Below are 111,587 nucleotides of genomic sequence, written 5' to 3' on the forward strand. Positions count from 1 at the left end.
CGCGCCAACGGCGCCACCGCGGAAATCCAGCCGCGGCTGGACTACCCCCCGTACCGCAGCAGCATCCTCCGGCACCCCACGAAGAGCCTGCACCAGGAAGCGGTTGGCGCATACGCAGGTCTGGCCGCTGTTGCGGTACTTCGATGCCATCGCACCTTCAATGGCGGCATCGAGATCCGCATCGTCGAACACGATGAACGGCGCGTTGCCGCCCAGCTCGAGCGACAGCCGCTTGATCGTCGGCGATGACTGGCTCATCAGCACCCGGCCAACCTCGGTCGAGCCGGTGAAGGACAGTTTGCGCACAACCGGGCTGGCCGTCAGGACCGCACCGATCTCGCGCGACGGGCCGCACACGACCTGGAGCACGCCGGCAGGAATGCCGGCACGCTCGGCCAGCACTGCCAGCGCAAGCGCGGTCAGCGGCGTCAGGTCGGCCGGCCGCACGATGATCGAGCAGCCCGCGGCAAGGGCTGGCGCCACCTTGCGGGTGATCATCGCTGCCGGAAAATTCCACGGCGTGATGGCCGCGCAAACGCCGACCGGCTGGCGAATGACGAGGATCCGCTTATCGGTCTGCGGATGCGCTGCGACGTCACCGTAGATGCGCTTGGCCTCTTCCGCGAACCATTCCACAAACGACGCCGCGTAGAGGATCTCGCCGCGCGCTTCGGCCAGCGGCTTGCCCTGCTCCGAGGTCATGATCAGCGCCAGGTCGTCAGCGTTGGCAATCATCAGATCGAACCAGGCACGCAGCAGCTTGGCCCGCTCGTGGCTGCTGCGGCGCTGCCACACGGCCTGCGCTTGCGCGGAGGCCGTGATGGCCGACTCAACTTCGGAACCGCTCAGGCTGGCCACACGGGCCAGGATCTCGCCCGTGGCAGGATTGGTCACCGCAAACGAGCGTCCACCGGATGCCTCTTGCCACCCCGAAGCCAACCAGGCGCGCGTTTCAAACAATGAAGGGTCGCGCAGACGGTCTTCGAGCGCTGCAGTAGCTTGGGTGTCGTGGTTCATTACGTTGAACTGCATTGATATAGATGACTCTTCACAGAAGGCGGACGGGCAAGCTATGCGGCGGGATGGTTGTCTTGGCCGCGCATCCTCGGCCCGCCCATGACGACGTCCCTACCTCACGACGACGCCTGGCAAAGGCAACGATGGCAATCAGTTGCAGCGCCACCATGCAAGCCGCCAGCCTCGACACATCGTCATGTTTGCGTACAGCCGGCCTAAAAATAACGTTGATTCGGCCAAATACTAACGGCAAGTCGGCCTAAATTCAACGCAACAAGAGCTAGGGAAAACACCAACGGAAGCACGCCCGCTGATGTGGTGTCGAGTTGTGTGGGCGTGTTACTGGACAAGTCGTCGGACGGCTCAAGCGCAGGTATTTGCACGCGTGTGTGCTTGACCATCGAAGCGGGCACTTCGTTGCCGCGTACGCGGGCTTGAGCGGCTGAAGGAGAGGCGAGACTGGCCGACGCCTACCAAGGGGACAATGGTTTGGTGTTCGCTAGTCCAGTACGGTAACGGTCGTACGCCACTCTTGCGCAATCGCGGCGTTCCAGAGGGTTGCTCATTGGTGACGCGAGGTCAGCCGCACGGTCGTCATACAACGAGCAGTCGCCAGCTATCGCCCCACATCCCGGTCGCCTTGCGCAACCCGGCAGATGCAAACGGTCGCATTAACTGTGTCTGCCCGTTTCGCTTAATGTGTCGTCAGTCGCAGAAACTATGTCATTCGACACAACACGGCCCTTGAAATCCAGGAAGAGCTGTATATATTTACAGTAACTGTACATTTATACAGCCCACACCATGGACGACCTGATCCGCATCGAAAACGAGTACGACCGCCAGACGGTGCTCTGGCTGCGCGAGCGCCTGGGTGAACAGGCGTTGAACGAAGTGGTGATACGCATGGAGGGCCACGGCCGGCCCTATGCATCTGATGTCTGCCGCACGCTGGGCCTGACGCCACCGCCGCGCAAGCGGGCAAGCCGTGCACGGCCGCTCAACCGTGCCGTGGGCGAGGCGTATCTGGCCACCATTCGCGACATTCTGCGAGCGGGGCGGCATGCTGCGGCTTAAGCCGTCTCCCGCTTAAACCGCCAGCGTTGCGGCGGTTTCCTCGCGCAGCCAAGCCAGCCACGCGCCGGCCGGGGTGTCTGGCTTGATCGGCGCGTTCGCCAACAGGTAATACGCCGAGCCATCGCGCCGAAAGCCTTCCGGCGCCACTAGCCGCCCATCCGTCAGGTCGTCCCCCACCATCAGCTTGGACGCAATGGCGGTACCCTGCCCCGCCATCGCCGCCTGCAGGCTTAAATAGAAATGCTCAAAGCGCGCCTCGGGCGCGCGCGCGCGCGCGCGCTGTGTATCGCTAACGCGCCGCCACGTCTGCCAGGCATCGGGGCGTGTTGCCGTATGCAACAGGCGACGGCGTGCGGCGGCATCGGCCTGCGGCGCGTGCACGGGGCCGATCCACTCCTCGCAGATGGCCTCTGCGCACACGTACTCCGGCCAGGCAAAGTCATTGCGGCGCAGTGCCACGTCTACGCCGGTACGCGCAAAATCAATCGGGCCGCCCGCCGTAAACAAGTGCACCTGAATGGCCGGATGCCGCGCCTGAAAGCGTGACAGCCGTGGAATCAGCCAGCGCATCGCCAATGTCGGCTCGCACGACACCACCAGCGCGGACGACGTTGCCCGTCGCGCAATCCGGTCAATGCTATCCGTGAGAATGGAGAACGCATCCGCCGCCGCAGCCCGTAGCTGCTCACCTGCTGGCGTCAGGAAGACCGCGCGGTTGCGGCGCTCAAACAATGCCACCCCAAGCGACGCCTCCAACTGCCGGATCTGGCGGCTGACAGCGCCATGGGTGACATGCAGCTCCTGCGCGGCACGCACGAAGCTCGCATGCCGCGCGGCGGCTTCGAAGACACGCAAGGTGTTGAGCGGGGGCAGTGCCATCTGTCAGTTTTTCTCATGTAAAAGCGGCATCATAAATCGATTTTCCACGGTGGCCCGCTCGGCCAGAATCGGCGCATTCCCACTTTGCAATGACGTGTCGATATGGCCGAACTGCTTGCTGTTGCTCTCATCACCCTGTTGGCTGTCATCAGCCCCGGCGCGGACTTTGCCATGGTCACGCGCAACAGCCTGTTGTACGGCCGGCGCGCGGGCGTGCTGTGCGCAGCGGGAATTGCGCTTGGCGTGCAGGTGCACGTGCTCTACACGATGTTCGGTGTCCGGCTACTGATTGCACATGCGCCAGCACTGCTGCATGCCCTCAAACTGGTGGGCGCGGCGTACCTCGTGTGGATCGGCTGGAAGACGTGGTCGGCCAAGGCCGCCCTGCCCGGCGATGCCGCCTCGGGCCATGACAGGCCCCACGGACTATCGACCGGCGCCGCCCTGCGCATGGGCTTTTTCACCAACGCCCTGAACCCCAAGACCACCCTGTTCGTCGTCAGCACGTACACGCAAGTCGTGCATGCGGACACGCCGCTGGCCGCGCAATTCGGCTACGGGCTGTTCATGTCAATGGCGCACGCGGCGTGGTTTGTGCTGGTGGCCATGGTGTTCGCCTCGGGTGCGTTGCGGCGCGCGCTGCTGGCACGGCAGCAGATGGTCGATCGCGTGATCGGCGTGGTCCTGATCGGGCTTGGGCTGGCATTGGGCGTGGCGCGACTGGCGTAACGTCGCCCAAAAAGAATGCGCCGAATGCGACCGCGCGTGCACACGCGCTGCTCCACGGCGATTGAGCCTAGCCACGCCTTGCACTACCTTGAAACGACGAGCGATCGCCCGCCGCGCCCCGGCGCGCGGTCGCTTTTTGTTTTCGACCAAGGAGTGTGGTTCATGCTGCATACGCTTTCCAAGCTGTGGTGGGTGCTCGCATTGCGCGGGTTGTGTGCGCTGGCGGTCGGCATCGGCGCATTCGTAGAGCCAGCGGCAACGCTGGCCGTGCTGGTGCTCACGTTTGGCGCGTATGCGCTGGTTGAAGGCTGCTTGCTGCTGATGACCGCATTCGGCCGCCAAGCCATGCCGCGCGACCGCTGGCCCGTATTGCTGCAAGGGCTGCTTGGGGTCGCGGTCGGCGTGCTCACGCTGCTCAACCCAGCGGTGACGGCGTTGGGCCTGCTGCTGTACATCGCCGCGTGGCTGCTTGCGCACGGCGTGTTGCAGATCATCGTGGCGGTACGCCTGCGCGAAGAGCTTGCCGGCGAGTGGTGGTTAATCCTCGGCGGCATCGCCAGCGTGGTCTTGGCGGGGTGGCTGCTGTGGCGGCCGGAAGCCGGGGTGCTGGCCGTGCTGTGGTGGATTGGCGCATGGGCCATCGTGTGGGGCGCCACACTGGTCTTCGCTGCGCTGCGCGTGCGCAAATGGGGCCGCAGCGGCTCGGCGCGGGCGTTTGCCTGATGCGCGCGCGATCATGCCAACACCCTTTCGCGATCGCGCGGATGCCGGCCGGCAACTGGCCGATGCATTAGCCACGCTCGACCTGCCAGCACCGCGCATCGTGCTGGCTTTACCGCGCGGTGGCGTGCCGGTCGGACACGCGATTGCGCAAGCGCTCGGGGCAACGCTTGGCGTGCTGCTGGTGCGCAAGCTCGGCGCACCGCTGCAACCGGAGTTGGCGCTCGGTGCGCTGGCCGATTGCGGCGCTGGCATGCCGCCGCATGTCGAATGGAACATCGAGCTGATGCAGACCCTGCAGCCATCGCAGGCGTATCTCGATGCGGTGACGGCGCGCGAGTTGGCCGAACTGGAACGCCGCCGTGCGCGTTATGGTGTTACGTCGTTGCCGCTTGCCGGTGCCACGGTCATCGTCACGGATGACGGCATCGCCACCGGAGCAACGGTACGCGCAGCATTGGCAGCGGTGCGGCGTGCCGGCCCAGGGCGGCTGGTGCTCGCCGTGCCGGTCGCGCCGGAGACCACCTGGCGCACGTTGTGCACCGAAGTGGACGAGGCCGTGTGTCTCATCACCGCGCCAGACTTCAGCTTCCAGGCCGTCGGCCAGTACTACGAAGACTTCGAGCAGACCGAAGACAGCGAAGTGATCGCGCTGCTGGCAGATGCCAGACAACGCGGCCCTTAACGTGCGATTCAGGCTGTGTGCAGGCGCCCCTTGCGCTCGATGTCCGGCAGGAACACCGTCAGCAGCCCGATGAGCGGCAGGAACGAGCACAGGTGATACACGTTGTAGATGTCGGTCGCATCGGCCAGCTTGCCGAGCACCGCGGCACCGATCCCACCTAGCCCGAACGCAAACCCGAAGAACAGACCCGACACCATTCCCACCTTGCCGGGAATCAACTCCTGCGCATACACGAGGATGGCCGAGAACGCCGAGGCCAGCACCAGCCCGATAACGACCGTCAGCACCGCTGTCCAGAACAGGTTGGCGTACGGCAGCAGCAGCGTGAACGGCGCCACACCCAGGATCGATACCCAGATCACCACCTTGCGGCCGACGCGGTCACCAATCGGACCGCCCACGATCGTGCCCACCGCCACCGAGAACAGGAAGAGGAACAGGAACAGCTGCGACGTCTGCGCCGACAGGTGGAACTTGGTGATCAGGTAGAACGTGTAATAACTGTTCAGGCTCGCCAGGTAGAAGTACTTGGAGAACAGCAGCACGACCAGCAGCATCATGGCAAACGCTACCTGCTGGCCTGACAGCTGGACCGCCGCATGCGCACGCCCCCCCGCCTTGCGACCATGGCCCGCAGCCCGCTCGCGCTTGTACCAGCCGCCCACGTGATAGAGCACGAAGATGGCGATGAGCGCCGCAATCGAAAACCACGCAAGGCTGTGCTGCCCATACGGCATGATGATGAGCGCCGCCAGCAGCGGCCCCATGGCGCTACCCGCATTGCCGCCCACCTGGAACAGTGACTGCGCCAGCCCGTGCCGCCCGCCCGATGCCATGCGTGCCACGCGCGACGATTCCGGATGGAAGATTGACGAGCCCGTACCTACCAGCGCCGCTGCCAGCAGCAACGTGCCGAAGTTCGGCGCCACCGACATCAGCACCAGCCCCACCAGCGTGAAGCCCATACCTACCGACAACGAATACGGCTTCGGATGCTTGTCGGTATAGAGCCCGACCATCGGCTGCAGTAGCGAGGCGGTGATCTGATACACGAGCGTGATCAGCCCGATCTGCGAGAAATCGAGGTGGAAGTTGCCCTTGAGCAGCGGATAGATCGCCAGGATCAACGACTGCATCATGTCGTTGAGAAAGTGCGCGAAGCTGATGGCGCCGATCACGCCAAAGCCGGTCGTACCGGCAGCGCTGACCTGCGGAACGGGGGTTGCCACAGTATTGGGCAAATCAGCGGCGGAGCCGTTTGCGGTGGTTTCCATGGGGAATGTTTGCGGTCAAAAAATTGCAGCGAGGAGCCGTCAATCATGCGCCTAAATAGTGCAGGCGCGTTACCGCAAGTTCGACAATGATTAGCGCAAATCGGACAATTTACTGTCCAGGCAGAAGCGTCAGGCCATGCCGCGCCACTCACGTTCCGTGGTGCACCGATTTCCCACAAACCCGCGCCGCGCTTGCCTTGGCAGGTAGCTAACCTGTTAGCCATTTTCGCGCGCGCGGCTACTCCGTTCGGAGCATGGCCGCTCAGGAGACGCTTTCTATACTCGCCAGCATAGGCCGCTGCACGGCGCCCTGGCGCCAGTGCTAACGGCCAAGACGGAGCCAATGCAGTAACACAAGCGCTCCGCAATCCGAACCGGTGGCGCATCCAGCCGATGCTGCACATTGGTCGGCCAAGGGAGGGGAGCGATGAACATCCTGCTAACGGGAACGCTATGCCGCGCGATGGGAGACCTCTTCTATCTGGCCTTGCTCGACGACCGCGTCGTCTGCTGCTTCGTCACGTCCGAAGCGGTGGAATTGACCGGCACCGCCACGCGCCCACCGCCCGCTTCGTCCCCGCGTACCGACCCTCGGCTCGCTGACGTCTCTCGGTCAGCGAGTTATTGCGCGCCCCTCGTCCCGTAGGGCGCGCTCTTTTCTGCCGATGCCGTCAGCGCGGGGGCGCTGGCGCATCACCCTTGCACTGGCGCGTCAGCCGATCAGCCCGGCGTCCGTCAGTTCGCGTTTCATGTAGGCGTACAGCACCGGCGCGGCAATCACGCCGCCCACGCCAAAGAGCGCCTCCATCACGATCAGCGCGAGAATCAACTCCCACGCGCGCGCATCGATACGGCTGCCGATGATGCGCGCGTTCACGAAGTACTCCAGCTTGTGCACCACCACCAGGAAGATGAGCGAGGCCACCGCCAACTCCAGCGATGCCGTCACGCTCATCACCACGATGGCCGTGTTGGAGATCAGGTTGCCCGCCACCGGAATCAGCCCCGCCACGAAGGTCAGCAGGATCAGCGATTTGGAATACGGCACGTGCTGCCCGAACAGCGGCAACGCGCCGATCAGATAGATCGCCGCCAGCGCAGTGTTGAGCGCGGAGATCTTCACCTGCGCAAACACCACCGCCTCAAATGCTGCGGTCAGCCGGCCCAGGCGGTTCAGCAGCGCCGCGGCAAGGGGCTTGTGGCGCGCGGGGTCTGGCCTGTCCGACCACGCCACCATAGCACCCAGGATCAGCCCGATCAGCGCCAACACGCTGTGGCGCAGTCCGTCGATGCCGACCGTCGACACCTGATGACCATGCTCCTTGAGCATCTCGACCAGGCGCACGCGCAGGTCCGATACGGAGTTGGGGATGTAATCCGCCACCGATGCCGGCAGCGAAGCACGCAGGTTGTCCAGCACATCGGCCACCCGCGTGAGCATGCCCTCCAGCCCATGCCCATGCTCCACCAGTCGGCCAATGCCCAGCCCGATGCCCGCGAGGATGAGCGTGGCGATCACGAACACCCCGACCACCGCCAACGCCTTGGCATGCCGGGAAAACACGCGCCGCTGGCGCAGCCTCGCCTCCAGCTTGCGCGCCAGCGCATAGACCAGAAAACCCGCAATGGCGGCCGGCAGCAGACGCAGCCAGAGCACCGTCACGATCATGGCGGCCACCAGTACATAGCTGACCGTCTTGATGGCACGGGCGTGGTTATTGGGGGGAAGCTTCGTCATGAAAACAGGCTGGCAGCAATGTTGATGGAGAGCGCAAGAATGCTCGTATTGAAAAAGAACGACAGCAGCGATTGCCCCAGCACCGCCCGCCGCATGGCGCGCGAACGGATGCTGATATCTGCCGTCTGGCTGGCGACCGCGATCGTAAAGGAGAAGTAGAGGAAATCCCAGTAATCGGGCTCGAGTTCACGGTCGGGAAACTGCAGCGGGGGCGCGTTCGGCGTGCGGTAGTACAGGTGCGCGTAGTGCACGGTAAACATCATCGGCACCATCAACCACGCGCCCACCACCGTCACGCCGGTCAGGGCGTAGTGCCAAGCCTGCGCATGGCCCGCGGACTTGGCCGTCACAAGCTCAAACGCAATCGCCACCATACTGGCGATCACACCCAGGCACACCACCGCCAGCACCGCCGAGGCGCTCGCGTCTTCACGCCGGGCCACGGCACGGATGCGGCGCGGATCGGCCCGCAGCATCATCACGGAGATCAGGATCAGGTAAGTCCACACTGCGGCATCCCAGCCGAGCAGCGTGCGTGTGAGCCAGCCCTGCCCCGCGGGCGCCACCACGCCGACGATCGCGCCCAGCGCAAACGCCACCAGCAGGCGTGGCCGGGCAGCGGCAAATCGTGAAATCGGAAAGGACTCGTCTTGCGCAGTCACATGGGCCTCTTGTGCGTTCGAAGCATCAAATTGAGGCCACATGGTAGCCGCTTCAAGACGGTGTCAGCATGGACGCGAAGGAACGCTTGCAACGCTCCTGCACCCGTTCGTGCGTTTGCAGTTGGTCGGCGGTGACGATGGCCTCCGGGTACACGCGGCACATACCAATGATGGCAATCTCCAGCGAGTCATAGGACCCCGCTTGAAACTGGAATTGCTCCAGCACCGTATCGTCGGTATCGCGCACGGTGATCTGGAACGGGCCAGGTGTGACCGTAGCGCAACCGGCCAATGCGGTGGCCGCTATCAGCGCAGAGAGGCCGCCCAAGGTGCGGGCTTTGCGGCAAAGACAAGAAAGAGAGTGTGGGGCTTGCATCATGCAGGGTCTTGCGCATCCATGGTCGTCAGACGCCGTCGGCAGCGCGGGGTTCATCGATACCGTACGGGCTCGCATTTATACCTGCTGTTGATGGCAGCATGTGCCGCGCCCAAAGAAAAACGCCCGCTACATGCGGGCGTCTTGCTGAGCCGATGAGCCGTTGGCGGCTCCAGGCACTGCCTTAGGCAACAGCACCGTCGGTGTACGGGTTGAACTTGTCGCCGACCTTGGCGCCTTCGGTGTAGGTATCGAACTTGCCGGCACGGGCCAGTGCACCTTCGGTGTACGGGTCGAACTTGCTGCCGGCCTTGGCGCCTTCGGTGTAGGTATCGAACTTGCCAGCGCGGGCCAGCGCGCCTTGGGTGTACGGATCAAACTTGTCACCCACCTTGGCGCCTTCGCTATACGGGTCGAACTTGCTGCCAGCCTTGGCACCTTGCGTATAGACGTCGAAACGTTGGCCGGCGGCGGCGCCTTGCGTGTACACGTCGAACTTCGTGGCGGCCAGGGCGGGCACGGCGGCCAGGGCGATCAGGGCTGCAATCAGGGTGCGTTGGGCTTTCATGATGTCTTCTCCGGGATGGGCGCAGCGCGTCGGGCAGTGGCTCGTTTCGAGACCGGTTTTCGCTGCGGCGCCGCATTCGATAAAGCCATCGTAGGCGAGCCTGTTCAGACAATAAATGTCGCGACAGACAATTTATTGTTGTGATATCTGGAATTACGGGAAAACCCGCGCCAACAGTGGTTTCGTGGCTTACAGCAAGGCTTGTCGGCTTTATTTGCGCAAACCAATCATGTGACTTTTCTAGCAAAAGCCAGCGTTGTGCGCTCAACGAACCACCACGATTGTTGCGTCTTCCCGCATCGCACAATCGCTGCGGCCTGCGTGGGGATTGTCATCTCCGGATACAAACGCGCACAAGTGAGCGTGTGACTCTGTGCCACACTGCGCAACATTCATTTCGAACGCACGCACGATGAAACGTCTTTTGCTGGCGGCCGCCCTGCTGAGCGCCGCACTCCTCTCCGGTTGTGGCGTGGTTGCCGCGCCCTGCCGCGTGGCATCGGCCGGCTTGAAGATGGTGCCGCTGGTTGGACACGTGGCCGCCGCGCCCACGGACGCCTGCGCAGACATCATCGATTGAGGGCGGCCAGCGCAATGCTGGCGCCCGTGCAAGCCGCTACACCGAACATCTATCGAGGCTGCGACGCTTCTATCTGCCCCGCTACCCACGCCTGCAAGTCCTTCAGTTGCTGGGCGTTGGCGTGAAAGGCTTCAGCCTCGCGCTCGTGCTGGGCTTCAACGTCAGAGAGGACAACGCCACTGGCGGCTTCATCAAGGAGCCCGGCGGCGGTGGGAAGCTCGGCGCGGTTGGCGGAGTTCCACATGCCGACAAAGCGGCCAGGGATGCGGCAAGCAGCATCGTCGTGCACAACGACTTCATGGGGTACCTCGCGATCTCGGTAGAGGATGCGGTCTCGGAACACGGTCTGGATGCGCGTCTGGGCTTGCGCAGCCTGATCGCCCACCTGGGCGGTGACGTTGGCCTGGCGGGTTTCGGTTTGTGCGGCGACCACCTTGGCTTGCAACGCGCGCGATCGCTCGACATGCAGGCGATGCAGAGTGCCCGCGCCGTAGCCGAGGCCGAACGCCAGCACCAACGCGAGGATGGCGCCGCCCCAGAAGCGCGGATCAAGCAGGCTCATGACGCAGCCCCTCCTGCAAGTACGGCGCGGGCCCGCGCCCACAGCGCACGTCGATCGTCGAGACCATTTGTGCCGCCATTGATCCGGCGCGTCAGTTGCACGAAGGCGGCGTCGGTGTCCTGATCGGCAAACCGATTGAGCCCGTTGCGCAGCCAGAACCACGCGGCCGATGCGGTGGCGTGTTCGGGCAGTTCCAGCAGCTCGGGCTGCGCTTCCAAATCCAAACCCAGTGCGATGCCGCAGGCGCGGTAGTTGGCGCGGCCCGTGATCTGGATGAGACCGCGGCCGAGGAAGCGCTTGCCGTCGCCGGGCTGCGTGTTGCCGAGGTCTGCGCGCCCCTCATAGCCGCGTTGCGCCGGCGTTGGCCCCCACAGTTCACGCACGTAGCGCAGTTGCCCCGATTCGTGCCCGACCTGCGCAAGAAACGCGGCGATGCGCGCGGGCGTGTTGATCTGCCGGAACAGCAGCACATCGGCCAGGACGGAGGCGAACACATCGGCGCGCCCGCCGGCATTGGGCATAACGGCGCGCAGTTGCGCCGCAGTCAGAAGCGGTTCAGCCATGGCTTACCTTGTGCATGGATTCGCGCACGTCGTCGACGACCTCGGCGAGGTCGGCATCGCGCCGCTTGTTGATGAAGTTGAAGACCCAGCGCACGATCGCCCAGCCCGGCAGGCCGCAGACGAAATAGATGCCGCCGAGTGCCATGGCGCCGTTGGCCGAGCCGATCCAATGCGCCACCCCGAAGTACTGGATGACGGTGGCCCCGCCGCCCACGCTGGCGATGACGGTGGAGATGAGCGCCACGGCCCACTCGCCGCGTGCGCGTGGCAACGTCATCACCATGACGACGATGGTGGCGAGCGCGCTTGCGGCAACCGCCACGGCCGCAGACCCGCCAAGCGCCTTGAAGGCCGCCGCGCCCGCAGCCCCCGCTGCGGCGCTGCTGCTGATGGGTTCAGACATGGTTCCCCCGGAAAAGAAAAAAGCCCGCGCGAAGGCGGGCTGTGTTGCTGAGATAAGTGCTTACCAGTGGATGGCTTGCACCTCTTCGATGCTGGTGGCGGCGTTGATCTGGGCGATCAGGTCGGCGTACTTCTGCTGCGCGGCGACGCGGTGGGCCAGCCAGTCAGCGTTGACTTGCTGGAGCTGCGCGGCGGTGTGCGAAGTGAAGGACCAGTGATCGCCATCCGTGCACCAGAGGGGGATGGTCCAGCCCGGCGAGGCCGTAGCGGCTGCGCTGACTGCGCTTTGCAGGTTGCGTTGGTCGTTGTCTTGGGATGGGTAGGTGAGTGCGACGCCTAGTGCGGAGGATGTGAAGCCGGTGGTCAATGCCTCGGCGCACGCGGTGCTGACCATGGCTGTCTGCGTCGCTTGCGCTTGCGTCAGCAGTTCCTCGTTGGTCGGCTGCAATGGTGCGACCAACGCTCCCTTCACCACCGTATAGCCGGGCCTATTGATGCACGCAAGCCACTCGTCTTGCGTGATCTCGATGACATTAGTCACGCCTTCGGGGACCGGGCTATCGATGCTGTCGTAGTAGGCCGTGATGTGGCCATTCGGGTCATATGCTGCAAATTTTGTGGTCATGATTTAGCGCCCAATTGCGATCCAGGAAACGAAGTCTGCGGCCCAAGAACCTTGACCGTTGGAGTTACCGATCTGGAACTGTGAAAGCGAAAGAACATTGACTCGCCCTGTATAGAGCGTAGTGACATTGTTTGTGGTCACAGTCATTGAATAGACGTTGTTCGGAAATGCGATCGGAAATGAATACGTTTGATAGGAGGCCGTGGTTCCCTGGTTCATCCCCCACTGCAAAATCAAACCGCTAGGAAGCTTTTGATAGCCGTTACCTGACAGGATGGAACCGAATGCGCCTGAAGACAGCGCTAAATTTGCGGACCCATCAACGGATAGCCAGACTGTATTTGTTGAACTTCTTACTAACGTCAGCGTATCGCCGGGACCAATAACGAGAGATGTTGCCGACGCATTGATCGTGTCTGAACCAGAGCGGGCCAGCGTAATACTGTATGGAGTGATATTCAGAAATCGAAGAACCGTACCGACCGAACAGCCGGCCACTAGTGGAAGCGTTACAGCAAAGTTCGAAATCGCATTTTGAAAAACGACGAGCTTGTTTGCATATATCGCATCCATAGTTGCCGCGCTGCTAATTGCAACCACGTCCGACAACGATGCACCGTTCTGTTTGACAAACGCCGTCGTAGCCAACTTAGTACTGTTATCAAACTGCGGTGGCGTCACCCCAGTGGTCAACGTCTGCCCAGCACTCACCCACCCATTCACCCCATTGGACACAAACTGCACCGCCTCACCCGGACTCAGCGTGAGGCTATTCGCGCTGCTGCCTTGCCCAAACGCGAGCGTATCGGTGCCGTTGCGTGTGACGGTGGTCGAGCCGCTGGCCTGCATGTACGTCACGCAGATGCTCGTGCCGTTCGGGCAGTTGGCTGCTGGCGGTAGCGTGATGGTTTGGCCAGTGGCGATGACGTTGACCAGTGCGCCGAGCGCCGCCGTGGCGAGCGTGCTCGATGTGGCGACGTTCTGGATGCTGGAGTAACGCTCGCCAATCGCCGCCAGGAAACCGCCCGTCGGCGCAGTGGGCGCGTTCGGATAAGCGGTGATGTTGGCCGCCGTGATCGTGCTCTGCCCATTGGCCACCGTGATGATGGCGAGGCCGACATAGCCCGCCGTCACAGCAGGCGTCGTCTGCGTGCCGGTGGCTGCGGCCGTGCCCGCGACGAGCTGCAACGACACCTGTCCCGCACGCGTGGTCGGCTGCGCATTGCCGCTGCCGCCCGGCCCGTTGAACGCCTGCGATGGGTTCGCGCTGTTGTAGTACGGCAGCACGACGTTGTTGATGTCGTTCTCCAGGTACGCGGCTTGGATCAGGTAGTTCTGGCTGTAGCCGGCCGTGGCGGGTGCCGAGAGAATGAACGACTGCGCATCCATGAGGATGCCCTGCTTGAGCAGACTGTGTGCCGTGTCCGCCGGCAGCGCGCTGTACGCCGTGCCATCCACATTGGCGAGCTGGTAGATCTGCCCGGGGTTGATGGTCACGCTCATCGATGCGGGTGTGGTGGGCACGCAGCCCAGGCCAGAGACGACGGTGGACGTGCCGAACAAATCCGCGCACAGCTTTGCCAGCGCGATCATGGTCTGCCGGTTGGTGTTGAGCAGGTCCGTGGTTTGCGGCACCTGGCCGCTGTAGACAATCTGACGATCCAAGACTGTTCTCCAAAAGAAAAAAGCCCGGCGGGTTGCCGGGCTGTCGGTGGTGAGGAAAGCGCGTGGGTGCGCGCCTACGAACTGATGCGCGTCCAGATAATCGAGGCGGCGGGCCGCACCGATTCGATGGCGGCGTAGATGTCGGCATCCGACACGGTGTTGCTGCTCATCGACGGGTCGACGTATTCACCTTGCGACGGCACGCTGTAGCCAGTGGTGACGATGTTGTAGCCCGCCACGTTCGGGATGCCGCTGCCCAGCGGGCGATACGCCTGCACGAACGCCTGGTACGTCAGCGAAACCTGCCCGTACGCGCCGGCCATGCCGTAGCCGCTGTTGGGCGCATCGTAGGCGCCGCAGTCTGCCGGGCGGCTGGGTTCGATGATGGTCGGCGCACGCCCGGTCAGGTCCGTCAATACGCGGATGATGGCGTTGCGTGTGCCGCGTTCACGGAAAAGGTTGGCGACGATGTTGGCGCGGAACGATGCGTCGGACTGCCCCGTCTTGCGCCGTATCGACAGGCCGAAGAAATCCGCCGCAATCATGTCGAGCCAGCCGTCGGTGGCGGTCAGGATGCGCGTCTGCTGCTTCGCATAGGCATACAGGCCATAGACGTAGGCACCGCTATACGCCAGGCCCTGCAGCAAGCCGTTGAGGATGGGCGACTGCGCCACGTCGCCAAACCAGCGCGGCAGATACCCGCGTATGCGCGCGAAGATGTCTTGTTGGTCACCGGTTGCCATTACGTCACCGTGATGGAGTTGGCTGTGGTCTTGATCACTTGCAGGCTGGTGGCCGGCAAGTCGGCGGTGCTGCCGTTGAGCAGCGCACTCGTGACGTTAGTCACCGCGGGCGAAGCGTCATACGCCACCTGCGCCAGCCGTGAATACGTCAGCGCCGTGCCCAGCGGCAAGCTATTGATGTAGCTCAGCAACGCTGCCTGCACCTGCGCCGCAATGGCCTGATGCGTATAGCCCGGTGCGGTGGCGATGCTCATGGAGACCGTCGCGTTGACGACGACCGGCCCGTACACATAGAACGTGCTGGTCACCGGTCGCACGGCATCCACCGCATTGCTCACGCTGGCAAGCAGCGTTGACGTGGGCGCACCGGTACCGTCATCCACGATCACGATGAACGTGCCGTTCTGCGGCAAGCCTGCGTAAGTCTGGTTCTCCAGGATCACGTATGTCAGCCCTTGCTTGACGCCTGCGATGGCGGAGCCGATGGCCGTCTTCGTGGCTTTCGACAGGCTCGCAACGTAGGCGATGAAGCGCGAGCGGAACGCCGTGTCAGGCTCGGCATCTGCGCCGTTCACGAACGTCGCTGCGTTGGTGACGGTATCCACACCGGAGATTGCACCGACGATGGTGGATACCGCACCCGCCACCGCGTTGCCCGCTCCACCGGGTGTCACGGCTTGCACCGGCACGGTCACGCTGGCTGTGCCGGCGGCAATGACATAGCCGCCGAGCGTGGCGCTGTAGGCAGGGTTGGTCGTGTCGACCACCACGTTGAACTGCTGCGTGCCGTCGCTCGTCTGCACCACCGCCGTGAGCGGCACCAGTACCTGCTGCGTGACCGTGAAGCGCGAGAACGTCACGCTACCTGTAGCCGGCACCGCAGCGAGTCGACTGAGGCCAAAGTCGGCCATCCACGTATCGAGATCGGCTCCGCTTGAAGTGGAGGCGCGCGTAATCGCCAGCAGCTGCAGGATCAACCCTTGTAGCCACACCGTGACCGCCGCGTTGGCTTCAACAACCGCGCGCAGCACCGACCCGACCGTCAGATCGACCAGCACCTTGGCATAGCCCTGGATGGCTGCCACCTGGTTGCGCACGAGCGTCACCCAGTCTTGTGTCTGAATGGACATATGGATCATTTGCTCACATTGAATTGAAGGGACACCGGCTCGCGCGTGATCGCGCTGCTGTACAAGATGCGTACGCTCACGCCGCCGGTGATGGCCGCCACGTCCACCTGCGGCTCGGGGCTTTGCGCAACGCCCGCCTCCTGCAGGATTTGCGAGCGAATCAGCCCACGCAGCGCCGGCACGTCGAGCGTCTCGCCAATCTTCTGCGGCAGGCCTGCGCCGTAGTCGGTGTGGAAGATGTAGTCGCCGGGGTTGGAGACGAGGCGCCGCACGATGCGCTGTTGCGTGCGCAGGTCCGCGCTGGCGAGACCCAGGTCGCCGGTGGGCGACACCGTGATGTCGCCGCCCACCCAGTGGTTCACGTCGTTCAGAAGTTGCTGCGTCATGCCACGCTCCCTGTGTTGCTGGACCCAGACTGCACGCCGGTATGGCGGTGCGTGTCGTCGATGCGGTGGCCATTGGCCGACACCTGTCCGCTGAACTGCGTGTTGCCGCTGATGCTCATCGAGTTGCCCGTGCCGTTGTTGCCCGACACCGCCATCCCCGCTTGACCGGTGATGGTTTGCGTGACCACCAGCGTGCCGTCAATCTGCACCGGCCCCGTGTGATTCCACTGCGTGGCCTGGCTGGTGAGCGTGCCCGCGCTGATGAGTGTGACCGTGCCGTCGTTGTGGAACTGCAGCTTGGAGCCCGAGGCATGCGTCAGGAAGAACTCGCCCGACTGCGCGCCAGTGGGCCGCGCCTGATCACTGAACAGGCGCGCGCAGATGACGCCGTTCTCGATGTCGCCGCCGAGGAATTGCACCTCTACCTGATCGCCCGGGCTGACCGGTGCATCGATGCCCCAGCCATTGCCGACCCAGGCAGTGGCAACAGGCATCCAGCCGGTCAGCGAGCGCTCCGGGTCGGCGGTGTTTTCAGGTTGCAGGCGTACACGCGCAGAGGCCGTGCCAGGGTCGTAGCTGGTGACGATGCCCATGCGGTTCTCCGCCCGACTGGACTGCGCCATCATCGCGGCGAGCACCATCTGGTTGCGAAGCTGTTGAATCATTGGCTCGTGTCCTTGTTGATGTTCTTGGCCGACACCTCCATCACGTAGCCCTCGCTCAGGCTCATGCTGCGTGTGATGCTGTCGATCAGGTAGCCCTGGTCGAAGTTCGTGCCGGTGCCGGTCAGGCTGACGATGTCGGTGGGCGTGAGGAGGTGGTCGGCAGGCAAGCGCGCACGCAGCTTCATTTCGTGCTGCGCGACCTCGTCGAACTTCTGCTTGGCCAAGTGCTTGACGCCGGCTTGGTCGAGTCCGTTACGCTCGACGGTGTGTGTCGGCTTTTGGCCTTTGCCACCCTCAGGCGCATTGCTGTAGCGGGCCGTGAACTTCTTGCCTTGCTTCGCATTCCACGAGCGCGCTTCCACCGTCACGCCCTTGGCAACCGTCAGGTCGCGCGACAGCTGCAGGCTCGACACGTTGGCTGCCGGGTTGCCGTTCTCGTCGCGCGCCCACCGCAACTCGTAGGGCAACGCGGGTCCTTGCAAGCGAGGCGCGAAGTAGAGCGCCTTGCCACTCACGTAGCAGAGGAAGTCCTCTTCGCGCGCCAACGCGGCAAGCAGGTCCCACTCGGTGCGTTGCGCCGTCAGGCTGACGTTGTCGTGCGCGTAGGACTTGCCGATCAGCCGCTTCGTCTCCGGGCCGATGGCTTGCAAGCCGTGTGCCGCGGCCAGCTTTTTCGCAACCTTCGACGCCGTCATGTTCTGAAACTGCAGCGTGACCTGCGCGTCGATGAACAACGCCGTCAGATCCCGGCCGCTCAGCGTCAGTTGTGCGGACACCGGGTCCAACTCGACACTATCCACGCGACCATAGATCAGGCTTTGCAGCGCGGTCTCGTCGTATTGCAGCGGATTCGGCGGAAAGCCGGCAAAGATCTCGACCTCTAGCGCAAGCTGGCTGGAAAACCAGTTCGCGTCGCGATCTGGCGGCAAAGCGCTCGCCGCCAGCGTGATCTGGAACGTATCCGCCTGCTCATACGAGTTGCTCAGGACCGACCAGCTCACACACGCGGGCACACGTTCGCCGCCCACCTTCACGATCGTGCGTGGCTGCCGCACATCGGGTATCACGGGTAGCTTGTTCAGGCTCATAAGAAAAAAGCCCCGCATGGCGGGGCTATCCGGTTGATGAGAACGGTGCGCTATGGATTCGGCAACCCACCGGCAGTGTCCTTGTGGGGCGGCACGATGAGTGTTTTGACGCCTTGCACCAGCGGGTCCCACAACAGCTCGGGGTTGGCCTTGGCGAGGCTCGTCCACGCCATCGCGTCGTCGTACTCCTTGGCGGCAAGCTTCATCAGGTCACCACCGGCTGTCACCACATGCTTGGCGCTCTTGTAGACCGACGCGATATTCGTCTGCATGCGGCCCGCCACACGATCGAGCTGAACCAGCACGGGCAAGCTCAGCGCCGAGTTGATCTGGCCGTTGAGCTTCGCCACCTGCTGCGCCACCGGATTGTTCGGCAGGATGCCGCCTAGCGTTGCCACCTTCATCAACTCGCTGTTGGCGGATGCAACCAATGTCTGCGCACGGTCCCGCACGGCCGTCACCTTCTGCAGCACGTTGCTGAGCGTGGACTGCGCGGCGTTGGCGAAGCTCGCCACCGTGTCGATCGCCGAGTTGGCCGAGTCGATCAGGCTGGATAGCGTGCCGTCTCCAATGCTGCTGGCCATGTCGGTCATGGCTGCGGCGTCGCTCTTGACCAGGCCGTCGATGCCGGTGCCTTCGTCCGGCATCGTGTATTTGGACATGTCGCTCGACACCTCGCACGAGATCTTGTACGGGATCTTGTAAGTGCGCTGGAAGTCTGCACGAAATTCGCGGATGACGACGATGTAGCAGATCTCGGACCACTGCAGCACCAGTTCCTTGCCACTCACGCGCAGATCATCCAGCTCGCGGGCGCGAGCGAGTGCTTCTGTACCGAGCAGCCAGCCAGACCACTCGACGGGCGCACAGAATGCCCCCATCGAGTCGATCACCCGCGTGCCGCCCACCAAGTCATGCATGGCCAGCTTTTGCGTGCCGCCAAACGAGATTGTTTCGGGAATTTCCAAGTCCTTGAATTGGAAATTCTGTCCGAGTTTGAGAGTGAAGTCGGGCATGGTTGATCAGAGTCCGGATGGCATGAGGTTCATGCCGGTGTTGAAGCTGCTGGCGCCGGTTTGCGGGCGCGCCAGATTGCCTTCGATCTGTTTCCAGACCACCTGGCCGACGGAGCGACCGTCCATCGTCACATCGCCCTTGAGGTAGACGAACTTTGGCTCAGCGACCTTCACAGCGGAGCCGGCCGGGGTGGAACTTTGGCTAGATGCCGGCGTGGTCGCCGTCAGCTTCTTGCCGGTGTCCCCGTGGAGCACGTCGTACAGAAACGTACCGAGCGTCGCGCCCTTGACGCCGCTGGCGCGCTCGATCAACGGGCTGATGACGTTGTCGTTAACGAAGCTACCCAGTCGATAACTGAGGTAACCTGTTCCCAGCACCGCACCGGCCGGCCCGAGCATGCCCGCTGCCCGTGCGGCGAGAGGAGACCGCACCAACGTTCCCGCAGCGCTCAGCAGACCGCGGCCCAATCCACTACCCGCGCGGAGCACTGACATCGCTGTCCGCCCAACACCAGCCCCCAAACGCAGCGCACCCTGCCCCACGGACTTGGCGATATTGCTCAAGCCGCGTCCAAAGCCGCCACCGCCCTTGCCTCCGCCGCCCGGCAAAGGCAACGAAAGCGTCGTGCTTACCTTAGACAAAAAGGTCAGCCCCGTAGCCAGGGCCATGAGTGTCTTCGTTGTGCCCGGATTCTCCTGCGCCCACTTCGTGATGCCATCGAGCATGCTGTTGAACTTCTCCAACCCCGAAATCGCCAACGGCAGGATGTGCTCCCCGAGCGCGATATTGAGGTTCGTCTTCTTGGCTTCGTAGTCCCTCAGCTTGCCTTCGAGCCCTTCGTTGTCCTTCTCGTAGAGCTTGACGGTGCCGGGCCCATTCTTGGCGTTCTGCAGGTACAGCCCAGCTCGTTCCTTCTCATGCTCAAGCTGTTGCAGGATGTTCTTCTCACCCTTCATGCCGAGCAGGCTGCCCAGCTGGGTGTTGAGGCTATCTCCGCTATAGCCGCGCTTCTTCAGCGCCGGCACGATCTCGTCCAACAGGTACTGAAGCGGATTGTTGGCGAAGTTCGCCGCGTTCGTCATACCCGTCGCATCCACACTGGTGATGCGCCCAGCCTTGTCGCGATGCACGGCCTTCGGGTCAAGCAGCTTGACCCGTTCCAACTCGTGCGCAACCGTTGCAGACATGTTGCCTGCCGCCCAGCCTTGGAGCGCCGACATAGCGTCAACGCCAGCCTTCGAGCCGCCGTTGGCCTGCATGAACTGCTTCAGCCCAAACGCTGCTGCTTCAGACGGCTTCAGCGCGCCAGACAGCTTGCCGCCCTGCATGGCCTCCAGATAGTCCTTCGGCAACACACCGCCGTTGCTCGCCAATGCCGTGTTGACCAGCATGTCGAAGGTCTCTTCCACCTTCTTCACGTCGATCTTGCCGTCTTTGCCGATCACGCCGTCGCGCATCTGCGCGACTTTGAGCGTAGCCAGCGCCATGCTGTCGAGTTGCGCACCGTCCTTGACGCCGGTTGCCGCCCCGAAGGCCGTTCTCGCCTGGGCCAGCAGTTTCGTGACGTCCTGCGCTTGGGACGAACTCTGCAGAATGTTCTGCGCCCCACCAAACAGCTGCCCGACATCCGTGACCGACATGCCCTTGATGTCCAGGCCTTTGAGGAATTTTTCGTTGGCTGCTGCAGCGCCAGGATCAAAGCGGCTGATGCGCTCAAGCACCGCGTGGTACTTCGATGCGGCATCCACCTGCTTATCCCACATGTGGACGGCTTCATTGCCCGCCTTGACCAAGCCGGTGTCGAAGTCCATCAGCTTCTTGACCTTCTCCAGCCGGGTCTCCAGCTTCTCTGCGCTCTTGTTGACGGATTCGAATTGCGCGGCGATCGCCACCAACCCGCGCGAAACGTTATCCACCAACGCAATCTGTATTCCAATCTTGTAAGCATCGAGGCTCATAGGAATCCTTTATCTGTTGAGGCCACCGATCTCACGTGTGCGCGCTTACGGTGGAGTTGATCGGGCGGCCCTCCAGCACCGCCGTCACCGCATCGCCCACGCTCTTTTGCACCACGTCGGCCTGCTCATTCGCCACCGCACCCAGAAACGGATGCGGTGGCGTCTGCGCACTGCCAAGCTCCTGAACGACAGCCTGGTTGGCGTTGGAGCCGATGGCCGCCTCCAACCCCTTGACCGTGTGGCCGATGGAATCGCGCAGCGCGTTCACGCGAGCCGCCTCGGTGATGCCGGCGGCCGCTGCGCTCTCCACCGCCTTGGCGCGGGCCGCCTGCTCCATCGCCGCAGCGGCTGCGGCCAGCCCCTGCGACAGCGCCTCCGGCACCCGTGCCTCCAGCTCGGTCAGGCGACGTGCCATCTCTGCTAACGAGAGGTTCATTCTCGCTCCTTGAAAGACATCGTCTTCAGGTCGAACTCCGCGCCGTGGAATTCGCTGCATTTGATGGCCATCGCCTGCCGCATGGTGTCGTCCAGTGAAAACGCCACGTCGAACGGAACACCGTTATGCACGAGCCACATCGCCTCGTGAAACGGGCCGTTCGTCAGGAGTTTTTTAGCTCGGACTCCGACGTGGCAACGTTGATGAAGCTCGCGGCCACACCACGCTGCGCCGCTTCGTTGCCCTCTTCGCCCAGGCGTTGATACAGCGCACGCAACTGGGCTTCGAAGGCAGGCGTCGGCACCGGTTCGCCATCAATGGCGGACACGAACTTCAGGTGCGCGACCTCGGCCAGGTAGAGCATGTTCAGCTCGCTGCCGCCCGCGGCCTTGGCAAAGTCGAGGTTGGCCAGCGGGCTCGGTTTGCGCAGCGTGATCTTGCGGCCCAGTGCATCGTCGACCACCACGTCTTTCGCGGCGGCCTTGATGATCTGTTGAGAGGGCGTGATGGTCACGTTGGTCATCAGGACACCTTGATGCGGCGCGAGGCCACGAAGTTGACGGATTGCTTGATGGTGGCGTCGCCCGCGCGGTTGCCGGCATCGGCCAGCGTCATGAGCACGCCGTCGTAGCGGAACTGCGAGACCGAGCCATTGGCTTCCTGGATCGTTTCGTAGATCTGCGCGGGCGCTTCGTTCACGCCGGCGTAGTAGCCCGCTTCGAGCTGGGCGAAATAGTTGTCGAGCGTGGCGTCCTGGCGCTCCACGTCAAACGAGCCCGACCAGCCGTCGAAGAAACGGATGTGGTCGGTGATGCCGTCCAGGCGCTTGACGCGCACGTCGGTCACATCCTGCTTGCTCTTGAATGCGGTGATTTTGTTCGGTTGCAGCGTGCCGTTTGCAGTCTGGATGACCAGCGTGTAGTCGCGACCGACGGAGTAGCCTTGAATCGGCATAACGTTCTCCAAAAGAAAAGACCCCGCGCCATGCGGGGCCAGAAGGTTGATTGGCGGGTGTGAGTTGGATTACTGGTTTGCGGTCGAGGTGCGAATCACCGTCGCCTGCGAGCCTTCCACGTTCACCAGGAACTTCTCGATGACCGACAGGTAGACCACCTTCACGTCAGCCTGCATGTAGCCCAGCGCCACTCGGTTCATCGGGTTGTTGTTGGCATCGATCTGCACCGAGAATGCCGGGCCGCCGTTGACCGCGCCGATCATCCCCTGCTGCTCCATCGAGCTGAGGAAGTTCGACAGCGTGGCCGCCGCCTGCGCGCGCACCGTGGCCGACTGCAGCTGACCAACGTACTTACCCATGCCCGCGTTGATCGTGCTGGCGATGTAGTTGGTCATGCGCGTGTAGTTATCGCCCTGCGTGAGCGCGTTCGAGCTGGTGTTGTGGCCCGCGCGGCAGCCGAAGTACGCACCACCCGGGACCGGGTTGGTCACCACGTCGATGCCTGCTTGAATGAGCGCCTGCAACTCGGCCGAGCTGTAGCTCTGGTTGGCGAACGTCTTCTGCGTGCCCACCACGCCATAGATCGGCTTGTTCAGGCTGCTGTTCTGCGGGGACAGGTTGGCCAGCAGGCCCGCCACAAAGCCTTGCGGCGACACCAGGCGCGTCACACCGTTCACGGTATCGAGCCAGTACACCCAATCGCCAAACAGCAGCTTGAAGGCGTACGAGTCGATGCCGGCGGTGCTCTTAGCCGTGACGGCGTTGGCGATGGTGTCACCGCTCGGGCCCGTGCCGATCATGTAGATGCCCTCCGACAGGCCGAACGCCACCTGGGTCGGCCAGGTGGTCGCGTCGGCGCAATCGGCCAACATGGCGATCGACACGCCCTGGTTGCGCAGCGCATACATGCCCTTGCGGGGCACGGTGTCCTGGCCGAGCAGCACAGCACCGCTGATGGTGGCTGCGCCGTCAGTGCCGCCTGCCAGTTGCAGCGTGGCCGCCGTCGGTGCGGTGGTGCTGGCGCCTGCGGTGGCAGTGATGATCTGCGAGGCGCCGCGCATCACGCTCACGCCGTTGTTGATGGCGTTGGCGATCGCCACCCACAGCGCATTGCCGGTCTGGCCCGCACCGATGTTGTCGAACACTTCCGGTGCCAGCGTGGGCGCAGCCACGGTCACCTTCCACGTATTGGCGGCCGAGCCGGCCGACAGCGCCACCGTGACGGTGTTGCCCAGCGAGCCCGTGTACTTGGCGCTGAACGTCACGCCGTTGGTCTGCGCGACCACCGTGGCGGCGGTGTCGGTGCCGTCGGTCACACGCACGCAGCGGAAGTTGTTGGCGCCCTGCTGCACAGCCACAGCCACGGCGGTGCCCATGTCGTAGGTGCGGTTCTGGATCGCACCAAACGTCTGCGCGTACATGGCCATGTTGCCGATCAGCGTCGGCGAGTTGACGGGGCCCCAGGTAGCCGTGCCGACCACGCCGAGCACGTTGGTGGGAACGCCATTGAGCAGGGTGACCTGCGGCGGAACAATCTGGACGTACAGGTCCGGAACGATGAGTGCAGTGGTATTGATGCTGCCCTGCTGGACGATCGGCATGCGTGCCTCCGAGTGAGAAAAACAAAAGGCCGCACAGAGGCGGCCGGACATAAAAAAAGCCCCCCCAATGAAGCAGGGCGGCGCGGTTGGTTAACTTCGACTGCAAGACGGCCAAGCGATTCAGGCCATGGACCATCGGGCCGACACGACGGCGTTACTGCACGATGGTCCGAACAGGAAACAGCGCGCCCATCGACGCGCCGGCCGTTATGTTCTCCACGCCCGTCGCAATCTGGTAGGCCGTGTCGGTCACGATGGTCGCGTACTCGACGGCATAGCGCAGGTCACGCCGGTAGATGCCATTGGTCAGGTCGTCATGCTGATGGCCGCGCTTGTAGCGCAACGCTGCACCCTGGTCGGGCAACGTCAACCGTACGATGCCCGAGAGCACTGCATCGACCTTGCCCGCGATGAGGTCACGCGGCGCAGCGCCATTCGCCCATGTGGAGATGAGGAACGTACGCTCCTGCCGGCGCGTCTCGCGCTGCACCGTGCCGACACCACCCACGCGCGGCGAGATGTACGTCGCGTTGGGAATGGTGATCGCCGCACCGGCAGCCGTTGCAGGTTGGTCCACCGCCACCAGCGCAGCCAGCGCCGTCGCAATGCTGGCCGGTGTATCGCTGGCCTGCACCGCATACACATACGCACGCCCATCAACCAGCAGCACCACGTTCTGCGGTGTGCTGACGGTGCCGTTCACCATGACCGTCTGCGCAGTCACGCTCAGCGCCAGCGTGTTTGCGGGTGGCATGGCCACACTCCAATCGGAGAACGCTGTGCTCTTGTGCCGTTGATGGCTGGTGCTGGGAAAGACTGACACATGCGCCTTGCCGGCCTGCAAGTCGGTCTTCAGTTGTGTCATGTTGGGCCAGCCGCTGTAGACCAGCACCGGGTTGCCCGTGATCGACGGCTGGCCGGTTCCGTTCGGATAGACCACGCCCGTGACGAGCGTGACGAGTGCGTTGGAAACATCGGAGAGATCTGCCATAAGAGAAGCGCCTTCATCGATGCACGCAGCAAGGCGCGATCGATCGAGTGAGTTGCATCAAGGAGTGAGATCACCTCGATCGAGTCGTCACCGTGCGGTGACATCGAGGCAGGTGTTGCGTGTGTACGAGCGAAGCGCGAATACAAAAAAGCCCGCTGGGTGGCGGGCTTTTCTTCACTGCATCTGCGCTTCGTCTGGGTAGGTCAATGCACCCCAGTGGGGTGCATGTCTCGGTCTGAACCGGTTACGCCGCGAGGGCAATCGAACATCTGGGAAACAGAATACGAAGGGGATATGTTCTGTGCAAGCGGTGCTCGAAAAAAAAACGAAAAATATTTCAGGCGTGCATCGGCACCATTGCGGCCGCGCGCACGGCCTTCGTCATCTGCACACGCGCGACTTCCGAATCGATGACGTGCGACATGATCGACTGCGCCTTCGCCAGGCGCACCTTCCAGTGCTTGAGCGTGTGCGGCGACGCGCCGTACTTGCGCACGAGGATGCGGCACACCATCTCTGCTGGCATGCGATGCACGTAGTGATACTGCAGCAAACGCTTCGCCACCGGGTCGGCAATCTTCTGCCAGGCGCGCTCCACCAGCCAGCCGTCATTCACATCGACGGTGATGATGGCTTGTGGCGCGCCGGTCCCGGCATCGCGCATGGCGACGGCCAAGCGCGCCCACGATGCGCAGTATTGAGGTTGCCAGCTCGGATCGCGCACCACGCGGCTCCAGTTTTCCAAACGGTCTTCGATTCCCATGTCCTGCTTCCTTTTTTTGTTCAGTGCTTATTGATGGCAGCTTATTGATGACAGAGTTCGGCACGCGTCACTCGCGCCGTGCGCTGTTGCTGCATGCGTCGTGTTCATCGCAGCCAGCGCAAGATCGGGACACTCACATCTACTGCATGAGGCGCTCCGGCACGGGCACCGCACGCACGGATTGCACCCAGCGGCCCGTGGCGCTGCACTTGCGCTCCTCCGCCAGTTCGAGCCGCTTGGCGGCAATCAGCTCACTGCGGCGTGCAGAGACGCTCGACTTTTCAATGCGCAGCGCCTGCGCAATTTCAGCAATCGTGGCGGTGCCGGAGCGAGCCACGTAATCGGCAATGCGATCGCACTGCAGCTTGGCGGTTGACGTGGTGCGGCCACGTCGGAAGGCATCCATCGAAGTTTGGGCAACGGTCATGTGAAGAGACTCCAGTCGGCGCGGCCAGATGCGCGCGGATTGAACGAGATTCGGATTGATCGGCCCGGCAGCCCCAGGGAAGTCGCGGGATGGGCGGAATGGGCGAGAAGGAGGCCGATGGGTTGTAATTTAGATTATTCTAAACTACAGTGTCAAGATGTTTCTAAACCACACGTTAGAAGTTTCTTGCTCTAATGCGCCCCATGGACATCTACGACAACCGCCGCCAGTGGCTGACCTACTGGATCCAAACCCTCGTCAACGGCGACCGCTCGGAGTTCGAGCGTCAGTACGGATACTCGCGCTCGCAGGTGGCGCAGTTCCTGTCGCGCACCTATCAGGATGGCCGCAGCATTGGCGACATCGCGGCGCGCCGGCTGGAGAAGAAGCTCGGGTTTGCCGATCGGATCATGGACACGCCGTTCTCCGATGCCGCCGCGCAAGCGGCGGGTGGCAGCGCGGGCGATGTGGTTCGCACGGCTGCCAGCGCGCCGGCGCACAGCAAGGGTTTTCCGGCGCGCCCCATCACCACGTACGACAGCCTGGACGAATTGCCGACTGAGACGACCATCCTCATCACCCATGTGGACGTGGCGCTTTCCGCCGGCAACGGCCGCGAGACATGGCACGTGGAAGAGAAAGAACCGCTGCCCTTCCAGGCCGATTACGTCCGCCGACTGGACGCCAGCCCGAAGCACCTGGTGGCCGTGAAAGTGCGCGGCGACAGCATGGAACCGCGCCTGTTTGACGATGACACGGTAGTCGTCGACAAGGCCGATCGACGCATCCCCACCGGTGGCGGCGTGTTCGCGCTGGTGTATTGCGGCGAGATGCTCGTGAAGCGATTGTTCCGCCTGCCCGACGGCTCAATCCGCGTGGTCAGCGACAACAAGGAGAAGCACGACCCGTTCATCGTCCCGCCTGAGCAACTCGAGCACATCGATATCGTGGGCCGCGTGAAATATCGGTCAGGGATGGGCGACTTCTAAGAACCTGCTCACGCTCCTACTGCGCGTCCCGATCTTGGCCCTGCGATGCTCACCGTACCCATGTACGGTTGCGCTTCTCAGGCCAACCTCGGGCCGCTCGCTACGGATCGTGAACAGGTTCTAAGCGCTGCCTGCGCCCTCAACATGGAGACCCGCTGCGGCGGGTTTTTCTTTCCGCTCGCAACGTTCTAAACATGAAAAGTTAGATATTTCTTGACGAAAACATTAGAAAAATCTAACATGTGAGTCTGTCTGGCGCGCATCGGGCACACCAGCAACCCAACGTAAACGGAATGATTGAGCCTGAAACACTGAACCGCATGCTTGAAGCCACGCGCAAGGCGTGGGAGCTGCCGCCTCTTCGGTGCAGCACTCTGCCCCAACTCACAAGGCCCGCTGCATCAACAAACAATCCAGCCAGCGGTCAAATTTGTACCCGACCTTTTCCAGCACGCCCACCTCGCGAAACCCGCAGCGCGCGTGCAACTTGGCCGAGCCCGGGTTCTCATACCCACCGCCCACCACTGCCACCATCTGCTTGAAACCACGCGCCTGACATTCGCGGATGAGGGTTTGCAGCAGCATCGTGCCGACGCCACGTCCTTGCGCAGCGGTATCCAGATAGATTGAGTCTTCCACCGTGTTGCGATAAGCGGGCCGCGCACGGTGCGGGCCGGCGTAGGCATAGCCGAGCAGCTTGCCGTCGGCTTCGGCCACCACGTAGGGCATGCCGGCGTCTTGCAGGGTTTGAAAGCGACGCGTCATCTCGGCCAGGTCCGGCGGCTCCGTTTCGAAGCTGGCGGTGCCAGTGCGCACATGGTGCGTGTAGATGGCGACAATGGCCGGCAGGTCAGCCGGTGTGGCGGGGCGGATGCCGATGGCACCCACGTCGTGCTTGGAAACGGAAACGTCGGTAGGCATTGCGGAAGACATGGCGAAGGCGCGGATAAGAAAGGAAAGCGCGGGATAAGACAATGCCTATTGTCACGCCAATCCCACATGATGCGCACGTCACCCCATGCAACACGCTGGCATGGGTATCGGGCGACGCCGGAATGCGGTAACTTGGCAGACGCATTTGCGCGCCGCCCCTTGCCCTTTCCCATGCACGATCTGTTTCCCCTGCTCGCCGAATACGGTGCGTTTGCCGTGTTCCTCAATGTGCTGCTGACGCAAGCGGGCGCACCGCTGCCCGCCGTGCCGACACTGCTGGTGGGGGGTGCGCTCACGTTGAGCGGCCCGCTGTACTTCATGGAATTGCTGCCCGCGGCCATCACTGGTGCGCTGATCGGCGATGGCCTGTGGTATCTGGCCGGCAAGCGTTATGGCCGGCACGTGATGGCGCTGCTGTGCCGGGTGTCGCTGTCGCCCGATTCGTGCGTGCGGCGCACACGCACCCAGTTCGAGCGCTGGGGTGCTCCGCTGTTGCTGATTTCCAAATTCGTGCCGGGGTTGTCGACGGTGTCTTCAGCGTTGCTGGGCACCATGCGTACGCCGTTCAGCACATTCGTGTTGTACAACCTGGGCGGCTCAGCGCTGTGGGCGGCGATCTGGCTGATGCTCGGGCGCATGGCGCATGACGGTATCGATCAGGCGCTGCGCCAGCTTGACGAACTGGGCACGCGCGCCGTTGTGCTGATCGTGCTGCTGGCAGCGGTATATGTGGCCGCGCGCTGGCTGCAGCGCTGGCGCTTTCGGAAGATGCTGGAGATGGTCCGCATCTCGCCCGATGAATTGCATGCGCTGATCGAATCGGGCGCGGCGCCGGTCATCATCGACGTGCGCGCGGACAGCTCGCGCCAAGTGCAACCGCAACGCATTCCCGGCGCGGTGCTGTACGACATGTCGAGCAAGGGCAAGGACAGCGCGCTCGACATCGACGGCCCCGACCGCGAAATCATCATCTACTGCGCCTGCCCCAACGAGGCATCGGCCGTGATGGTGGCACGCACGCTGGTGAGCCGCGGCTTCAAGCGCGTGCGTCCGCTGCATGGCGGCATCGATGCGTGGGTGGCACGCGGCTATGGCGTGGAGCATGTGGTGCCGGTATCGCCAGCCACGCTGCAAGCCGCCGAGGCACGCGCCTGAATTTGCATCGCTCCAAAAACAAAAAGCGCACTTCTCAGTGCGCTTTCCCGTAAGTACGGCAAACATGCGGTGCGCCAGCCCCCCGGCTCGGACACGCCGCATCGGTCCGTTGGCATCCACCCGAAGGCGGATGTGGCGAAGTGATCCCCGTTTGATCCCGTCTTCGCCAGTCGGACTTGACCCCCTTGTTATTCATCACAACGTCGCCGCGTGCTGCATGCGGTTACGTTTGCGTTACTTCCCGTCCTTCTCTCTGCTTTCGTCGCCTTGCGGCTGGCCGTTATGACGGCACTCCCAACAATTAACGACTGGCCTTAGCCAAACTTTAGGCGCCCCGCCCTTCAGGGCGGCGCATCACGCAAACGTGTCGATGGCGCCATCGTGGCTGGAGGCGCGTTGCGGCGTCACCGCCACGGTGCCGGCATCCGCGCGGCCTTGTGCGCTGCCGCCAAAGCGGCCACCACCGTTGGCACCACTGCCACCGCCATTGCCTTGCGCAGACGAACCTTGCGATGCGTTCTGCTGCTGGCTGAAATCGCCGGTGCTGACCGATGTTTGTGCAAGCTGCATGCCGCCTTGCTGCATGGCATCGCGCAAACGCGGCATGGCGTCTTGCACGAGCTCTGCCACCGCCTGGTGCTGGCAGACAAAGCTGGCGTTGACAGCACCGTTGTCGACATCCAGCTTGACGTGCAGCCCGCCCAGCTCGGCCGGGTTCAACTGCAGTTCGGCCGACGATTGACGATGCACCTGCATGAAGGCGAGCTGGCTGGCCATGCTGTGCGGCCAGGCAGCATCGCCCAGGGTGGGCAGCGTGTGAATCTGAGCCGGCGTGATGGCGCTGCCGGCTGCCGCGCTCGTCGCTCCGGCATTGCCGACAGCAAACGTCGGCGCCGCCATGCTGGCATCACCATTGGCACGCGCCAGCGCGCCCTGGAACTGCGTGCCCGCGTTTTGGGCTTCAGCGTGCGTGCCGGCACTGCCGCCATTGCCAGCTTGGCTGGTGGCATCGGCCACGGCCGCGGTGGCGGTTTGCGTGACGGGGCTGTGCGTATTCGTTTCAGCCCGCTTGGGCAGACCGTGCTCGCCATTGGCACCCTGCGCTTGCGACGTGCTGCCGAGCTGCCGCACCGTGGGCGGCGTGTTGTCGGCCACAGCACGCGAGCGCGCGAAGGTCTGCGCCAGCGAAGCGTTGTCGGGCAGCGCTGTGGCTGACGGCGTTGGCGTGTTGGCGGCGCCCGCCGCACCGGCGATTGCCTTGGCGTCCTTCCCATCCTTGGCGGCTTGCAGTGCGGCTTGGCCGGCTTGCGCCACGGTTGCGGCGGCGTCAGTTGTGCCTTGCGTGCCGGCAGTAGCGGCGTTCAATGCGGCCAGCGTGGCGGCATCCGTTGCAGTCGATTTGCCGGCCGCTTGCGCTGCTGCTGCGGCGGCAGTGTCGCTGATCGATGGGGCGACGGGCTGCTGCGGCAGCACGGTCGCAGCAGCCTGCTGCGCAGCCTGGCGCGCGGCTTCGATCTGCGCTGCCAGTTGTGCGGCCGGGTCTACGGCAGCCTGGGCCGCTGCAGCATCAAGATCCTTGGCGTCTGCCGGCTGGGCCGGTTTGGCGTTGGCCACGTCTGGCGTGCTGGCGATGGGCGTTGCAGGTTGAGTCGACGCGTTGGCATCGGCGGGTTTGGTGTCCCGGTCGTTGCGGGCGGCGTGGGCGCGGGTAGCGTCCTTGCGGGCGATATCCGCACGGCGGCTGGCGGCATCGTTGGCCATGGATTGCGCATCCGCGCGGCGGCTCGCGGCCTCTTGCGCGGCGCGGTCCTGTTGCAGGCGATCCGACAGCAGGTTGCCGAACGTATCGGTACCGGACGATGTTGCTTGCGTCTTGTCAGTCGCAGCGGTGTTGCTGGCCGACAGCATGCTGCTCAGATCTTTCGCAGCGGCGCTTTGGGCAGCATTGGGAGTGGCACTCAAACCCACGGTAACTCCGTCTTGGCGTTCTGTGTTCGTATTCAGTTCAGTTGCTGCCCTGGGCCGCACGCATGCGGATCACCTTGGCGGCGTGCTCGTCGTTTTCGCGCTGGGCGCGGCGGTCCTGGTCTAGGCGCTGCTCTTCAATGTGGCGCTGGCGCAGGATGTCGAACGACTGTTCGCGGCGTTGTTTCTCCAGCCAGTTGGCACGACTGGCGGCAAGCTGGCTTTCCAGGGCGTTGATGGTGCCCTTCTGCTGATGCACGGCGTTACCCAGACGGTCGATGAAGGCCGCGTAGTTGCGCAAACGCGTGACATCGATGCCGTCACCGGCGGTTGCCAGCATCTGCTGGTGGTAGTTGTTGCGGTAGTCGGACAGCAGCGCCAGCTTTTGCGTGGCGGCCTCACGCGTGTTCATCAGGCGGCCGACTTCCTGCGTGGCTTTCTCGGTGTCCTTCTGGGCCAGCTCCAGCACGGTTTCGAGGCGGAACGGCTTGTTCATGGTCGTCATGCGGGGCCCTCCAGATGTCCCGTTACTTCACAACCAATCGGTCACAAACTCCGGGGCTTTAGCCTCCGGCTTGCCGATTTGAGATGCGGCTTGCGTCTTCACACTGTCAAGCCAGCACCGCATTCATCTTCTCCAGCGTGTGCTCACGGCTTTCGTTTTCAAACATGCCCTGCTGCAAAAACGCTTCCATGTCGGGGTAGCGCGCGATGGCCTGGTCAGTCATCGGGTCGCTGCCGCGTGCATAGGCACCCACGGCAATCAGGTCACGGTTGCGCTGATAGCGGGCATAGAGCTGCTTGAAGCGGCGCGCGGTATCGAGCTGCTCACGCGGCACGATGGCCGACATCACGCGGCTGATCGACTGTTCAATGTCGATGGCCGGGTAATGGCCCTGCTCGGCCAGCTTGCGCGAGAGCACAAAGTGGCCGTCCAGAATGGCGCGCGCTGCATCGGCAATCGGGTCCTGCTGGTCATCGCCTTCGGCCAGCACGGTGTAGAACGCGGTGATGGAACCGCCGCGGCCGCTCGCATCCACCATGCCGTTGCCGGCTCGTTCGACCAGCGCCGGCAGCTTGGCAAATGCCGAGGGCGGATACCCCTTGGTCGCCGGCGGCTCGCCGATGGCCAGGGCGATCTCGCGCTGCGCCATCGCATAGCGCGTGAGCGAATCGACAATCAGCAGCACATTGCAGCCACGATCGCGGAAGTACTCGGCGATGGTGTGGGCGTAAGCGGCACCCTGCAGGCGCATGAGCGGCGAGTTGTCGGCCGGCGCGGCCACCACGGCCGAACGCGCAAGCCCTTCCTCGCCGAGGATCTCGTCGATGAATTCCTTCACTTCGCGGCCGCGCTCGCCAATCAGGCCAACGACCACCACGTCGGCCTGCGTGTAGCGGGCCATCATGCCCAGCAGCACGCTCTTACCCACGCCGGAGCCGGCAAACAGGCCAAGGCGCTGGCCTTGGCCCACCGTTAGCAAACCGTTGATGGCGCGCACGCCCACGTCGAGCACGTGCTCGATCGGCTTGCGCTTGAGCGGGTTCAGCGGCGCCGGGGCAAGCGAGCCCCAAGCGAGTTCGTCATGCGTGCCAAGCGGCCCCTTGCCGTCAAGCGGCTCGCCGTTGGCATCCACCACGCGGCCCAGCAGGCGCGGGCCGACTGGCAGGAACTTGCTGTGTGAAATCGTCGGGTCTGCCGCATCCGCGGGCAGGCGTTGCGGCTCCAGCGGGAACACGCGCGCGCCGGGCACCACACCCACCAGGTCCGTCTGCGGCATCAGGAAGGCACGCTCTTCGGCAAAGCCCACCACTTCGGCCAGCACGTGGCGGCCATGCGGCAGTTCAACGCGGCAAGCGCTGCCCACCGGCAGCTTCAGGCCCACGGCTTCCATGACCAGGCCAGCCACGCGGGTGAGCTTGCCGCACGTCACCACCGGCCGCGCCAAGCGCGCGCGCTTGGCGGTCTGCTGCAAGTGGGCTTGCCACAGACGCACGTTGGGGTTGTTGGCGGCCCCCTGCCCGGACGGCTGTACGGTCTCAAGCGACATGGAGCGCTCCTCCTGCCACGCGCTCGGCTTCCGAGCGTTCGCTGGCAATCCATGCGGTATCGCGGCCCAGCGCGCGGGTCAGTTCGGCCCAGCGCGTCGGCAGCGTGGCATCGGTTTCGCCAAAGCGGGTTTGTACGCGGCAACCACCGCGTTCGATAGCGGCGTCGACGACGAGGGTCCAGCCGGCGGCAGCCAACTCGGTACCCAGCATCTGGCGGATCAACTCCGCATCGTCCGCATGCACGCGCAGCATGGCCGGTGCCGGTGCAGTAGGCGCGTCGCCCAGCACCTCGCGCACAAGCGGCAGAATGCGTTCGGGCTGCGCATGCAGTGCGCCGTGCAGAAACTGCTGGGCCAGTTGCAGTGCCAAGTCGACCAGTTCTTCGGCAACGCTGCCGTTCAATTGGTCCACCGCCTCACGCACGGATTGCATGAGCGCGGCAATTTGCCTGGATTCTTCTTCGCCCTGGCGGCGGCCTTGTTCAAAGCCATCCTGAAAGCCTTGGGCAAACCCATCGCGGCGGCCTTCGTCACGGGCGTTGGCCAGTTCGGCGTCCAGCGCAGCCTGCCATTCCTCTTCGGAAATCGGCGGCTCTTCGGGTTCCACTTCGGGCGGCGGCGGGGGTGGCGCTGCGGCGGCCGCGGCCAGCGCGGCTTCACGCACGAAGTCGGTCGGCTCCCACGGGTGGTATTCGACCAGCGTGTCGCGGGGGATGATCGGCGGGCGCGGCATCTCAGTGCTCCACTACCGCAGATCGAACGCAACGGCCAGCACGGTCAGACATACGCGTCCTCCGCCTTGCGACCGATGGTGATTTCGCCTTCGTCGGCCAGACGCCGTGCCACCACCAGAATTTCCTTCTGCTGCGCTTCGACTTCCGACACCTTGACGGGGCCCAGCACTTCCAACTCTTCCTTGAGCATCGTGCCGGCACGCTGCGACATGTTGGCGAACACCTTGTCGCGGAACTCTTGCTTGGCGCCCTTGAGCGCCACCACCAGCACTTCCTGGCTGACCTCGCGCAGCAGCGTTTGCAGTGCGCGGCCATCCAGGTCGATCAGGTTGTCGAACACGAACATCTTCTCGACGATGGCGTCGGCCAGCTCCGGATCGCGCGAGCGCACACCCTCGATGACGGAGGACTCCACGGCGCTCGGCACCAGGTTGAGGATTTCCGCTGCCGTGAGCACACCGCCCATCGCGCTCTTCTTGCGGTGGTCGTTACCTTGCAGCAGCTTGGTCAGCACATCGTTCAGCTCGCGCAGGGCACTCGGCTGAATACCGTCGAGCGTAGCGATACGCAGGATGGTGTCGTTGCGCAGGCGCTCGGTGAAATAGGTCAGGATTTCCGAAGCCTGGTCGCGGTCCAGATGCACCAGGATCGTGGCGATGATCTGCGGGTGCTCGTTGCGGATCAGTTCCGCCACCGACGATGCATCCATCCACTTGAGGCCTTCAATACCGCTGGTGTCACCGCCCGAGAGGATCCTGTCGATGATGTTGGCGGCACGGTCGTCGCCCAGTGCCTTGCGGAACACGGTGCGGATGTACTCGTTGGAATCCACGTCCAGCGGCAGGTCTTCGGCTTCGACAAAGAAGGCATCAAAGGCGTCGAGCACGCGCTCGCGCGACACGTTCTTGAGCGCGGCCATGGTGGCGCCCAGCTTCTGCACTTCGCGCGGGCCCAGGTGCTTGAGCACTTCGGCGGCTTCGCTTTCGCCCAGCGACATCATCAGGATGGCGCTGCGTTGGAGTCCTTCGGCGCTCATTCGTTATTCACCCATTGCTTGATGACGGCCGCGACGGCGCGCGGGTTGCTCTGCGCCACACGGCGCATGGTTTCGAGCTTCTTCTCGAAGTCGTTGTTCTTGAGTTGCGGCAAGGCGTCCGGCAGTGCTTCGTCGGCGCCGCCCACAGCGGGGCCAGCCCCGGCCATCGGGCCTTCCAGTTCCGGCCCGGCCGACGCTGCGGCGCCGGTGATGATGGGCGCGTTCGGGTCGTCGCCTTCGCGGCCCACAAAGGTGGCCCCAGTGGTCGATTGCAGCTCCCCCTTCTTGCCCATCGAACGGATCAGCGGGCGCAGCACCCCAAACACCAGGATCAGGAAGCCCACCGCCAGCGCCAGGTACTTGGCCGCCTGGATGGCGTACTGAATCATCTCCGGCTGCTTCCACAGCGGCAGGTCGTCCTTGGACACCGGCAGCGTGCCTGAGAACTGGCTGTTGACCACGTTCACGGAGTCGCCACGCTTGGCGTCAAAGCCCACGGCATCCTTCACCAGCGCGTTGAGCTTGGTCATGTCGGCGTCGGACAGCGGCTTCCAGGCCTTGCCGTCAGCGCGGTAGTTGACCACCACGGCCACCGACAGGCGGCGCACGGTACCCACTGCAGCACGCGTACGGCGCACGGTCTTGTCGACTTCGTAGTTGGTGGTGGTGTCGCGGGTGCTCGACGTCGCGCTGTTCGGCGTCGCGCTGCTCGTGTTGGCGGCGGCGGCCGGCTGCTGCGGTTGGCCATTCGGGCCCGTTGCAGCCGGTTGCGAAGCCGGTGCCGGTGCGGTCGGCAGCATGCGCGGCGCGGTCGGCGGCTGGTTGGACAGCGCGCCCGGCACGCCGCCTTGGGCGTCGGCCTTGTTCTGCATGGCTTCTGCGGTGTGCGTGCTGCGCACGGCTGCATTGGCCGGGTCTTGGTTCGGACGGTACGTCTCGGCCATCTGCTCGGTGTTATCGAGGTCAACGTCGGCCGTCACCTGGGCCCGCACGTTGTCTTCCCCCACCACGGGGCCGAGGATGGCTTCGATGCGCTTGATATAGCCCTGCTCGACTTCGCGCACGTAGTTCAGTTGCGTCGGGTCGAGGCCCGAGGCGTTGTCCTGGAACGACGACGACAGCAGACGGCCGGCTTGGTCCACCACCGTCACGTTGGCCAGCGGCAGGTTCGGCACGCTGCTCGACACCAGATGGCCAATGGCCTGCACCTGCGAACGATCGAGCATGCGGCCCGGATACAGCGTCAGCAGCACCGAAGCACTCGGTTTGGCCTGCTCACGCACAAACACCGACGGTTTGGACAGCGCCAGATGCACACGGGCGGACTGCACCTCCTGCATGGCCTGGATGGTGCGGGCCAGTTCGCCTTCCAGGGCGCGCTGGTAATTGACCTGTTCGGCAAACTGGCTGGTGCCGAATTTCTGGTTTTCCATCAGCTCGAAGCCGGCCAGGCCGCCCTTGGGCAGCCCTTGCGACGCCAGCTTCAGGCGCGTTTCGTGCACGTTGGCTTCCGGCACCATGATGGCCGTACCGCCATCAGCAAAGCGATACGGCACGTTCATCTGCTGCAGGGCAGCGATGATGGCGCCGCCATCAGCGTCGCTCACATTACTGAACAGGACACGGTAATCCGGCCCCCGGCTCCACAGTGTGGCCGCAGCAATCACGGCCACCAGGGCGGCGGCGCCGATCATCATGAGCAGACGCGGCGACAGACGGCCGAACGGGCCCAGCGCGCTGAGCGCTCCCGTGTTCTGGCGCACCATCGCGCCCTGGCCTACCGCCGGCATATCCACCGTACCGAGCGTGTCGGCGACAGCAACCGAATCGGCTGTCGTTGGCATCCCAAATCTCCTGACTGACTGCGTTGCTTGAGCCCCGAACCCGGAAAGCGGGCATGGCTCCGTGGTTGCCATTATCGGCAGCGGGTGGGCAAGCAAATTGGCAAGAAGAGGGCCTTTTCCCGCTCATTTGGGCGCTTGGAACCTGGGGCCCGGCTGCTACCTTTGCATCACCGTGGCGCCATGCCGGCCTGAAAAACCGCCGGCGCCACAAACAGCAACAAGCCCGGAACAAAGGGGAGTTTTAATCACATGGATATTACGAACGCCAACTCGGTGGTATCGCTGATGAACAGCGTGCTGGCGCCATCCAGCCAGATCGGTGGCATTGGTGGCAGCGGGGCGGGCGGCGATGACGCCAAGGTCAGCGTCGATTTCGGCTCGGTGCTCAAGTCGTCGCTGGACAAGGTTGACGCCTCGCAACAGAAGGCCGAAACCCTTTCGCGCAGCTTTGAAATGGGCAACAACGATGTCGACCTGCACGATGTGATGCTGTCGCTGCAGAAGGCCAACATCGACTTTCAGACCGCCGTGCAGGTGCGCAACAAGCTGGTTTCGGCGTACCAAACCATCATGAGCATGTCGATCTGACGCCACACGCGATCAGATTCATCGCTGCTCTGTATCCGCTGCTGGCTGGCGCCAGTGGGAGCCTGCATGTCCAAACACCCCAAACACCGCGCCCGGCCTGAACTCGCGCTGGTTGTCATCGCCCGCGACGAGGCGGCCTGCATCGAGCGCTGTCTGCTGAGCGCCAAGCCGCATGTCGACAAGATGATCGTGCTGGATACCGGCTCGACCGACGACACGGCAGCCATTGCCAAGGCGTGTGGTGCACAGGTGTACCCGTTCACGTGGGTGGACGACTTCTCCGCCGCCCGCAACGCAGCGCTGGCCGCCGCCAATGCGGACTGGAACCTGATTCTGGACGCCGATGAGTGGCTGGAAGCTGGCACCGAAGAGCTGCGCGACGCCTGTACGTTCGGCCCCTTGCTGGGCGTGGTGTGCGTGCGCAGCGAGTACGACGTTGCCGGCCACGTGGAACACACCAATAGCTGGATCCCACGACTGCTGCCACGTGGTGCGCGTTACCAAGGGCGCATTCACGAACAGCCGACCGGCAATCTGAAGCTGGTGCGCCTGCCACTGGTGGTCGGCCACGATGGCTACATGAACGCCAAGCTCGACAAGAAGCGCGGGCGCAATCACGCCCTGCTGCAGCTTGAACTGGCCGCACGTCCGGATGATCCGTACGTGCACTACCAGCTCGGCAAGGATTTCGAGATTCACCAGAAAAACCCCGCGCAAGCGGCGCTGCACTATCGTCGCGCCCTTCCGTTGGTGCCCAAGAGCGCGCCCTACCGGCACGACCTGTGTCTCTGCCTGCTGGCCTGCCTGAGCCAATCGCAACAGCTTGACGAGGCCATCACCCTAGCCGGCGAATGGATGGAGGAGTGGTCCGGCTCGCCGGATTACTTCTACATGGTCGGCCACCTGATGTTCGAGGCCGCTGCCAAGGACCCTGTCCAGGCCGAAGCCCAATGGCTGCCAATGGCGGAAAACGCCTTCCTCAAGTGCCTGGAGATTGGCGACCAGCCCAAGCTGGAAGCCAGCGTATTCGGCCGTGGCAGCTTTGCCGCCGCCCGGTATCTGGCCCAAACGTACCGCGCCAAGAGCGAGGCACTCGCCCGCAAGGCCAACCACTATTTCGATATCGCCCGCCAGATGCAGGAGCACTCTGGTGCCAATCCTGGCGTCAAGGCTGCGTGAGGCGACCACACCATGATTCCAAAGACACTGCACTTCATCTGGGTGGGCGACGAGAGCAAGCGCCCGGACAATTGCATCCAGACCTGGGCCACGCACAACCCCGATTACCAGATCAAGATCTGGGGCAATGCGTCGCTAGGCGAGCACAAATGGCTCAACGCCCGCCACATGGACGCGATGCTCGACCGCGAATTCAACGGCGTGGCCGACATGATGCGCTGGGAGATCCTCTACAAGGAGGGCGGCATCGTGCTCGATGCCGACAGCATCTGCCTGCGCCCGCTGGACGATAGCCTGCTCGATTGCGAAGCCTTTGCCTGCTGGGAAAGCGAGATTGCCCGGCCAGGCCTGATTGCCGCCGGCTACTTCGGCTGCAAACCGGGCAACCCGTTCGTGCAGCAGATCGTGAAGGACATCCACAGCGCGCCTTCGGTGATTCACGACCGGGCTTGGAAGACGGTGGGCCCGCAGCGCCTGACGGAGTCGTATCAGCGCTACCAGTACCACCCGTTGCGCATTCTGCCGAGCCATTACTTCATCCCCGAGCATTTTTCGGGCGTGAAGTACAACGGCCCCGGCCCCGTGTACGCCCACCAGATGTGGGGCAGCACCAAGAACAGCTACGGCACGCTGTACCAGCAGCAATTCGACGCCAATGGCCAGCCGGTGCAAACGGAGCAAGCTGCCGCGCCGACTGCCCCCGCACCTGAGCCGGCCCAGGCGGCGCCCGCACAGTCCGCGCCTACACAGCCGACACCGCCTTCCCAACCCGCGCCGTCACGCTCTAGGCTGGAAGACGCGCACGACCCGTACTTCGTGCAACGGGTGCAGATCAGCACCGACGTGATGAAGGTCAGCCGCGTCGACGTGTTCAAGAAGCTATGTGAAGGCAAGCGCGTGCTGCACATCGGCTGCGCAGATTGGCCGATCACGGATCCGCAGACCTCGCTGCACCTGGCGCTGGAATCGGTCTGCGCCAAGCTCGACGGCTTCGACATCCACGCCGAGGCCCTCAAGGCGCTGGAACCCTATACCTGCGGCCGCCTGTTCTCGCGCTTTGAAGACATTCAAGACCAGTACGACCTGGTCTTGGTGCCCGAGGTGATGGAGCACGTGCCCGATGTGGCCGGCTTCCTGAAACAGCTGGACTCGCTGAACACGCACTCCTACGTGATCACGGTGCCGGATGCGTTCCAGTGCCACGCGCGCCACTTCGACTACCTGCACGATACGCAGACCTTCGTCGAAGTCGTGCACCCGGACCACAACTGCTGGTACACGCCGTACACGTTCTCCAACACCATCAAGAAGTACACCCCGTGGAACATCGACGGGATGTGGTTCTTCAACGCCATCTCGCTGTTCATGCTGGCCAGCAAGCGCCAGTAAGCCTCGCAGGCGCCACGCCGCTCCGGTGGCGGCGTGCGTGTCCCTCTCGCCCCCCTCCTTTCCGAGTACCGCGAATCACTTTTCGCGATCGGATATTTATATTTGACACAATATAATTGCATGCTATCTTCATGGGCAGGCGCCGCCATTCCCTATCCGCCCATCCACAGGACCTGACCATGAAGACGCTCTATCAAACCCAAGTCACCGCAGAAGGCGGCCGTGCCGGCCATGTGCGTAGCGCAGACGGCACGCTGGACCTCGCGCTGTCGTTGCCGCGCGAACTCGGCGGTGCCGGCGGCGCAGCCACCAACCCCGAGCAATTGTTTGCCGCAGGCTATGCGGCGTGCTTTGAAAACGCCGTGCTGCACGTGGCGCGCGCCAAGCAGATCAAGCTTGCCTCGACAGCGGTCACGGCCACCGTCGGCATTGGCCCGCGCGAAGACGGCGGGTTTGCGCTAGCGGTTTCACTCGTTGCCACACTGGGTGGCGTGGATCAGGCGACGGCCGAAGCGCTTGTTGCCGCCGCGCATGGGGTCTGCCCCTATTCGCATGCCGTCCGTGGCAATATTGACGTCCAACTGACCACGGTCACGCGCTGAGCCCGCTTCGGGCCGCTGCGGCATCCGCCGCACGGGCGCCAAGGCCGTCCCCCGGGAGTGTTTCCGTGAACGACGTGCTGGCGCTCGATCAGCAGCTGTGTTTTCCGTTGTATGCCGCAGGCCATTTGCTGACGCGGCTGTACCGCCCGCTGCTCGACGAGCTGGGGCTGACCTATCCGCAATATCTGGTGATGCTGGCCTGCTGGCAGCAGGCGCCGTGCGCCGTGGGCGATCTGGGCCGCACGCTGTATCTGGATACGGGCACGCTGACGCCGTTGCTCAAGCGGCTGGAAGAACAAGGGTTGCTGACCCGCACGCGGGATCGAGATGATCAGCGTCGCGTGGTGATTGAATTGACCGATGCCGGCCGGGCACTGCGTGAACGTGCGACGAAAGTGCCGGAAGCGCTGGTGTGCAAGATTCCGCTCGAACTGGGCGAGATCGGTGCCACGCGCGAAGTGTTGCGCAAACTGCTGGATGCGCTGGCCACGGCGGACGACCGCAGCTGAAGTTCAGCGCATCAGAAACGCGCCATGCTGCCGTAAGCGTTGCTGGCCGTCGTTGCACGACGTGCCGTGTCGATACGCTTTTGCAGACGGTCCAGGCGCGGATACACCATCGCGCGCACGCGGGCATCATCTTCCAGAATGCGCACCAGCAGCACGCGCTTGCGCTCGATGTCGGCACGCGACAGGTGCGGATGCGGCTCGGAACGGCGCAGCGCATCCACATAGGTGGCGCTCTCGCGTTCGAGCGTGCTGACGACTTCCCAGTTGCCCACTTCAGCCGCGCCAACCATTTCCGCAGTCAGGCGGGCGATGGCTTCGTAGCAGGTGAACAGACTTTCGCTGTCCTTGATCGGGATGTTCCGTTGCATGTTGGCTCCAGGTAGGGCCGATTTCATTAAGCGATGCTGCGCGGCCAGCCGCGTCAGCTCACAACACTCAGGTGACTGCTACTGCCATTGCTATGCACCGCGCCAGGCTGGCCAATGGCGAGCCACGCGTCCTGCAACGGCACGAGCAACCCATCGACCTCGGCAAGGATGCTCACGTCGTTCGTGCCGTTGGCCACCAGCAGGCGGCGCAGCATGTAGTCGTACAAGCCGTTGAGCTGCACCGCAATCTCGCCACCACGCTGGTGGTCGAGGCTGGCCTGCAGGCCCTGGCCGATGATCGAGATGGCCTTGTCAAACGCACGCAGCTTGGCGTGCACATCACCGCGCTGGATGGCGGCGCTGGCCACGTTGATGGCGGCGCGGGCACCCTCGAACAGCATGGCGATCAACCGATGCGGGTTGGCGTCTACCACGGACGTTTCAATGCCGACTTGCGCGTAGGCACCGATGGCGCGGCGAGCTGCGTACATGGGAAAGGTCCTCACTGAATGATGTTGTTATGGGCGGTGCGTTCGTTCTGACTTAGTTGCTCGAGGTCTGCTTTTGCAGAGCTGCGAGCTGCGTGGTCAGGTAAGAGCTGGTGTTCGACATGCTGGCCACCAGGGCCGACAGCGCGTTGAACTGCGTGTAGTACAGCGCCTGCTTGTTATCCAGGCGCGTCTGCATCGCGGTGATCTGGTTGGCGAGCGAGCTGAGCGAGCTGTTGATCGAATCGGTCTCGTTCTGCACCATGCCGGTGGTCGACAGCAGGTTGGTCATCACCGTGTTGAGCTGCGCAGCATAGCCACGCTGCACGGTCACCGTGCCACGGTTGCCGACCGTGCCTCCGGTCACCTGCACGGTCAGCCCATCCACCGCGGTGCCCGTGGCGCCATACAAGTTCTGACCCGAGCCCGATGCGGCCACGCCGTTGATGGTGCCTTGCACGTCCTGGCCATTGACCGTGGTAGGACCCGCGCCGAAGAGCGACGACGCGCCGCTGCCCGACACCGACACGACGGAAGCCGAACCATATTGATTGTCAGCGATGGTCAGTACGCCGCTGGCATCGGCCGAGACCGACGCAGTGATCTTCGCTGCCTGCAAACCCGTCGACGCGTTGAGCTGGCTCTGGATCTGCGCGGCCAGGCCCGTTGCGCTGTAGCTGCCGGCCGGCAGCGTGATGTTGGTGGCGATACCGCTTACGCTGATGGCCATGGTGTCATTGACACCCGCCGTGATGGTCGTATTGGCCGCCGTCGAGCCCTTGAGCGAGCCCTGCGTAGCCAGTTGCGTCACGTTGACGGCATAGCTGCCCGCCTGCGTGGTGTCCGAAAACGACGTCGCACTAACCAGCGAATCCGTGGCCGTGCCGGTGCCCGCAAACAGCGCTGCCACCTGGCTGGGCGACGACGCAATCGCGGTCGACAGCTTGCTGCTGTCGAGCGTGAGCGTGCCGTCAGAGTTCATCGTGATACCGACGCTGCCCAGCGACTGGTACGCGCCGTTGCCCACGCCCTGGCCCAGCACATCGGTAATCTGGTTGATCAGCGTCTTGGTACTCACATCGCCGGCCAACGGGCCATTGTTGGCGCTATTGGCGGTGTCGATGTGGGTGAGGTTGTTCAGTTGCGTGCGCAGCGCGTTGTAGCCGTTGACGAAGTTGGTGACGGCATTGGTCGTGGCGGTTGGGTCGTTGGCCACCGACACGGTGGTGCTGCCCGTTTTGGCGAGCGTGAACGACGTGCCGTCCACCACGTTCGACAACGTGTTGGTCGGGCTCTGCACAGCAATGCCATTGACCGTAGCCAGGGCGTTCTGGCCGGTGGTCACTTCGGTCATGTTCTGCGTGCCGGCCGGGTCTTGCGAGAGCAGCGATTGCAGGGTCGAATCGCCCGACACGGAAATCTTCATCTCCGAGCTGGAACCGCCCGCCGTAGACGTCAACACTAGGCGGTACGGGTTGCCGCTGCCGTCATTGACGATGCTGGCCGACACCCCGAGGTTGGCGGAGTTGATGGCATCGCGGATGCCCGACAGCGTGTTGTTGGACGAGTTGATCGTGATCGAGCCGCCCGGCAGGTTGCCGTTCTGCGTAAAGGTGGAACCCGAGTACTGGCCGTTCGAAAACGTGCCGCCCGACACCGTGCCAAACGAGAACGAAATCGTGGTCGACGACCCGCTGCCGATGGCCGCCGAGGTGGACGTCTGCCCCTGCGCCGCCAGCACCTGCGACTGCGCAAGCTGGGTCACATTCACGGCGTACGAACCGGCCTTGGCCGAGCTGCCCACCGTGGCGCTCAGCACCGAGGTGTCATAGCCGCTCGCCTTCATGGCGCTGTAGTTGCTCAGCGTGGTCAGGCTCGACAGCGCCGTCTGAAACGTCGATAGCGAGCTCTTGAGCGTGCCCACCGCCGACAGCTGAGTCTGGTACGAACTCTGCTGGTTCTGCAACTGCGTCAGCGGCTGGCTTTCCACCTTCATCAGGCTGGTCACCAGCGTGTTGACGTCGATGCTCGTCCCGATACCGGGAATGGAGATCGGCGGAACGTAATTGCTCGTGGAAGAGGTGGTCGTGGTCGCCATGTTCTGAAGGGGTAAGCGTCTGCGGCGGGAGTCTTCCTACACAACGGCAGCGCCCGCCACTTCTTTAGGCCATGTCTGTCAGGCTGCACAGTGGACGGTCAGTAAAGAAAAAGGCCGGCGCCCCATGGGAGCGCCGGCCTTTTTCGTGCCACCGGCCGCCCGATGATCGGGAAGGCCGGGGCGGCATCAGCCTGCCAATTAGCCCTTCAGCAGGTTCAGGATGCTGTTCGGTGCCGAGTTGGCTTGCGCCAGCATGGCCGTACCCGCTTGCTGCAGGATGTTCTGACGGGTCATGTTCGACGTTTCCGAAGCGTAGTCCGTATCGATCATGGCCGACTTGGCGGCCGACAGAGCGGTGTTCGACGAGGTCAGCGTGTTGATGGTCGAGTTCAGACCGCTTTGCTGTGCACCCAGGCCGGCACGTGCTGCCTTCAGGGCGGTCAGGTCGGTAGCGATGGCGGCCTGGGCTGCCGTGGCGTTGGCGGCGCTGGTCACGCTCGTGCCGGTCAGCGTACCGAAGGTCGACAGGTTGGCGTTGGTCACCGTTGCCACGTCGGTGGCAGCATTCTGACCGTACTGGAACGACGTCGATGCAACCGAGCCATCGAACAGCTTGGCGCCGTTGTAGTTGGCGTTGGTTTCGATGTTCTTGTTGGCCGTGGCCAGCTGTTGGTATTCCTTGTCCAGGTTGGCCTGGTCGGTGCTCGACAGACCGCCGTTGTTGGCTTCCACAGCCAGCTGGTTCATACGCTGCAGGTTGTTTTCAACCTGGCTCAGGTACGAGTCGGCCGTTTGCAGGTACGACTGCGCGTTGTTGGCGTTCTGGATACCCTGGGTTTGTGCGTTCAGCGTGGTGGTCAGGCTGGAAGCCACAGCGTAAGCAGCGGCATCGTCCTTAGCGCTGTTCACGCGCATGCCGGTCGACAGGCGTTGCAGCGACGTTTGCAGAGCAGACTGCGATTGCGACAGAGCTTGCTGCGTTTGCAGGGACGAGATGTTGGTATTGAGGCTGAGGGACATGACGGCTCCTAAGTTTCCCGATGGCGTGTTGCCCGATTGGTTCCTTTGTTCCGGCTAGGCCGGGCAACGTGACCTGTAACTTGAAGGGGATCAGGTCTGCGTTGTACTCAGGTTATCGGTGCCCCCCAGAGAAAGTTTAGGGCCAACTTGACAAATTTATGCGCGCGCGGCGGTTTGGGCTGGCGGGCACCTCGGCTGGGGCCCCCTCCAAAAGAGGCAAGGGGCCGGCTTCTTGGGCGGCTGCCCCTCGGCTATACTCGACCGACCAGACCCAAAGCGCCCCGTGCCTATCTATAGAGAGCGCTATCGCACAGATGGGGAGTTGCAAGCCCCGCCGGCACGGCACTGCAGCGCGTAGCCCTCCGGCAGGTAGAAGAGCTCAACGCGAGCCGTTTGACCGCAACGCCCATCATGCTCAATGTTCTGATCGTCGAACCGCACGATATTGCCCGTGTCGGCCTGCGCCAGATCCTCAAGGATTCGCGCCTGGCCCGGCAGATCGAGGCCGTACCGGACCTGCTCAACGCCAACCACGACCTGCTTGCCGAACGCGAGTGGGACGTCATGCTGTTCTCGGTGGAATCCGCCACCGGCGATGAATTCCAGACCATCAAGGCCGTGCGCCAGCAGCATGCGCGCCTGGCCGTGCTGGCACTCGGCCGCCATCCTGAAGCGTTGCTGGCCGTGCGCGCGCTCAAGGCCGGCGCCTCCGGCTATCTGCCGATGGACGCCAGCCAGCCGCAGCTGCTCGCGGCCGTCAACGCCATCTCCAAGGGTAAGAAGTACCTGCCGTCCGACCTGGTGGAAGTCCTGGCCGACAACCTGAATGTCGACTGGGACAAGCCCCGCCACGACATCCTCTCCGACCGCGAATTCCAAACCCTGCGCATGCTGGGCTCCGGCCGCACGCTGGGCGAGATTGCCGAGGCGCTGCAGATCAGCGCCAAGACCGTCAGCGTGTATCGCGGCCGCGTGCTATCCAAAATGAAGCTGCGCAACAACGCCGAGCTGACGGTGTATGTGGTCAGCAATGGGTTGCAACTCTAGGGGCGGTTTGAAGACACCGAAACGCGCATCGCAACCCCTGAATGGATTGCGATGCGAAGTCTTCAGCATTATTTCCTTCGCAGCGTTTCTCGCCCATCCAGCTCATGTCGCACGCCGGCTTTGAGGTGGTTCCTCACGAAGGCTTTCGATTATCTCCAGCCGGAAATCTTGCGAACGGTCCGCCATTGAACTTTACTGCGGAAGCCTGCCCGCAGAATGCGGTTTTCAGGCAGCCCCGCTCAAGTGTCAGGATGCCCCTTATCCGGAAGGCGCCCTTCAGAGGAAGCCATGACCAACTACGTCTACCCGCTCGGACATTCCGATCGTGAACTCCAGCGCTTGATTTTTCAGGGTGAAATGCTGCAAGCCATCACGCATCGCATGCTGCTTTCGGCCAATGTGGGGGCGGGCTCCAGCGTCCTTGATATCGGCTGCGGCGTTGGTGGGGTGAGTCAATTGGCTGCGCGCCTTGTCGGGCCCCGCGGACATGTGACGGGCATTGACCAGAGCGACGCTGCGATCAGCTTGGCGACCTCGCTGGCTCGGAGTGCAAACCTATCCAACATTACCTACACCAACAGCACGCTTGAACACGCGAACTTAGACCAGCAATTCGATGCGGTGGTCGGTCGTGCGGTTTTACTCTTTCAACCGGATGTCGTGACTTTCTTAAAGAAAGCGGCCCGGCTCGTCAAACCAGGTGGATATATTGCATTCCATGAGATTGACGACGGCCGCCAATTTCAATCGCGGCCGAAGGTGGAAATATGGGATTTGACCATGCGCGCGCTTCTATCCAAGCTCCAGCAAGGATGTCCTCAATATGACATCGCCCAGCGAATGGTTGAAGTCTTTGCGCTTGCCGGCTTGCCCGTCCCTGAATTGACCTATGAAATCCCGACCGCGGGCGGCAAAGCCGAGTCCCTCTGTCTCTGGGCCACGGAAACACTCCGCAGTCTCTCTGGAAATGCAACCCACGCGCAACTGGCCGATGGATACGCAATGGATTGGGGCGCGCTGAATTTGGAGCTGCAAAGCGCCATCTCTTCTGCGAATGCACAAGTGGAGTTTCTTGGGCAAGTGTGCGCGTGGGCAAGAATTCCAGTGTGTTAAGCCTGTGGCGATGCGGAAACATCAGCCACAGTGCACAGTCACCCCGCCCACACTGTACCCACTCTTGATACGTGGAGTTGCGTTCATCAGAAACGATGAGGGGCGTGCGTGCTATAGCGCCGCGCGTTTTCGCGCACCAAGTCTTGCACGGCGGTGGGCTCCAGCGGGCGCGCGAGCAGGTAGCCCTGAAACTCATCGCACCCCACTTCGCGCAGGAACTCGAGTTGCCCGGTGGTCTCCACCCCTTCGGCCACGGTCTTCATGCCCATGGCCTGCGCCATCATGATGATGGCCCGCGTGATGGCTGCGCGTTCCGCCACGTGGGGCAAGTCCTGCACGAACGAGCGATCGATCTTGAGCGTATCGATCGGGAAACGGTGCAGATACGACAGCGACGAATACCCCGTGCCGAAGTCGTCCAGCGCCAGCGACACGCCCATCGCCCGTAGCTCGGTGAGCAGCGCATGCAATGATGGATCGTCGCGAATCAAGATGCCTTCGGTCATCTCCAGCTCAACCGCGTTGCCGGGCAGTCCGCTGGTGGACAGCGCGCCACGCACCATGGCGCTCAAGTGCCCCGAGCTGAACGCCTGCCCCGACAGGTTGATCGACATGCGTAAGTGCGGCAGCCCGATGCGGCGCCAGCGCGCGAGTTGGTCGCAGGCGGCGCGCAGGATCCACCGGTCGATCTCGACAATCAACCCGGTCTCTTCGGCATCGTGGATAAACTGGCCGGGCATCATGTGGCCGAAGTCGGCCGAGTTCCAGCGGATCAGCGCTTCCACGCCGACAATGCGGCCGCTGCGCACGTCCACACGCGGTTGGTAGTCCGCGTAGAACTCGTTGCGGTCGCTGGCGCGGCGCAGGCCCGATTCAATGCGGAAACGGCGCGAGACGCGGTCGTCCAGATCGCTCGTAAAGGTCTGGAAGTTGTTGCGCCCGCGCTCCTTGGCCAGGTACATGGCGGCGTCGGCCTTGCGCAGCAGCGTGTTGGGGTCGTCGCCGTCGTGCGGTGCTACGGCAATGCCGATCGACACCCCCAGATACAGCTCCTGCCCCTCTATATAGAACGGCGCGCTGATGGCCGACAGGATGCGTTCGGCCACGCGGCGCGTGCCCATGCCATCGAGCGCTTCGAGCATGACGACGAATTCATCGCCGCCCAGGCGCGCCACGGTGTCGGCTTCGCGCGCGCAGGCCTGCAGGCGCGCGGCTACTTCCCGCAGCAGCATGTCGCCAAACTGGTGGCCCAGCGTGTCGTTGACGTTCTTGAAACGATCCAAGTCCAGGAACATGACGGACACGCGCGAGCGATTGCGGCGCGCGATGGCCAGCGCGTGCTCCAGCCGGTCTTCAAGCGCAGAGCGGTTCAGCAACCCGGTGAGCGTGTCGTGCGTGGCCAGATGCCGGATGCGCTGCTGCGCCTCACGGATCTGCGTGATATCGACCAGCGACACCAGCACCGAATACGGCGGCGCGCCGTCCACAGCGCCCGTCGGCGAGGCGGTCATCGGTTGGCCACCCTGGGTATACAGCGGCGTCCAGTTGCTCGACACCCACACGGTGCGGCCATCCTGGCAATGCAGCCCGAAGATCTGGTTCAACTGCGGCTGGCCCTCGGCCAGTACGTCGCGGTCGGGCCAGTCGGTCTCGTGGATGGAGGTTTCGAACTCGTCGACGGCCGAATTGACCACCGTGGGCAACAACCGCCCGATCAGTGCGTCCACCGGCATGCCCAGCAGCCTGGCCGCGCTCGGGTTGGCGTAGGTGACGCGCCGGTCGGCGCCGCAGACCAGGATGCCCTCGGTAAGCGCGTTGACCATCGACAGCAGATCCAGCTTTGGGCAGAAGCCCGGCAGTTCGCCGCGCGCCGGACAATCGGCAGGCAGGCCGTCGGCATCGACCGTTGCCAGGGCAACACGCGTGGGAAAAGGTAGAGGGTTCAAGACGGCTTCCGACAAGGCAAGTGTGCGGGCCGGACCACGCCGGCGCCTTCTGCCCATTTACAACGGCAGGCGTTCGTAAATCTTTCGGACCAGCGTCACATTTGCGTCAAAAGACAGGCTCGCGCGCTTGACAAGACACATTTGTGCTTGCCTCGGCATCTTAAATATGAATTAAACGTCACTTTCAGAAGTCGCTTCAGCACGCCGGCAGCATCGCAAACCCCCGAGATAGGCGGGATTGACCGCGTTTCTTGTCGGAATGAGGTGGACACAGCTGAGGAAGAATGCCATCCGAGAACCCGACTCTGTTGTTTGCAACATGCACCAGGGCCGGGAAGCCAATCCCCCCTTTGTTCCCGAGTGATCCCCATGGCCGAAGCTGCTGCCGCTACCACCACCGCCCCCGCCTCGCAGCCCAAGGGCGGCTCCACCAAGCTGCTGCTGATCATCCTGATCGTGCTCGTGCTCGTCGGCATGGGCGGCGCCGCTGCCTGGTTCTTCCTCGGAGGCGGCAATCACGCCGCATCCGGCCCCGCCGCTCCGCCCAAGCCGAAAGAGCCGGTGTTCGTGGCCATGGAAACCCTCACCGTCAATCTGCAGCCCGAAGAAGGCAACGATCGCTACCTGCAGATCGGCATCACATTCAAGAGCTTCAACAAGCACGCCGAAGAAGAGATCAAGACCTACACGCCGGAGCTGCGCAGCCGGGTCCTGACGTTGCTCGCCAGCAAGTCGCCTACCGAGCTGTACTCGGCCGAGGGCAAGGGCAAGCTGTCCAAGGAAATCGTCGAGCAGTGCGAGGAGGTGTTCAAGGCCGTCGGCAAGGAATCGCCGGTGGCGGACGTCCTGTTCACCAACTTTGTGATCCAGTGACATGCTCAAGGAAGAGTTTCTTTCCCAGGAGGAGATCGATGCCCTCCTCAAGGGCGTCTCCGACGAGGCAGACGATGAACCCGTCGAAGACGCCCCGACCGGCATACGCTCCTACAACCTGGGCTCGCAGGAGCGCATCGTCCGTGGGCGCATGCCCACGCTGGAAATCATCAACGAGCGGTTTGCGCGCAACTGGCGTATCGGGCTGTTCAACTTCATGCGGCGCAACGCGGAGATCTCCGTCGGGCCCGTGAAGGTGCAGAAGTACAGCGAGTTCATTCGCAATCTGGTGGTGCCGACCTCGCTGAACCTGGTGCACGTCAAGCCGCTGCGCGGCACGGCGCTGTTCGTGTTCGACCCCAACCTGATCTTCCTGGTGGTCGACAACCTGTTCGGCGGCGACGGGCGCTTTCACATGCGTGTGGAAGGCCGCGACTTTACGGATGTCGAGCAGCGGATCATCCAGCGCATGCTGCAGCTCGTGTTCGAGCACTACGCCCGCGCATGGCAGCCGGTGTACCCGATCGATTTCGAATTCCTGCGCATGGAAATGCACACCGAGTTCGCCAACGTGGCCACGCCCAATGAAGTGGTGGTGACCACCAGCTTCAGCATCGAGCTGGGCAGCAACGGCGGCGACGTGCACATCTGCATGCCCTACACCATGATCGAGCCGATCCGCGACCGGCTCACCTCCGCCATCCAGGGCGAGGCGCTGGAAGTGGACAAGCGCTGGCTGCGGCTGCTCTCGCAGCAGGTGCAGACCGCCGAGGTGGAACTGATTGCCGACCTGGCCACGGCCAAGGTGCGGTTCTCCGACATCGTCAACATGAAGGCCGGCGACGTGATCCCGGTGGAGCTGGACGATTTCGTGACCGCCAAGGTGGACGGCGTGCCCGTCATGGAATGCAGCTACGGCACGTTCAACGGCCAATACGCGCTGCGGGTCAACCGCATGCTGAATATGAGCGGCAGCGAGCCTGCCACGGAGTCTGAAGATGACAACTGAACCGACCATGAACCCCGAAGCCAACGCCGACGACATCGATGTCGAAATGACGATGGAAGAGGCCATGGCCCTTGAGGCGGCCCACCGTGCCCAAACCAGTGCTGCCTCAAACCCGCCAGCCGCGGCCCCTGCCGAAACCAGCCCGGTGTTCAAGCCGCTGACGGCCGACAGCCTGGGCGGCGGTGGTAGCGCCCAGCGCAACGACATCGACATGATCCTGGACATCCCCGTGCAGCTGACGGTGGAGCTGGGCCGCACCAAGGTGCCCATCAAGAACCTGCTGCAGCTCGCACAGGGCTCGGTGGTGGAGCTGGACGCACTGGCGGGTGAACCGATGGACGTCCTTGTCAACGGTTACCTGATCGCCCAAGGCGAAGTGGTGGTGGTGAACGAGAAGTTCGGGATCCGCCTGACCGACATCATCACGCCGTCGGAACGCATCCGTAAGTTGAATCGTTAAGCGGCGACTTGCGGTAACTCGCGGCAACTCGCCGCAGCATGGCGCCGCGATTCGGCACCCTGACAGCAACCACAGCTCCCCCCGGGCAAGGTGTTGACATGAACCAAGCAGTGGATTGGGCCCGCACCTTTGGCGGGCTGTTTGTAGTGTTAGCCATGATCGTGGCTGCTGGCTGGCTATTGCGCCGCCTGCAGCAGCGTGGCGGCATGGGCCCCTTGGGTGCTGGCCGCCGCCGTGGCCAGGTCATCACCGTGGTCGCTCAGCAGATGCTGGGCGCGCGCGAGAAGGTGGTCGTGGTGGACGTGGAAGGCACGTGGCTAGTGCTGGGCGTCACGCAACAGCACGTGCAGACGCTGCACACGCTGCCGCGCCCGGTCGAGGAAGCCACCGAAACCTCCAGCGGCAACGACAACCCCGGCACTGCCGACGGCACGTCCAGCGCAGGCAAGCCGCCCAGCTTTGCCGATGCCCTCTCCCACCAGATCAAACGCCACCTGACGGGGAAGTCGGAATGAAGTTGCGTGTTGTGTCCCGTTCCCTCGTCCGTTGGCTGGCGGTGCTGGCGCTGTTGGGCGCTGCCCCGGCCGTCTTTGCACAAGCGCAACCTGGTCTGCCGCTGCTCACGGGCGCGGCCGGTGGCCAGAGCTATACACTGCCCGTCCAGACGCTGATCTTCCTCACGTCGCTCGGTTTCTTGCCGGCCATCATGCTGATGATGAGCAGCTTCACGCGCATCATCATCGTGCTGTCGCTGCTGCGCCACGCGCTGGGCACGCAAACCACGCCGCCCAACCAAGTGCTGATCGGGCTGGCGCTGTTCCTCACGTTCTTCGTCATGTCACCGGTGCTCGACAAGGTGTACACCGACGCCTACGTGCCGCTGCGCGACAACAAGATCACCGTGGAACAAGCCATGGACACCGCCGCCACGCCGCTGCGCCAGTTCATGCTCAAACAGACCCGCGAGCCCGACCTCGCCCTGTTCGTCAAGATGGGCAACATGCCGCCCATCGCCGCACCTGAGCAAACGCCCATGCGCGCGCTCATTCCCGCCTTCGTCACCAGCGAGCTGAAAAGCGCGTTCCAGATCGGGTTTGCCATCTTCATCCCGTTCCTGGTGATCGACATTGTGGTGGCGGCGGTGCTGATGTCGATGGGGATGATGATGGTCACGCCGTCGATCTTCTCGCTGCCGTTCAAGATCATGCTGTTCGTGCTGGTGGATGGCTGGCACCTGTTGCTGGGCTCGCTAGCCCAGAGCTTTGTGCAATAAGGAGCGCTCATGACGCCCGAGTACGTATTGGACATGGCCCGCCAGGCCATGCAGGTCGCCATGATGGTGGGCGCACCCATGCTGCTGGTGTCGCTGGTCGTGGGCCTGCTGGTGGCGGTGTTCCAGGCCGCCACGCAACTGAATGAGCAATCGCTGTCGTTCATCCCCAAGCTGGTGGCCGTGGCCGCCACCATGATCCTGGCCGGCCCGTGGATCGTCAGCGTCATCGTGGACTACACGCGCGGCGTGCTGACCAACATCCCGAACTACGTCAACTAACGTAGCACCGCAAATCCAAGCCCACGCCTCATGATCCAGTTCACCGCCACGCAGCTCAACGGCTGGATCGCCATGTACTGGTGGCCGCTGGTACGCGTGCTGGCGTTCATCGCCATTGCGCCGCCGTTTGCCAACACCGAGGTGCCGAACTCGATCAAGATCGCGTTTGGCGTGATCGTCACGGTGGCGCTGGCCCCCATGGTGACGCTTTCCCCCGATGTGGCCAGCGTGTCGGTCGGCTCGTACGCAGGGCTCTGGGTCACTCTGCTGCAGGTGGCGATCGGGCTGACGCTGGGTTTTTGCGTGCAGCTCGTGTTCTCGGCCATCAGCGGCGCGGGTGAGTTGATGTCAATACAGATCGGCCTCGGTTTCGCCTCGCTGCTGGACCCGCAGCAGACCGAAAGCAGCATGCTGCTCGGCCGCTTCATCAGCCTCACGGCCATTACCGCGTTCATTGCCGGAGACGGCCACCTCGTGCTGTTGCACGCGCTGTTCGACAGCTTTACCGCGCTGCCGGTCTCGGCCACGCCCCTGGCCAACCCGGGCTGGCAGACGCTCGCTGGCAGCGGCACGATCGTTTTTGCGCTGGCCCTGCGCATTGCCCTGCCGATCATCGCCATCATGCTGGTCGTCAATCTGGCGTTTGCGGTGCTCTCACGTACCGCGCAGGCGCTGAACCCGTTTGCCGTGGGCATTGCCGCCACGCTGGTGGTGGGGCTGATGCTCGTCATGGTGATGATGACCTCGCTGGCACCCGTGGTGGAGCGCTCTGTCATGGACGCGCTGGAACTCGGCGGCAGGGCGTTTGGGCAGTTCGGGGCGCGTTAAGCCCCCGCCCCCGCACTCAACCAAAAGAATTAAAACAATCGTTTTATCCCTGCGACGTTGGGGCGCCACCATGCGCACGATGCGGATGCCACCTCCCTGGTTTTGCACGGACGTTTCGTATATCCCCTCCACTTTTTCCGGCTTCGTCGCGCATGTGACACGAAATTACGCAAGTGGTTGTTTTCGGAGGGAACTTTTCAGTATGATTCGGCCCGGGGTTGGGGAATAGCAAGCGTATTGAAAGACAAAATCGGCCGTGATTAACGGCCCGTGCGTTCACCCAGATCAATCGATAACAACGAGAGCGGATCGGGTGGAGGCGAATGCGCAGGGTTGCGCAGCGGCCGCTCCCGTGCCGGGGCGCCACGCAATCGTGCGGGGCACTGGCCCTGCTCCCTACGCGAACACCGATATGCCCGATTTGCACTGGACTATCCCGGTTGCTCGCTGGTCCTGCTGGCCTGCTGTTGGTTCTGATTCAGTTTCGTCGCCCGACCTCGGTTTTATTGAACCGATGGTGCGGCGTCGCCTGAGCACGCTGTCTAAAAGCGCACTGAAAGTCGCACACGATTGCGTGGCAGACGTACCGCACGCGCGCATCGTGTTTGCGTCCCGGCACGGTGAACTGCGCCGCACGGCCGGCATCCTGGCCGACATTGAAAACGCCGAGCCCGTCTCCCCCACCGCCTTCAGCCTGTCCGTGCTCAACGCCATGAGCGGCGTGTTCAGCATTGCGCGCGGCGACACGTCGCCCGCCATTGCCGTGTCCGCCGGCCCCGCCACGCTGGGCCTGGCGCTGCTCGAAGCGCACGCGCAATACACGGCGAACCCGGCCTCGCCGGTGCTGCTCGTCTATGCGGATGAGCCTGCGGATGCGCGCTTTGGCGCCGTGGTCGACGAGGTGGATGAACGCGCGCTAGCCATCCTGCTCGATGGCACGGCAACGGGTTCGCTGGTGTGCTCGCACAGCGCGCCCGGTGAGGCTGCCGCGCAAAACGCATCCCCCATGACCACGCAAAGCCAGGCCGTACTGCACAGCCTGGCCACGCGCACCACCAGCACGTGGCTGCACGCCGGCGGCACCTGGACGTGGCAATGGCGCGAGGGGCTATGACACGTCCATTGACATTGACCACACGCATCAACAAGGCATGGCGCCTGGTGGCGACGGGGCTGGCCTTTGTCGTCTTCGGCGTCTGCGGCGTACTGTTTTCCATCATCGTGTTTCCGCTGGCGTGGCTGTGGCCTCACCGCGCCTCGCGCCAGCGCACGGTCACCTTCATCATTCACTGGTTCTTTCGCGCGCTGGTGCGTGCGCTGCAATGGCTGGGCGTGATGACGCTGGACATGCAGGGCGCTGAGCGCCTGCGCGCAGGCGGCCCGGCCATCGTGGTGGCGAACCACCCAACGTATCTGGACGTGGTGGTGCTGCTGTCGCTCACGCCGCGTGCCTGCTGCGTGGTCAAGAACGCGCACTGGGGCAACCCGTGCTTCTGGGGCATCGTGCGTTCGGCGGAGTACATCAGCAATGCGGACCCGACCGAACTCGTGGAAGCCGGCGCGCGCCAACTGGCCGCCGGCTACACCATGATCATCTTCCCCGAAGGCTCGCGCAGCCCGGCCAAAGACCGCTTGCATCCGTTCTCGCGCGGGTTTGCGCACATGGCGCTCAACGTGGGCGCGCCCATCGTGCCCGTGCTGATGGATTGCGACCCGCCCGCCCTCACCAAGGCCATGCGCTGGTACGACGTACCGCCGCGCGCGTTCTGCATCAAGGTGGCGGTGCTGGAGCCCGTCAGCGTTGCCCAATACGTGCCGGAAGGTGCGCCGTCAGCCTTGGCTGCGCGGGCGCTGACCTCCGGCATTGAAACCCATATCACCGACCATCTTCTGCAATATGGATTCCTTGAAGCTCGAAATTAAGCAACTCCTGATCGAGGCACTCGATCTGGAAGACATGACACCGGCCGATATTGACGACGACGCTCCGCTATTCGATACCAATGGCATCGGCCTGGATTCCATTGACGCATTGGAAATCGGCATCGTGCTGCGCAAGCGTTATCAATTGACGATTGCCGCCAATGACGAACAGACGCGCGAGCATTTCCGCTCCGTGAATACACTTGCGGCACTCGTCCAGAGCCAACAATAATCGCGCCGCCGAATCGCACCAGCGCACCAGCGCACCAGCGCACCGGCAGAAATAGGGAGAAAACCACATCATGACGGACACCGAGATCCTCGAACGCATCCGCGCCATTTTCAAAGAGAACTTCGATATCGCCCCCGAACGCGTTACGCCCGAGGCGCATCTGTTTGAAGAGCTGGACCTGGACAGCATCGACGCCGTGGACCTGGCCATCAAGCTGCAAGAGATGACGGGCCGCCGCATCAAGCCGGAAGAATTCAAGACCGTGCGCACGGTGGGCGATGTGATCGTCGCGGTTGAATCGCTGCTGGCGGCATAACCGGATGCCCGCGCGGATGCAAGCGCGCATGCCCGCGCAATCTGACCACTTGATCCCCCCATCCACCACCCTGCCCCGCTGGGTGGGCGGCGCCACGCAAGCGCTCCTGAAAATCGCCTACCCGCTGGTGTTGATCGGCGCCTGGCATTTCGGCAAGCCGCGCTACGCCGGCATCGCGCTGCTGGCGCTGCTGTGGGCGCAGCGGTGGGTGGGGGCCGGCAGCGTATCGACGCTGCTGCGCCAGCTCACGCCACTTGATTGGCTGATCGCCGGTACGCTGACGTGTACATCGGCAGCCGTGGCCATTACCGATAACGAGTTGCTGCTGCGCCTGTATCCAGCGCTGGTCAATGCCGGACTGCTGCTGAGCTTTGCGGCCACGCTGCGCTCGGGCCCTTCCATGATCGAAAAATTCGCGCGCATGCGCCTGCCCGATCTACAACCCCGTGCCGTGCGCTATACGCGGCGCGTTACGCAGGTGTGGTGCGTGTTCTTCGCACTCAACGGACTGACCGCCGTGGTGGCGGCGCTGTATTGGTCGCGCGGCGCCTGGGCGCTGTACAACGGCGTGATCGCCTATGTGCTGGTCGGTGTGCTGATTGCGGCCGAGGCGGCGTTCCGCCATTGGGTCGTGCGGCCGCACGCGCCTTCGGAGGCTGCATGATCGCGCTCCACGCCCTGCTGCTCGACACGCGAGCCGATGCCGCCGTGGTGTGCGTTGACGGCGCAGTGCCCATTACGTACGCGGCATTCCGCGCCCGCGTGACGGCTTACGCCGCTGCATTCGCAACGCAGCCGGCAGCCCGCTACGCCCTGTGCGTTGACGACCCGTTCGAATTCACCTGTGCGTTGTTCGCGCTGTTTGCGTGCGGCAAGCACGTGGTCGTTCCGGCCAGCGCCGCCCCGGCCTATCTGGAAACGCTGAACGGCGCCTTTGATGCGCTGGTCTCCGACGCCAGCCTGGCAGCGCTGGACCTGCACGCCGAAACAACCCTCGGCGCGATTGACCCGCAGGCGCCCATCACGCTGTACACGTCGGGTAGCACCGGGACGCCCAAGCCCATCCATAAGACGCTCGCCCAATTCGATGCGGAAGTCGTGACCCTGGAGCAGCAATGGGGCACGCAGATCGGCACCGGCGCCGTGATGGCAAGCGTGCCACATCACCATATCTACGGGTTGCTGTTCCGCGTGTTCTGGCCGCTGGCAGCTGGGCGTGCGTTCAGCCGGCAAACCCATACCGAACCGGCGGCCTTGCAAAGCGCGCTGGCACAGCACCCAACCGCGGCGTTTGTTTCGAGCCCCGCGCAACTGGCACGCTGGCCGCAACTGCCGGGGTTCGATGCACTGCCCATGCTGCCGGCGGTGTTCTCGTCGGGTGGCCCACTGGATGCGGCGGCCGCCACGGCATTTGCAGCCGTACATGGCAGCGCGCCCATTGAAGTGTTCGGCAGCACCGAGACCGGCGGCATCGCGTGGCGCCGTCAGGACCAAACGCTGGCATGGCGTCCCTTTTCGAATATCGAACTCCGCCAGGAAGACGACGGCGCGCTTGCCGTGCGTTCGCCACACCTGTCGCACCGCGACTGGCACCGCACCGACGACGCCATCGCCTTTGACGACAGCGGCCGCTTCCTCCTGCGTGGTCGGCTGGATCGCGTGGTCAAGGTGGACGGCAAGCGCGTTTCGCTGCCGGAGGTCGAGGGTTGGCTAGGCACGCATCCGTTTGTCACACGGGCGGCGGCGACGCTGTTGGCCGGCCAATCGAGCAAACACCTAGCGCGCGAACGGCTGGGTGCACTGGTTGCCCTCACGCCTGCCGGTGTCGAAGCCCTGCGTACGCAGGGTCGCGTAGCCCTGGCCAAGACGCTGCGCCGGCATCTGTCCACTTACACCGAGCCCACGTTGATCCCCCGCCGCTGGCGCTTCTGCATGGCCATGCCGGTGGATGCGCGCGGCAAGCTGCCGGCTGCCGCCGTGGCCGCTGCCTTCCGGCCCGGCGTGGAAGGTTTCGAAACCCTCGCGCACGTGGCCGACGCCGAAGGCGACCATTACGAACTGCGTGTCAGCCCCGACCTGGTTCACTTTGCAGGCCACTTCCCCGGTCTGCCGATCCTGCCGGGCGTGGTGCTGATTGACTGGGCCGTGCGCCTGGCCGCCACGCGCAACAGCGCCGTACGCGCAATCGCTTCGGTGGATCAGTTGAAGTTCATGGCGCCAGTGCCGCCGGGCGCGGTGGTATCACTGCGCCTCACACACGAGCCGGACCGCAGTCGCGTACGCTTTGTCGCCCGGCTCGGGGCGCGGGACTGCGCTTCCGGCGTGCTGGTGCATCGGGAGGCGGCATGACCCCACCGACTGTTGTCACCACGGCCATCGTCATCCCGATCTACAACCACAAGGACGCCATCGGCAATACGGTGGCGCACTTGGCGGTACACGGGCTGCCCGTCTTCATCGTGGATGACGGCAGCGATGCGGCCACGCAAGCCGTGCTAGTCGCATTGGCACAGCAATACGCATCGCAGGTGACGCTGCTGCGTCTGCCGCAGAACGGCGGCAAGGGCGCTGCCGTGATGGCGGGCCTACGCGCCGCCCACACTGCTGGCTATACGCACGCCCTGCAAATCGATGCCGACGGTCAGCATGATGCCGCCGACGTGCCGCGCTTCCTGGCCGCCGCAGCCGCTTCGCCCGACGCGGTGATCCTCGGCCGCCCGGTCTACGACGAAAGCGTGCCCAAGGCGCGCCTGTACGGCCGCTACATCACACACGTGTGGGTGTGGATCGAAACGCTGTCGTTCGACATTCGGGATTCAATGTGCGGCTTCCGTATCTACCCGTTGGCGCTGGCCTGCAAGCTGATCGACGACGTGGCGCTGCCCACGCGCATGGATTTCGACATCGAGATTCTGGTACGCCTGCACTGGCGCCGCGCGCGCATCGTCACGCTGCCCACGCGCGTGACCTACGAGCCGGGCGGCCTGTCGCACTTTGACGTGCTGTGGGACAACGTGCGCATCAGCAAGAGCCACACGCGCCTGGTGGCCGGCATGCTGGTGCGGCTGCCGCTGCTGCTGGCCGGCAAATGCATGCCGCGCTGGCGCCATCCGTCCACACCAGACAAAACGCCAGGCGCATCTCACGACAATTCGCACGGCTGGTGGCGCATGGCCGAGCGCGGCAGCCAGTTCGGCATGCAGCTCCTGGCATTGAGCTGCCGCCTGTTCGGCATGCGCTTCACCTCGCTGTGGCTGTATCCGATCGTCGCGTACTTCCTGCTGACGGGACGCACGGCGCGGGACGCATCGCGCCAATACTTTGCGCGACTGCATTCGGCATCGCCGGGGGCAGGCATGCCGCAGCCGGGGTGGCTGAGCGCGTACCGCCAGATGATCGCGTTTGCGCAGTCGGGGCTCGACAAGCTGGCGGCATGGTCCGGCCAGGTCAAGAACGAGCGCGTGCGCTTTGACGACCCGACCGCGTTCGAGGCGCTCGTTGCCAGCGGGCGCGGTGCGCTGGTGATCGGCGCCCACCTGGGCAACCTGGAGATGACGCGTGCGCTGGCCGCCCGCAACGGCCATGCCAAGGTGACAGCGGTCGTCTACACCGAACACGCGCAGCGCTTCAACCACGTGCTGGCGCAGGCGCATCCGGATGTTGTCTCGCACCTGATGCAAGTGACCGACTTCGGCCCCGCCACCGCCATGCTGATGCAGGAGCGCATCGACGCCGGCGAACTGCTGGTGATCGTGGGCGACCGCGTGCCCGCGCATGAATCGGGGCGCACGGTGGAAGCCCGCTTTCTGGGTGCACCCGCGCAGTTCGCGCAAGGGCCGTATGTGCTGGCGCATGCCCTGGGTTGTCCGGTGTACCTGTTCTTCTGCCTGAAGACGGGCCAGGACCACACCCTCTACTTCGAACCGTTTGCCGAACGCATCGAGCTGCCGCGCGCCGAGCGGGCACGTCACCTCGGCAGATTCGCGCAACGCTACGCGGAACGGCTCGAACACTATTGCCGCAAGGCGCCTTTCCAATGGTTCAATTTCTTCGATTTTTGGGCGCGTCCGCGCGTTGCCAAGAACACGGACACCGCCCATGGCTGAACACGATCTGAATGTGACCACAGAGCGCCACATCAAGCCCGTCGTCATCGGCAACCGCCATCTGACGATCGAGGACGTGGTTTCTATCGCGCGCGCCGCGCAGCCGGTGTCGCTCAACGCGGACGCCGCCTGGCGCGTCCGCATCGAACGCGGCGCGCAGTTCCTGCGGGAACGCCTAGCCGAAGGCGCGACCATCTACGGCGTGAACACCGGCTACGGCGATGCCTGCCAGGTGAGCGTGCCGATGGCGCTGGTCGAAGCCCTGCCGCTGCAGCTCACGCGCTACCACGGCTGTGGCATGGGCCGTTACCTGGAGGCCTCGGAAACGCTGGCCGTGGTGGCCGCACGGTTGAACTCGCTGGCCCATGGGTACTCGGGCGTGCGCTTCGTGCTGCTGCAGCGTCTGGCTGATCTCGTCAACCACCGTATCCTGCCGCGCATTCCGGCCGAGGGCTCGGTGGGCGCCAGTGGCGACCTGACGCCGCTGTCGTACGTGGCCGCTGCGCTGGTCGGCGAGCGCGACGTGCTCTTCAACGACCAACTGCAACCGGCCGCCAGCGCGTGGCAACAGATTGGTCACACACCCATCACGCTGGCCCCCAAGGAAGGGCTCGCACTGATGAACGGCACGGCGGTCATGACAGGCCTGGCGTGCCTCGCGTATGCACGGGCCGAGCAGCTGATCCGACTGTCGTCCAGATTGACGGCACTCGCCACGGTGGCACTCGACGGCCGGGCCGCGCACTTCCACCCCACCATCTTTGCCGCCAAGCCGCACGCCGGCCAGGCGGAGGTTGCAGGTTGGATCCGCGCAGACTTGGCCAACTGGGACGACACCTCCGCACACCGCGTACAAGACCGCTACTCGATCCGCTGCGCACCGCACGTGATCGGCGTGGCGCGCGACGCGCAATCGTGGATCCGCCGCGATATCGAAAACGAACTCAACAGCGCCAACGACAACCCGCTGATCGACCCCGATGCGCAGGAAGTCCTGCATGGCGGCAACTTCTACGGCGGGCACATCGCGTTTGCGATGGACGCGCTCAAGACCGCCATCGCCAACCTGGCCGATCTGATGGACCGCCAGTTCGCGCTGCTGGTGGACGACAAGTTCAACAACGGCTTGCCGCGCAACCTGTCAGGCGCCACCGCCGAGCGTGCGCCGATCAACCACGGCTTCAAGGCGGTGCAGATTTCGTCGTCCGCGTGGACGGCCGAGGCGCTCAAGCACACCATGCCGGCCAGCGTGTTCTCGCGCTCGACCGAGGCACACAACCAGGACAAGGTCAGCATGGGCACGATTGCCGCGCGCGACTGCCTGCGCGTGCTGGAGCTGACCGAGCAAGTCGCCGCCGCACATACGCTAGCGGCGGTACAAGCGGTACGGCTGCGCTGCCGGCTCGACCCTTCGACGAAAGTCCCGGCGCCGGTGCAGGCGTTTATCGATCGTGTGAGCACGCTGTCGGCGTTCGTGAGCGAAGACCGTCCGTTGGAAGCCGACCTGCGTACGCTGACGCTCGCCATCGAGCGCGGCACGCTCACGGATGAACATGGAGCGCAACATGACCGCACCTGACCTGCCGACAACCATGCCGAAGTTGCCGCCCCTGGCCGCCAGCGCCCGCGTGGAAGTGCCCTTCCACGACGTCGACGCCATGGATGTCTGCTGGCACGGCCACTACCTGAAGTATTTCGAGATCGGCCGTGCCGCGCTGTTGCGCCGCTTCGATTACGACTACCGCGAGATGCGCGACTCGGGCTTTCTGTGGCCCGTGGTGGAAGCCCACCTCAAGTACATCAAACCGGCCACCTACGGCCAGCAGATCGAGGTGCGCGCCACGCTTGTGGAATACGAGAACCGCCTAAAGATCGGCTACGAAATCGTCGATTGCGCATCGGGTGCGCGCCTGACCAAGGGCCACACCACCCAGGTGGCGGTGTGCGCCCGCACGGGTGAGCTGCAATTCGTCTCGCCGCCCGTGATGATCGAACGTGTGGAGCGCGCATGGTTGCGCTGACCCACACCGTGCGCGCCTGGGCAACGGCGCTGGCGCTGGCGGCCTGCCCGCTGACCAACGCCGCCCCCACGGAAGCCCCGCAGGACAGCGCGCTTGTCTCGCCGCTTGTCTCACAAATCGCGGCGCAGTTGGCACAGGCTAAAGGCGTGCGCGCGCAGTTCGTGCAGACGCAATCGCTGCAGGCCATGCAAAAGCCGCTGGTGAGCAGCGGCACGCTCCTCTTCCTGCGTGATCAGGGCGCGCTCTGGCGGATGGAGCAGCCGACCCGCATGACGTACGTGATGACGGACACGGGCGTCACCACGCTGGATGCGAATGACAAGCCCATGGCACGCGGCGCACGCAATGCGGCCGGCGTGGCGCAGGTCTCGCGCATGATGCGCGCGATGCTGGCGGGCGATCTGTCGGCGCTGTATTCGCAGTTCAATGTCAACGCGCAGGGCAACGCCAGCCGCTGGCACCTGCGGTTGATTCCGGCACAGCCGCAATTGGCGCAGGCATTGCGTGGCCTGGATCTGACGGGTGATACCTACCTGCGCAGCATCCGCATTCAATCGGCCAATGGCGACGAAACCCGCATCGAGTTCACGGGCAGCACGCGCGTGGATGCGCCCAACGCAGCGGAACGCACGCTGCTAGGGGCGCCCTGATGACGCAGGAGTTTGCCCTGCGCCAGTCCGGCCAAGCCACCTGGGCCATTCGGCTCGGTTGGCTGGCGCTTGTCGTGGCCGCCGTGCTCTATTGCGGCGTGCGCCTGCACGATGGCACGGCGCTGCAGACGAACTTGCTCGCCCTGCTACCCGCCACCGAGGCCGACCCGGTGGCCGAAAAGGCTGTCGACACGCTCGCTGCATCGCTGGGTGATCGCGCCATATTCCTGGTCAGCAGTCGCAATGCCGAGCACGCCAAAGCGGCCGCACTGCAGTTTGGCGAGTACCTCAAGCGCAGCCCCGCATTCCGCAACGTGATTGCCGCGCTGCCGCCGTTCGACGCCAGCCAGATCACACGCTTCTACCAACCCTACCGCTTCGGCCTGTTGAGCGCTGCGGACCGTGCCGCACTGGATGACCCGTCCACCGCGTTGCCGGCCCTGCTCGCGCAACGGCTGTACGCGCCGGTTGAAACCGGGCTGAACGCCCCACTGGCCGACGACCCGTTCGGCTGGCTCGGCCACTGGCTGACCGACTTGCCGCTCGCGGCCACGCGCCTGGAACTGGAAGACAACTTCCTGATCGCCCGCTCCAGCGACACGAGCGGCGACACCACCAGCGTGCTGGTGACCACCACCCTGGCCGCCTCCGCCTACGACGGGCAAACCCAGGTCGATGTGCGCAACGCCGTCGCGCAGGCTGAGCAATCGCTCGCGCGCAGCTTTCCCGACGTCACGCTGGTACGCACGGGTGCGGTGTTCTACGCGGCGGCCGCACGCAACGCTTCGGAGCAGGAACTGCACCGCATCGGCATCGTCTCCACGGTCGGCATTGCGCTGTTGATGCTGTGGGTGTTCCGCTCGCCGCGCTATTTGCTGCTGGGGTTCGTGTCCACCGGCATCGGCATCGTGTTTGCGTTGGCGGCCACGCTGCTCGTGTTCGGCAAGCTGCATCTGCTGACGCTGGTGTTTGGCGCCAGCCTGATTGGCGAAGCAGTGGATTACTCCATCCAGTACTTCGTCAGCCACCTTGGCGCAGAAGCTGGGCAAGACGCCCGGCGAAGCGCGCGCGATGTGCGGCCGGCGCTGCTGGTCGCACTCGCCACCAGCCTGCTCGGTTACGCGATTCTGGTTGGCGTGCCGTTTCCGGCGCTGCGCCAGATTGCATGCTTCGCCATCGCGGGGATCGGGGCAGCCTTCCTGTCGGTGGCTTCGCTGCTGCCCGCCCTGCTGGTGAACGCACCGCGACAGCCCCACCGCACACCCCGCACCTATGGCCGCGCCGCACGCTGGCTGGGCGGCTGGCAAACCGCACTCACGCACCGGGGCGCCTGGCTGTGCCTCACACTCATCGCTGTTGCCGCCGTGCCCGGCTGGCTGCGCCTGACCAGCGATGACGATATCCACCTGCTGATCCAGCGCGATCCGGAACTCGCCCGGCAGGAAACCGTGGTGCGTCAGGCCATCGGCGTGGAGAACAGCACGCAGTTCTTCGTCGTGAAGGGCGATTCCGCCGAGCAAGTGCTGCAGCGCGCGGAAGCCCTGCAACGCAAGCTGGAAGCGCCGATTGCCGGTACGCCACTCAACGGCGTGCAATCCGTCGCGCAGTTCGTGCCGTCTGCGCACCGGCAAGCGGAAGACCGCGCCCGCCTGGCCCAGCGCGTGTTCGCCGATCCGCAGGCGCTGAGCGCCACATTGACCGACGCCGGGTTCCGCCCCGACGTGGCGGCCGCCTACATCAACGCGTTTGCAAGCGCCGGCAGCAGCAACCCGCTCACCATCGACGCATGGCTGGCGATGCCCTGGTCGCAGCCCTACCGCCATCTCTGGCTCGGTCAGGTTGCGAACGCCGACGCGCAATCGCCGGTGTACGCGGCCATCGTCATTCCGACAGGCGCTACCCCCGCGCAATTGCCCGCGCTTGCCGCATTGGTGCAGAGCGATGCCGGCGTCCGCTTTGTCGACAAGCCAGCCAGCGTCGCGCGCCTGTTCGCTACGTACCGCGTCGACAGCGGCTGGTGGCTGGCCGGCGCGCTCAGCCTGATCCTCGCGTTGTTCTGCGTGCGCTATGGGCTGGCGGCGGGCGTACGGGTGACGCTGCCGGTGGTCTGCGCGGTGGGCATCACCTTTGCCGTGTACGGTTATGCGGGCATTCCGTTGAACCTGTTCCATTGGCTGGCCCTGATGCTGGTGCTCGGCGTGGGGGCCAACTACGCTGTGTTTCTGCGGGAAGGCTGTACGCGCCAACGTGCGGACATTGGCGGCGTGTGGGTGGGCGTACTGTTGTCAGCCGCGACCACGCTGCTGTCGTTCGGCCTGCTTGGTACGAGCGCCATGCCGGTGCTGCGCAGCTTTGGCATGACGCTGGCACTGGGCATCGTCATTGCGGTGACATTGGCACCGCTGGGTATGCCGCCGAGGTCGCCACGGCCACAGTTTGCGAGACACCAATCCTCATGACTGCTTTTACTGCCTACCTGCATACGCTGGGCATGGTCAACGCGCTAGGCGATGACGTCGATGCCATTCGCCGCAATCTGGCGGCTGGGCACGCACCCGGCATGGTTGCGGCGGAGCGACCCGACGGCACCACAGCCATCGTGGGGCGCGCCCTGGCTTCGCTGGAGTTGGCCCCGCCGGCACATCTGGCTGCCTATGACTGCCGCAACAATCGGCTGTTGCTGGCCGCGCTGGCGCAGATCGAATCCACATTGAACACAGCGCGCGAGCGCTACGGTGCGCACCGCATCGGCATCGTGCTCGGCACCAGCACCTCGGGCATCGACGCTGCAGAAGCGGCGCTGCGCCATGCCAAGGCGCATGGCACGCTGCCGCCGGCGTTTGACTATCGTCAGATGGAAATCGGCACGCTCGCGCCATTTGCTGCGGCAGCACTGGAGACCACTGGCCCCGCCTATACGGTATCGACCGCCTGCACGTCGAGCGCCAAGGCCTTTGCATCGGCCCGGCGATTACTCGGCTTGAACCTGTGCGACGCCGTGGTCGTAGGCGGTGTGGATTCGCTGTGCGAGCTGACGCTCCAGGGCTTTGCTTCGCTGGAGTCGACCAGCCCCGTGCGCACCAACCCGATGAGCCGCAATCGTGCCGGCATCAACATCGGTGAAGGCGCGGCGGTGTTCCTCATGACGCGCGAGCCCGGGCCGGTACGCCTGGCCGGTGCGGGCGAATCGAGCGACGCTCACCATATCTCTGCGCCCGACCCCACCGGCGCCGGCGCAGAACGCGCGCTGCGTGCCGCGCTGGCCGATGCGGGCATCGACGCCACCGCTATCGGCTACGTCAACCTGCACGCCACCGCCACGCGCAAGAACGACGAGATGGAAGCACACCTCATGGCGCGCGTATTTGCGCACGGTGTACCGACCAGCGGCACCAAACCGCTGACCGGCCACACGCTGGGCGCAGCGGGTGCGACCGAACTCGGCTTCGCGTGGCTCGCCCTCGCGCACGAAGGCACGCCCTTGCCCCGCCACCTGTGGGATGGCGAAGTGGACCCCGCGCTACCTACGCTCGACTTGATCGAAGATGACCGCCGCCTGGGCGCCGGCCAGTATGTGATGAGCAACTCGTTTGCGTTTGGCGGCAGCAACGCCAGCCTGATCCTGGGCCGGGGATGAGCATGAGCGCCGACTTTCCCATCTTGCCCATCGAATCCATCCTGCCGCATCGCGGCACCATGCTGCTGCTCGCAGGCGTGGAGGCGTGGGATGACGAAACCCTGACGGCCCTCGCCCATGTCGACCCCGCTGCCTGGTATGCCGACGCCGCTGGCAACATGCCCGCGTGGATCGGCATCGAACTGATGGCGCAGGCAATTGCCGCGCACGTGGGTCTGCTCTCAACACGTGATGGCAAACCGGCGCGGCCCGGCGTGCTGCTGGGCTCGCGCAAGTACGAAGCCAGCGTGCCAGCCTTCGCGCAAGGACAACCGCTGCGCGTGCAAGCGCGCGAGTTGCTGCGCGGCGCAGAGGGTCATGGCGCGTACGAGTGCACCATCAGCGCCACAATCAGCGCCGACGTGCAGACGCTGGCCAAGGCCATCATCAAGGTGTACCAGCCGACCGATTTTCAAGCATTCATCGAAGGGAGTTTCACAGCATGAGCCGCCGTGTTCTTGTGACGGGCGCCAGCCGCGGCATCGGCCGGGCCATCGCCTACCAGTTGGCGTCGGACGGGTTCGACGTTTCCGTGCATTGCCGCAGCGGCCGCACCGAGGCCGAGGCCGTGGTGGCCGGCATCCAGGCGCAAGGTGGCACGGCACGCGTGCTGCAGTTCGACGTGCGCGACCGCAACGCCTGCCGCACGCAGTTGGAAGCCGACGTGGAAGCACACGGCGCCTACTACGGCATCGTCCTGTGCGCGGGTGTCACGCGCGATGCCGCCTTCCCCGCATTGACGGATGAAGACTGGGACATCGTGCTGGAAACCGGCCTGGACGGCTTCTACAACGTGGTGCACCCGCTCACCATGCCGATGGTGCGTGCACGCAAGGGCGGGCGCATCGTCACCATCGCGTCCGTGTCGGGCGTGATGGGCAACCGCGGACAGGTCAACTACAGCGCCGCCAAGGCCGGGTTGATCGGCGCGACCAAGGCGCTGGCGGTGGAGCTGGCCTCGCGCAACATCACCGTGAACTGCGTGGCGCCGGGGTTGATCGAGACCGAAATGCTGTCGAACATGGAGCATCTGAACCACGCGCTGCAGACCGTGCCGATGAACCGCGTCGGGCAGCCGGCGGAAGTCGCAGCAGTGGTGGGCTTTCTGATGTCGGACGCGGCGTCGTACGTCACGCGGCAAGTGATTGGCGTCAACGGTGGGATCGTCTGATGAAGCGCGTTGTTGTGACGGGCATGGGCGGCGTGACCGCCCTGGGCTCCGAGTGGAGCGAAATCCAATCCGCCATCGAAGCAGGCCGCAACGCCGTGCGCCGCATGCCGGAGTGGGACTACTTCGACACCCTGCACGCGCGCCTGGCCGCGCCACTGCCAGCCTTCACCACGCCCGCGGACTACCCGCGCAAGAAGACACGCTCGATGGGGCCGGTGTCGGTGTACGCCGTGCGCGCGAGCGAAATGGCACTGGCCGATGCCGGGCTCACGGGCGACACCTCCATCGCCGATGGCCGCATGGGCGTGGCGTATGGCTCGTCGTCGGGCTCGGTACAGCCGATTCGCGCGTTCGGCAGCATGCTCGATACGGGCTCGATGCAGGGCGTGACGTCCAACAGCTACGTGCAGATGATGCCGCACACCACGGCTGTCAACGTGGCGCTGTTCTGGGACTTGAAGGGCCGCATCATCCCCACCTCGTGCGCATGTGCATCTGGCAGCCAGGCCATCGGCTATGCGTACGAGGCCATCGCCACCGGCAAGCAAACGCTGATGCTGGCCGGCGGCGCGGAAGAGCTTTCCGCACCGGCCGTGGCGGTGTTCGACACGCTCTACGCCACCAGCACACGCAATGACGAACCGCACCTCACGCCTCGCCCCTTTGACAAGGCACGCGACGGCCTGGTGGTGGGCGAAGGTGCGGCCACGCTGGTGCTAGAAGACTATGACCACGCCCGCGCACGCGGGGCACGCATCCACGCGGAGGTGGTCGGTTTCGGCTGCAACTCTGACGGCGCGCACATGACGCAGCCCACCGCCGCGACGATGAGCCATGCCATGCGGCTTGCGCTGCAAGACGCCGGCCTCTCGCAAGACGCCATCGGCTACGTCAACGCCCACGGCACCTCCACCGACCTGGGCGACGTCGCCGAAAGCCAGGCCACCGCCGAGGTGTTCCGCCCGTCGATGCCCATCAGCTCCCTCAAGAGCTACATCGGCCATACGCTGGGCGCATGCGGCGCCATCGAAGCGTGGTGGACCATCGAGATGATGAAGCGCAACTGGTTCGCGCCCACGCTCAATCTGGAAAACGTCGACCCAGCCTGCGCGCCGCTTGACTACATCGCCGGCAGCGCACGCGAGCTGCATGTCGACTACGTGATGAGCAACAACTTTGCGTTCGGCGGCATCAACACGTCGCTGATCTTCAAGCGCGTCGACTGATGCACGCTCGCCGGTTGTCCCCCTCATCGTGCACATCTGGCGCGCCCGAACGCGTGGTCGTGACGGGCCTGGGCATCGTGAGTTGCCTGGGAAATACGCTCGACGCGGTCTCCGCCGCGCTGCGCGATGGGCGCTCGGGGCTGGTGCCCATGCCGGCTTGGCAGGCGATGGGGCTGTCATGCCAGGTAGCGGGTTTGGCCTCCGTGCAGGACGAACCGCCGTTTGCGCGCAAATTCGAGCGTTTTATGGGCGAGACGGCGCGCATGGCCTGTCACGCCGCGCGCAAGGCCGTCGACGATGCCGGGCTCGACATGGCAGCGCTGCAATCGCCGCGCGCTGGCCTGGTTGCGGGTTCGGGCAGCGGCGCATTGGCTGCGTACGACACCGCGCTGGATGGCGTACGCGTACGCGGTGTGGAGCGCGCCTCGCCCTACATCGTGCCGCAGGTGATGAGCAGCACGGTGTCAGCCAACCTCGCGCAGGTATTCGGACTGGGCGGCATCAGCTATTCGCCGTCATCTGCGTGCACCACGTCGGCCCTGGCCATTGGGCAGGCTGCGCATTGGATTCGCTCGGGCCAGCAGGACATCATGCTCGCCGGCGGCGCGGAAGAACTGCACGACAGCTACGCACTGTTCTTCGACGCCATGGGCGCGCTCTCGCGGGCGCCGGGTGACACGCCGGAGCACGCCAGACGTGCATCGCGCCCCTACGACACCGCACGCGATGGCTTCGTGCTGGGCTCGGGCGCCGGCATGCTGGTGCTGGAGTCGCTCACGCATGCGCAGGCCCGCGGCGCCCGCATCTATGCCGAGCTGACCGGCTTTGGGCAGAGCACCGATGTGGGCTCCATGGTGTCGCCCCGCGCGCCCGGCATTGCGCGCGCCATCCAAGCAACACTGGACGAGGCAGGTGCGCCGCCCGACTACATCAACACCCACGGCCCCTCCACGCCATCGGGCGACGTGGAAGAAGTGTTGGCCCTGCAAGCCGTGTTCGGCGCGGAAGTGCCGGCGTTCTCGTCCACCAAAGGGCTCACCGGGCATCCACCGGGCGCAGCAGGCGCGCACGAAGCCATCTATACCTTGCTGATGATGCGCGACGGCTTTGTCGCGGGCTCGGTCGGCATTGAAACGCCCGACCCGGCGGTGATGGGCCTGCCGCTGGTACGGAAGACGCGCCCTGCGCAAATCAGCCGTGCGCTGTCGATTTCCTTCGGCTTCGGCGGCAGTTGCGCCGGGCTGATGTTTGATGCCAGAGATGGCGATTTCTCAACGCAACAACAAGAACAGGAGTGCTCTCGATGAAGACCCCACTGCTACTGGCCGCCGGCGCACTGGCCATGCTCACCCAGGTGGCCTACGCAGGCACCGAGGTGATGACGTACCCGATCCAGCCGGTGCTGCAATCGCAGCAGTTCGCGCCCGGGGTCGCCTTGTACTTTGGTGATCAGCCGCACCCGGCCGTGGTGACCCAACTGGGCGAAGTCACCAAGTCGTCGCACCCGCCGCGCAAGACCGCCACCGAGGTCGAAATCTGCAACGCCACACTGGCCGACGCGCTGCGCCAGCTCACCAACGCCGCGCACGACCGGGGGGCCAACGCCGTCATCAACATCAAGACCTGGTTCCACTCCACCGTGAGCAAAGACGCCAACAACTACACCTGTGGCGTCAGCGGCGTGTCGGCCGCGCTGCGCGTGAGCGGCGAGCTGGTGACGGTCGAATCCGCCAAGTAATCCGTAATCGGCAATCCGTTCTGGCAGCCCCTTCCCCAACCGCAATACAACAACAAGGAGTCTGGAATGAAACGTCACCTGATGCTGGCTGCCCTGTGCGTCGCCACGATAAGCACCGCCGCCTTCGCCCGCAACGATGTCGAGACCTACTCGATCGAGGCCGCGCTCAAGAGCCCCGGCTCGGAGAAGGTCGGCAGCGATATCGCACTGAGCTTTGCAGACCAGAAGCACAAGGCCGTGGTGAAGTCGATGGGCGAGATCGCCACCAACAAGAAGACCAACGGTGTCGGCCGCAGCGATGAAGCCGCTTGCCAGTACGTCTTCCTGTCGGCCGTGCTGGCGCTGCAGGAGCGTGCCCGCGAGATGGGCGGCAACGCGGTCATCAACATCAAGAGCAACTACAAGAACAACCTGACGGCCAGCGCGACGGAATTCACGTGCGGCTCGGGCGCGCTCATGTCCGGCGTGGCCCTGAAAGGCGAGGTTGTGACCCTGAAGAAGTAACGTGCTAACGGACGCTGCCGGCGGGAGGGTTCGCCGGCAGACTTGGCACAGCCGATCAGGCCGCGGGCTTGGTGGCGGCGACGTTGACGAGCGTCTCGCGCCGCTTACCCGGCTTGGGATGGTGCAGGCCCAGGCGCTCGAACAGGCCGAAATCCGTTGCGCGGCTCCACCAGAGATACGGCAGCGACACGTTGCGCTGCTCAAACGCGAAACCACCGGCACGCAGCATCTGCAGATAACCGTCGGCGCTCTTTTGCACTTCCATGGGATGCCGGAACAGCAAACGGATCACCCACGATTTGATGTACGCATCGGTCGATTCGGCAAACAGCAGCACGCCGCCCGGTTTCAGGATGCGGCGAAATTCGGCCAGCGCACGCTCCTGCTCGACAAGATGGTGAAACGTCTGGTGGCAGAAGACGATGTCTGCGCAGGCGTCGGGCAGCGGCAGTGCGGCGCAATCGCCGTGCATGACCTCCACTGGCGTGCCGATGGCGTTTCCGGCCTTACGAGCTGCATCGAGCGATGGCGCATGGCAATCCACACCGACAATGCGCTGCGGAGCAAACGCTTTCTCCAGCAGCCGGAATGAAATACCTTGGCCGCAACCCACATCCACCAGTACGGGCGCCTCAGGCAACGGCGTGGTGATCAGCCGCTTGAGGTCGTTGATGGCGACGCGCAGCACATGGTGCTCCCACGTATACGTGCGCAGGAACCAGACACCAAATGCGGTTTCCGGTACAAACGAACCAACATGCGCAGGCGTTGAAGTGGTTTCCATGGATGAACAATGTGGCTCTGAAAATGGGCGCAGGTACAAGGCTGGCGCATTGTACCGACAATGAATGCCGGTTTTCAAAGCGAACCGGAAGACGTAAGCTCGCCCGTTATCTCGGCCGCGGCCAAACAGACAGCGATATTCACAACCGATAATGCACTCCACCCCTCAAACAATCGAACAGCACGAACACGTTGACGTCGCCATCATTGGCGCGGGCCCCTCGGGGGCGGTGGCTGCGGCGCTGCTGCGGCAGGCCGGGCGCAACGTACTGGTGCTGGAGCGACAGCATTTTCCGCGTTTCTCCATTGGCGAAAGCCTGCTGCCGCAAAGCATGGCTTACCTGGAGCAGGCGGGCATGCTGCAGGCCGTTGTCGAAGCCGGCTTCCAATACAAGAACGGCGCGCATTTCGTGCACGGTGATAAAAGCGCCGCATTCGATTTTCGCGACAAGCACTCCGCCGGCTGGGGCACGACGTATCAGGTCGAACGCGCAGCATTCGACAACGTGCTGATTCAATGCGCCGCCCAGCAAGGCGCTGAAGTGCGTTTCGGCCACACCGTGCGCGCCATGCAGCCTGGCGACGCTCCCGTACTGGAAGTGGAAGACGAGGCCGGCAACGCCTATGCCGTACACGCGCGCTTTGTGCTCGACGCGAGCGGCTTTGGCCGTGTGCTCCCGCGCCTGCTGAACCTCGAAGCGCCCACCGGCATGCCGACTCGCGCGGCGTTGTTCTCACACGTGCGCGACGCGCTGCCCGCCGGCAGCACGGACCGCGACAAGATCTGCATTGCCGTGCACCCCGAGCGCCGCGACGTCTGGTACTGGATGATCCCGCTGGCCGGCGGCCGCTCGTCGGTAGGCTGCGTGGCTGAAGCCAGCTTCCTCGACGTGCCGGAAGCCGAACGCGAGACCACCCTGCGCCGCCTTATCCAGGCCGAGCCGAATATCGCCGCGCTGATCGGCAACGCACCATTCCTGATGCCTGTGCGCCAGATCGGCGGCTATGCCGCGAACGTCGAACGCCTGTATGGCCCCGGCTACGCGCTGCTCGGCAACGCGGGCGAGTTCCTCGACCCGGTGTTCTCGTCGGGCGTGACGATTGCGCTGCGCTCAGCCGAGCTGGCCACGCGCACGCTCCTGCGCCAGCTCGACGGCGAAGCAGTCGATTGGCTGACCGACTACGACCGGCCGCTGCGCAAGGGTGTCGACACCTTCCGCGCCTTCGTCGAGCGCTGGTACACGGGCGAGCTGCAGGACATCATCTTCCACCCGCGCCACTCGCCGGGGATCCGCCGCATGATCAGCGCGATCCTGGCCGGCTACGCATGGGATGAAACCAACCCGTTCGTGACCGATCCGGTGCGACGCCTCAATACGCTGCATGAAGTCTGCAAGCTCGAAGCGGCCTAAGCAGCAAGCCACCCCGAACGCCGCTTCGGAGTTCCGGCTCAAACGCGACATCGGCCGCCGGCTGGCGGCACGATTTGCGCTGCGGTTTCACGTCGTGCTGATCGTGCTTTGGTCGTTGACGTGGGGCGTGGCTTGCAGCAAGACGCTGCATTGGGCGGGGCTGGATTCGCGTCCATGGCGGTATGCCGTGGCCACCGTGTGCGCCTGGCTGGCGATGCTCGTCGCCATCAAGCTGTGGTTGCTCTACACCGGGTTCACGCAGCGCCGCAAGGCGCAACGCGCGAGCGCGGGTAGTGACGGCGGTAGCGACGGAGTCAGTCTCGACTTTGATTTCGGCCTGCCGCGCATCGGGGGGAACGCGAGCCGGGCAGCGACCCACATCGGCGACCACGGCGGCACCTTCAGCGGTGCCGGTGCCTCAGCCGACTTCGAACCCTTTGCGAGTGCCGGCGACACGTCCTTACTGGGCGATGCCGGCAGCGTGACCGACGGCCTGTCGTCCGCCGACGAAGCGCTACCCATCGTGCTGGTGATTGCGGTGGTGGCGGCCGCTGCAGCCGCATGCCTGGGCGTGCTGACGTACTTCTACACGCAAGGGCCGATGCTGCTGTCGGAAGCCGCGTTCGAGGTGCTGCTGGCGGGCGGGCTGCTTCGTTCCATGCGGCGGGCAGATGATGGCGACTGGCTGCGCACCATCGTCGTCAAAACAGCCGTGCCGTGGCTCATCGTGCTGGGCTGCGCCATCGGCGTCGGGCTGGTGCTGCGCTGAGCGACACGCCTATCGGCGGTGCGACATGAGATCGTCCACCACCGGCACCACGGCCAGCAGCATCAGGATCGATGCCAGTGGAATGGTCGCCGCATAGCCCAGGTGCTTGAAGCCCAGGGCGCCCGTCACGCCGCCCACGAAAAACATCCCCAGCAGCGAGGCCAGCAGCCGCAGCTTGGGCCGGTTGGCGACCACCGTCGGCAGATGGGGATGGCCGTGGTTCCAGTACAGCGCCTTGCCGATTTCGATACCGATATCGGTCGCCAGACCGGTCACATGCGTGGTGCGGATCTCCGCCTTCGAAATCTTGGTGATGATGGCGTTCTGCAGCCCCATCAAGAAGCACAGCAGCGCCACCGTGGCCGGCACGAACACGACGCGGTATTGCCCGAGCGACGTGCCCATCAGCCCGAAGAGCAGCAGCAGCGCAGCCTCCAGCATGAGGGGCAGCGCAAACTCGCTTTGCGTGCTGCGCCGGCGGCCCCAGTTGACGAGTACCGCCGTACAGGCGGCTCCGCACAGAAACGCCAGCAGCGAGGCAAAGCTCGCAAGCACGAGTACCACGTCGCCCAGCACAAGGTCATCGGCCATCGCCGAGACGATGCCGGACATGTGCGATGTGTATTGTTTGACGGCGAGGAATCCGCCAGCGTTGGCGGCACCCGCCACGAAGGCAAGGGACTGCCCGAGGCGCCGATTGGCGTCCTCCGAGCGTTCAGGGCTGGTCAGGCGGCGAAGGTATTGGATGGGCATAGCCAATCCCGACGGTAGGTGAGCCGACATGATACGCCGCGCCCCCTGCCGCCCGCCCCCGGCAGATCAAGGATTGATGTACTGGAACAGCGACATGCCCTGCATGGCCGTGAACGTCTTCTGAGCGGCCTGCAGCGACACCTGCTGTTGCGAGAACTGCGAGATGGCGCTGGTGTAATCCACCGACTGCAGCTTGGAGATCTGCTCCTTCAACTGCTCGCCGTAATTCGAACCGCTGCTGTTGAGCGTGGTGATCTGCGCTTGCTGCGTACCCACCGTCACCTGCGCCTGCAGCGCCACCTGATAGGCGTTGTCCAGATTGCCCTGTGCGGTCTGCACGGCCTTCTGCAGGTTGGCAACGTCCGTGGCCTGGGTGGCGGAGTTGATCGGCGTCGACAGTGCCGTGATCAGGTTCTCGTACGTCTTGAAGATGCTCTGGTTGGTGTTCGGGTTGGCCGGGTCCGTATTGGCAATGCGCACGAATACCGAATCGCCCGACACCGAATTGGGCATCGAAATGTTTTGCGACACCTGCACCGTGGGCGGCTGGCCGGTCCCCACGTATTGCACCGAACCGCTGGTGCTGACGAAGGGATCGGTCGTGCCGTTGGCACCGCCAAACAGCGCCACACCCGAGGCATCACGCTGGTTGGCCGTTGCCAGCAACTGCTGATACTGCTGCTTGACCTGTGCCAGCACGCCAATGCGCTGCGAATCCGTCATCAGCGAGGTGTTGGCGCCCACCAGCGATTGCTTGCCCTGCTGCAGCGTCGTCACCAGGTTGGTCAGGGCCGACGACACGTTGGTCAGGCGGGCATCGGTGGCGTCGCGGTTGGCCTGGTACTGGTCGTTGGCGTCTTGCGTCTGCTGCAATTGCGCCATCTGGCCAAACGCGCTGGGGTTGTCGCCCGCGCTGTTGAGGGCGATGCCGCTCGAAATCTGCTGCTGCAGCGTCAACAGATTTGACTGCGTGTTCTGCATCGAGGCGCTGGAGAGCGCGAAGAACTGGGCGGTACTGACTCGCATGATCGGTCCGGACGGAAGGCTTCTTTAGAGCGTTATCGGCAGAGGGGCGTGATTCTTCAGTGGCGGGTACACCGAACCGGTTAGCCGTTGGCGATCGACAGCAGCGAATCGAACAGCGTATTGGCCGTCTGCATCACCTTGGCTGACGCCTGATAGGCCTGCTGGTACTTCATCAGGTTCATCGCCTCGTCATCGAGGTTCACGCCCGACACGGATTGCTGCTGCGACGTCGAGCTCGCCAGCAGCGCCTTCTGCGACGTCAGGTTGGTGCTGGCGGTATTGGCCTGCACGCCCACTTGCGTGACCAGCGTGTTCCAGGCCGAGCCAATCGAGCTGGTGCCGCCGTCGAGCAGCGTGGCATTGCGCAGCTTGGCCAACGCGCTGGCGTTGCCGCTGTCGGTGCTGTTGGCGGTGTTGGCCGCAACGGTGAAGGTATCGCCATTGCCCGGCGAGCCCGACAGCGTCATCTGCACGCCGTTGAACGCATACGTGGCACCCTGGGTGTACGGTGCAGTGCCGCCCGTGTAGGTGGTGGACGTGCCATTGGCGGTGACCGTCACGCTGCCCGGAAAGCCCGACAGCGAACCGCCCACGGCGGAGCTGTAGGTGAGCGTGACCGGCGAGGCGAGCGGCGAACCGGCATACGTGCTGTCCACGCCAATGGACGGCACCGTGGCGCTGCCCGTGTTGTTGCTGCCCTGCGTGAGCACCACCGGGGACGCTGCCGCCACGTTGTGGTAGTCGGTGGTCAACGTCTGCATGGTCGATGCGGCGTTGGCCGTCGGGCGCACCAGGAACGAATCCCCGCTGTTCATGGTGCCCGATACGTTGAGCGTGATGCCGTCGACGGTGGTCGGCCAGCTCGTCACCGTAATGGAGGCCGAGCCGTCCGGATAGTGCGAAACGGTGTAGGCGCCGCCCTGGTACTTGATCTGGTAGTCGTAGCCCTGCCCCGCGTTGGCGTTGGTGATGCTGGCCGTGACCGTGGCGCTGCCGGTGTTGTTGGTGCTGGCCGCCACGCTCGGCGCGCCCACGGAGAACAAGTCCGTGCCCATCTTGCCGTTGGCGTCCATGCCGAGCTTGCTCTGCGCGTTCACGTCGGCCGACACGGCGGTGGCCAGACGGCCGAGGCTGTTCTGCGCCGGGATGAGCGTGTTGCGGCGGAAATCCATCAACCCGCCCAGCGTACCGCCGCCGAGCTGGCTGTCGTCAATCGTGACGGTGCCAGCCGGGCTCTTGTAGCCCACCGACAGTTGCGTCGGATCGTACTGGGATGGCACCGGCGTCAACTGGTAGCTCTGGTTGCCTTGCACCAGCGCCTGACCGTTGCCGACGTAGATGTTGTATTGGCCGTCGCCGGTCTGCACCACGCTCGCCTTGATCGACTGGTTGAGCGTTTGCACGAGTTGATCACGCTGGTCGCGCAGGTCGTTGGCGGGCTGGCCGGTCGAGGCCTCGGCCTTGGCGATCTGGTCGTTCAGGGAAGCGATCTGTTGCGCGGTGCCGTTGACCGAGCTGATCTGCGTCTGCACCTGCGTGTTGACCTGGCCAGACAGCGCATTCATCTGGCCGGAAATCGAATTGAAGCGTTGCTGCAGGCCGGCCGCTGCGTTCAGGAAAACCTGGCGTGCGGTCGTGCTCGACGGGTTGGACGCCAGGCTGTCTGCGCTGTTGAAGAAGCTAGTCAGCGCGGAGCTCAGGCCGCTGTTGCTGTCCGACATGTACTTGCTCAGGCCGGAAACCAGGCTGTTGAGCTGGTCCGCGGCGCTGGTGGCCGCCTGGCCGCTTTGTACCTGTGCGGTCAGGAACTGGTCGTAAATACGCTTGACGGTCGTGACGTTGGCACCCTGCCCCAGATAGCCGACGCCGGCGTACATCGGAATGTTTTCCGTCTGCACAGCTTCCTGGCGCGAATAGCCGGGCGTGTTGGCGTTGGCAATATTGTTGCCGGTCACCTGCAGATTGATATCGGCAACCCGTAGGCCGGTGGCGCCAATGTTCAAGAGGGAGCTGCTCATGGTTGTCTCGCGGATTGCCCTGGTACAGGCGGCACGATGCCGCCGAGATGAAGCCTACAAACAACATCGGCCGGTCAAGAACAAACTTGAGCCGGCCGATGCGTTGAAATATGACGATTAATTCACTTCAAGCAATCTGCTTGAGCACCGCCATGATCTTGTGGGCGTAGTTCGGGTCGGTGGCGTAGCCGGCGCGCTGCAGGCCCTTGGCGAACGACGCTGCATCGTTGCCATTGCCCGCCGCCACGACATTGCTGTAGCGCGGGTTGTTGGACAGCAGGCTGGCGTAGTCCTTGAACGCCTCGGCGTACGAGCTGTAGGCGCGGAACTTCTCCTGGACCTTGTGGGCGACGCCGCCGATGTATTCGGTGGTGGTCACCACTGCGGTCTTGCCCGTCCACGAGCCGCCGGCTTTGATGCCGAACAGGTTATGCGTGTTGGAGCCATCCTTGGCCTTGATTTCGCGGCGGCCCCAGCCGGATTCCAGCGCGGCGTGGCCAATCATGAAATTGGCCGGGATGCCGGTTTCCTGTGCCGCTTGCGAAGCGTGGCCGATCAGCTTGTTGTAGAAGCTGGCCATGCGGCTGCCGCCAGGCTCAGACGCCACGGTCGACAAATCCACATCAGCCAGAGCGTTGGCGGACTTGCTTTCGGCTTCCGCCTGCTTGCGCAGGGCAGCCAAAGCGCGCTGCACACGTTCTTCCAGGCCGGGGCGCGGCACGGTGCTGATGCCCGAGCCGTCGTCTTCCGTGCCCGTGGCGGCCGATGCAGCAATGCTGTTGAGCGACGACCGGGCGATGGCCTTGGCGGCATCCGTCGCAGAACCGGCAGCGCCCGGCAAGGCAGTGTTGGTGGCGGTGGTATTCGACAGCGCGGTGTTCACCGGCGTTGTGGACGCATCGGGATTCACGCGGTTGGCCTGACGCAGCATCTGCTTCAGAAGCTGGTCCGCCACGCCCACGCCGCGCGCGGCCATGGTCTGCGAGAGCTGCTGGTCAAGCATCGATGTATACATCTTGTTCGATGACGAATCGAACAGCCCGTTCTGCGGCGATGCATCGCGCATCTGCTTGAGCATCATGTTCACGAAAATCGCGTCGAACTGCTTGGCGACGGTCTTGGTGGCGCCGGTCGGATCGGTGCGCGCCGTCTGCTTGAGCGACTCGAAACCCTTGGAATCGAGCGCCAGGCGGCTGGTGAGGTCGGAGGAGTTTATTGTCATTGCTGCATCCCCGGCATCAGATGATTTCCAGATCGGCGCGCAGCGCGTTGGCTGCCTTCATCGCCTGCAGGATCGAGATCAAGTCTTGCGGGTTGGCGCCAATCGCGTTGATGGCCTTGACCACGTCCGCCAGGTTGGTGCCGCCCTTCACGTTGATGAGGCTGCCACCCTGCTGCTTGACTTCGATGTTGGAACGCGCGCCCGCCACCGTCTGCCCTTGCGAGAACGGCGCCGGCTGGCTCACCACCGGCTCGGTGCTGATGGTGACCGACAGGCTGCCGTGCGCCACCGCACAGGGCTCCAGCTTGACGAGCTGGTTCATCACCACCGAACCTGTGCGGGCGTTGATGACCACGCGCGCAGCGGCCAATGCCGGCGTCACTTCAATGTTCTGCAGCTTGGCGACAAAGCCAACGCGATCCGACGCCAGGGCCGGCGCGCGCACGTTGATCGTGCGGCCATCGGCGGCTTGGGCCGTGTCGCTGCCAAATTGCTTGTTGATGGCCGAGACAATGTTCTGCACGGTGCCGAAATCCGTCGTTCCGGTGTCGAGCTGGATGCTGCCGGCCTCGCCCACCGTGGCCTGCACGGCGCGCTCCACCGTGGCACCGTTGGCAATGCGGCCGGCGCCGAGCTGGTTGATCTGCACCTTGCTGCCGTTGGCCGACGCGCCCGCGCCGCCGATCACGACGTTGCCCTGCGCCAGCGCATACAGTTGGCCATCCACGCCCTTGAGCGGCGTGAGCAGCAGCGTGCCGCCGCGCAGGCTCTTGGCATTGCCGATGGACGACACCGTCACGTCAATGGTCTGGCCTGGCCGCACAAACGCGGGCAGCGAAGCCGTGACCACCACGGCGGCAGTGTTCTTGAGCTGGATGCTCGCACCGGCCGGCACGTTGATGCCAAACTGCGTGAGCATGTTATTGAAGCTCTGGATCGTGAACGGCGTCTGCGTGGTCTGGTCGCCACTGCCGTCGAGGCCCACGACGAGGCCATAGCCGATCAGCGCGTTTTCACGCACGCCAGCGATGGTGGTCAGATCCTTGATGCGGTCGGCATGGGCCGCGCCACTGATTGCGCTCAGTGCCAGCAGGGCCGCGCCAAGGATTCGATGTAACCGCGTTCGAAGCAAAGTCATGGCTGATCCCTTAGAACGGTGACACGGTCAGGAAGAACCGTGACAGCCAGCCCATCTGCTGCGACTCGGCCACATAGCCCGTGCCGCGATATTCCATGCGTGCGTCCGCCACCTGGGTGGACAGCACCGTGTTCTGGTTGTTGACGGTGGTCGGGTTGACCACACCCGAGAACTTGACGGACTCGGTGCCCTGCCCCACGGCGGTCTGCTTCTCGCCGCTGACCACCAGATTGCCGTTGGACAGCACCTCCACCACCGTCACGGTGATGGTGGCCGTGAAGTTGTTCTGCGCGCCATTCGCGCCCTTGCTGTCGAACTTGTTGGCGTCGGTGGCCGACACGCCCAGCAGAGACAACACGCCGGCGTTCATGCCCGCGAAGGTGGGCACCGAGGCGCTCATGCTGCCGCTGCGGTCTACGGTGCCGGTCATCTGCTTGCTGGCCGCCGTGTTCTCGGTGATCACGATGGTGATGGTGTCGCCCACCATGTGTGCGCGGCGGTCCTCAAACATGCCGCGAAAACCGCCGCTGCCCGATGCCACTTCCTGGTAGATCGCTCCGTTCTGGCGCGGCGCCATCACCGGCATCGGCGGGCGCGCCGTGGTCGGCCCCTGCACGATCGGGGCCTGCGGCGGCAGGAAGCCGCACGCCGAAGCGAGCAAGGTGGCCGTGCCGAGCACAGCCAATCGAACGAACCGGACAGCGCGGCCGCTATCCGTAAGCGAGTAGACCGGGGGGGTTTGCATCGCACGACTTCCTTAAAAACTGCGCCGCACAGCTTAGAGCTGCGACAGCTTTTCGAGCATCTGGTCGGACGTCTGCACCGACTTGCTGTTGATCTCGTACGCGCGCTGCGTCTGGATCATGTTGACCATCTCTTCCACCACGTTCACGTTGGACGTTTCCACGTAGTTCTGGTTGAGCGCGCCGATACCGTTGGAGCCCGGGTTAGCGAGGTTGGCCGTGCCCGACGCTTCGGTTTCTGCGTAGAGGTTTTCACCCATGCTGCGCAGGCCGGCCGGGTTGATGAAGTTGGCCAGTTGGAACGTGCCCACCTGCGTGCTGTTGACCGAGCCCGGCGTGGTGACCGTCACAATGCCGTCCTTGCCGATGGAGAGGCTGGTTGCGTTTTGCGGCACGGTAATGGCCGGCTGCACCGGGTAACCCGCGGCCGTCACAAGCTGCCCCTGCGCGTTGACCTGGAAGCTACCGTCACGCGTGTAGGCGAGCGTGCCGTCCGGCATCTGCACCTGGAAGAAGCCGTTGCCGTTGATGGCCACGTCGGTCGAGTTGCCGGTCTGCTGCAGGTTGCCCTGCGTGTGCAGGCGTTCGGTGGCGACAATGCGCACACCCGTGCCGATCTGCATGCCCGAGGGCAGCGTGGTCTGTTGCGACGACTGCGCACCCGGCTCACGCACGTTCTGATACAGCAAGTCTTCGAACACGGCGCGCGAGCGCTTGAAGCCCGTCGTGTTGACGTTCGCCAGGTTGTTCGAGATGACGTCCAGCTGCGATTGCTGCGCGTCCATCCCGGTTTTGGAAATCCACAGGGAGCGAATCATGTTCGAGTCCTTGGTTGATTCAGTTATGCGCCAGCCGATCAGGCGTGGCGCAGCAGTTCATTGGCCGACTGTGCGTTCGAGTCGCTCGTGTGCAGCGACTTCATCTGCATCTCGAGCTGGCGGGAGATCTCAATCATGTTGACCAGCGAATCGGTCAGATTGACGTTGCTGCCCTCCAGCGCACCGCCCGTAATGCGCACCTTCTCGTCCACGGCGGCATCCTGGCCGTCGCGCTGGCGGAACAGGCCGTCGGTACCGCGGTCGATGTTGGCAGGCTCGATATTCACCAGCTTCAGACGGCCAAGCGCCACGGGGGGCGTTCGGTTGTCGGCGCTGATCGCGTTGACCGTGCCGTCCTTGGCAAACTGCACCGTGGTATCGGGCGGCAGCGTGATCGGGCCGCCGTCACCCAGCACGGGCTGGCCGGAGAGCGTCTGGATCGTGCCGTCCGGCCCTACCTGGAACGTGCCGGCGCGGGTGTAGGCCTCGCTGCCATCCGGCGTTTGCACGGCAAAGAAGCCTTGCCCGTCGATGGCCACGTCCAGGCTGCGGCCAGTGGTTTCGATCGGGCCAGGCGTGAGGTCCGTGCCGATGGCCGAGGCCATCACATAGCTGCGCGTGGGCGAACCGTCGCCCTGCACGCCCACTGAATGGAACGCATCGATCTGGGCCTTGAAACCCGTCGTGCTGGCGTTGGCGAGGTTGTTGGCGCTGGCCGCCTGTTGGTCGAACAGGTGCTTCACGCCAGTCATCGACACGTAGATCGAACGATCCATTGTGGTGGGCTCCTGCTATGGCTTAACGCATGCTGACCAAGGTCTGGAGGATCGTATCCTCCGTCTTGATGGTCTGCGCATTGGCCTGGTACGAGCGCTGGGCCACGATCATGTTGACCAGCTCCTGGCTCAAGTCCACGTTCGATTGCTCCACCGCCGACGACTGCAGCAGGCCGAACGAACCCATGCCCGGCGTGCCGAGGTTGGGCGCACCCGAGTTGGACGTTTCCACCCACTGGTTGCCGCCGATGCTCTGCAGGCCTTCCGGTGCCTTGAAGTTGGCCATGGCGATCTGACCCAGCGTGGCCGTGCGGCCATTGGAATAGCGCGCCGTGACGATACCGTCGGTACCGACCGAGTAGCTGGCCAGGCGGCCCGTGGCGTAGCCGTCTTGCGCGACGCCGGGCGCGGTGTCGTTGTAGCCACCGCCGTATTGCGTGGTGCCCGTAAAGTCCATGCTGGCGATGCTCATGCCGCCGAACGCCACGGCAACCTTGCTGGGCGAAGACGTCAGCTGGCCGTTGCTGTTGAACGTGAGCGACGTCAGCGGGTTACCGCCGGTGGGGTTGTTGCCATCCACCTGCGAGTAGACGTCCCAGCCAGTGGCGGTGCGCACGTAGTAGTTGGTCAGCATGTGCGCCGTGCCCGTGCCGTCGTACACCTGCTCCGACACGGAGTGGTTGAACGTCGCCGAGTTGGTGTTCGAGAAGGGCGTGGTGGTCGGCGGGGTTGCGGCCGCATCCAGGTTGATGCCGAACGTCGTGTTCGTGGTGGCAAGCGGTGCCAGGTCGTTCACCGGAATCTGCAGGTTGGTCAGTACAGCGGTGTTGACCTTGCCGGCGCTGTCCACGCCGTAGCCCGTCAGGTTCTGGCCCGTGGCGGACAAGATGAAACCGTTCTTGTCGGTGTGGAACTGGCCGTTACGCGTGTACGACACCTGACCGCTGCTCGTATCGACCGTGCGGTAGAAGCCCGTGCCGTTGATCGCGATGTCCAGCGGGTTGCCGGTAATGGTCACATTGCCCTGCGTGAACGACTGCGACACGTTGGTCACGCTCACGCCCTGCCCGATCTGGGTGTCCGATGCGCCCACCAGCGAGCGTGCGTACACGTCGCCAAACTCGGCCGTCGCTTTCTTGAAGCCGACGGTGTTGGCGTTGGCGACGTTGTTGCCGATCACGTCGAGGTTCTTGGAGGCGGCGTCGAGACCGCTCAGGCCTTGCTGGAATCCCATTGTGTTCTCCCGAGAAAGTATGGAAGCGGTGTTCGCCGCGTTATTGAATCGTGGTGATGTCCGACAGCTTGGCCGTGTTGCCCGAGGCCAGTTGCAGCTGCGTCGTCCCGTTGGTAATGGTCACGCCCGTCACCTTGTCGGCGCCCGTGGCGTTGGCCGTGGTGGTCTTGCCGCCCAGCATGGCGGAGACCGAAATCGAATACGTACCGTCGGCCACCGTAGTGCCGCTGTCGTTCTTGCCGTTCCAGGCGTAGCTGCCGCTGCCCGGTGCCATCTGGCCCAGATCAACGGAACGCACGGTGTTGCCGTTGGCATCTTTGATGGTGACGACCACGTCGTCTGCACCGTTGGGCACCGAAATACCGAAGTTGGCCGTGCCCGATGCCAGCGTGAGCGACGACGACGGCACCTGCACGCTGCGCCCGATCAGCGACGATGCCTGCGTGGCGGCGTTCTGCGTAGCCATGTTGGTCATCGTGGTGTTCAACTGCTGGATGCCGTTGACGGTGTTGATCTGCGCCAACTGCGAGGTCATCTGCGAGTTGTCCATCGGGTTGAGCGGATCCTGGTTCTTCAGCTGCGCGACCAGCAGTTGCATGAACGTGTTCTGCAGATCGGTGCCGCTGGTGATAGCAAGCTGGTTGCCGGTGTTCGTGGTGCTGCTGGTGTTGCTGGTTGCGCTGACGGTCATGTTGGTCTCTCGCGTAGTTCGCTATGGTGGGCGTCGCTAGAAATGGCGGTTATTGGCCCAGGGTCAGGGCCTTGGAGGCCATCGTCTTGGTGGTATTGGCGACTTCCACGTTGGCCTGGTACGAGCGCGAGGCGGAAATCATGTTGACCATTTCTTCTACCGGATCCACGTTGGGCATGGTCACGTAGCCATCGGCATCGGCCAGCGGATTGCCCGGCTGGTGCATGCGCTTCATGGGCGTGACGGTGTCTTCCACCACGCGGTCGACCGACACGCCCGTGGCATAGGCATCGCCGTCGGTCTGCTGCGCGGGGGTGAATACCACCTGCTTGGCGCGGTAGGCCGTGCCGTCCGGCCCGGTCACGCTCTCAGCGTTGGCCAGATTGGAGGCCACTACGTTCATGCGCTTGGACTGCGCGGTGAGCGCGCTGCCAGCCACATCCATCACCTTGAATAGCGACATGTTGGTTCCGCTGTCTTCTGAATACTGTGCCCGGCGCAATTGCCGGGTCTGATCTGCCGTTGTGAGGGCGCGCTCCGAGCCAGATCTGCCTGGCCCGGGGCGCCACATCACTCCCGCCCCTCTTTCTCGCCGCGCCTGGCTGCTGCGCAGTCGTCTTGCCCTGTACGCCGTGCTAGCTGTTCTGGATAGCCGCCAGCATCGACTTGATCTTCTGCGTCACGATGTTCAGGTCGGCCTCGTAACGCACCGTGTTGTCGGCAAAGCGCATGCGCTCCCCGTCCATATCCACCGTGTTGCCGTCAATGGACGGCTGCTGCGAGGTGCGGTACTGCACCTCACCCTGCAGCGCCTTGGTCTGCTGAGATAGCGACGCCTGCATCGGCGTCACATCGCCTGCCGGGGCGCCGGTGGTCGTCAAATGGCCTGCTGCCGTTGCCATCATCGGCAGGCTGTTGCCGCTTTGCTGGCCGACCGCGTTCTGCAGCGCAGACTGAAAATCGAAGTCGCGCGCCTTGTAGTTCGGCGTATCGGCGTTGGCGATGTTCGACGCCAGAAGCTGGTGCCGCTGCGAACGCAGCCGCAGCGCCTGCTCCTGAAAACCGAACAACTGATCCAGCTTGTCGACCATGTCTGTATTCCTTGCGCGCGGCGCCCTGTTGCTGGCGCGCCCGCCGGGTTTGTGTTCCAAATTCCGTTGGGGGTGGAGACTGCGGCACCGGCGGCCCCTTCAAAACCGCCGATGCCGTCTCCAAAAACCGCTTGTTACCGCGTGCTGCTGAGTTGCCGTCATGCACCTCAGTGGAAAAGGACTGTCTGCGATTCCCGCGGCCGCCACGAACACGGCCACCGGAGCAGGTCACGCGAGACAAAACCAGATACCGCGCAACGCCAGGGACTTCACCACGTTGCAAAGTCTAGGGGCCGGTGCGCAAGTGCATTCGTCCGAATAAGGGGGGGATTGGCCGACATTTCCGCATTTGGCTCTTCCGCGCGCGTGGCTACACTTCACCGGACTTTTGATGGAGGCTTGCCATGCCACAGCGGTTTGCACGCAGCGCGCACCACCCGACATTCGCCGTGTCCCGGCGCGCGCGGGCCGTCGCCATTCCCTTTGCGGCGCGCCAACGCAAGCTGTTGCTGATGCTGGCGCTGGGCGTGTTCGCCAGCCTGGCGCACCCGATCCTGGCGCGCGCCCAGGGCATGATGCGCGTGGGTTATGCGCCAGCCGCCGCCAACCAGCCGGCTACGACCATCCCGGGTCCGACCGCCATCCAGATGCAGATTCAGCAGCAACTGCAATCGCAACTGGACATCCTGGGCGGCACCAACGACGCCGGCGCCCCGCGCGCCTCGGTAGAAGTCGGCCCCATCGACCCGCGCATCGCCAACCAGCCGTGTGACCAGATCGACCTGATGCTGCCCGCTGCCAACCGCCTGCGCGGCCGTATACAAGTGGGCGTGCGCTGCCGTTCGCCGCACGCCTGGGCGGCATGGGTGCCGGCCACGATTCAGATCAGCGGAACGTATTACGTGGCCGCACACCAGTTGTCGCCGGGCAAGACGCTCGATATGGGCGATCTGGAAGCGCGCACGGGCGACTTGTCTGCGCTGCCGCCTTCTGTGGTGCAGCAACCCGCCGACGTAGTAGGCCGCGTGCTCGTCACCAGCGTGGCGCCCAACCAGCCGTTGCGCGCCGAGAGCCTGCGCTTGCCCATTGCCGTGCAAGCGGGCCAGACCGTCAAACTCGTCGCCGACGGAGGTGGCTTTCAAGTCACAAGTGACGGGCGAGCACTGAATCAGGCGGCCATTGGCCAAGTGGCGCAGGTACGCACCGCCAACGGCAACGTCATCTCGGGGATTGCGCAGTCGGTTGGCGTGGTCGCCGTGCAGTTTTGAGCCCAGCTTGATGCGAATCGATCACTTTCACAGTGTGATGTGCAATCGCATTCCGCCGCTAAAGTTTGGCCCGGGGTTGGCCGATATGGGTGATAGGATGAACGCGCTCTTCGGAGACACCTGTGAAAATCAACCATATCGTCAACAACGCGCCCGCCGTGGTGCCGGCCAAGGACGCCACGTCCGGGTCGACCCGCGCCACGAGCACACCGTCGGCCAGCAACACGGCTGCGGGCTCGACGCGCCACAGTGGCGACACCCCGTCGCTCTCCATTCAACAAGTCTCGCGCCAAGTGGGCAGCGGCGACTTCGACGCAGCACGCGTCGAACAAATTCGCGCCGCCATCAAGAATGGCACGCTGAAGATGGACGCCGGCAAGATCGCCGATGCGGCACTTTCCGACGCGCAGTCGCTGCTCTCGACACGAACCAAGAAGGCCTGACGGGGCACTTCCCGCGCCTGTCCCTCATTTTTGATGACGCCGCCGGCCCGCATGGGCTGATCGCGGCGGGGTGGCGCTCAGCCCATGCGGGCCGGCGGCTGCCCAAGCTCCCCACGCTGATAGGTCGCCACCATGGATAACACGCTGCTGATCCGCACCCTTGCCGACGAGCAGGAACTGCTGCGCGCCGCCACCCAAACCCTGGAAGCCGAAAGCCAGGCGTTGCGCGATGGCGACATGGCCGAGCTCGAGCGCATTACTCAAACCAAGCAGAACCAGCTCACCGCCCTGGGCGAAGCCGACCGCGAACGCCGCCTCTGGTGGGCGCAGCACGGCGGCGCTGATCCGTACGGGCTGGTGAAATACCTGCGCTCGGATGAAACCGCCAGCCGCCTGTTCGACGAGAACCTCGCCCTGGCCCGCGCCCTGCGCCAGCGCAATATCGACAACGGCACCCTGATCGACCTGCGCCTGCGTGCCACGCAGAACGCGCTGTCTGTCCTGCACGCAGCCAATAATGGCGGCGGCACCCCCTACGGCCGCGACGGCAAGCAGCCGCTTTCAATGCCGCGCTTCTCGGTCGTCGCGCAGTAAGCCCCGGCGGCACCGCCGCCACGCTCCCCGCCTGTCCTACGCCACCGCAGATCCCAATTTCGCCCCGAGTCAATGGGCGTGAAGTGGGGCTAGCTGCTCCCGCCTGATCCTGATATCTATACCGGTCTAGCACACATCCGATCAGGGTAAACAAAAAGGTTTACATCCCATTGATGGGTGCAACAAGCATGCTGGGGATTTATTCTGCGGATTTTAGCGGGGTATATCCTCCGCGCCTGGCGACATAAACAAGAAAACCGGAAGGAAATTGCGCCTGAATGGCGTAGCAAGGTTTTGGCCCGGCGGCACCGTACTGCGGTGACCACCGGTTGAACGGGGAAACATACCGAAACCGCGCGCCATTGCATTTCCACCAGCCACGTCTGTATGTATTTGGATCGCGCCGACCCAAATGGACGAGGCAACGGCTGATTCCGGTCATGGGCAAACAACCATAACCAGACAGGCGGCGCAGTGAAATCAATCGTAGTCGAGGCACACCCCTTGGTGCGTGCCGGTGCCACCCACGTTTTGCAGTCCTTGCCGGCCATTTCCGAGGTCGTCAGCGTCGAGCCGGACGAGGCGCTTTTTGAAAACCTTGCGGCGCATGCGGACGCCGAACTGGCCCTGATCGGCCTGCCCATTCCGGGCATCGACGATCTGCCGGCCCTCTCTCGGCTGCTGCAACAGCCGCATCCGAGACATATTGCTGTGCTGGGTGAAACCGACTCAGCGGCGCACGTGCGTGCGCTCATGCAATTGAATATTTCTGCCTATCTGCTGAAAAGCTATTCCGGAAAATTGATTGCTGCAGCATTGGAATTGGTATTGGCCGGCGGCCGTTATGTGCCCGCCTCCGTTGTGTTGGCCCGCGCTGAATCCTCGGCGGCTGGCGCATCCAATGGCCATGACGATTCCGCATTACTGGGGCTCACCCAGCGGCAATATGAGATTCTCGTGCTGCTCTCGCGCGGGCACCCGGTCAAAACCATCAGCCGCATGCTGAGCATTTCGGAGGCGACAGCCAAGGCGCATATCAATGCGCTGTATCGCCGGCTGGAAGTGCGCAGCCGAACGGAGGCGGTGTTCGTGGCCACCCAGCGCGGCGCCATGCTGTTGAACTCGCCACAACCGGCCGAGCCTCCCGTGCGCTTAGCGCGCACCGGCTAACGGCTCTCGGTTGGCTTGCACCACAAAAAACGGCGCCCGAATCTTCGGACGCCGTTGGCAACCCACGCCCGCGCTGTCGACACGCGGGTGGTGACAAGGAAACAGCCCGCCAATACCTCAACTACCGGCTGTGGCCCATCAGAAGTGGTATTCGGCGCGCACCATTGGCGTTTTTGCCAGGGAGCCCGGCACCGATGCCGGGTTGCCGAACTTGTTGCGCCAGTATTGGTATTCAATCCCTACGCGCAGCGTGTTCTTGCCCAGATGCAACGGCGTGCCCAGGTCGTACATCAGCATGGCGTCGATATTCAGCTCCGGTGCGGTGCCGCCGCCGAATTCGTTGTTGCCCTTGGCCGCGATGTAGTTGGCATACCCCTCAAACGACAGACCCGTCGAGCCGATGGGGATACCCCATGCCGCATTCAGCATCGGGTGGGCCTTGTAGTGGTAGCGGCTCGTGACCCCGACCGGCTCGTTGCTCTCCCACAGCATCAGCAGGCTGATGTTCAGGAAACCCGGCACATCCATCATCACCGTCGGCCCGACCACCAGCATGCGCTTCTTCGACGCATAGCCGGGGTCATTCTTGGTGTTCCAGTCAAAGCCAGCGGTCAGGCCATAGCCGCGAATCGGGCCAGCGCTGAGGTTCTTGTCGAAGACCTTGCCAATATCGAGCGTGTGGCGATACACGACATAGGCTTCCTGCGCGTTGGCGTCCTTGCTGTCCGACTGCAGGAAATCGACGTTCAGGTAGTTCGTGCCGTACTTGTATCCGCTGGCGTGCGTGAAGTTGAAAATGTTCTTGTGAATGCCGTCACCCACAAACGGCTCGGCAAACTGCGTGCCGTAGCGATAGCCGATCGAGGTATCGCTCCATTCCACTGCCCCCGCATCGGCTGCCCCCATCAACAGCGCGACTGCCGTCAAGGCACAGGCAGTGAGTTTGGCCGCGGCCGTCTTCTGATGTGTTGTCATAGTGTTTGATTTCCCCCGAGTGGTGAATCACAAAAAAGAATCCATCTGCATTCGTCCCGCACTTCCGCTTTAGATAGGTTTTGGGCGAATGTCCGGCCAGATCGCGCCTTGGCAGGCATCGATCTCCTCAACCCGAATACTTCCGGCCAAGACCGTTATTCGCGGTTGAGTGGATTGCTTCGCGGGGAAGGCGGCTCAACCCGCCCCGCACAATCGGGGCGAGTCAATGCAACAGCCGTGCCAGTGCAGCACGACGGCGTCACAACACAGCAAATGGGCGCTTGGATGAAAAAGCGGCGCTGCCCAGCTTGACTACCCCAGGCAGACAAGTCCCCTCACAGGGGTATGTGGCGCGGTTTCTGCACCGTGCTGGCGCAGCGCTGGTTCAATCGTTCTGCAACACGCGGATGTCGACTTCGCGGGTGTAGCGCTCGGGCGAGAAATCGCAATAGGTGAGGGAGATCGGCACGTCGGCGCCGCTATAGCCGATGCGGCGCACGCGAACCAGCGGTACGCCCATCGCTACGTCGAGCTGGGCGGCTTGGTGGGCATCGGCCACGCAGGCCAGGGGCGCCTCGCGCGAACGCGCGATGGTCAGATTGGCGCGCTGGAACACCTGCACGAACAAGCGGTCCTCAAAGTCGCGCGCCTCCAGCATGGCCGCCAGCCGGGAGGTCAGCCACGTGCGCAGCAGCATAATCGGTTGGCCGCCTACCTGCGCGCGGCGCTCCACGAAAGCCACTTGCGCACCCACATCCAAACCCAGCGCAGTGGCTACGGTTTCATCGGCCTGCTCCAGGCGGAACACACTCACCGTATAGACGGCGCCCGGCACGTACTCCAACGCAGCGTCAGACTGGCCTGGCGCGTACAGCACCGACCGATGCGGCCCCACGCGATCGAGCACCACACTGCGTTGCCCGCGCGAGCGCTTGAGCAGCCCACGTGCCGCCAGTTCATTGAGCGTGCGGCGCGCAGTCAGCCGCGATACGCCATAGCGCTGGGCGACTTCGTTCTCGCTGGGCGCAACGCTGCCGGCCGGCAACGCACCGTGCAGGATGTCGAGCCGGATACGATCGGCCAGTTCAAGGTATTTGGGCAGGCGAGGCGTCATGCCGTCGTTATACAGGAACGTGGATCGCGCGCGCCAATGAAAACGGCCCACCATAGGGTGGGCCATCCGAGCTTGACGCGCGCGCTGGGCGCGGTCAGTCCGATCAGGCGATCAGGAACTTGTCGCGGTTCTTGCCGATCCAGGCCGGCGCACGGCCGCGGCCCGACCACGTTGCGCCCGTCTTCGGATCCCGGTACTTGGCCGGTACCGGTGCCTTGGAACCGGCGCGGCGGCCACGGCGCGGTGCCAGGCCCAGGTCTTCCGCAGACAGGCCGTATTCGGCAACCGTCTGGCGCACTTGCTGGATCACGGTTTCCAGTTCCTTGGCGCGAGCGTTTTCAATCTGCTCCTCCAACTTAGCCTTTTGTGCAATCAATTCCTTGTATGTCGCCATATGCGCTCCCGATAAAGTCTGGTGTGGATCAGATATTAGATCAATTGTATTCATAACTGAAATGAAATTTCAACATTCTTGAGCCCACAACGTGAGGGGCCATCGAGCGTACAACTCTGTGTCAAACCAATTCAGGCACATCGACTGCTAAGCATTGCGCCCGAAAGCCCGATTGATGCATCGGATTAACGTACGCTGCCACGCGATGGCCTCAAACCGATGTCGCACTGCAATTCATCAGTGCAATCACCATAGCAAGGGCAACCGGGTCCCGCAATTCTGGCAACGCGACCAGCATCATCCGCGCCATTGCTCGACATCACCGCCGTACCGCGCATGCAGTCAGGTCTGCGCGCTATACCGAAGACGTGCAATCCCGGGCACGACATCAAAAGCCCTTTTGCGTAGACGCCGCATGTCGATTTGCGACTGGCAGAAAAGGCTGTTCAACGCGGTGCACCCCCTGGGTTGATCGCCGGATGAGACAACGATGAAGCCGCGCTTGCCACGCCGTTTCGACTCTCTGCTTTTGTTTTTGGCCTGCTGGGATGCCTCTTGTTTGCGACCACGACCTTTTTCTTTCCAGAACGTTCAATCGAATGCATCAGCGCCGATTTCGTCGTGACAATGGGCACGTGTGTATTGATGGGTGCCATTGGATTGGAATGCACGCAGCACTGGATCGAACAACGTTTCTCCACGGCAGAAAACCCCGCAGGCAGAACCGAATCTACGTCCAGGGCAAACGATTCAGCGCACGCCGCTTTAACGGGCTCGTTGCCAGCCGAGCCCTGGGCTGCCGCTAAATCGAGTCCAATCGAGTCCAAATGTGTTGTATCGACCACAAATTAACAATTTGCGCGACTCACAACTTTTGCGCATCATGAATGGCATTGCCCCGCCCTCTGCCGGCGAGCCCTCGTCTCGCGGCGCGCGGCTTGCGTGGCGCAGTATCCTGGGCAACCTCTTGGTTGGAGCGTGGGATGCAAGACGAACTTTCCTACCCGCTGTCGGCGCAAAGCCTGCCCGTTCCGCTCTATGTCGTCCTGGAGGGCCGCATTGTGTATGCCAATGCGGCTGGTGTCTGCATGGTGCGCGCGCTGTCGGCCGATCAGTTGCTCGGCGAGCCCTTCTCGCGCTTCTTCCTGGATGTGCCGGCCTGGCTCGGCGCAACCGACCACGTTGAAGCCAACACCGATGTGCCCACCTCAACTGGCATGTCAGCAGCGCAACTCACCTCGCTGATTTCCCTAGGGGCGGCCAGCAAACCAGTGGCCGTGCGGCTGACCGTCACGCCCACACGCTTTGATGGCCTGCCCGCGCAGCAAGTCGTCGTACACGGGTTGCCGCTACCACTCGATGCCCAACTGCCCGGCAAGGCTGGCGAGCGCTTGCTGAGCGCGGAGGCGATTGGCGCGGCGCTACCGCACGAACATCTCGATCATCTGCTGTCCACACTGCCGTCCGCCGCATCGCTGGGGGAACGGCTGCATGCCGCGCTGCGCGCGCTTGAAGCGGCGCTACCCGGCGCGCTATGCGTGGTAGTGCGCGTGGTGTCCGGACGGGCGCGGATCTACGGCACGCAAGCCGCGCGCGCGCGGTTGACCCACCGCGAGCAAGCACCTGGGCAGAACGACCCGGATGTCGAACTCTCCCACATCGCGCCGTTACTGAACGATCTGGCGCCCGTTGAACTGATCCATCTGCCCAATGCGCCCACAGCCTTGCGCGAAACGCTCTCCCGTGCGCTCGGCACGGCGCTGCCGGCGTGGTTGTGCCGCCTCCCCGCTCAACAAGGCGGCGCGGCGCTCGGTGACGATCTGTTATGCCTGTTCTATGCCGCGCCCAACATCACCACTGTCGACGATGCCCCCTTGCGCCACGCGTGCGGCGGCATCGTCGGCGCGCTTGCAAAACTGCTGCGCCTGGAGAGCGAATACCGCCAGGCGCGTGAATTGCGCGATCAATACCGCCTGGTCGTCAATCATCTGAGCGAGGGCGTGCTGACGCTGTCCACCGACGGTCGCGTGCTGTCGTACAACCGCAGCGCGGCAGAAATCCTGCGGCTCTCCGGCACGTCGTGGAAAGGCCGGCCGCGCATGGCACTGAGCGACATGGTGCTCGGCGAGGATGGCGCGATCCTGCCGCGCGCCGCATGGCCGACCACGCTGGCGTCCCGCACAGGGCGCGCCATCAGCAATGTGGTGGTGGGTGTACCGGCGGCCAACGGGCAGATCGTGTGGCTGCGCGAGTCAGTGCTGCCAATGTTCTCGCCGGACAGCGCTTCGCCGCATGCGGTGCTGGTCATCTTCAGCGACATCACCGCCGAGCGTTCGACCGTCGAGCAGTTGCGTTTGCTGGAGACCAAGGATTCGCTGACCGGGCTGCCCAATCGCGCGGCCTTCATCGAACGGCTGGATGCGCGCCTGACGTTGCCGTCCACCGGACAAGCCGCACTCCTGTACATCGGTCTGGACCACTTCAAGACCGTGAACGAAGCGATGGGCCACCACATCGGCAACCAGGTGTTGAACCTGGCGGCGCAACGCATCCGCGCCGAGGCCGGACAGCGAGCCCTCGTGGCGCGGCTGGGTGGCGACCAGTTCTGCGTCGCCATCGACGACCCGGATGTGGCCGACTCGCTGAGCCAGCAAGTCTTGGAGGCGCTGGCCAAACCCTTTACCGGCGGCGACCGCGAGTTGCACTTGTCCGCCAGCATCGGCGTCGCAGTGTTTCCGGAAGACGGTGGCGACGCGGCCACGCTCGTCAGCCACGCAGAAGCGGCCATGTACCGCGCCAAGGAAAACGGCCGCAACCGCGTCGCCCGGTACTCGCGGGCGCTCGAAACGCAAATGCTGCGCCGCTTCACGCTGAACGAGCGCATGCGGCGTGCGCTCGCACGCGGCCAGGTACGGTTGGTGTATCAACCCAAATTTGCGCTCGCCTCGGGCGAACTCGTGGCTGTGGAAGCCCTGATGCGGTGGTCGGACCCGGAGCTCGGTGCGGTCTCGCCCACCGAGTTCATCGCCGTGGCGGAAGAGTCAGGCTACATCCTCGAACTCGGACGCTGGGCACTCATGCAGGCCTGCGCGCAAGGGCAAGCGTGGGAGCGCAACTTTGGTTTTGCCGGACGCATCTCGGTCAATGTCTCCGCGCGCCAGTGCGATGCAGGCGTGATTGAGCGCGATGTGGATGAAGCCATCGAAGCGTCGGGGCTGACACCATCGCGTCTGGAACTGGAATTGACCGAAAGCGTACTGCTAGCCGATCGGCTATCCACGCAGCGCCTGCTGATGAGCCTGACCGCGCGCGGCGTGCGCATCTCGCTCGATGATTTCGGCATCGGCTTTTCGTCGTTGTCGTACCTGCGCAGCCTGCCGATCCACAACATCAAGATCGATCGCTCGTTCATCAGCGGTGTGCCCGCAGTGGCTGACTGCGTGGCACTCACCAAGACCATCATCGCGATGGCCCGTGCGCTGAACATGACGGTGACAGCAGAGGGCGTGGAAACGCCTGAGCAATCGGCCTTCCTGGCCGCGCATGCATGCGATGAAGTGCAGGGCTTCCTGTTTGGCCGACCGCTCGAGGTGCCGGCTATCGACGCGTTGCTGCGTGCGCACAGCCGCGCGCAGGCGTAAAAAACGGCCCCGACGTTGACAACGCGGGGCCGTTTTCTATTGGGCGATTGTTCTATTGGGCGATGCGTCGTCGCATGCCGGAAGTCTGGTCAACGGCGGACCGTGGTGCGGTATCAGGTTGGAATCAAACGTTGCACGATGATCCTTTTTTGAAGCAATGCTCACGAACACGCCGGGTGCCGAATTCGCGAGCAACACCGACCAAAAGCCGTCGCCACGCGGGTCGGATGCGGTTTCCCACAGACTTATCCACATGTTCTGTGCATAACCCGCCATGCCGTGGAACCTCGGCGTAACAAAGGGCTTGACGGTTTTCGGCAAACGTGCCGCCGAGCAGAAGTGTCTCTGCGGGGCGGGAGTTATCCACAGCATGCCGACCGTTACATCATGCAACAACTCCTTGTGCATCAAGCGGTTGCGTCAATTTCTGTATGCGGTTTGGGCGGTGCTGTGGACAACCTTTGGCGCAGCGATGCTGGCGAGAACGTGTCCTACCGTGCATCGGGCACGTTCCAACTCTGCGCCACAGGCGTCGTCCAGCGCCGTCGTCTGAAACGCATGCAGCGAGGTATTGGTGCATGAAATTGGGGAGCGGGATGACATCGCGCTGTCCCGTTGCACGCATCGGACCAGCCGATCAAAGCGTCGCCTCGGTCGGTACGTGCCCGAGCATCTGGCAATACCCTCGAAACGTCCTAACTCAGTTCAGACACGTTAAACCCTCAGCAAACTTCACCCTGGCCATTACACGGCCGCACCTCCCGACCGCGCCACTCCTTGACGAGTTGGCGCCGACTTCGCGAGTAGCGATCGACGAGCACTTCGGCCGCGACAATATCGTCCAAACCGATCACACGATATTCACCATCCGATTCGCACCAGGCGGCAATGAATCGTCTTCCATCGACGAAGCCGAGCATAATCGGCCAGACGATTTGCTCTGAAATCGGGGCGAGTGCTTCGGGCAGGTTGATGCGGACCTTGCGCTGCTCCCGGAGCGCGCGCCTGAGCTCACTCAGGTCCACCGGCACGGCGCTTCGCTGCGGGTGTCCGACGTATACCGTGTCGTCATCCAGGGCCACCCGCATCTCCGGCGGCAGAACCGCGTAGATCTTGGCCAGCGCGTTCTTGATGGCAAGGGCGAGGGCCTCGTCAGTCTGGCGGCTGACCCACTGCGCACCGATCACGAATGCCTGTATCTCTTCTTCGGTGAACGACAGGGGCGGCAGGATAAAGCCCGGCCGCAGGAGGTAGCCCACGCCGGGCTCGGCGTCGATATCGGCGCCCATACCCTGAAGCGTCGCTAGATCCCGGCGGATCGTGCGAAGCGACACGCCCAGCTCGTGCGCGAGCGTTTGCCCTGACACCGTGCGCCGGTGCCGACGCAGCACCTGCATCAGATCAAATAGTCGATGGCTTCGCGACACCTTCACTCCATGGCCACGAGGCCTTTGCCGCCGAGCTTCCTCCCTGCCTCGAGTTCGGTGATCAGTTGAATGGCGCCGCTCAGCGGCACCGTGACCCCTACCGGGATCCGGAATCGCTGCTCGGCGGCAGCCGCAGAGATCCGGTCGAGAATCTCTGCCCGAGGCGAGCCAATCACGGGCTTCAGGCGCCAGTCGACAAGCGCACGCATCAGCTTGGCCGGGCTGGGGTTCAGATCGAGAAACACACCGCCACGCCGCAACAGCGCAACGCCTTCGGACACGGGCATCGTGGCGGACGTGTCATACACAATATCGAAACGCTCACCAACGTCCGGCAACCCCGTCGCCTGATAGTCATAGACATGACGCACGCCAAGCGCCCTGGCTCGGTCCATATCGCGCGCGCTGCAACGGCCCCACACCTTTGCGCCAAAAAGCCTAGCGATCTGCACTGCCGCCTCGCCCACGCCGCCGGCGCAGCCATTGATGAAGACGCGTTGCCCCGCCTTCAGCTTCGCCTTGTCGATCAGCCCATTCCATGCGGTGACGCCCGGTGTACCAAGACACGCGGCTTGCTCGAATGAAACGTTGTCCGGCTTCTTGGCAAGAAAGGCGTCCTTCGTAACCACAGCCTGCGCCAACGCGCCGCTTTCCTTGAAGCGGGCTAGCCCGAACACCGGGTCGCCTAACCGAAAGCGTGTCACGCCCTGGCCGACAGCCATGACGGTTCCGGAAAAGTCCATCCCCATGCCCCGCGGAAACACGCGGCCCGTCACAATCTTCATCTGCCCATTGCGCAGCTTCCAATCGATGGGGTTGATCGCAGCGAACTTGACACGGACGGCCACCTCCCCTGGCCCTGGAGGGGAAAGCTCGAACGCGCCGATGGCCATGCATTCAGGTCCGCCATACCTGCTGTATTCAATACGTTGCATATGTTCCGACACCCGAAGCGTTACGCCTTACACAGGTCCGGTACAGCGACCTTCTCAAACAGGTGCGGCCGCGCAATCACCGATGTGGGATGCGCCTGGAGCCGCTCGCGGAATTCGGGATGGTGGAAGGCATCGCGCCACGCGGCCACGCTGTCGAAGACCGCGTAATTGAAATACGTCGGGTTGGCGCCAAGGGCACGGTGCAGTTGCGTGGAAATGAAGCCGGGCTGACGCTTCATGAAACGGGCATCGCTGGTCCACGCAGCCAGGAACGCGTCCTCATCCTCGGGCGCCATCGTGCATAGATTGACCATCACAACAGGGCCTGCGTCGATTTCTACCTGACGGGCGACCGGAAAATCAGGATCAAGCGGTTCAAATGTGGGCATGTTCAACTCCTCATCGAGATCATCGCGGGAAGCGCCGTTCGACGCACCCGGCGTGGTGGAGCCCACTCTAACTACCCGTGAGGACAGTTTCTGTCACCATCATTCGCGCATAAGTGCAGCGAGCAAGCGTGCCCTGAACTTGCTCACATCAACGAGTGCGGCGCTTGCCCCGTCCTGAAGACGATGCCGGGCCAGCCGTGACACGTTGTTGCGCCTGCCACCCGGGATGCACGATGGGCGCCTTCACACCCATGGCGCGCGGCAGATTCTCCACCAGCGTGTCGATGGCCAGGCGCACGCGCAGCGGCATGTAATCCGTTGCCGGCCAAATGGCATGAGTGTCCATGGACGCGGCCGGTCGATCCTCCCACAGCACCGCCAAGGCGCCCGCCTTGATGCGGTGGCACACAAGCCAGTGCGGCAACCACGTGATGCCCATGCCTGCCACAGCTGCGTCCGCCGTCACCTCCAGATCATCAAACCGCAGACGCGATGCCAGCCGGACTTCGGTCAGGCGGCCATCGGTATCGGGCAACAACCACGGATACGGATGGCCCGTGCGCCAGTGAACCAGCACGTCGTGGGCGGCCAACGCCTCAATCGAATCCGGCTCGCCGCGCGCCTGAAGATATGCGGGCGCGGCACACAAGACTTTCGGCTGGGTAGCGAGCGGGCGTGCACACAATCCCGTGGCCTCGCCCAGCGCCCCGTTGCGAATGCCCAGATCAAAACCTTCGGCGATCATGTCGACAGGCCTGTCGCTGAAGCTCAGTTCAAGCTCCAGCTTGGGATGCTGGCGGGCAAACTCGAGCAGGATCGGCGCAATGCAGTAGCGACCAAACAGCACCGGCATCGTTACGCGCAGACGCCCGGCGACTTCCTGCTTACCGGAGTCGAGCAATGATTCGGCCGCGCGCAGTTCCTCGATCGCACGCAGGCAACGCTCGTAGTAGATCTGGCCGTCCTCGGTCAGGTTCTGCGTGCGGGTCGTGCGGTGGAAAAGCCGCACGCCAAGGCGCGTCTCCAGCCGGGCAATCGCTTTGCCCACCGCCGAGCGTGAAAGTGCAAGCCGTTCGGCAGCACGCGCAAAGCCGCCAGCCTCCACCGCTTCCACGAAGACGGCAACGCCGTCCAGCCGGCCACGCATGTCGGTTTTCATGACCCCCCCTTCAAAGATTGCGTGCGCGCCATTGGCATACGCGTGCCAACCATAACCGTTCAAAGCGCTCGCTTGGTAGCACTCAGTTCTACAAAGGTGGGAAAAACCGTCGCCACTAGCGCATACCCTTCCACAGTAGCATCGTCTCACCACCCGAAGCGGGGCGCCGGCAAGCACCTCTCTTCATGCCCTCTTCGTCCTCAACAACATGCCGATGCAGATTTCGATCGTTTATGACAGCGGCTACGGCCACACCGCGCGGCAAGCCAACAGCGTGGCGGATGGCGTGCGCCGTGTCACTGGCGCCGTGGCGCAGTTGATCCCCGTCGCGGAAAGCAATATCCCCTGGGAAACGCTCGAAGCGAGCAACGCCATCATCTTTGGCGCCCCCACCTACAACGGTGCCCCCAGCGCGCGCTTCAAGCAGTTCTGCGAAGACTCCACCAAACGAGCCTGGATCGACATGAAGTGGCGCAACAAGGTCGCAGCCGGCTTCACCAATTCAGGTGCGCAGAACGGCGACAAGCTGCACTCGCTGATCTCAATGGCGCTGTTTGCTGCACAGCACGGCATGTTGTGGGTGGGGCTGGACCTGAAGCCTGGCAACGACAGCAGCCGGGGCACGGTGCATGACCTCAACCGCCTGGGAAGTTGGCTCGGCGCGATGGCGCAATCCAATGGCGACCAGGGCCCCGACGACACCCCCATCCAGAGCGATCTCGACACCGCCGCCTACCTCGGGCAGCGCGTGGCCGAGACACTGCGCCGGCTACAGCCGGCCTGATACCAAACCGCATATCCACAGGAACCTCTTCCCATGAAATTCCTCTGCCTCGACATCCCGCAACCCGGCGCCACCCTGGAGCAATACCAACCGCACATGCATGACGAAACCCGCCATGCCTGGACGCTCTACACCGGCGGCATCGTGCGCGACTTCTACTTCCGTCAGGACCGCCCGGGCGTTGCCCTGATTGCCGAGGCCGACTCGGTTGAAGCCGCACGCGCCGCGCTGAATGAATTTCCGCTCGCCAAGGCCGGCCTCATCGGCTGGGACGTGATCCCGCTCGGCCCCTTCACGGGCTGGCAACTGCTCTTCGCACCGGCCAATTCCTGACCTTTCCTTCGGAGCCCCCATGAACGTTTCAGGCTACGCCGCATCATCGGCCACCAGCGGGCTCGCGCCCTTCGCTTTCGAGCGCCGAGCGCCCCGCGCGGATGATGTTGTCATCGACATCCTGTTCTGCGGGGTGTGCCATACCGATCTGCACCTGGCGCGCAACCACGGCGGCTTCACGACGTATCCGATCGTGCCGGGCCACGAGATCATCGGCAGGGTCCGACAGGTGGGTAGCGAGGTGATCCGCTTCAAGGCCGGAGACATGGTTGGCGTCGGTTGCATGGTCGATTCGTGCCAGCACTGCCAGCCTTGCCTGAAAGGCTGGGAGCAGGACTGCGCCGAAGGCCCAACCTTCACCTACAACGGCATCGATAGGCATGACGGTTCCGTCACCTATGGCGGCTATTCGGATTCGATCATCGTCCGCGACAAGTTTGTGCTCTCTGTTCCGGATGGATTGGACCCGGCCGGTGCGGCGCCGCTCCTGTGCGCCGGCATCACCACGTGGTCGCCCCTGCATCGCTGGAACGTGGGCCCAGGCAGCAAGGTTGCGGTGATCGGGCTGGGCGGGCTGGGTCACATGGCGTTGAAGCTCGCCAAGGCGCTCGGCGCCGATGTGTCGCTGTTCACGCGTTCGCCGGGCAAGGAAGATGATGCCTTCCGGCTTGGCGCCGATCACGTCGTGCTATCGACCGATCCCGCGCAGATGGCCGCCGTGGCAAACCGGTTCGACGTGATCATCGACACGGTGCCCTACGACCACGACGTCAACCCCTATATGCCGACGCTGACGCTCGAAGGCGTGCTGGTGCTGGTGGGCTACCTGGGCCCGCTTGGCACACCGGTGAATGCCGGAGGCGTTGTGCGTGGCCGCCGTGCCATCTCCGGCTCCTTCATTGGCGGCGTGCCGGAAACCCAGCAGATGCTCGATTTCTGCGGGCAGCACGGCATCGTCTCTGACGTTGAAGTCATTGCCATCCAACAGATCGACGAAGCGTATGAGCGCCTGGTGAAGAGCGACGTGAAATATCGCTTCGTCATCGACATGGCCTCTCTCAAACATTCAGGAGCCGCTACATGAGCGCGACCATCAAGCCCATTCTGTGTGTTGTCACGAGCCACCCGATCCGCGGCGACAGCGGGGAGCCCACCGGCTTTGCCATGGTGGAGCTTACGCACCCGCTGGCTGTCTTTCACGAGGCCGGCATTCCCACAGAAATTGCGTCGATCCGTGGCGGGCACCCACCCATCGACTTTTTCGACCTCAGCGATCCGGTCGACGATCGCTTTTGGCATGACGCCACGTTCCGGGAGGCACTTGCGCATTCACTCGTGCTTGGCGAGGTGGACCCATCGCGCTACTCGGCCGTGTTCTTCGCGGGCGGCCACGGCACCATGTGGGACTATGCCGACAGCCCCGCAGTCCAGCACGTGATTCGCACCATCTACGAAGCCGGCGGCATCGTATCGGCTGTCTGTCATGGGCCAGCGGCACTGGTCAACGCAACGCTGTCCGACGGCAGCCATCTCGTAGCCGGTAAGAAGGTCGCCGCCTTCACCGACGAGGAAGAGGCCGAGGTCAAGTACACCAACGTCGTGCCCTATCTGCTGGCAACGACACTCAAGCAGCGTGGCGCGCTGCATCAGCCCGCTCCCAACTGGACAGCCAACGTTGTGGTCGACGGTCGCCTCATCACTGGCCAGAATCCGGCCTCGGCACACGGTGTAGGCGAAGCGGTGGTCAAGCAACTGACAGGCACAGCCTGACATGAAGATCATCGCCATCGAAGAGCATGTGTTGCCTGAGGCCGTACGGAAGGCGTGGAGCACGCTGCCCGGCGGCGACGATGGCACGCTCACACTGAATGCTGGCCAGCTTGGTGAGCGGCTCGCCGACCTGGCCGAGCAGCGGTTAGCGCTGATGGACGAAACCGGCGTCGACGTGCAAGTGCTCTCGCTCACCACGCCGGGGCTGAACAACCTTGGGCATCACGGCATCGAGCTGGCGCGACGCGTCAACGATCTCCTGGCGGAAACTGTTACGGCCAACCCGTCTCGCTTCCAGGCGCTGGCCATCTTGCCCTTTGCCGACGGCGAAGGCGCCGCGCAAGAGCTGCAGCGCTGCGTCGAACAACTCGGTTGCAAGGGCGCCATCGTCTACGGCCGTGTCGGTGAGAAGAACCTCGACCACGCGATGTTCGAACCGATGTTTGCCTGCGCGGCAGCACTCGGCGTGCCGTTGCTGATTCATCCGCAGATTCCACCGGCCGGCGTGCGCAACGCTTACTACGCTGGTCTAGGCGCGCCGATGGACCTTGCGCTGTCGACGTTCGGCATCGGTTGGCACTACGAAGCCGGCATGCAGTTCGTGCGCATGGTCGTGGCCGGTGTGTTCGACCGGCACCCGGGTCTGCAGGTGATCCTCGGTCATTGGGGCGAACTCGTGATGTTCTATCTGGAGCGCCTGACCATGCTCGATCGGGTATCCACAGTGCAGCGCCCGTTTGTCGAATACGTCCGGGACCACCTGTACCTGACTGCCAGTGGCATGTTCAGCAGGGCGTATCTGCGCCAGGCGATCGAACTGGTGGGGCCCGACCGGATTCTGTTTTCGACAGATTTTCCATACCAGTACCGCCCCGGCGCGGATGCCCGGCGCTTTGTCGAAACGCTGCCGCTTGGCGACGAAGACAAGCGGAAATTCGCGCATGCCAATTGGGACAGACTCACACAACGGGGCCGGCCTTGAAGCCGGTGTTGTCCGCCGCTGGCGCATGGCTGCGCATCGCTTTGATCTGGCTGGGATGCTCTGCCATGCAGATCGCCGCCGCACAGACACCCCACCCACACTCGGGAGCCGCTGCCATGCAAAACCCAGGTCTTTGGACCGCGACTGACCACACCCAAAGCGCCGGCACGCCGTACGTGCGCATCGCGCAGCTCGAAGTCGATCCGCAGCGTTTGGCGGAATTCAAAACCGTTCTTGAGCAGAGCGTGTCCACCTCCGTACGCCTGGAACCGGGCGTCTATACCCTGCACGCAGTCGCGCTGAAGGCGCACCCGAACCGGTTTCTCGTCTTCGAGATGTACAAGGACGAAGCGACGTACGAGGCCCACCGCGAGACACCCCATTTCCGCAGCTTCTTTGAAGCCACACAGACCATGGTGACCTCTCGCACATTCCTGGATGTCGACCCTGTTGTGCTGGGCGCGAAGGCCTACTGGCAGCCACTTGGCGAGTGACGGCGTGGCGCATACCAGCATCCTGACATTGGCACTGGCGCTCGGCGTGAAGAGCATGGGCGCTGATGCAGCAACGCTCCCTCATCCCCCCGGCGATCCCCCCATCCCCATGACGACCGAAACCAACGAAACCGACCTGCAGCCTCGACAACAGGCCATCGTCCCGATCGCAGCTCACGCCGCCATTGACGATATGCCCGGCCTCAATGCGGCCTTGATCCGTGGGCTCGATGCCGGCCTGACCGTGAGCGACTGCAAGGAAATCCTGGTGCAGATGTACGCCTACGCAGGGTTCCCGCGCAGCCTCAATGCGCTCTCCGAGCTCATGCGTGTGCTACAGGCTCGCAAGGACCAGGGCATCGAAGATGCCCCCGGCCGTGACGCTGGTCCCATCCCGAGGGCGCCGCACTTCTGGCCGCTGGAACCGCCAACCAGACCAAGCTCGCAGGCGCGCCAGTCAAGGGGGCCTTGTTCGACTTCGCCCCGGCCATCGACCAGTATCTGAAAACCCATCTGTTCGGCGACATCTTTGCGCGCGATAACCTCGACTGGAAAGACCGCGAGATCGCCACGGTCGCCGCACTGGCGGCCATGTCGGGCGTGGAGCCCCAGTTGCAGGCCCACATGCGCCTAAGCATGAATGTGGGCGTTTCCGCTCAGCAATTGCGACACGTGGCACAAGTGCTCGCGGACACGGTCAGCGCCGATGCCAGCCAGCGCGCGCAAGCCGCACTGCAGGCGCATTTGCCACAGTAAGGCGGCTATTGAAGCGCCCGGCACATCGCCAACCGACACGGAGAACCGACGGTGAGATCCCTAGCCATTCCGATGGGCGTGCGTACGCTCGGTGCGCTGGCCATTTTGCTTGCCGCGCCACTGCACGGCCAAACGCGGGCCGAGCCAGATATGCCTCGCGCCTACTACATTGCCGAGTTCGAGCCGACTGTGCCGGGGGCCATCAAGCCATATAGCGAGCGTGTGGAATCCACGCTGAAACCGTTTGGCGGCCGTTTCATTGTTCGCGGGGGCACATTGCAGGCATTGGAAGGGCCAGCCCCCAAAGGCGTGGTCGTCATCATCGAGTTCGACAGCCTGGAACGCGCGCAGGCGTGGTATCGATCGCCGGCTTACGAGGCGCTCAAGCCGATTCGCCAGAGCGCGGGAACTCTCGCGTTTACATCGCCGAAGGCGTTCCCGCAGTCAACGGCTGATATGTGCTCATCGACAGGCCGAATCGTCGCCTGCCTTCACACGATGAACGGCACCGGTGCGACCATCATGCAAAAGCTGTATCCGATTTCACGGCAAGCGCCGCCCCTCTCAAACGTCTCCTGAACCAGATTCAGCTGTCGTTGATCTGATGCCGAACTACATTCCGCCATCCCCGTCTATCGGGATGGTTACGTCGTTGCCGACCGCCAGTATTCGGAACTAACCGAGAACGTGTATCCGCAACTAATCGATCACCTCAGGCGTGAAGCGATCGATTAGTTGCGGATACAGCGTTTGATTAGTTCGGGGTACAAGCTGCGATGGCGATCCGCAAAGCCTTATGGGGCATGGCGTATCCGAAACTAATCGGCGGTGGGAATACGCGAGACCAAGCCATTGCTGCGACGCAGCATTTGCCTACCTCGGGTGGGTCAGGTTTGGTGCAAATCAACACGCGTAACTATCTTGTTAGTCTCGCGCATGTGCTCGCGCTTGTATCGCCTCGAGGTCGTGCGGAGCGGGATGCAGTTGAAGCCGTTGTCCGGCTTTAGCGATCTGACTCGGCGTGTCGTGTCCTACCAACGCAGGAAGGCAACGCGATACAGCCACCAGCCCAGCCAGGTTGACTCCTGTGTCGTAGCCCATCAGTTCAAGCGCATGCACTGTATCTTCGGTACAGATGTTACCGGTGGCCCCAGGTGCGTACGGACAGCCACCAATGCCCCCCAGCGAAGCGTCGAAGCTGTCAGCCCCGGCGTCGATTGCCGCCAGCACATTCGCCAGCCCCATGCCTCTGGTGTTATGGAAGTGCAGCGTCAACGCCGCATCGGCCCAACGCTCACGGAACGCTCGCACAAGCGTGTTCACCTGCGTGGGATACCCCATACCCGTGGTATCGCACAGCGTGATGTTGTCGGCGCCCAACTGCGCGTGAAAGCGCTCCACCCAGTCCAGCACGGTTGCCATCTCGACTTCGCCTTCCATCGGGCAGCCGAATGCGCATGAGAGCGAGACGTTGACGCGTACTCCAGCCCTGCGGGCCAATGCAGCCACTTCCTGCAGCCCGCGAAACGACTGCTCACGGGTCATGCGCAAATTTGCGAGGTTGTGCGTTTCAGTGGCCGACATGACGAGGTTCATCTCATCCGCCCCACAGTCGATCGCGCGCTCGGCGCCCCGTACGTTCGGCACGAGTGCGCTGTACACCGTGCCAGGCACGCGGCGGATTCCTCTCATCACGGCCTCTGCGTCAGCCAGGACGGGAATGGCCTTGGGTGAAACGAATCCTGTGACTTCGATCTTGGCCAGGCCCAAAGAAGACAGCGCATCGATCAGCGCAATCTTCTCTTCAGTGGGCACAAACGTGCATTCAGCCTGCAATCCATCCCGCGTGCCGACCTCTTGGATGTGGATGCGGCGGCGATTCCCGTTCCAGGCGCTCATGCGATGACTCCTTTGTTCCGCAGCGCGTCGATCTGATCATCGGCGATACCAAGTTCTCGCAACACAGCACTCGTGTCCTCTCCCAATCGCGGCGCAGCGGTGCGAACGGTGCCCGGTGTGCCCTCCAATTTGGGGACCACGCCCGGTACCTCCAACGTGTCCCCTTCACGGGTGCGCTGCGAAAGGATCATGTCCCGTGCACGGTAATGTGGGTCTTCAACGATGTCTTTGGCGGTATAGACTTTCCCGGCCGGTACGCGCGCTTCAGCCAGCAGGTGCAACGCCTCTTCTACCGTCCGTAATGTCGTCCAGCTGCCAATGGCGCCATCCAGCTCTTCAACTCGGGCGACGCGGCCCGCATTATTGGCAAACGCAGGATCGTCTGCGAGATCTGTGCGCCCGATGGTGTGCATCAAGCGCTTGAAGATGCTGTCACCATTGCCGGCGATCAGAATGTAGCCGTCGACACAACGATAGGCATTCGACGGTGCGATGCCCGGCAAGGCGCTCCCTGCAGGCTCTCGTACAGCACCAAACGCGCTGTACTCCGGGATCAGACTTTCCATGACGTTGAGCACGGCCTCGCTCAAGGCCACATCGATGACCTGGCCCTTGCCGCCGTTCACTTTGCGGTGGTACAGCGCAGTGAGAATGCCGATCGTGCCGTGCAACGCGGCGAGCGTGTCGCCAATTGAGATGCCGCACCGCACAGGTATGCGACCGGGCTCGCCGGTGAGATGGCGCAGGCCGCCCATGGCTTCGCCAATGGCGCCGAACCCGGGCAAGTCACGGTATGGCCCCGTCTGCCCGTAGCCAGAGATGCGCAACATCACCAAGCCAGGGTTCAGCCCCGACAGCACATCCCAACCGAGCCCCCAGCTCTCCAGCGTGCCGGGGCGAAAATTCTCAATGAGCACATCGGCTGAAGCAATCAGTTCTCGCGCAATCTCTTGCGCTTCCGGGTTGCGCAGGTCGAGCGCCACGGAGCGCTTGTTTCGCGACTGCACCTGCCACCATACGGAGGTGCCGTCCTTCAGCATGCGCCAGTTGCGCAGGGGGTCTCCCGCGCCGGGTGGCTCGATCTTGATCACCTCGGCGCCGAACTCGCCGAGCGTCTTGCCGGCGAAAGGCCCGGCGATCAATTGCCCCATCTCGATGACGCGCACCCCTTGAAGTGCCATGGGAGCGCTATGGATTCCGTTACCGGATTGCACGTGTTGTTCCATCTTTCTGCCTCAGTCTTTGGCGCGCAGCTGGGCTGGCATAGCGAACGTCAGGATGGCAGCACACACAAGGCCGAAGCTGCCAATCAGGTAAAGCGCCGGCGTGGTGCTGCCTGCCATGTCCTTGATGCGTCCGACGACCACCGGACTCACGATGCCGCCCAGCTGGCCCAGCGTGTTGATCAGGGCAATGCCGGCTGCCGCCCCGGCCCCAGCGACGAGCTTGGGAGGCAACGCCCAGAACGCTGGAATTGCGGCCACTACGCCCGCACCCATCATGGCGAGGGCCAGGACCAGCATGGCGGTCTGCTTGTCAAAAATGCCGGCGCTGAAGAATCCCACCGAGGCCAGCAGCATCAGCCCAATAACGAACTTGCGGCGTTCCCCCGTACGGTCGGACACACGGCCCACGACGACCATGGTGATCGCACCGCACAGGTATGGCACAGCCGTCAGAAGACCGATGGTCGTGGAGTTGGTGATGCCAGACGTGCGAATCATGTGCGGTGCCCAGAAGTTCAGGCCGTACGAACTCACCTGGATCAGGAAGTAGATCAGCCCGAGCATGAGGAAACCGGGTGTCTTCAATGCACCGATCAGCGAGTGGACGGCAATTTCGCGGTTCTGCCGGGCGATGTTGGCGCTCAGCAGCGCACGTTCCTCCGGCGCAAGCCACCGGGCGTCTTCAATGCGGTCCTTGAGTACCTTGAAAACGATGTAACCGAGAACCACACAAGGCAGCCCACCCACCAGAAACAACCAGTGCCAGCCGCGCATGGCAAGCACGCCGTCCATGTGCGAAAGCACCAGGCCCGATGCAGGCGCACCAAGCAGCCCTGCAAAAGCAGATGCCAGGAACAGCATGGACGTCATCCGGCCGCGGTAGGCAGCCGGGAACCAGATCGTCAGGTAGTACAGGACGCCTGGGGCAAAGCCTGCCTCCATCGCACCGATCAGGAAGCGCAGCCCATAGAACTGCCATTCGGTTTGCACAAATGCCATCAGCGCGGTGGCGATGCCCCACGAAACCATGATGCGGGCAATCCACCGCCGGGCGCCCACCTTGTACAGCATGAGGTTGCTTGGCACCTCGAAGAGCACATAGCCCACGACGAACAGCCCGGCGCCGAGCCCGTATGCGGTGTCGCTCAGACCCAAATCGGTCTGCAATGAAAACTTGGCAAAACTGATGTTGATGCGGTCAAAGAACGCAAACAGATAGCACACCATGATCAGCGGCATGATGCGCCACGCTATCTTGCTGACGATGCGCGCTTCGTCGATTTGCGTCGGTGGTGTAGCCGCCTGAAGCGGCATGGTTTCCGTGCCAGCCATCGTTGTCTCCTGTGGATGCCGATGTCAGGCGACGGGGCGCTCACATGCGTGAGGCTGGCAACCTGCATCGTTGTTGGTGCGCTCTGAATGGCGCGTGCAGGCATTCTGGTTGCGGCCGGGCCGCGGCAGAAGAACAAATGCAAGAACCGAGCTTTCACGAAACGCGAAAGCGGCTTTGGAACCTAAGGGGTGGTCGACGCCCTCAAATGCTCGATCAATGTGCGGACGTGGCGTGGCACCGCATTGATGTCACGCAGGCCCAGCAGCAAGCTTCGCTGAGCCCAGTCATCTTTTAGCGTGATCTGGCGCAACTTCATTGAGCGTACCAACTCACGCACGGCCTGCAATGGCAGCACGGCGACACCCATACCGGCGGCGACCATCTGGCACATTGCATCGAAGCTCCGCACGCGAATGCGGAGCTTGAGGCGGCGCCCCATGGCCTCGGTTTCGGTCTGTAAGCGTTCGGCCAGCGATGTCCCCTCTGACAAGCTAACAAAGTCGTAGTCGAGTGCTTCGGCCAAATGAAGCTCTTTGCGATGGCTGAGCGGATGGTGCTTGGGCACGACCAGTCCGAGATGGTCTTCGCGGTAATCCAGGCACTGTAGGCCGAGCGTCGGCGTACGGTCCGCAAAGATGCCGAGGTCAGCCCGGCCATCTAGCACCGCCAGGACAATATCGCTGCTGTTCTTCTCTTCCAGCTCGATCCGGATGCCCGGATTGGTCTGGGTGAAAGTGGCCAGTTGCTGAGGGAGGAATTGCGTCACCGCAGAGGTATTCGCCCAGAGCCGCACGACGCCCACGATGCCCGAGGTGAAGTCCGACAACTCAGCTGCAAGCAGATCGATATCCGCGAGGATACGCTGCGCGTGGCGGTAGAGCGCTTGGCCAGCCACTGTGAGCGTCACGCCGCGTGAATGGCGCTCCAACAGCGACGTGCCCATCCCGACCTCCAGATCGGAAATCCGCTTGCTCGCGGCTCCTACCGCCAGATGCGCCAATGTGGCCGCCTTGCTGATGCTGCCTGTACGCGCCACTAAAGCGAATAGCGATAGAGAAACAAAATCGATTCGATGTGGGTTGATCATGGCAGCAAATTGACGGGCGTTGCTCAGCGAATGGTATAGCTAGGTTAGCCGAACGGCCGCTTCTGGCCGTTAGCGGACACGTGAGTGGCCGGTTGAACTATCGAAGAATGCAGTTGACGCGGTGGCTTGCTCTTTATCGACCGAGATACAGCGTTTCGAGGGCGCGGTCGAGTAACTCCTCGTGCAGTCTCTCGCTTCCCTTAGGAAGGAGGAAGACTAACTCCTATCGTGATATTCGACCTGAAAAGGGGTTCCTGATTTCTTCAGCTCCCTCCAGAAAGCGGATGACCAGTTGGGGTCTTCTGTCCATCGGAAGTACCAGCGAAAACACGCGTCCCGGATGGTATTGGCTACATCAACCACATGAGAGTAACCGGCTTCGTCACATGAGACCGTGCCATCGCTTTCAAGTACATACGGAGGGCCGGACGTCAGCCCTTGCAGGGCTGAAATAAACCTGAGCTGAAGATTCGCATCTTCAAATCTTAGAGAATGGTCTGTCATAGCTCTTTGTCGCCTACTGGCCGCCGTAAATCTCCGCCTTCCAGTCGAGCAGCAATTCGGCGACACGCCCGGAATGCTCGGGCCTCGCTTCCAGGCCCATCCTCGAAGTCGCCACCTCGTCTAAGTACGCAGCGACGGACTGTGCCCCCACGCCCTCCTGCAACATGGCAAACACCTTAGGCAGATACCTCTGGTATTCATCGCGTACGGCCGGATGGGGCGAAACTCCGATTGGGTCCCAGACGTAGTACAGAATTTCATCCGCTCTTCTGTACAGTTCCAACTCGGGGGAGGTCATTTTCTCCCCCATGACACGTCACTCCTTTTCTCAGCCGTTTCCATGCCGCCGCGCTTGTCGACGGCTGGACAGCTACTAACGCAGGACTCTTCTGGGCTCAGGAAGGCTATTACAACGACCGGCCAGGGCGGAATATTGCGCTTGTTCGCAGACATCGCTACCTCCGTGGGCTCAAGGCGTTTGCCCACCTGCTTGTAAGGGCGACCACCCCGCCGCGACACCATTCGTAGCGACAACAACAAAGCCACGGAACTCTCTGTCGCAAATGTGAATATTCGCCTTGCCTAGGTGCTCAGAGACGAACCGGATGACACCTTCCTTCGGAAGAAACGCCGCGATTTTCCGATGGGCCTCAACAAGCAAGAGTTCAGAAGGGATGTACTCGTCCAGTAACTTCAAAAGTTGCTGCTCGCGCAAGCCGTCTTGGTCTGCAACATTTACCCAGACCCACGTCGCCTCGCCTGAGGCAGGGAAATTCTTGCGCATCAGTTCGTGAACTCTTCTTGGATTCATAGTC

120 protein-coding genes and 3 pseudogenes (1 of these 123 running past the window's edge) are annotated in these 111,587 nt (G+C 63.6%); 56 read left to right on the top strand and 67 right to left on the bottom strand.

The features are described 5' to 3' along the window. A pseudogene (locus AB0305_RS00005) lies at positions 1-93 on the top strand (protocatechuate 3,4-dioxygenase subunit beta); the annotation flags it as partial. 51 nt (positions 94-144) lie between these two features. On the opposite strand, the pseudogene AB0305_RS00010 reads toward AB0305_RS00005, so the two are convergent. Beyond that, positions 145-1,032 (bottom strand): annotated as a pseudogene (locus AB0305_RS00010) (aldehyde dehydrogenase family protein); the annotation flags it as partial. Positions 1,033-1,821: 789 nt separating this feature from the next. On the opposite strand from AB0305_RS00010, the gene AB0305_RS00015 reads away from it, so the two are divergent. After that, on the top strand, positions 1,822-2,094 hold the full coding sequence (locus tag AB0305_RS00015; protein WP_366170217.1) for a hypothetical protein: 273 nt from the start codon (positions 1,822-1,824) through the stop codon (positions 2,092-2,094). 12 nt (positions 2,095-2,106) lie between these two features. On the opposite strand, the gene AB0305_RS00020 is transcribed toward AB0305_RS00015, so the two are convergent. Next, positions 2,107-2,973, bottom strand: coding sequence for a LysR family transcriptional regulator (locus AB0305_RS00020; RefSeq protein ID WP_366170219.1), 867 nt, complete (start codon positions 2,971-2,973; stop codon positions 2,107-2,109). 102 nt (positions 2,974-3,075) lie between these two features. Here AB0305_RS00020 and AB0305_RS00025 point away from each other — a divergent pair, with 102 nt between their 5' ends. From AB0305_RS00025 to AB0305_RS00035, 3 genes are all read left to right on the top strand, one after another. Then, a complete protein-coding gene (locus tag AB0305_RS00025) occupies positions 3,076-3,702 on the top strand; it encodes a LysE family transporter (protein ID WP_366170221.1) in 627 nt (208 codons plus the stop codon). Between the two features lie 162 nt (positions 3,703-3,864). Then, on the top strand, positions 3,865-4,425 hold the full coding sequence (locus AB0305_RS00030; protein ID WP_366170223.1) for an HdeD family acid-resistance protein: 561 nt from the start codon (positions 3,865-3,867) through the stop codon (positions 4,423-4,425). After that, positions 4,418-5,107 carry a phosphoribosyltransferase gene (locus AB0305_RS00035; RefSeq protein ID WP_366170225.1) on the top strand — a complete coding sequence of 230 codons (690 nt, stop codon included), beginning with the start codon at positions 4,418-4,420 and terminating at the stop codon, positions 5,105-5,107. The genes AB0305_RS00030 and AB0305_RS00035 overlap by 8 nt, the downstream gene beginning before the upstream one ends. Before the next feature lie 8 nt (positions 5,108-5,115). Here AB0305_RS00035 and AB0305_RS00040 read toward each other — a convergent pair whose 3' ends face one another. The 5 genes from AB0305_RS00040 to AB0305_RS00060 form a co-directional block, all read right to left on the bottom strand. Continuing rightward, a complete protein-coding gene (locus AB0305_RS00040) occupies positions 5,116-6,381 on the bottom strand; it encodes an MFS transporter (protein ID WP_366170226.1) in 1,266 nt (421 codons plus the stop codon). Between the two features lie 712 nt (positions 6,382-7,093). Further along, a complete protein-coding gene (locus tag AB0305_RS00045; RefSeq protein ID WP_366170227.1) occupies positions 7,094-8,119 on the bottom strand; it encodes an AI-2E family transporter in 1,026 nt (341 codons plus the stop codon). Beyond that, positions 8,116-8,781, bottom strand: a complete 666-nt coding sequence (locus AB0305_RS00050; RefSeq protein ID WP_366170229.1) for a DUF1345 domain-containing protein — start codon at positions 8,779-8,781, stop codon at positions 8,116-8,118. Before AB0305_RS00050 ends, AB0305_RS00045 begins: the two co-directional genes overlap by 4 nt. A gap of 52 nt (positions 8,782-8,833) precedes the next feature. Continuing rightward, positions 8,834-9,160 carry a hypothetical protein gene (locus AB0305_RS00055; RefSeq protein ID WP_366170231.1) on the bottom strand — a complete coding sequence of 109 codons (327 nt, stop codon included), beginning with the start codon at positions 9,158-9,160 and terminating at the stop codon, positions 8,834-8,836. 181 nt (positions 9,161-9,341) lie between these two features. After that, complete coding sequence (locus AB0305_RS00060) at positions 9,342-9,725, bottom strand: hypothetical protein (RefSeq protein WP_366170233.1); 384 nt, start codon at positions 9,723-9,725, stop codon at positions 9,342-9,344. A 412-nt stretch (positions 9,726-10,137) separates the two neighbouring features. Between AB0305_RS00060 and AB0305_RS00065 the strand changes: the two genes are divergently transcribed. Then, the gene (locus AB0305_RS00065; protein WP_366170235.1) at positions 10,138-10,305 is read left to right on the top strand and encodes a DUF6726 family protein; all 168 of its coding nucleotides are present in this window, start codon (positions 10,138-10,140) and stop codon (positions 10,303-10,305) included. Between the two features lie 49 nt (positions 10,306-10,354). Here the strand turns inward: AB0305_RS00065 and AB0305_RS00070 are convergent, their stop codons facing one another. From AB0305_RS00070 to AB0305_RS00165, 20 genes are all read right to left on the bottom strand, one after another. Beyond that, positions 10,355-10,867 carry a hypothetical protein gene (locus AB0305_RS00070; protein WP_366170237.1) on the bottom strand — a complete coding sequence of 171 codons (513 nt, stop codon included), beginning with the start codon at positions 10,865-10,867 and terminating at the stop codon, positions 10,355-10,357. Further along, on the bottom strand, positions 10,864-11,430 hold the full coding sequence (locus AB0305_RS00075; protein ID WP_366170239.1) for a glycoside hydrolase family 19 protein: 567 nt from the start codon (positions 11,428-11,430) through the stop codon (positions 10,864-10,866). The genes AB0305_RS00070 and AB0305_RS00075 overlap by 4 nt, the downstream gene beginning before the upstream one ends. Continuing rightward, positions 11,423-11,833, bottom strand: a complete 411-nt coding sequence (locus tag AB0305_RS00080; protein ID WP_366170241.1) for a hypothetical protein — start codon at positions 11,831-11,833, stop codon at positions 11,423-11,425. Before AB0305_RS00080 ends, AB0305_RS00075 begins: the two co-directional genes overlap by 8 nt. Before the next feature lie 60 nt (positions 11,834-11,893). Beyond that, positions 11,894-12,457, bottom strand: a complete 564-nt coding sequence (locus AB0305_RS00085; protein WP_366170243.1) for a hypothetical protein — start codon at positions 12,455-12,457, stop codon at positions 11,894-11,896. Between the two features lie 3 nt (positions 12,458-12,460). Beyond that, complete coding sequence (locus AB0305_RS00090) at positions 12,461-14,122, bottom strand: hypothetical protein (protein WP_366170245.1); 1,662 nt, start codon at positions 14,120-14,122, stop codon at positions 12,461-12,463. A gap of 74 nt (positions 14,123-14,196) precedes the next feature. Continuing rightward, on the bottom strand, positions 14,197-14,865 hold the full coding sequence (locus AB0305_RS00095) for a hypothetical protein (protein ID WP_366170247.1): 669 nt from the start codon (positions 14,863-14,865) through the stop codon (positions 14,197-14,199). Further along, positions 14,865-16,004, bottom strand: coding sequence for a baseplate J/gp47 family protein (locus AB0305_RS00100; RefSeq protein WP_366170249.1), 1,140 nt, complete (start codon positions 16,002-16,004; stop codon positions 14,865-14,867). Before AB0305_RS00100 ends, AB0305_RS00095 begins: the two co-directional genes overlap by 1 nt. Next, positions 16,001-16,381 carry a hypothetical protein gene (locus tag AB0305_RS00105; protein ID WP_366170251.1) on the bottom strand — a complete coding sequence of 127 codons (381 nt, stop codon included), beginning with the start codon at positions 16,379-16,381 and terminating at the stop codon, positions 16,001-16,003. Before AB0305_RS00105 ends, AB0305_RS00100 begins: the two co-directional genes overlap by 4 nt. After that, a complete protein-coding gene (locus tag AB0305_RS00110) occupies positions 16,378-17,046 on the bottom strand; it encodes a phage baseplate assembly protein V (protein WP_366170253.1) in 669 nt (222 codons plus the stop codon). Before AB0305_RS00110 ends, AB0305_RS00105 begins: the two co-directional genes overlap by 4 nt. Beyond that, a complete protein-coding gene (locus AB0305_RS00115; protein WP_366170255.1) occupies positions 17,043-18,134 on the bottom strand; it encodes a contractile injection system protein, VgrG/Pvc8 family in 1,092 nt (363 codons plus the stop codon). The genes AB0305_RS00110 and AB0305_RS00115 overlap by 4 nt, the downstream gene beginning before the upstream one ends. Before the next feature lie 50 nt (positions 18,135-18,184). Next, the gene (locus tag AB0305_RS00120; RefSeq protein ID WP_366170257.1) at positions 18,185-19,150 is read right to left on the bottom strand and encodes a hypothetical protein; all 966 of its coding nucleotides are present in this window, start codon (positions 19,148-19,150) and stop codon (positions 18,185-18,187) included. Between the two features lie 6 nt (positions 19,151-19,156). After that, positions 19,157-21,109, bottom strand: a complete 1,953-nt coding sequence (locus tag AB0305_RS00125) for a phage tail tape measure protein (protein WP_366170259.1) — start codon at positions 21,107-21,109, stop codon at positions 19,157-19,159. 31 nt (positions 21,110-21,140) lie between these two features. Further along, the gene (locus tag AB0305_RS00130) at positions 21,141-21,545 is read right to left on the bottom strand and encodes a hypothetical protein (RefSeq protein ID WP_366170261.1); all 405 of its coding nucleotides are present in this window, start codon (positions 21,543-21,545) and stop codon (positions 21,141-21,143) included. Further along, a complete protein-coding gene (locus AB0305_RS00135; protein ID WP_199028701.1) occupies positions 21,542-21,685 on the bottom strand; it encodes a hypothetical protein in 144 nt (47 codons plus the stop codon). The genes AB0305_RS00130 and AB0305_RS00135 overlap by 4 nt, the downstream gene beginning before the upstream one ends. Before the next feature lie 23 nt (positions 21,686-21,708). Continuing rightward, the gene (locus AB0305_RS00140) at positions 21,709-22,068 is read right to left on the bottom strand and encodes a hypothetical protein (protein ID WP_366170263.1); all 360 of its coding nucleotides are present in this window, start codon (positions 22,066-22,068) and stop codon (positions 21,709-21,711) included. Then, a complete protein-coding gene (locus AB0305_RS00145; RefSeq protein WP_366170265.1) occupies positions 22,068-22,499 on the bottom strand; it encodes a hypothetical protein in 432 nt (143 codons plus the stop codon). Before AB0305_RS00145 ends, AB0305_RS00140 begins: the two co-directional genes overlap by 1 nt. A gap of 69 nt (positions 22,500-22,568) precedes the next feature. Then, positions 22,569-24,101 carry a hypothetical protein gene (locus AB0305_RS00150; protein ID WP_366170267.1) on the bottom strand — a complete coding sequence of 511 codons (1,533 nt, stop codon included), beginning with the start codon at positions 24,099-24,101 and terminating at the stop codon, positions 22,569-22,571. A 154-nt stretch (positions 24,102-24,255) separates the two neighbouring features. Beyond that, on the bottom strand, positions 24,256-25,092 hold the full coding sequence (locus tag AB0305_RS00155) for a hypothetical protein (RefSeq protein ID WP_366170269.1): 837 nt from the start codon (positions 25,090-25,092) through the stop codon (positions 24,256-24,258). Positions 25,093-25,429: 337 nt separating this feature from the next. Then, entirely contained in the window at positions 25,430-25,855 is a 426-nt protein-coding gene (locus tag AB0305_RS00160) for a hypothetical protein (RefSeq protein WP_366170271.1), read from the bottom strand. Positions 25,856-25,994: 139 nt separating this feature from the next. Further along, positions 25,995-26,282, bottom strand: a complete 288-nt coding sequence (locus AB0305_RS00165; protein WP_366170273.1) for a helix-turn-helix domain-containing protein — start codon at positions 26,280-26,282, stop codon at positions 25,995-25,997. Between the two features lie 203 nt (positions 26,283-26,485). On the opposite strand from AB0305_RS00165, the gene AB0305_RS00170 reads away from it, so the two are divergent. Next, complete coding sequence (locus tag AB0305_RS00170) at positions 26,486-27,271, top strand: S24 family peptidase (RefSeq protein WP_366170275.1); 786 nt, start codon at positions 26,486-26,488, stop codon at positions 27,269-27,271. Positions 27,272-27,655: 384 nt separating this feature from the next. Here AB0305_RS00170 and AB0305_RS00175 read toward each other — a convergent pair whose 3' ends face one another. Continuing rightward, entirely contained in the window at positions 27,656-28,192 is a 537-nt protein-coding gene (locus AB0305_RS00175; RefSeq protein WP_366170277.1) for an N-acetyltransferase family protein, read from the bottom strand. Between the two features lie 183 nt (positions 28,193-28,375). Between AB0305_RS00175 and AB0305_RS00180 the strand changes: the two genes are divergently transcribed. Further along, positions 28,376-29,359: a DedA family protein/thiosulfate sulfurtransferase GlpE gene (locus tag AB0305_RS00180; protein WP_366170279.1), complete on the top strand. Its 984-nt coding sequence runs from the start codon at positions 28,376-28,378 to the stop codon at positions 29,357-29,359. Between the two features lie 354 nt (positions 29,360-29,713). Here the strand turns inward: AB0305_RS00180 and AB0305_RS00185 are convergent, their stop codons facing one another. The 6 genes from AB0305_RS00185 to fliF all read right to left on the bottom strand — a co-directional run bounded on the left by AB0305_RS00185 (position 29,714) and on the right by fliF (position 36,989). Beyond that, entirely contained in the window at positions 29,714-31,327 is a 1,614-nt protein-coding gene (locus AB0305_RS00185) for a flagellar hook-length control protein FliK (RefSeq protein ID WP_366170281.1), read from the bottom strand. Positions 31,328-31,364: 37 nt separating this feature from the next. Then, on the bottom strand, positions 31,365-31,829 hold the full coding sequence (gene fliJ, locus AB0305_RS00190) for a flagellar export protein FliJ (RefSeq protein WP_366170283.1): 465 nt from the start codon (positions 31,827-31,829) through the stop codon (positions 31,365-31,367). A gap of 106 nt (positions 31,830-31,935) precedes the next feature. Beyond that, a complete protein-coding gene (gene fliI, locus AB0305_RS00195) occupies positions 31,936-33,375 on the bottom strand; it encodes a flagellar protein export ATPase FliI (protein ID WP_366170285.1) in 1,440 nt (479 codons plus the stop codon). After that, positions 33,365-34,108: a flagellar assembly protein FliH gene (fliH, locus tag AB0305_RS00200; RefSeq protein WP_366170287.1), complete on the bottom strand. Its 744-nt coding sequence runs from the start codon at positions 34,106-34,108 to the stop codon at positions 33,365-33,367. Before fliH ends, fliI begins: the two co-directional genes overlap by 11 nt. A 44-nt stretch (positions 34,109-34,152) precedes the next feature. After that, the gene (gene fliG / locus AB0305_RS00205) at positions 34,153-35,145 is read right to left on the bottom strand and encodes a flagellar motor switch protein FliG (protein WP_366170289.1); all 993 of its coding nucleotides are present in this window, start codon (positions 35,143-35,145) and stop codon (positions 34,153-34,155) included. Continuing rightward, on the bottom strand, positions 35,142-36,989 hold the full coding sequence (gene fliF, locus AB0305_RS00210; protein ID WP_366170291.1) for a flagellar basal-body MS-ring/collar protein FliF: 1,848 nt from the start codon (positions 36,987-36,989) through the stop codon (positions 35,142-35,144). Before fliF ends, fliG begins: the two co-directional genes overlap by 4 nt. Positions 36,990-37,238: 249 nt before the next feature. Here fliF and fliE point away from each other — a divergent pair, with 249 nt between their 5' ends. The 5 genes from fliE to AB0305_RS00235 all read left to right on the top strand — a co-directional run bounded on the left by fliE (position 37,239) and on the right by AB0305_RS00235 (position 41,256). Then, positions 37,239-37,577: a flagellar hook-basal body complex protein FliE gene (gene fliE / locus AB0305_RS00215; RefSeq protein ID WP_366170293.1), complete on the top strand. Its 339-nt coding sequence runs from the start codon at positions 37,239-37,241 to the stop codon at positions 37,575-37,577. Positions 37,578-37,643: 66 nt separating this feature from the next. Continuing rightward, entirely contained in the window at positions 37,644-38,756 is a 1,113-nt protein-coding gene (locus AB0305_RS00220) for a glycosyltransferase family 2 protein (protein ID WP_366170295.1), read from the top strand. A 12-nt stretch (positions 38,757-38,768) separates the two neighbouring features. Continuing rightward, a complete protein-coding gene (locus AB0305_RS00225) occupies positions 38,769-40,145 on the top strand; it encodes a glycosyltransferase (RefSeq protein ID WP_366170297.1) in 1,377 nt (458 codons plus the stop codon). A 179-nt stretch (positions 40,146-40,324) separates the two neighbouring features. After that, complete coding sequence (locus AB0305_RS00230) at positions 40,325-40,747, top strand: organic hydroperoxide resistance protein (RefSeq protein WP_366170299.1); 423 nt, start codon at positions 40,325-40,327, stop codon at positions 40,745-40,747. A 65-nt stretch (positions 40,748-40,812) separates the two neighbouring features. Next, positions 40,813-41,256 carry a MarR family winged helix-turn-helix transcriptional regulator gene (locus AB0305_RS00235; protein WP_366170301.1) on the top strand — a complete coding sequence of 148 codons (444 nt, stop codon included), beginning with the start codon at positions 40,813-40,815 and terminating at the stop codon, positions 41,254-41,256. Positions 41,257-41,267: 11 nt separating this feature from the next. Here AB0305_RS00235 and AB0305_RS00240 read toward each other — a convergent pair whose 3' ends face one another. The 4 genes from AB0305_RS00240 to AB0305_RS00255 all read right to left on the bottom strand — a co-directional run bounded on the left by AB0305_RS00240 (position 41,268) and on the right by AB0305_RS00255 (position 45,230). After that, a complete protein-coding gene (locus tag AB0305_RS00240) occupies positions 41,268-41,624 on the bottom strand; it encodes a flagellar protein FliT (RefSeq protein WP_366170303.1) in 357 nt (118 codons plus the stop codon). Between the two features lie 53 nt (positions 41,625-41,677). Beyond that, on the bottom strand, positions 41,678-42,115 hold the full coding sequence (gene fliS / locus AB0305_RS00245; RefSeq protein WP_366170305.1) for a flagellar export chaperone FliS: 438 nt from the start codon (positions 42,113-42,115) through the stop codon (positions 41,678-41,680). A gap of 52 nt (positions 42,116-42,167) precedes the next feature. Then, positions 42,168-44,210 (bottom strand): flagellar filament capping protein FliD, encoded by a 2,043-nt coding sequence (gene fliD, locus AB0305_RS00250; RefSeq protein WP_366170307.1) that lies wholly within the window; start codon positions 44,208-44,210, stop codon positions 42,168-42,170. A 198-nt stretch (positions 44,211-44,408) separates the two neighbouring features. Continuing rightward, positions 44,409-45,230, bottom strand: coding sequence for a flagellin (locus AB0305_RS00255; RefSeq protein ID WP_366170309.1), 822 nt, complete (start codon positions 45,228-45,230; stop codon positions 44,409-44,411). Positions 45,231-45,623: 393 nt separating this feature from the next. On the opposite strand from AB0305_RS00255, the gene AB0305_RS00260 reads away from it, so the two are divergent. Next, entirely contained in the window at positions 45,624-46,277 is a 654-nt protein-coding gene (locus AB0305_RS00260) for a response regulator transcription factor (RefSeq protein WP_366170311.1), read from the top strand. A gap of 357 nt (positions 46,278-46,634) precedes the next feature. Next, a complete protein-coding gene (locus tag AB0305_RS00265; RefSeq protein ID WP_366170663.1) occupies positions 46,635-47,390 on the top strand; it encodes a class I SAM-dependent methyltransferase in 756 nt (251 codons plus the stop codon). A gap of 86 nt (positions 47,391-47,476) precedes the next feature. Here AB0305_RS00265 and AB0305_RS00270 read toward each other — a convergent pair whose 3' ends face one another. Next, positions 47,477-49,351 (bottom strand): EAL domain-containing protein, encoded by a 1,875-nt coding sequence (locus AB0305_RS00270; protein WP_366170313.1) that lies wholly within the window; start codon positions 49,349-49,351, stop codon positions 47,477-47,479. Positions 49,352-49,705: 354 nt separating this feature from the next. On the opposite strand from AB0305_RS00270, the gene fliL reads away from it, so the two are divergent. From fliL to AB0305_RS00395, 25 genes are all read left to right on the top strand, one after another. After that, positions 49,706-50,209 (top strand): flagellar basal body-associated protein FliL, encoded by a 504-nt coding sequence (gene fliL / locus AB0305_RS00275; RefSeq protein WP_366170315.1) that lies wholly within the window; start codon positions 49,706-49,708, stop codon positions 50,207-50,209. 1 nt (position 50,210) lies between these two features. Then, positions 50,211-51,218 carry a flagellar motor switch protein FliM gene (gene fliM, locus AB0305_RS00280; RefSeq protein WP_366170317.1) on the top strand — a complete coding sequence of 336 codons (1,008 nt, stop codon included), beginning with the start codon at positions 50,211-50,213 and terminating at the stop codon, positions 51,216-51,218. Then, complete coding sequence (fliN, locus tag AB0305_RS00285) at positions 51,208-51,678, top strand: flagellar motor switch protein FliN (protein WP_366170319.1); 471 nt, start codon at positions 51,208-51,210, stop codon at positions 51,676-51,678. The genes fliM and fliN overlap by 11 nt, the downstream gene beginning before the upstream one ends. Before the next feature lie 98 nt (positions 51,679-51,776). Beyond that, positions 51,777-52,193 (top strand): flagellar biosynthetic protein FliO, encoded by a 417-nt coding sequence (gene fliO / locus AB0305_RS00290; protein WP_366170321.1) that lies wholly within the window; start codon positions 51,777-51,779, stop codon positions 52,191-52,193. After that, on the top strand, positions 52,190-52,951 hold the full coding sequence (gene fliP / locus AB0305_RS00295) for a flagellar type III secretion system pore protein FliP (protein ID WP_366170323.1): 762 nt from the start codon (positions 52,190-52,192) through the stop codon (positions 52,949-52,951). Before fliO ends, fliP begins: the two co-directional genes overlap by 4 nt. 9 nt (positions 52,952-52,960) lie before the next feature. Continuing rightward, positions 52,961-53,230 (top strand): flagellar biosynthesis protein FliQ, encoded by a 270-nt coding sequence (fliQ, locus tag AB0305_RS00300; protein ID WP_366170325.1) that lies wholly within the window; start codon positions 52,961-52,963, stop codon positions 53,228-53,230. A gap of 30 nt (positions 53,231-53,260) precedes the next feature. Then, a complete protein-coding gene (gene fliR, locus AB0305_RS00305) occupies positions 53,261-54,058 on the top strand; it encodes a flagellar biosynthetic protein FliR (RefSeq protein WP_366170327.1) in 798 nt (265 codons plus the stop codon). Between the two features lie 412 nt (positions 54,059-54,470). Further along, positions 54,471-55,172, top strand: coding sequence for a beta-ketoacyl synthase chain length factor (locus tag AB0305_RS00310; protein WP_366170329.1), 702 nt, complete (start codon positions 54,471-54,473; stop codon positions 55,170-55,172). 8 nt (positions 55,173-55,180) lie between these two features. After that, entirely contained in the window at positions 55,181-55,981 is an 801-nt protein-coding gene (locus AB0305_RS00315) for a lysophospholipid acyltransferase family protein (protein WP_366170331.1), read from the top strand. After that, on the top strand, positions 55,956-56,213 hold the full coding sequence (locus AB0305_RS00320; RefSeq protein WP_366170333.1) for a phosphopantetheine-binding protein: 258 nt from the start codon (positions 55,956-55,958) through the stop codon (positions 56,211-56,213). The genes AB0305_RS00315 and AB0305_RS00320 overlap by 26 nt, the downstream gene beginning before the upstream one ends. Before the next feature lie 70 nt (positions 56,214-56,283). Then, a complete protein-coding gene (locus AB0305_RS00325) occupies positions 56,284-56,529 on the top strand; it encodes an acyl carrier protein (RefSeq protein ID WP_366170335.1) in 246 nt (81 codons plus the stop codon). A 28-nt stretch (positions 56,530-56,557) separates the two neighbouring features. After that, a complete protein-coding gene (locus AB0305_RS00330; protein WP_366170337.1) occupies positions 56,558-57,193 on the top strand; it encodes a hypothetical protein in 636 nt (211 codons plus the stop codon). Continuing rightward, positions 57,190-58,878 carry an AMP-binding protein gene (locus tag AB0305_RS00335; protein WP_366170339.1) on the top strand — a complete coding sequence of 563 codons (1,689 nt, stop codon included), beginning with the start codon at positions 57,190-57,192 and terminating at the stop codon, positions 58,876-58,878. The genes AB0305_RS00330 and AB0305_RS00335 overlap by 4 nt, the downstream gene beginning before the upstream one ends. Further along, entirely contained in the window at positions 58,875-60,635 is a 1,761-nt protein-coding gene (locus tag AB0305_RS00340; RefSeq protein WP_366170341.1) for a glycosyltransferase, read from the top strand. Before AB0305_RS00335 ends, AB0305_RS00340 begins: the two co-directional genes overlap by 4 nt. Continuing rightward, a complete protein-coding gene (locus tag AB0305_RS00345; RefSeq protein ID WP_366170343.1) occupies positions 60,628-62,214 on the top strand; it encodes an aromatic amino acid ammonia-lyase in 1,587 nt (528 codons plus the stop codon). The genes AB0305_RS00340 and AB0305_RS00345 overlap by 8 nt, the downstream gene beginning before the upstream one ends. Beyond that, the gene (locus tag AB0305_RS00350; RefSeq protein WP_366170345.1) at positions 62,201-62,656 is read left to right on the top strand and encodes a thioesterase family protein; all 456 of its coding nucleotides are present in this window, start codon (positions 62,201-62,203) and stop codon (positions 62,654-62,656) included. The genes AB0305_RS00345 and AB0305_RS00350 overlap by 14 nt, the downstream gene beginning before the upstream one ends. Further along, the gene (locus AB0305_RS00355; protein WP_366170347.1) at positions 62,644-63,306 is read left to right on the top strand and encodes an outer membrane lipoprotein carrier protein LolA; all 663 of its coding nucleotides are present in this window, start codon (positions 62,644-62,646) and stop codon (positions 63,304-63,306) included. The genes AB0305_RS00350 and AB0305_RS00355 overlap by 13 nt, the downstream gene beginning before the upstream one ends. Further along, positions 63,306-65,765, top strand: coding sequence for an MMPL family transporter (locus AB0305_RS00360; RefSeq protein ID WP_366170349.1), 2,460 nt, complete (start codon positions 63,306-63,308; stop codon positions 65,763-65,765). The genes AB0305_RS00355 and AB0305_RS00360 overlap by 1 nt, the downstream gene beginning before the upstream one ends. After that, a complete protein-coding gene (locus tag AB0305_RS00365) occupies positions 65,762-66,943 on the top strand; it encodes a beta-ketoacyl-[acyl-carrier-protein] synthase family protein (protein ID WP_366170351.1) in 1,182 nt (393 codons plus the stop codon). The genes AB0305_RS00360 and AB0305_RS00365 overlap by 4 nt, the downstream gene beginning before the upstream one ends. A 2-nt stretch (positions 66,944-66,945) precedes the next feature. Then, positions 66,946-67,428, top strand: a complete 483-nt coding sequence (locus AB0305_RS00370; RefSeq protein ID WP_366170353.1) for a hypothetical protein — start codon at positions 66,946-66,948, stop codon at positions 67,426-67,428. Then, positions 67,425-68,153 (top strand): 3-ketoacyl-ACP reductase FabG2, encoded by a 729-nt coding sequence (locus tag AB0305_RS00375; RefSeq protein ID WP_366170355.1) that lies wholly within the window; start codon positions 67,425-67,427, stop codon positions 68,151-68,153. The genes AB0305_RS00370 and AB0305_RS00375 overlap by 4 nt, the downstream gene beginning before the upstream one ends. Next, entirely contained in the window at positions 68,153-69,379 is a 1,227-nt protein-coding gene (locus AB0305_RS00380; protein ID WP_366170357.1) for a beta-ketoacyl-ACP synthase, read from the top strand. The genes AB0305_RS00375 and AB0305_RS00380 overlap by 1 nt, the downstream gene beginning before the upstream one ends. A gap of 59 nt (positions 69,380-69,438) precedes the next feature. Next, complete coding sequence (locus tag AB0305_RS00385; protein WP_366170359.1) at positions 69,439-70,686, top strand: beta-ketoacyl synthase N-terminal-like domain-containing protein; 1,248 nt, start codon at positions 69,439-69,441, stop codon at positions 70,684-70,686. Further along, on the top strand, positions 70,683-71,117 hold the full coding sequence (locus AB0305_RS00390; protein WP_366170361.1) for a hypothetical protein: 435 nt from the start codon (positions 70,683-70,685) through the stop codon (positions 71,115-71,117). Before AB0305_RS00385 ends, AB0305_RS00390 begins: the two co-directional genes overlap by 4 nt. A gap of 66 nt (positions 71,118-71,183) precedes the next feature. Then, complete coding sequence (locus tag AB0305_RS00395) at positions 71,184-71,621, top strand: hypothetical protein (RefSeq protein ID WP_366170363.1); 438 nt, start codon at positions 71,184-71,186, stop codon at positions 71,619-71,621. A 55-nt stretch (positions 71,622-71,676) separates the two neighbouring features. Here AB0305_RS00395 and AB0305_RS00400 read toward each other — a convergent pair whose 3' ends face one another. Continuing rightward, positions 71,677-72,405 carry a class I SAM-dependent methyltransferase gene (locus AB0305_RS00400; protein ID WP_366170365.1) on the bottom strand — a complete coding sequence of 243 codons (729 nt, stop codon included), beginning with the start codon at positions 72,403-72,405 and terminating at the stop codon, positions 71,677-71,679. Positions 72,406-72,556: 151 nt separating this feature from the next. Here AB0305_RS00400 and AB0305_RS00405 point away from each other — a divergent pair, with 151 nt between their 5' ends. Beyond that, the gene (locus AB0305_RS00405) at positions 72,557-73,816 is read left to right on the top strand and encodes an NAD(P)/FAD-dependent oxidoreductase (RefSeq protein WP_366170367.1); all 1,260 of its coding nucleotides are present in this window, start codon (positions 72,557-72,559) and stop codon (positions 73,814-73,816) included. Further along, the gene (locus AB0305_RS00410) at positions 73,788-74,585 is read left to right on the top strand and encodes a hypothetical protein (protein WP_366170369.1); all 798 of its coding nucleotides are present in this window, start codon (positions 73,788-73,790) and stop codon (positions 74,583-74,585) included. Before AB0305_RS00405 ends, AB0305_RS00410 begins: the two co-directional genes overlap by 29 nt. 30 nt (positions 74,586-74,615) lie before the next feature. Here AB0305_RS00410 and AB0305_RS00415 read toward each other — a convergent pair. From AB0305_RS00415 to flgB, 12 genes and pseudogenes are all read right to left on the bottom strand, one after another. Beyond that, positions 74,616-75,338: pseudogene (locus AB0305_RS00415) on the bottom strand (YoaK family protein); the annotation flags it as partial. Between the two features lie 66 nt (positions 75,339-75,404). After that, positions 75,405-76,364: a flagellar hook-associated protein FlgL gene (flgL, locus tag AB0305_RS00420; protein WP_366170371.1), complete on the bottom strand. Its 960-nt coding sequence runs from the start codon at positions 76,362-76,364 to the stop codon at positions 75,405-75,407. Positions 76,365-76,444: 80 nt separating this feature from the next. Further along, entirely contained in the window at positions 76,445-78,382 is a 1,938-nt protein-coding gene (gene flgK, locus AB0305_RS00425) for a flagellar hook-associated protein FlgK (RefSeq protein ID WP_366170373.1), read from the bottom strand. A gap of 127 nt (positions 78,383-78,509) precedes the next feature. After that, positions 78,510-79,604, bottom strand: coding sequence for a flagellar assembly peptidoglycan hydrolase FlgJ (gene flgJ, locus AB0305_RS00430; protein ID WP_366170375.1), 1,095 nt, complete (start codon positions 79,602-79,604; stop codon positions 78,510-78,512). A gap of 16 nt (positions 79,605-79,620) precedes the next feature. After that, on the bottom strand, positions 79,621-80,736 hold the full coding sequence (locus AB0305_RS00435; RefSeq protein WP_366170377.1) for a flagellar basal body P-ring protein FlgI: 1,116 nt from the start codon (positions 80,734-80,736) through the stop codon (positions 79,621-79,623). A 16-nt stretch (positions 80,737-80,752) separates the two neighbouring features. Continuing rightward, complete coding sequence (locus AB0305_RS00440; RefSeq protein WP_366170379.1) at positions 80,753-81,487, bottom strand: flagellar basal body L-ring protein FlgH; 735 nt, start codon at positions 81,485-81,487, stop codon at positions 80,753-80,755. Positions 81,488-81,520: 33 nt separating this feature from the next. Beyond that, positions 81,521-82,303: a flagellar basal-body rod protein FlgG gene (gene flgG, locus AB0305_RS00445; protein WP_366170381.1), complete on the bottom strand. Its 783-nt coding sequence runs from the start codon at positions 82,301-82,303 to the stop codon at positions 81,521-81,523. A gap of 38 nt (positions 82,304-82,341) precedes the next feature. Then, positions 82,342-83,079 (bottom strand): flagellar basal-body rod protein FlgF, encoded by a 738-nt coding sequence (gene flgF / locus AB0305_RS00450; protein ID WP_366170383.1) that lies wholly within the window; start codon positions 83,077-83,079, stop codon positions 82,342-82,344. Between the two features lie 22 nt (positions 83,080-83,101). Next, the gene (flgE, locus tag AB0305_RS00455) at positions 83,102-84,313 is read right to left on the bottom strand and encodes a flagellar hook protein FlgE (protein WP_366170385.1); all 1,212 of its coding nucleotides are present in this window, start codon (positions 84,311-84,313) and stop codon (positions 83,102-83,104) included. A gap of 40 nt (positions 84,314-84,353) precedes the next feature. Next, positions 84,354-85,004, bottom strand: coding sequence for a flagellar hook assembly protein FlgD (locus AB0305_RS00460; protein ID WP_366170387.1), 651 nt, complete (start codon positions 85,002-85,004; stop codon positions 84,354-84,356). A gap of 49 nt (positions 85,005-85,053) precedes the next feature. Beyond that, a complete protein-coding gene (gene flgC / locus AB0305_RS00465; protein ID WP_366170389.1) occupies positions 85,054-85,467 on the bottom strand; it encodes a flagellar basal body rod protein FlgC in 414 nt (137 codons plus the stop codon). Between the two features lie 172 nt (positions 85,468-85,639). Next, positions 85,640-86,095: a flagellar basal body rod protein FlgB gene (flgB, locus tag AB0305_RS00470; RefSeq protein ID WP_366170391.1), complete on the bottom strand. Its 456-nt coding sequence runs from the start codon at positions 86,093-86,095 to the stop codon at positions 85,640-85,642. Between the two features lie 404 nt (positions 86,096-86,499). Between flgB and flgA the strand changes: the two genes are divergently transcribed. From flgA to AB0305_RS00490, 4 genes are all read left to right on the top strand, one after another. Further along, complete coding sequence (gene flgA / locus AB0305_RS00475; protein ID WP_366170393.1) at positions 86,500-87,363, top strand: flagellar basal body P-ring formation chaperone FlgA; 864 nt, start codon at positions 86,500-86,502, stop codon at positions 87,361-87,363. Positions 87,364-87,485: 122 nt separating this feature from the next. Next, positions 87,486-87,806 (top strand): flagellar biosynthesis anti-sigma factor FlgM, encoded by a 321-nt coding sequence (flgM, locus tag AB0305_RS00480; RefSeq protein ID WP_366170395.1) that lies wholly within the window; start codon positions 87,486-87,488, stop codon positions 87,804-87,806. A 132-nt stretch (positions 87,807-87,938) separates the two neighbouring features. Beyond that, positions 87,939-88,400, top strand: coding sequence for a flagellar protein FlgN (locus AB0305_RS00485; protein WP_366170397.1), 462 nt, complete (start codon positions 87,939-87,941; stop codon positions 88,398-88,400). A 474-nt stretch (positions 88,401-88,874) separates the two neighbouring features. After that, a complete protein-coding gene (locus AB0305_RS00490) occupies positions 88,875-89,570 on the top strand; it encodes a response regulator transcription factor (RefSeq protein ID WP_366170399.1) in 696 nt (231 codons plus the stop codon). 138 nt (positions 89,571-89,708) lie between these two features. On the opposite strand, the gene AB0305_RS00495 is transcribed toward AB0305_RS00490, so the two are convergent. The 4 genes from AB0305_RS00495 to AB0305_RS00510 all read right to left on the bottom strand — a co-directional run bounded on the left by AB0305_RS00495 (position 89,709) and on the right by AB0305_RS00510 (position 92,898). Further along, a complete protein-coding gene (locus AB0305_RS00495; RefSeq protein ID WP_366170401.1) occupies positions 89,709-90,545 on the bottom strand; it encodes a hypothetical protein in 837 nt (278 codons plus the stop codon). 385 nt (positions 90,546-90,930) lie between these two features. After that, positions 90,931-91,713: a GntR family transcriptional regulator gene (locus AB0305_RS00500; protein WP_366170403.1), complete on the bottom strand. Its 783-nt coding sequence runs from the start codon at positions 91,711-91,713 to the stop codon at positions 90,931-90,933. A gap of 49 nt (positions 91,714-91,762) precedes the next feature. After that, positions 91,763-92,107, bottom strand: a complete 345-nt coding sequence (locus AB0305_RS00505; protein ID WP_366170405.1) for an H-NS histone family protein — start codon at positions 92,105-92,107, stop codon at positions 91,763-91,765. Positions 92,108-92,499: 392 nt separating this feature from the next. Further along, positions 92,500-92,898, bottom strand: a complete 399-nt coding sequence (locus AB0305_RS00510; RefSeq protein ID WP_366170407.1) for a hypothetical protein — start codon at positions 92,896-92,898, stop codon at positions 92,500-92,502. Between the two features lie 138 nt (positions 92,899-93,036). On the opposite strand from AB0305_RS00510, the gene AB0305_RS00515 reads away from it, so the two are divergent. Then, complete coding sequence (locus AB0305_RS00515) at positions 93,037-95,694, top strand: EAL domain-containing protein (protein WP_366170409.1); 2,658 nt, start codon at positions 93,037-93,039, stop codon at positions 95,692-95,694. Between the two features lie 36 nt (positions 95,695-95,730). Here the strand turns inward: AB0305_RS00515 and AB0305_RS00520 are convergent, their stop codons facing one another. The 5 genes from AB0305_RS00520 to AB0305_RS00540 form a co-directional block, all read right to left on the bottom strand. Then, on the bottom strand, positions 95,731-96,105 hold the full coding sequence (locus AB0305_RS00520; RefSeq protein WP_366170411.1) for a hypothetical protein: 375 nt from the start codon (positions 96,103-96,105) through the stop codon (positions 95,731-95,733). A 311-nt stretch (positions 96,106-96,416) separates the two neighbouring features. Then, entirely contained in the window at positions 96,417-97,127 is a 711-nt protein-coding gene (locus tag AB0305_RS00525; protein ID WP_366170413.1) for a YafY family protein, read from the bottom strand. Next, positions 97,124-98,056 (bottom strand): NAD(P)-dependent alcohol dehydrogenase, encoded by a 933-nt coding sequence (locus AB0305_RS00530; RefSeq protein WP_366170415.1) that lies wholly within the window; start codon positions 98,054-98,056, stop codon positions 97,124-97,126. Before AB0305_RS00530 ends, AB0305_RS00525 begins: the two co-directional genes overlap by 4 nt. 20 nt (positions 98,057-98,076) lie before the next feature. After that, the gene (locus AB0305_RS00535; RefSeq protein WP_366170417.1) at positions 98,077-98,445 is read right to left on the bottom strand and encodes an antibiotic biosynthesis monooxygenase family protein; all 369 of its coding nucleotides are present in this window, start codon (positions 98,443-98,445) and stop codon (positions 98,077-98,079) included. 148 nt (positions 98,446-98,593) lie between these two features. Beyond that, entirely contained in the window at positions 98,594-99,604 is a 1,011-nt protein-coding gene (locus AB0305_RS00540; protein ID WP_366170419.1) for a LysR substrate-binding domain-containing protein, read from the bottom strand. A gap of 214 nt (positions 99,605-99,818) precedes the next feature. On the opposite strand from AB0305_RS00540, the gene AB0305_RS00545 reads away from it, so the two are divergent. From AB0305_RS00545 to AB0305_RS00585, 9 genes are all read left to right on the top strand, one after another. Then, the gene (locus AB0305_RS00545) at positions 99,819-100,388 is read left to right on the top strand and encodes a flavodoxin family protein (RefSeq protein WP_366170421.1); all 570 of its coding nucleotides are present in this window, start codon (positions 99,819-99,821) and stop codon (positions 100,386-100,388) included. A 33-nt stretch (positions 100,389-100,421) separates the two neighbouring features. Then, entirely contained in the window at positions 100,422-100,721 is a 300-nt protein-coding gene (locus AB0305_RS00550) for a hypothetical protein (protein WP_366170423.1), read from the top strand. 19 nt (positions 100,722-100,740) lie between these two features. After that, complete coding sequence (locus AB0305_RS00555; protein WP_366170425.1) at positions 100,741-101,805, top strand: NAD(P)-dependent alcohol dehydrogenase; 1,065 nt, start codon at positions 100,741-100,743, stop codon at positions 101,803-101,805. Then, positions 101,802-102,491, top strand: a complete 690-nt coding sequence (locus tag AB0305_RS00560) for a type 1 glutamine amidotransferase domain-containing protein (protein ID WP_366170427.1) — start codon at positions 101,802-101,804, stop codon at positions 102,489-102,491. Before AB0305_RS00555 ends, AB0305_RS00560 begins: the two co-directional genes overlap by 4 nt. 1 nt (position 102,492) lies before the next feature. Further along, positions 102,493-103,473, top strand: coding sequence for an amidohydrolase family protein (locus AB0305_RS00565; protein ID WP_366170429.1), 981 nt, complete (start codon positions 102,493-102,495; stop codon positions 103,471-103,473). A 65-nt stretch (positions 103,474-103,538) separates the two neighbouring features. Then, entirely contained in the window at positions 103,539-103,967 is a 429-nt protein-coding gene (locus AB0305_RS00570) for a putative quinol monooxygenase (protein ID WP_366170431.1), read from the top strand. A 4-nt stretch (positions 103,968-103,971) separates the two neighbouring features. Then, positions 103,972-104,472: a carboxymuconolactone decarboxylase family protein gene (locus AB0305_RS00575; RefSeq protein ID WP_366170433.1), complete on the top strand. Its 501-nt coding sequence runs from the start codon at positions 103,972-103,974 to the stop codon at positions 104,470-104,472. Continuing rightward, complete coding sequence (locus tag AB0305_RS00580) at positions 104,436-104,723, top strand: carboxymuconolactone decarboxylase family protein (protein WP_366170435.1); 288 nt, start codon at positions 104,436-104,438, stop codon at positions 104,721-104,723. Before AB0305_RS00575 ends, AB0305_RS00580 begins: the two co-directional genes overlap by 37 nt. A gap of 72 nt (positions 104,724-104,795) precedes the next feature. Continuing rightward, complete coding sequence (locus AB0305_RS00585; RefSeq protein WP_366170437.1) at positions 104,796-105,302, top strand: DUF1330 domain-containing protein; 507 nt, start codon at positions 104,796-104,798, stop codon at positions 105,300-105,302. 345 nt (positions 105,303-105,647) lie between these two features. Here the strand turns inward: AB0305_RS00585 and AB0305_RS00590 are convergent, their stop codons facing one another. The 6 genes from AB0305_RS00590 to AB0305_RS00615 all read right to left on the bottom strand — a co-directional run. Then, entirely contained in the window at positions 105,648-106,622 is a 975-nt protein-coding gene (locus AB0305_RS00590) for a hydroxymethylglutaryl-CoA lyase (RefSeq protein WP_366170439.1), read from the bottom strand. Beyond that, on the bottom strand, positions 106,619-107,848 hold the full coding sequence (locus tag AB0305_RS00595) for a CoA transferase (RefSeq protein WP_366170441.1): 1,230 nt from the start codon (positions 107,846-107,848) through the stop codon (positions 106,619-106,621). The genes AB0305_RS00590 and AB0305_RS00595 overlap by 4 nt, the downstream gene beginning before the upstream one ends. Before the next feature lie 9 nt (positions 107,849-107,857). After that, entirely contained in the window at positions 107,858-109,180 is a 1,323-nt protein-coding gene (locus AB0305_RS00600) for an MFS transporter (protein WP_366170443.1), read from the bottom strand. A gap of 182 nt (positions 109,181-109,362) precedes the next feature. Next, positions 109,363-110,268, bottom strand: coding sequence for a LysR substrate-binding domain-containing protein (locus tag AB0305_RS00605; RefSeq protein ID WP_366170445.1), 906 nt, complete (start codon positions 110,266-110,268; stop codon positions 109,363-109,365). Positions 110,269-110,785: 517 nt separating this feature from the next. Continuing rightward, on the bottom strand, positions 110,786-111,082 hold the full coding sequence (locus AB0305_RS00610; protein ID WP_366170447.1) for a hypothetical protein: 297 nt from the start codon (positions 111,080-111,082) through the stop codon (positions 110,786-110,788). A 159-nt stretch (positions 111,083-111,241) separates the two neighbouring features. Further along, positions 111,242-111,587 carry the 3' portion of a hypothetical protein gene (locus AB0305_RS00615; protein WP_366170449.1) on the bottom strand. The gene runs 2 nt beyond the window's last position, so the window shows 346 of its 348 coding nt (coding positions 3-348); the start codon is cut by the window's right edge — 1 of its three bases falls inside, at position 111,587; it ends in the stop codon at positions 111,242-111,244.

Source organism: Arthrobacter sp. NPDC080086, assembly GCF_040702285.1.

Bases quoted from the DNA above. Each gene is read 5' to 3' on its own strand.
- AB0305_RS00015 (WP_366170217.1), top strand. From the start codon at position 1,822: ATGGACGACCTGATCCGCATCGAAAACGAGTACGACCGCCAGACGGTG.
- AB0305_RS00020 (WP_366170219.1), bottom strand. From the start codon at position 2,973: ATGGCACTGCCCCCGCTCAACACCTTGCGTGTCTTCGAAGCCGCCGCG.
- AB0305_RS00025 (WP_366170221.1), top strand. From the start codon at position 3,076: ATGGCCGAACTGCTTGCTGTTGCTCTCATCACCCTGTTGGCTGTCATC.
- AB0305_RS00030 (WP_366170223.1), top strand. From the start codon at position 3,865: ATGCTGCATACGCTTTCCAAGCTGTGGTGGGTGCTCGCATTGCGCGGG.
- AB0305_RS00040 (WP_366170226.1), bottom strand. From the start codon at position 6,381: ATGGAAACCACCGCAAACGGCTCCGCCGCTGATTTGCCCAATACTGTG.
- AB0305_RS00045 (WP_366170227.1), bottom strand. From the start codon at position 8,119: ATGACGAAGCTTCCCCCCAATAACCACGCCCGTGCCATCAAGACGGTC.
- AB0305_RS00055 (WP_366170231.1), bottom strand. From the start codon at position 9,160: ATGATGCAAGCCCCACACTCTCTTTCTTGTCTTTGCCGCAAAGCCCGC.
- AB0305_RS00060 (WP_366170233.1), bottom strand. From the start codon at position 9,725: ATGAAAGCCCAACGCACCCTGATTGCAGCCCTGATCGCCCTGGCCGCC.
- AB0305_RS00065 (WP_366170235.1), top strand. From the start codon at position 10,138: ATGAAACGTCTTTTGCTGGCGGCCGCCCTGCTGAGCGCCGCACTCCTC.
- AB0305_RS00070 (WP_366170237.1), bottom strand. From the start codon at position 10,867: ATGAGCCTGCTTGATCCGCGCTTCTGGGGCGGCGCCATCCTCGCGTTG.
- AB0305_RS00075 (WP_366170239.1), bottom strand. From the start codon at position 11,430: ATGGCTGAACCGCTTCTGACTGCGGCGCAACTGCGCGCCGTTATGCCC.
- AB0305_RS00080 (WP_366170241.1), bottom strand. From the start codon at position 11,833: ATGTCTGAACCCATCAGCAGCAGCGCCGCAGCGGGGGCTGCGGGCGCG.
- AB0305_RS00085 (WP_366170243.1), bottom strand. From the start codon at position 12,457: ATGACCACAAAATTTGCAGCATATGACCCGAATGGCCACATCACGGCC.
- AB0305_RS00095 (WP_366170247.1), bottom strand. From the start codon at position 14,865: ATGGCAACCGGTGACCAACAAGACATCTTCGCGCGCATACGCGGGTAT.
- AB0305_RS00100 (WP_366170249.1), bottom strand. From the start codon at position 16,004: ATGATCCATATGTCCATTCAGACACAAGACTGGGTGACGCTCGTGCGC.
- AB0305_RS00105 (WP_366170251.1), bottom strand. From the start codon at position 16,381: ATGACGCAGCAACTTCTGAACGACGTGAACCACTGGGTGGGCGGCGAC.
- AB0305_RS00110 (WP_366170253.1), bottom strand. From the start codon at position 17,046: ATGATTCAACAGCTTCGCAACCAGATGGTGCTCGCCGCGATGATGGCG.
- AB0305_RS00115 (WP_366170255.1), bottom strand. From the start codon at position 18,134: ATGAGCCTGAACAAGCTACCCGTGATACCCGATGTGCGGCAGCCACGC.
- AB0305_RS00120 (WP_366170257.1), bottom strand. From the start codon at position 19,150: ATGCCCGACTTCACTCTCAAACTCGGACAGAATTTCCAATTCAAGGAC.
- AB0305_RS00125 (WP_366170259.1), bottom strand. From the start codon at position 21,109: ATGAGCCTCGATGCTTACAAGATTGGAATACAGATTGCGTTGGTGGAT.
- AB0305_RS00130 (WP_366170261.1), bottom strand. From the start codon at position 21,545: ATGAACCTCTCGTTAGCAGAGATGGCACGTCGCCTGACCGAGCTGGAG.
- AB0305_RS00135 (WP_199028701.1), bottom strand. From the start codon at position 21,685: ATGTGGCTCGTGCATAACGGTGTTCCGTTCGACGTGGCGTTTTCACTG.
- AB0305_RS00140 (WP_366170263.1), bottom strand. From the start codon at position 22,068: ATGACCAACGTGACCATCACGCCCTCTCAACAGATCATCAAGGCCGCC.
- AB0305_RS00145 (WP_366170265.1), bottom strand. From the start codon at position 22,499: ATGCCGATTCAAGGCTACTCCGTCGGTCGCGACTACACGCTGGTCATC.
- AB0305_RS00150 (WP_366170267.1), bottom strand. From the start codon at position 24,101: ATGCCGATCGTCCAGCAGGGCAGCATCAATACCACTGCACTCATCGTT.
- AB0305_RS00155 (WP_366170269.1), bottom strand. From the start codon at position 25,092: ATGGCAGATCTCTCCGATGTTTCCAACGCACTCGTCACGCTCGTCACG.
- AB0305_RS00160 (WP_366170271.1), bottom strand. From the start codon at position 25,855: ATGGGAATCGAAGACCGTTTGGAAAACTGGAGCCGCGTGGTGCGCGAT.
- AB0305_RS00165 (WP_366170273.1), bottom strand. From the start codon at position 26,282: ATGACCGTTGCCCAAACTTCGATGGATGCCTTCCGACGTGGCCGCACC.
- AB0305_RS00170 (WP_366170275.1), top strand. From the start codon at position 26,486: ATGGACATCTACGACAACCGCCGCCAGTGGCTGACCTACTGGATCCAA.
- AB0305_RS00175 (WP_366170277.1), bottom strand. From the start codon at position 28,192: ATGCCTACCGACGTTTCCGTTTCCAAGCACGACGTGGGTGCCATCGGC.
- AB0305_RS00180 (WP_366170279.1), top strand. From the start codon at position 28,376: ATGCACGATCTGTTTCCCCTGCTCGCCGAATACGGTGCGTTTGCCGTG.
- fliJ (WP_366170283.1), bottom strand. From the start codon at position 31,829: ATGACGACCATGAACAAGCCGTTCCGCCTCGAAACCGTGCTGGAGCTG.
- fliI (WP_366170285.1), bottom strand. From the start codon at position 33,375: ATGTCGCTTGAGACCGTACAGCCGTCCGGGCAGGGGGCCGCCAACAAC.
- fliH (WP_366170287.1), bottom strand. From the start codon at position 34,108: ATGCCGCGCCCGCCGATCATCCCCCGCGACACGCTGGTCGAATACCAC.
- fliG (WP_366170289.1), bottom strand. From the start codon at position 35,145: ATGAGCGCCGAAGGACTCCAACGCAGCGCCATCCTGATGATGTCGCTG.
- fliF (WP_366170291.1), bottom strand. From the start codon at position 36,989: ATGCCAACGACAGCCGATTCGGTTGCTGTCGCCGACACGCTCGGTACG.
- fliE (WP_366170293.1), top strand. From the start codon at position 37,239: ATGGATATTACGAACGCCAACTCGGTGGTATCGCTGATGAACAGCGTG.
- AB0305_RS00220 (WP_366170295.1), top strand. From the start codon at position 37,644: ATGTCCAAACACCCCAAACACCGCGCCCGGCCTGAACTCGCGCTGGTT.
- AB0305_RS00225 (WP_366170297.1), top strand. From the start codon at position 38,769: ATGATTCCAAAGACACTGCACTTCATCTGGGTGGGCGACGAGAGCAAG.
- AB0305_RS00230 (WP_366170299.1), top strand. From the start codon at position 40,325: ATGAAGACGCTCTATCAAACCCAAGTCACCGCAGAAGGCGGCCGTGCC.
- AB0305_RS00240 (WP_366170303.1), bottom strand. From the start codon at position 41,624: ATGCAACGGAACATCCCGATCAAGGACAGCGAAAGTCTGTTCACCTGC.
- fliS (WP_366170305.1), bottom strand. From the start codon at position 42,115: ATGTACGCAGCTCGCCGCGCCATCGGTGCCTACGCGCAAGTCGGCATT.
- fliD (WP_366170307.1), bottom strand. From the start codon at position 44,210: ATGGCGACCACGACCACCTCTTCCACGAGCAATTACGTTCCGCCGATC.
- AB0305_RS00255 (WP_366170309.1), bottom strand. From the start codon at position 45,230: ATGTCCCTCAGCCTCAATACCAACATCTCGTCCCTGCAAACGCAGCAA.
- AB0305_RS00265 (WP_366170663.1), top strand. From the start codon at position 46,635: ATGCTGCAAGCCATCACGCATCGCATGCTGCTTTCGGCCAATGTGGGG.
- fliL (WP_366170315.1), top strand. From the start codon at position 49,706: ATGGCCGAAGCTGCTGCCGCTACCACCACCGCCCCCGCCTCGCAGCCC.
- fliM (WP_366170317.1), top strand. From the start codon at position 50,211: ATGCTCAAGGAAGAGTTTCTTTCCCAGGAGGAGATCGATGCCCTCCTC.
- fliN (WP_366170319.1), top strand. From the start codon at position 51,208: ATGACAACTGAACCGACCATGAACCCCGAAGCCAACGCCGACGACATC.
- fliO (WP_366170321.1), top strand. From the start codon at position 51,777: ATGAACCAAGCAGTGGATTGGGCCCGCACCTTTGGCGGGCTGTTTGTA.
- fliP (WP_366170323.1), top strand. From the start codon at position 52,190: ATGAAGTTGCGTGTTGTGTCCCGTTCCCTCGTCCGTTGGCTGGCGGTG.
- fliQ (WP_366170325.1), top strand. From the start codon at position 52,961: ATGACGCCCGAGTACGTATTGGACATGGCCCGCCAGGCCATGCAGGTC.
- fliR (WP_366170327.1), top strand. From the start codon at position 53,261: ATGATCCAGTTCACCGCCACGCAGCTCAACGGCTGGATCGCCATGTAC.
- AB0305_RS00310 (WP_366170329.1), top strand. From the start codon at position 54,471: ATGCCCGATTTGCACTGGACTATCCCGGTTGCTCGCTGGTCCTGCTGG.
- AB0305_RS00320 (WP_366170333.1), top strand. From the start codon at position 55,956: ATGGATTCCTTGAAGCTCGAAATTAAGCAACTCCTGATCGAGGCACTC.
- AB0305_RS00325 (WP_366170335.1), top strand. From the start codon at position 56,284: ATGACGGACACCGAGATCCTCGAACGCATCCGCGCCATTTTCAAAGAG.
- AB0305_RS00330 (WP_366170337.1), top strand. From the start codon at position 56,558: ATGCCCGCGCAATCTGACCACTTGATCCCCCCATCCACCACCCTGCCC.
- AB0305_RS00335 (WP_366170339.1), top strand. From the start codon at position 57,190: ATGATCGCGCTCCACGCCCTGCTGCTCGACACGCGAGCCGATGCCGCC.
- AB0305_RS00340 (WP_366170341.1), top strand. From the start codon at position 58,875: ATGACCCCACCGACTGTTGTCACCACGGCCATCGTCATCCCGATCTAC.
- AB0305_RS00345 (WP_366170343.1), top strand. From the start codon at position 60,628: ATGGCTGAACACGATCTGAATGTGACCACAGAGCGCCACATCAAGCCC.
- AB0305_RS00350 (WP_366170345.1), top strand. From the start codon at position 62,201: ATGACCGCACCTGACCTGCCGACAACCATGCCGAAGTTGCCGCCCCTG.
- AB0305_RS00355 (WP_366170347.1), top strand. From the start codon at position 62,644: ATGGTTGCGCTGACCCACACCGTGCGCGCCTGGGCAACGGCGCTGGCG.
- AB0305_RS00360 (WP_366170349.1), top strand. From the start codon at position 63,306: ATGACGCAGGAGTTTGCCCTGCGCCAGTCCGGCCAAGCCACCTGGGCC.
- AB0305_RS00365 (WP_366170351.1), top strand. From the start codon at position 65,762: ATGACTGCTTTTACTGCCTACCTGCATACGCTGGGCATGGTCAACGCG.
- AB0305_RS00370 (WP_366170353.1), top strand. From the start codon at position 66,946: ATGAGCGCCGACTTTCCCATCTTGCCCATCGAATCCATCCTGCCGCAT.
- AB0305_RS00375 (WP_366170355.1), top strand. From the start codon at position 67,425: ATGAGCCGCCGTGTTCTTGTGACGGGCGCCAGCCGCGGCATCGGCCGG.
- AB0305_RS00380 (WP_366170357.1), top strand. From the start codon at position 68,153: ATGAAGCGCGTTGTTGTGACGGGCATGGGCGGCGTGACCGCCCTGGGC.
- AB0305_RS00390 (WP_366170361.1), top strand. From the start codon at position 70,683: ATGAAGACCCCACTGCTACTGGCCGCCGGCGCACTGGCCATGCTCACC.
- AB0305_RS00395 (WP_366170363.1), top strand. From the start codon at position 71,184: ATGAAACGTCACCTGATGCTGGCTGCCCTGTGCGTCGCCACGATAAGC.
- AB0305_RS00400 (WP_366170365.1), bottom strand. From the start codon at position 72,405: ATGGAAACCACTTCAACGCCTGCGCATGTTGGTTCGTTTGTACCGGAA.
- AB0305_RS00405 (WP_366170367.1), top strand. From the start codon at position 72,557: ATGCACTCCACCCCTCAAACAATCGAACAGCACGAACACGTTGACGTC.
- AB0305_RS00410 (WP_366170369.1), top strand. From the start codon at position 73,788: ATGAAGTCTGCAAGCTCGAAGCGGCCTAAGCAGCAAGCCACCCCGAAC.
- flgL (WP_366170371.1), bottom strand. From the start codon at position 76,364: ATGCGAGTCAGTACCGCCCAGTTCTTCGCGCTCTCCAGCGCCTCGATG.
- flgK (WP_366170373.1), bottom strand. From the start codon at position 78,382: ATGAGCAGCTCCCTCTTGAACATTGGCGCCACCGGCCTACGGGTTGCC.
- flgJ (WP_366170375.1), bottom strand. From the start codon at position 79,604: ATGACAATAAACTCCTCCGACCTCACCAGCCGCCTGGCGCTCGATTCC.
- AB0305_RS00440 (WP_366170379.1), bottom strand. From the start codon at position 81,487: ATGCAAACCCCCCCGGTCTACTCGCTTACGGATAGCGGCCGCGCTGTC.
- flgG (WP_366170381.1), bottom strand. From the start codon at position 82,303: ATGATTCGCTCCCTGTGGATTTCCAAAACCGGGATGGACGCGCAGCAA.
- flgF (WP_366170383.1), bottom strand. From the start codon at position 83,079: ATGGATCGTTCGATCTACGTGTCGATGACTGGCGTGAAGCACCTGTTC.
- flgE (WP_366170385.1), bottom strand. From the start codon at position 84,313: ATGGGATTCCAGCAAGGCCTGAGCGGTCTCGACGCCGCCTCCAAGAAC.
- AB0305_RS00460 (WP_366170387.1), bottom strand. From the start codon at position 85,004: ATGACCGTCAGCGCAACCAGCAACACCAGCAGCACCACGAACACCGGC.
- flgC (WP_366170389.1), bottom strand. From the start codon at position 85,467: ATGTCGCTATTCAAGGTGATGGATGTGGCTGGCAGCGCGCTCACCGCG.
- flgB (WP_366170391.1), bottom strand. From the start codon at position 86,095: ATGGTCGACAAGCTGGATCAGTTGTTCGGTTTTCAGGAGCAGGCGCTG.
- flgA (WP_366170393.1), top strand. From the start codon at position 86,500: ATGCCACAGCGGTTTGCACGCAGCGCGCACCACCCGACATTCGCCGTG.
- AB0305_RS00485 (WP_366170397.1), top strand. From the start codon at position 87,939: ATGGATAACACGCTGCTGATCCGCACCCTTGCCGACGAGCAGGAACTG.
- AB0305_RS00495 (WP_366170401.1), bottom strand. From the start codon at position 90,545: ATGACAACACATCAGAAGACGGCCGCGGCCAAACTCACTGCCTGTGCC.
- AB0305_RS00500 (WP_366170403.1), bottom strand. From the start codon at position 91,713: ATGGTGGGCCGTTTTCATTGGCGCGCGCGATCCACGTTCCTGTATAAC.
- AB0305_RS00505 (WP_366170405.1), bottom strand. From the start codon at position 92,107: ATGAATACAATTGATCTAATATCTGATCCACACCAGACTTTATCGGGA.
- AB0305_RS00515 (WP_366170409.1), top strand. From the start codon at position 93,037: ATGCAAGACGAACTTTCCTACCCGCTGTCGGCGCAAAGCCTGCCCGTT.
- AB0305_RS00530 (WP_366170415.1), bottom strand. From the start codon at position 98,056: ATGCAACGTATTGAATACAGCAGGTATGGCGGACCTGAATGCATGGCC.
- AB0305_RS00535 (WP_366170417.1), bottom strand. From the start codon at position 98,445: ATGCCCACATTTGAACCGCTTGATCCTGATTTTCCGGTCGCCCGTCAG.
- AB0305_RS00540 (WP_366170419.1), bottom strand. From the start codon at position 99,604: ATGAAAACCGACATGCGTGGCCGGCTGGACGGCGTTGCCGTCTTCGTG.
- AB0305_RS00545 (WP_366170421.1), top strand. From the start codon at position 99,819: ATGCAGATTTCGATCGTTTATGACAGCGGCTACGGCCACACCGCGCGG.
- AB0305_RS00550 (WP_366170423.1), top strand. From the start codon at position 100,422: ATGAAATTCCTCTGCCTCGACATCCCGCAACCCGGCGCCACCCTGGAG.
- AB0305_RS00555 (WP_366170425.1), top strand. From the start codon at position 100,741: ATGAACGTTTCAGGCTACGCCGCATCATCGGCCACCAGCGGGCTCGCG.
- AB0305_RS00560 (WP_366170427.1), top strand. From the start codon at position 101,802: ATGAGCGCGACCATCAAGCCCATTCTGTGTGTTGTCACGAGCCACCCG.
- AB0305_RS00565 (WP_366170429.1), top strand. From the start codon at position 102,493: ATGAAGATCATCGCCATCGAAGAGCATGTGTTGCCTGAGGCCGTACGG.
- AB0305_RS00570 (WP_366170431.1), top strand. From the start codon at position 103,539: ATGCAGATCGCCGCCGCACAGACACCCCACCCACACTCGGGAGCCGCT.
- AB0305_RS00585 (WP_366170437.1), top strand. From the start codon at position 104,796: ATGGGCGTGCGTACGCTCGGTGCGCTGGCCATTTTGCTTGCCGCGCCA.
- AB0305_RS00590 (WP_366170439.1), bottom strand. From the start codon at position 106,622: ATGAGCGCCTGGAACGGGAATCGCCGCCGCATCCACATCCAAGAGGTC.
- AB0305_RS00595 (WP_366170441.1), bottom strand. From the start codon at position 107,848: ATGGAACAACACGTGCAATCCGGTAACGGAATCCATAGCGCTCCCATG.
- AB0305_RS00600 (WP_366170443.1), bottom strand. From the start codon at position 109,180: ATGGCTGGCACGGAAACCATGCCGCTTCAGGCGGCTACACCACCGACG.
- AB0305_RS00605 (WP_366170445.1), bottom strand. From the start codon at position 110,268: ATGATCAACCCACATCGAATCGATTTTGTTTCTCTATCGCTATTCGCT.
- AB0305_RS00610 (WP_366170447.1), bottom strand. From the start codon at position 111,082: ATGGGGGAGAAAATGACCTCCCCCGAGTTGGAACTGTACAGAAGAGCG.